The organism is Chryseobacterium sp. IHB B 17019, from assembly GCF_001456155.1.
In the GTDB taxonomy this organism is placed as follows: Bacteria; Bacteroidota; Bacteroidia; order Flavobacteriales; family Weeksellaceae; genus Chryseobacterium.
The window spans coordinates 3,224,294-3,339,636 of sequence record NZ_CP013293.1 but is presented as its reverse complement, the minus strand read 5'-3'; the positions used below and the strand labels follow the sequence as shown (position 1 = coordinate 3,339,636).

The 115,343-nt window shown below is 35.0% G+C and carries 119 protein-coding genes, 3 tRNA genes, 1 pseudogene and 1 riboswitch (2 of these 124 running past the window's edge); of the genes and pseudogenes, 88 read left to right on the top strand and 35 right to left on the bottom strand.

What is annotated here, in order from left to right; all coding sequences use genetic code 11:
- The 9 genes from ATE47_RS15450 to pckA all read left to right on the top strand — a co-directional run.
- Window positions 1-454: the 3' end of a SusC/RagA family TonB-linked outer membrane protein gene (locus ATE47_RS15450; RefSeq protein WP_228376286.1), read on the top strand. 2,357 nt of this gene lie to the left of the window's left edge; only the last 454 of its 2,811 coding nucleotides appear in the window; the start codon falls outside the window, past its left edge; the stop codon is at window positions 452-454.
- A 22-nt stretch (window positions 455-476) separates the two neighbouring features.
- Entirely contained in the window at window positions 477-2,018 is a 1,542-nt protein-coding gene (locus ATE47_RS15445; RefSeq protein WP_062162789.1) for a RagB/SusD family nutrient uptake outer membrane protein, read from the top strand.
- A gap of 19 nt (window positions 2,019-2,037) precedes the next feature.
- Window positions 2,038-2,838 (top strand): hypothetical protein, encoded by an 801-nt coding sequence (locus tag ATE47_RS15440; protein WP_027380383.1) that lies wholly within the window; start codon window positions 2,038-2,040, stop codon window positions 2,836-2,838.
- Between the two features lie 129 nt (window positions 2,839-2,967).
- Entirely contained in the window at window positions 2,968-4,899 is a 1,932-nt protein-coding gene (locus ATE47_RS15435; protein ID WP_062162788.1) for a putative porin, read from the top strand.
- 80 nt (window positions 4,900-4,979) lie between these two features.
- Window positions 4,980-6,566 (top strand): bacillithiol biosynthesis cysteine-adding enzyme BshC, encoded by a 1,587-nt coding sequence (gene bshC / locus ATE47_RS15430; RefSeq protein WP_062162787.1) that lies wholly within the window; start codon window positions 4,980-4,982, stop codon window positions 6,564-6,566.
- A gap of 37 nt (window positions 6,567-6,603) precedes the next feature.
- Window positions 6,604-8,547 carry a LysM peptidoglycan-binding domain-containing protein gene (locus tag ATE47_RS15425; protein ID WP_062162786.1) on the top strand — a complete coding sequence of 648 codons (1,944 nt, stop codon included), beginning with the start codon at window positions 6,604-6,606 and terminating at the stop codon, window positions 8,545-8,547.
- Between the two features lie 68 nt (window positions 8,548-8,615).
- Window positions 8,616-9,491, top strand: coding sequence for an ACP S-malonyltransferase (fabD, locus tag ATE47_RS15420; protein WP_062162785.1), 876 nt, complete (start codon window positions 8,616-8,618; stop codon window positions 9,489-9,491).
- Window positions 9,492-9,503: 12 nt separating this feature from the next.
- Entirely contained in the window at window positions 9,504-10,409 is a 906-nt protein-coding gene (locus tag ATE47_RS15415) for a GYDIA family GHMP kinase (protein WP_062162784.1), read from the top strand.
- Between the two features lie 126 nt (window positions 10,410-10,535).
- Window positions 10,536-12,155, top strand: coding sequence for a phosphoenolpyruvate carboxykinase (ATP) (gene pckA / locus ATE47_RS15410; protein ID WP_062162783.1), 1,620 nt, complete (start codon window positions 10,536-10,538; stop codon window positions 12,153-12,155).
- Between the two features lie 133 nt (window positions 12,156-12,288).
- On the opposite strand, the gene ATE47_RS15405 is transcribed toward pckA, so the two are convergent.
- Window positions 12,289-12,699 (bottom strand): type II 3-dehydroquinate dehydratase, encoded by a 411-nt coding sequence (locus ATE47_RS15405; RefSeq protein ID WP_062162782.1) that lies wholly within the window; start codon window positions 12,697-12,699, stop codon window positions 12,289-12,291.
- 242 nt (window positions 12,700-12,941) lie between these two features.
- Window positions 12,942-13,040: riboswitch (SAM riboswitch) on the top strand.
- Window positions 13,041-13,123: 83 nt separating this feature from the next.
- Here ATE47_RS15405 and ATE47_RS15400 point away from each other — a divergent pair.
- A complete protein-coding gene (locus tag ATE47_RS15400; protein ID WP_062162781.1) occupies window positions 13,124-16,033 on the top strand; it encodes a SusC/RagA family TonB-linked outer membrane protein in 2,910 nt (969 codons plus the stop codon).
- A gap of 16 nt (window positions 16,034-16,049) precedes the next feature.
- Window positions 16,050-17,543, top strand: coding sequence for a RagB/SusD family nutrient uptake outer membrane protein (locus ATE47_RS15395; RefSeq protein WP_062162780.1), 1,494 nt, complete (start codon window positions 16,050-16,052; stop codon window positions 17,541-17,543).
- 47 nt (window positions 17,544-17,590) lie between these two features.
- Here the strand turns inward: ATE47_RS15395 and ATE47_RS15390 are convergent, their stop codons facing one another.
- Genes ATE47_RS15390 through ATE47_RS19285 form a run of 4 tightly spaced genes read right to left on the bottom strand, consistent with a single transcriptional unit; the run spans window position 17,591 to window position 26,415 of the window.
- Window positions 17,591-18,157 (bottom strand): hypothetical protein, encoded by a 567-nt coding sequence (locus tag ATE47_RS15390; protein WP_062162779.1) that lies wholly within the window; start codon window positions 18,155-18,157, stop codon window positions 17,591-17,593.
- Entirely contained in the window at window positions 18,157-25,077 is a 6,921-nt protein-coding gene (locus ATE47_RS15385; protein ID WP_228376285.1) for an RHS repeat-associated core domain-containing protein, read from the bottom strand. Before ATE47_RS15385 ends, ATE47_RS15390 begins: the two co-directional genes overlap by 1 nt.
- A 32-nt stretch (window positions 25,078-25,109) precedes the next feature.
- On the bottom strand, window positions 25,110-25,583 hold the full coding sequence (locus ATE47_RS15380; protein ID WP_062162777.1) for a hypothetical protein: 474 nt from the start codon (window positions 25,581-25,583) through the stop codon (window positions 25,110-25,112).
- A gap of 4 nt (window positions 25,584-25,587) precedes the next feature.
- Entirely contained in the window at window positions 25,588-26,415 is an 828-nt protein-coding gene (locus ATE47_RS19285) for a hypothetical protein (RefSeq protein WP_062162776.1), read from the bottom strand.
- 289 nt (window positions 26,416-26,704) lie between these two features.
- Here ATE47_RS19285 and ATE47_RS15365 point away from each other — a divergent pair, with 289 nt between their 5' ends.
- From ATE47_RS15365 to ATE47_RS19075, 15 genes are all read left to right on the top strand, one after another.
- Complete coding sequence (locus tag ATE47_RS15365) at window positions 26,705-27,112, top strand: Fur family transcriptional regulator (protein ID WP_062162774.1); 408 nt, start codon at window positions 26,705-26,707, stop codon at window positions 27,110-27,112.
- 54 nt (window positions 27,113-27,166) lie between these two features.
- Window positions 27,167-29,119: a heavy metal translocating P-type ATPase gene (locus ATE47_RS15360; protein WP_062162773.1), complete on the top strand. Its 1,953-nt coding sequence runs from the start codon at window positions 27,167-27,169 to the stop codon at window positions 29,117-29,119.
- 170 nt (window positions 29,120-29,289) lie between these two features.
- Window positions 29,290-29,652: a hypothetical protein gene (locus ATE47_RS15355; RefSeq protein WP_228376284.1), complete on the top strand. Its 363-nt coding sequence runs from the start codon at window positions 29,290-29,292 to the stop codon at window positions 29,650-29,652.
- A gap of 148 nt (window positions 29,653-29,800) precedes the next feature.
- Complete coding sequence (locus tag ATE47_RS15350) at window positions 29,801-30,070, top strand: YHS domain-containing protein (protein WP_062162772.1); 270 nt, start codon at window positions 29,801-29,803, stop codon at window positions 30,068-30,070.
- Window positions 30,057-30,737 carry an SCO family protein gene (locus tag ATE47_RS15345; protein WP_181898068.1) on the top strand — a complete coding sequence of 227 codons (681 nt, stop codon included), beginning with the start codon at window positions 30,057-30,059 and terminating at the stop codon, window positions 30,735-30,737. Before ATE47_RS15350 ends, ATE47_RS15345 begins: the two co-directional genes overlap by 14 nt.
- Window positions 30,738-30,836: 99 nt before the next feature.
- The gene (locus tag ATE47_RS15340) at window positions 30,837-31,511 is read left to right on the top strand and encodes a superoxide dismutase (RefSeq protein ID WP_062162771.1); all 675 of its coding nucleotides are present in this window, start codon (window positions 30,837-30,839) and stop codon (window positions 31,509-31,511) included.
- A 459-nt stretch (window positions 31,512-31,970) separates the two neighbouring features.
- Window positions 31,971-32,189 (top strand): hypothetical protein, encoded by a 219-nt coding sequence (locus ATE47_RS15335; RefSeq protein WP_062162770.1) that lies wholly within the window; start codon window positions 31,971-31,973, stop codon window positions 32,187-32,189.
- Window positions 32,176-33,030 (top strand): site-specific integrase, encoded by an 855-nt coding sequence (locus ATE47_RS15330; RefSeq protein ID WP_062162769.1) that lies wholly within the window; start codon window positions 32,176-32,178, stop codon window positions 33,028-33,030. The genes ATE47_RS15335 and ATE47_RS15330 overlap by 14 nt, the downstream gene beginning before the upstream one ends.
- A gap of 3 nt (window positions 33,031-33,033) precedes the next feature.
- Window positions 33,034-33,318: a helix-turn-helix transcriptional regulator gene (locus ATE47_RS15325; protein WP_062162768.1), complete on the top strand. Its 285-nt coding sequence runs from the start codon at window positions 33,034-33,036 to the stop codon at window positions 33,316-33,318.
- Window positions 33,319-33,501: 183 nt separating this feature from the next.
- Window positions 33,502-34,485, top strand: a complete 984-nt coding sequence (locus tag ATE47_RS15320; protein WP_062162767.1) for a phage/plasmid replication domain-containing protein — start codon at window positions 33,502-33,504, stop codon at window positions 34,483-34,485.
- 393 nt (window positions 34,486-34,878) lie between these two features.
- A complete protein-coding gene (locus ATE47_RS15315) occupies window positions 34,879-36,174 on the top strand; it encodes a hypothetical protein (protein WP_062162766.1) in 1,296 nt (431 codons plus the stop codon).
- The gene (locus tag ATE47_RS15310; RefSeq protein ID WP_062162765.1) at window positions 36,171-36,515 is read left to right on the top strand and encodes a hypothetical protein; all 345 of its coding nucleotides are present in this window, start codon (window positions 36,171-36,173) and stop codon (window positions 36,513-36,515) included. The genes ATE47_RS15315 and ATE47_RS15310 overlap by 4 nt, the downstream gene beginning before the upstream one ends.
- Window positions 36,516-36,542: 27 nt before the next feature.
- The gene (locus ATE47_RS15305) at window positions 36,543-37,514 is read left to right on the top strand and encodes a hypothetical protein (protein WP_062162764.1); all 972 of its coding nucleotides are present in this window, start codon (window positions 36,543-36,545) and stop codon (window positions 37,512-37,514) included.
- Window positions 37,515-37,647: 133 nt separating this feature from the next.
- The gene (locus tag ATE47_RS15300; protein ID WP_150114835.1) at window positions 37,648-38,850 is read left to right on the top strand and encodes a zinc ribbon domain-containing protein; all 1,203 of its coding nucleotides are present in this window, start codon (window positions 37,648-37,650) and stop codon (window positions 38,848-38,850) included.
- A 3-nt stretch (window positions 38,851-38,853) separates the two neighbouring features.
- Complete coding sequence (locus tag ATE47_RS19075) at window positions 38,854-39,606, top strand: DUF4145 domain-containing protein (RefSeq protein WP_150114834.1); 753 nt, start codon at window positions 38,854-38,856, stop codon at window positions 39,604-39,606.
- A gap of 306 nt (window positions 39,607-39,912) precedes the next feature.
- Here ATE47_RS19075 and ATE47_RS15290 read toward each other — a convergent pair.
- The 6 genes from ATE47_RS15290 to ATE47_RS15265 all read right to left on the bottom strand — a co-directional run bounded on the left by ATE47_RS15290 (window position 39,913) and on the right by ATE47_RS15265 (window position 42,241).
- Window positions 39,913-39,984, bottom strand: a tRNA-Glu gene (locus tag ATE47_RS15290).
- 95 nt (window positions 39,985-40,079) lie between these two features.
- Window positions 40,080-40,151: transfer RNA gene (locus tag ATE47_RS15285), tRNA-Glu, on the bottom strand.
- A gap of 11 nt (window positions 40,152-40,162) precedes the next feature.
- A complete protein-coding gene (gene rpsT, locus ATE47_RS15280; RefSeq protein ID WP_062162762.1) occupies window positions 40,163-40,417 on the bottom strand; it encodes a 30S ribosomal protein S20 in 255 nt (84 codons plus the stop codon).
- A 68-nt stretch (window positions 40,418-40,485) separates the two neighbouring features.
- On the bottom strand, window positions 40,486-40,809 hold the full coding sequence (locus tag ATE47_RS15275) for a hypothetical protein (RefSeq protein ID WP_062162761.1): 324 nt from the start codon (window positions 40,807-40,809) through the stop codon (window positions 40,486-40,488).
- 11 nt (window positions 40,810-40,820) lie between these two features.
- Window positions 40,821-40,895 (bottom strand) — tRNA-Glu (locus tag ATE47_RS15270).
- A gap of 56 nt (window positions 40,896-40,951) precedes the next feature.
- A complete protein-coding gene (locus ATE47_RS15265) occupies window positions 40,952-42,241 on the bottom strand; it encodes an N-acetylmuramoyl-L-alanine amidase family protein (RefSeq protein WP_062162760.1) in 1,290 nt (429 codons plus the stop codon).
- Window positions 42,242-42,304: 63 nt separating this feature from the next.
- Here ATE47_RS15265 and ATE47_RS15260 point away from each other — a divergent pair, with 63 nt between their 5' ends.
- The 3 genes from ATE47_RS15260 (at window position 42,305) to ATE47_RS15250 (ending at window position 45,792) form a co-directional block, all read left to right on the top strand.
- On the top strand, window positions 42,305-44,893 hold the full coding sequence (locus tag ATE47_RS15260) for a putative LPS assembly protein LptD (RefSeq protein ID WP_082632620.1): 2,589 nt from the start codon (window positions 42,305-42,307) through the stop codon (window positions 44,891-44,893).
- 66 nt (window positions 44,894-44,959) lie between these two features.
- Complete coding sequence (locus tag ATE47_RS15255; protein WP_062162759.1) at window positions 44,960-45,340, top strand: RidA family protein; 381 nt, start codon at window positions 44,960-44,962, stop codon at window positions 45,338-45,340.
- Window positions 45,340-45,792, top strand: a complete 453-nt coding sequence (locus ATE47_RS15250) for a hypothetical protein (protein WP_062162758.1) — start codon at window positions 45,340-45,342, stop codon at window positions 45,790-45,792. Before ATE47_RS15255 ends, ATE47_RS15250 begins: the two co-directional genes overlap by 1 nt.
- Before the next feature lie 61 nt (window positions 45,793-45,853).
- Here ATE47_RS15250 and ATE47_RS15245 read toward each other — a convergent pair whose 3' ends face one another.
- The 5 genes from ATE47_RS15245 to ATE47_RS15225 form a co-directional block, all read right to left on the bottom strand.
- Window positions 45,854-46,609, bottom strand: a complete 756-nt coding sequence (locus tag ATE47_RS15245) for a GLPGLI family protein (protein WP_062162757.1) — start codon at window positions 46,607-46,609, stop codon at window positions 45,854-45,856.
- Between the two features lie 53 nt (window positions 46,610-46,662).
- On the bottom strand, window positions 46,663-46,941 hold the full coding sequence (locus ATE47_RS15240) for an RPB7/RPC8 family DNA-directed RNA polymerase subunit (RefSeq protein WP_062162756.1): 279 nt from the start codon (window positions 46,939-46,941) through the stop codon (window positions 46,663-46,665).
- A 227-nt stretch (window positions 46,942-47,168) separates the two neighbouring features.
- On the bottom strand, window positions 47,169-48,065 hold the full coding sequence (locus tag ATE47_RS15235) for a response regulator transcription factor (RefSeq protein WP_062162755.1): 897 nt from the start codon (window positions 48,063-48,065) through the stop codon (window positions 47,169-47,171).
- The gene (locus tag ATE47_RS15230; RefSeq protein ID WP_062162754.1) at window positions 48,058-48,627 is read right to left on the bottom strand and encodes a GNAT family N-acetyltransferase; all 570 of its coding nucleotides are present in this window, start codon (window positions 48,625-48,627) and stop codon (window positions 48,058-48,060) included. The genes ATE47_RS15235 and ATE47_RS15230 overlap by 8 nt, the downstream gene beginning before the upstream one ends.
- Window positions 48,628-48,802: 175 nt before the next feature.
- Window positions 48,803-50,326, bottom strand: a complete 1,524-nt coding sequence (locus tag ATE47_RS15225) for a trypsin-like peptidase domain-containing protein (protein WP_062162753.1) — start codon at window positions 50,324-50,326, stop codon at window positions 48,803-48,805.
- A 334-nt stretch (window positions 50,327-50,660) separates the two neighbouring features.
- On the opposite strand from ATE47_RS15225, the gene trhO reads away from it, so the two are divergent.
- Together trhO and ATE47_RS15215 are read left to right on the top strand one after the other, a co-directional pair.
- The gene (gene trhO / locus ATE47_RS15220; RefSeq protein ID WP_062162752.1) at window positions 50,661-52,034 is read left to right on the top strand and encodes an oxygen-dependent tRNA uridine(34) hydroxylase TrhO; all 1,374 of its coding nucleotides are present in this window, start codon (window positions 50,661-50,663) and stop codon (window positions 52,032-52,034) included.
- 33 nt (window positions 52,035-52,067) lie between these two features.
- Entirely contained in the window at window positions 52,068-52,616 is a 549-nt protein-coding gene (locus ATE47_RS15215) for a 5-formyltetrahydrofolate cyclo-ligase (protein ID WP_335338437.1), read from the top strand.
- Here the strand turns inward: ATE47_RS15215 and ATE47_RS15210 are convergent.
- Window positions 52,562-53,146 carry a hypothetical protein gene (locus ATE47_RS15210; protein WP_062162750.1) on the bottom strand — a complete coding sequence of 195 codons (585 nt, stop codon included), beginning with the start codon at window positions 53,144-53,146 and terminating at the stop codon, window positions 52,562-52,564. The two genes, ATE47_RS15215 and ATE47_RS15210, sit on opposite strands and share 55 nt — an antisense overlap.
- The gene (locus ATE47_RS15205; RefSeq protein WP_062162749.1) at window positions 53,130-54,311 is read right to left on the bottom strand and encodes a hypothetical protein; all 1,182 of its coding nucleotides are present in this window, start codon (window positions 54,309-54,311) and stop codon (window positions 53,130-53,132) included. The genes ATE47_RS15210 and ATE47_RS15205 overlap by 17 nt, the downstream gene beginning before the upstream one ends.
- 181 nt (window positions 54,312-54,492) lie before the next feature.
- On the opposite strand from ATE47_RS15205, the gene ATE47_RS15200 reads away from it, so the two are divergent.
- Window positions 54,493-54,831: a hypothetical protein gene (locus ATE47_RS15200; protein ID WP_062162748.1), complete on the top strand. Its 339-nt coding sequence runs from the start codon at window positions 54,493-54,495 to the stop codon at window positions 54,829-54,831.
- Between the two features lie 134 nt (window positions 54,832-54,965).
- Here the strand turns inward: ATE47_RS15200 and ATE47_RS15195 are convergent, their stop codons facing one another.
- From ATE47_RS15195 to ATE47_RS15165, 7 genes are all read right to left on the bottom strand, one after another.
- Complete coding sequence (locus ATE47_RS15195; RefSeq protein ID WP_062162747.1) at window positions 54,966-55,733, bottom strand: TrmH family RNA methyltransferase; 768 nt, start codon at window positions 55,731-55,733, stop codon at window positions 54,966-54,968.
- A 71-nt stretch (window positions 55,734-55,804) separates the two neighbouring features.
- Window positions 55,805-57,316: a DNA recombination protein RmuC gene (rmuC, locus tag ATE47_RS15190; protein ID WP_442857068.1), complete on the bottom strand. Its 1,512-nt coding sequence runs from the start codon at window positions 57,314-57,316 to the stop codon at window positions 55,805-55,807.
- Between the two features lie 73 nt (window positions 57,317-57,389).
- The gene (locus ATE47_RS15185; protein WP_062162746.1) at window positions 57,390-58,145 is read right to left on the bottom strand and encodes a DUF5995 family protein; all 756 of its coding nucleotides are present in this window, start codon (window positions 58,143-58,145) and stop codon (window positions 57,390-57,392) included.
- Window positions 58,146-58,223: 78 nt separating this feature from the next.
- Window positions 58,224-58,814, bottom strand: a complete 591-nt coding sequence (locus tag ATE47_RS15180; RefSeq protein WP_062162745.1) for a hypothetical protein — start codon at window positions 58,812-58,814, stop codon at window positions 58,224-58,226.
- Between the two features lie 2 nt (window positions 58,815-58,816).
- Window positions 58,817-59,284, bottom strand: coding sequence for a YciI family protein (locus ATE47_RS15175; protein WP_062162744.1), 468 nt, complete (start codon window positions 59,282-59,284; stop codon window positions 58,817-58,819).
- A gap of 4 nt (window positions 59,285-59,288) precedes the next feature.
- The gene (gene pncB, locus ATE47_RS15170; protein ID WP_062162743.1) at window positions 59,289-60,467 is read right to left on the bottom strand and encodes a nicotinate phosphoribosyltransferase; all 1,179 of its coding nucleotides are present in this window, start codon (window positions 60,465-60,467) and stop codon (window positions 59,289-59,291) included.
- 94 nt (window positions 60,468-60,561) lie between these two features.
- Window positions 60,562-61,038: a Dps family protein gene (locus ATE47_RS15165; protein WP_062162742.1), complete on the bottom strand. Its 477-nt coding sequence runs from the start codon at window positions 61,036-61,038 to the stop codon at window positions 60,562-60,564.
- Between the two features lie 112 nt (window positions 61,039-61,150).
- Here ATE47_RS15165 and ATE47_RS15160 point away from each other — a divergent pair, with 112 nt between their 5' ends.
- The 6 genes from ATE47_RS15160 to ATE47_RS15135 all read left to right on the top strand — a co-directional run bounded on the left by ATE47_RS15160 (window position 61,151) and on the right by ATE47_RS15135 (window position 67,315).
- Window positions 61,151-62,740, top strand: coding sequence for a hypothetical protein (locus tag ATE47_RS15160; protein WP_150114833.1), 1,590 nt, complete (start codon window positions 61,151-61,153; stop codon window positions 62,738-62,740).
- A 108-nt stretch (window positions 62,741-62,848) separates the two neighbouring features.
- Window positions 62,849-63,262: a 30S ribosomal protein S12 gene (gene rpsL / locus ATE47_RS15155; protein ID WP_002983146.1), complete on the top strand. Its 414-nt coding sequence runs from the start codon at window positions 62,849-62,851 to the stop codon at window positions 63,260-63,262.
- A gap of 23 nt (window positions 63,263-63,285) precedes the next feature.
- Window positions 63,286-63,762 (top strand): 30S ribosomal protein S7, encoded by a 477-nt coding sequence (rpsG, locus tag ATE47_RS15150; RefSeq protein ID WP_062162740.1) that lies wholly within the window; start codon window positions 63,286-63,288, stop codon window positions 63,760-63,762.
- A 6-nt stretch (window positions 63,763-63,768) separates the two neighbouring features.
- The gene (gene fusA / locus ATE47_RS15145) at window positions 63,769-65,886 is read left to right on the top strand and encodes an elongation factor G (protein WP_062162739.1); all 2,118 of its coding nucleotides are present in this window, start codon (window positions 63,769-63,771) and stop codon (window positions 65,884-65,886) included.
- A gap of 16 nt (window positions 65,887-65,902) precedes the next feature.
- Complete coding sequence (gene rpsJ / locus ATE47_RS15140) at window positions 65,903-66,208, top strand: 30S ribosomal protein S10 (RefSeq protein ID WP_002661363.1); 306 nt, start codon at window positions 65,903-65,905, stop codon at window positions 66,206-66,208.
- A 261-nt stretch (window positions 66,209-66,469) separates the two neighbouring features.
- A complete protein-coding gene (locus tag ATE47_RS15135; RefSeq protein ID WP_062162738.1) occupies window positions 66,470-67,315 on the top strand; it encodes a carbonic anhydrase family protein in 846 nt (281 codons plus the stop codon).
- A 49-nt stretch (window positions 67,316-67,364) separates the two neighbouring features.
- Here the strand turns inward: ATE47_RS15135 and ATE47_RS15130 are convergent, their stop codons facing one another.
- Window positions 67,365-68,378 (bottom strand): terpene synthase family protein, encoded by a 1,014-nt coding sequence (locus ATE47_RS15130; protein ID WP_062162737.1) that lies wholly within the window; start codon window positions 68,376-68,378, stop codon window positions 67,365-67,367.
- A 152-nt stretch (window positions 68,379-68,530) separates the two neighbouring features.
- Between ATE47_RS15130 and ATE47_RS15125 the strand changes: the two genes are divergently transcribed.
- Together ATE47_RS15125 and ATE47_RS15120 are read left to right on the top strand one after the other, a co-directional pair.
- Entirely contained in the window at window positions 68,531-69,355 is an 825-nt protein-coding gene (locus ATE47_RS15125) for a GLPGLI family protein (RefSeq protein WP_082632619.1), read from the top strand.
- A 71-nt stretch (window positions 69,356-69,426) separates the two neighbouring features.
- Entirely contained in the window at window positions 69,427-69,927 is a 501-nt protein-coding gene (locus ATE47_RS15120; RefSeq protein ID WP_062162736.1) for a low affinity iron permease family protein, read from the top strand.
- A gap of 18 nt (window positions 69,928-69,945) precedes the next feature.
- Here the strand turns inward: ATE47_RS15120 and ATE47_RS15115 are convergent, their stop codons facing one another.
- The 7 genes and pseudogenes from ATE47_RS15115 to ATE47_RS15085 form a co-directional block, all read right to left on the bottom strand.
- On the bottom strand, window positions 69,946-72,651 hold the full coding sequence (locus tag ATE47_RS15115; RefSeq protein ID WP_062162735.1) for a hypothetical protein: 2,706 nt from the start codon (window positions 72,649-72,651) through the stop codon (window positions 69,946-69,948).
- 39 nt (window positions 72,652-72,690) lie between these two features.
- Window positions 72,691-73,668: a hypothetical protein gene (locus tag ATE47_RS15110; RefSeq protein ID WP_062162734.1), complete on the bottom strand. Its 978-nt coding sequence runs from the start codon at window positions 73,666-73,668 to the stop codon at window positions 72,691-72,693.
- On the bottom strand, window positions 73,668-74,081 hold the full coding sequence (locus ATE47_RS15105) for a hypothetical protein (protein ID WP_062162733.1): 414 nt from the start codon (window positions 74,079-74,081) through the stop codon (window positions 73,668-73,670). The genes ATE47_RS15110 and ATE47_RS15105 overlap by 1 nt, the downstream gene beginning before the upstream one ends.
- A gap of 139 nt (window positions 74,082-74,220) precedes the next feature.
- Window positions 74,221-75,021: a hypothetical protein gene (locus ATE47_RS15100; RefSeq protein ID WP_062162732.1), complete on the bottom strand. Its 801-nt coding sequence runs from the start codon at window positions 75,019-75,021 to the stop codon at window positions 74,221-74,223.
- Window positions 75,022-75,039: 18 nt separating this feature from the next.
- Window positions 75,040-75,777 (bottom strand): annotated as a pseudogene (locus ATE47_RS15095) (MIP/aquaporin family protein); the annotation flags it as partial.
- A 21-nt stretch (window positions 75,778-75,798) separates the two neighbouring features.
- A complete protein-coding gene (gene glpK, locus ATE47_RS15090) occupies window positions 75,799-77,295 on the bottom strand; it encodes a glycerol kinase GlpK (protein ID WP_062162730.1) in 1,497 nt (498 codons plus the stop codon).
- Window positions 77,296-77,304: 9 nt separating this feature from the next.
- Window positions 77,305-78,903, bottom strand: coding sequence for a glycerol-3-phosphate dehydrogenase/oxidase (locus ATE47_RS15085; protein WP_062162729.1), 1,599 nt, complete (start codon window positions 78,901-78,903; stop codon window positions 77,305-77,307).
- A 114-nt stretch (window positions 78,904-79,017) separates the two neighbouring features.
- Here ATE47_RS15085 and ATE47_RS15080 point away from each other — a divergent pair, with 114 nt between their 5' ends.
- The 29 genes from ATE47_RS15080 to rplQ all read left to right on the top strand — a co-directional run bounded on the left by ATE47_RS15080 (window position 79,018) and on the right by rplQ (window position 93,852).
- Window positions 79,018-79,782, top strand: coding sequence for a DeoR/GlpR family DNA-binding transcription regulator (locus ATE47_RS15080; protein ID WP_062162728.1), 765 nt, complete (start codon window positions 79,018-79,020; stop codon window positions 79,780-79,782).
- Between the two features lie 250 nt (window positions 79,783-80,032).
- On the top strand, window positions 80,033-80,659 hold the full coding sequence (rplC, locus tag ATE47_RS15075) for a 50S ribosomal protein L3 (protein ID WP_007839520.1): 627 nt from the start codon (window positions 80,033-80,035) through the stop codon (window positions 80,657-80,659).
- A complete protein-coding gene (gene rplD, locus ATE47_RS15070) occupies window positions 80,650-81,279 on the top strand; it encodes a 50S ribosomal protein L4 (protein WP_062162727.1) in 630 nt (209 codons plus the stop codon). Before rplC ends, rplD begins: the two co-directional genes overlap by 10 nt.
- A gap of 3 nt (window positions 81,280-81,282) precedes the next feature.
- Window positions 81,283-81,573 carry a 50S ribosomal protein L23 gene (gene rplW, locus ATE47_RS15065; RefSeq protein ID WP_062162726.1) on the top strand — a complete coding sequence of 97 codons (291 nt, stop codon included), beginning with the start codon at window positions 81,283-81,285 and terminating at the stop codon, window positions 81,571-81,573.
- A gap of 22 nt (window positions 81,574-81,595) precedes the next feature.
- Window positions 81,596-82,417, top strand: coding sequence for a 50S ribosomal protein L2 (gene rplB, locus ATE47_RS15060; RefSeq protein ID WP_062162725.1), 822 nt, complete (start codon window positions 81,596-81,598; stop codon window positions 82,415-82,417).
- 2 nt (window positions 82,418-82,419) lie between these two features.
- The gene (gene rpsS / locus ATE47_RS15055; protein ID WP_055861765.1) at window positions 82,420-82,698 is read left to right on the top strand and encodes a 30S ribosomal protein S19; all 279 of its coding nucleotides are present in this window, start codon (window positions 82,420-82,422) and stop codon (window positions 82,696-82,698) included.
- Between the two features lie 2 nt (window positions 82,699-82,700).
- Window positions 82,701-83,099 carry a 50S ribosomal protein L22 gene (gene rplV / locus ATE47_RS15050; RefSeq protein ID WP_027381306.1) on the top strand — a complete coding sequence of 133 codons (399 nt, stop codon included), beginning with the start codon at window positions 82,701-82,703 and terminating at the stop codon, window positions 83,097-83,099.
- 7 nt (window positions 83,100-83,106) lie between these two features.
- Window positions 83,107-83,868, top strand: a complete 762-nt coding sequence (gene rpsC, locus ATE47_RS15045) for a 30S ribosomal protein S3 (RefSeq protein WP_062162724.1) — start codon at window positions 83,107-83,109, stop codon at window positions 83,866-83,868.
- Between the two features lie 97 nt (window positions 83,869-83,965).
- Window positions 83,966-84,391, top strand: coding sequence for a 50S ribosomal protein L16 (rplP, locus tag ATE47_RS15040; protein WP_062162723.1), 426 nt, complete (start codon window positions 83,966-83,968; stop codon window positions 84,389-84,391).
- 12 nt (window positions 84,392-84,403) lie between these two features.
- Complete coding sequence (gene rpmC, locus ATE47_RS15035; protein ID WP_027381309.1) at window positions 84,404-84,589, top strand: 50S ribosomal protein L29; 186 nt, start codon at window positions 84,404-84,406, stop codon at window positions 84,587-84,589.
- Window positions 84,590-84,601: 12 nt separating this feature from the next.
- Window positions 84,602-84,856, top strand: coding sequence for a 30S ribosomal protein S17 (rpsQ, locus tag ATE47_RS15030; RefSeq protein ID WP_027381310.1), 255 nt, complete (start codon window positions 84,602-84,604; stop codon window positions 84,854-84,856).
- A 2-nt stretch (window positions 84,857-84,858) separates the two neighbouring features.
- On the top strand, window positions 84,859-85,227 hold the full coding sequence (gene rplN, locus ATE47_RS15025) for a 50S ribosomal protein L14 (protein ID WP_007839504.1): 369 nt from the start codon (window positions 84,859-84,861) through the stop codon (window positions 85,225-85,227).
- A 21-nt stretch (window positions 85,228-85,248) separates the two neighbouring features.
- On the top strand, window positions 85,249-85,575 hold the full coding sequence (rplX, locus tag ATE47_RS15020) for a 50S ribosomal protein L24 (protein WP_062162722.1): 327 nt from the start codon (window positions 85,249-85,251) through the stop codon (window positions 85,573-85,575).
- 13 nt (window positions 85,576-85,588) lie between these two features.
- Window positions 85,589-86,140 (top strand): 50S ribosomal protein L5, encoded by a 552-nt coding sequence (rplE, locus tag ATE47_RS15015; RefSeq protein ID WP_062162721.1) that lies wholly within the window; start codon window positions 85,589-85,591, stop codon window positions 86,138-86,140.
- Window positions 86,141-86,143: 3 nt separating this feature from the next.
- Window positions 86,144-86,413: a 30S ribosomal protein S14 gene (gene rpsN / locus ATE47_RS15010; protein WP_027387207.1), complete on the top strand. Its 270-nt coding sequence runs from the start codon at window positions 86,144-86,146 to the stop codon at window positions 86,411-86,413.
- A gap of 147 nt (window positions 86,414-86,560) precedes the next feature.
- Entirely contained in the window at window positions 86,561-86,959 is a 399-nt protein-coding gene (gene rpsH, locus ATE47_RS15005) for a 30S ribosomal protein S8 (RefSeq protein ID WP_062162720.1), read from the top strand.
- A gap of 17 nt (window positions 86,960-86,976) precedes the next feature.
- Complete coding sequence (rplF, locus tag ATE47_RS15000) at window positions 86,977-87,522, top strand: 50S ribosomal protein L6 (protein WP_062162719.1); 546 nt, start codon at window positions 86,977-86,979, stop codon at window positions 87,520-87,522.
- 15 nt (window positions 87,523-87,537) lie between these two features.
- A complete protein-coding gene (gene rplR / locus ATE47_RS14995) occupies window positions 87,538-87,891 on the top strand; it encodes a 50S ribosomal protein L18 (RefSeq protein WP_062162718.1) in 354 nt (117 codons plus the stop codon).
- Window positions 87,892-87,909: 18 nt separating this feature from the next.
- On the top strand, window positions 87,910-88,431 hold the full coding sequence (gene rpsE / locus ATE47_RS14990) for a 30S ribosomal protein S5 (RefSeq protein WP_062162717.1): 522 nt from the start codon (window positions 87,910-87,912) through the stop codon (window positions 88,429-88,431).
- Window positions 88,432-88,442: 11 nt separating this feature from the next.
- Window positions 88,443-88,619 (top strand): 50S ribosomal protein L30, encoded by a 177-nt coding sequence (rpmD, locus tag ATE47_RS14985; RefSeq protein WP_007839493.1) that lies wholly within the window; start codon window positions 88,443-88,445, stop codon window positions 88,617-88,619.
- A gap of 20 nt (window positions 88,620-88,639) precedes the next feature.
- Entirely contained in the window at window positions 88,640-89,089 is a 450-nt protein-coding gene (gene rplO / locus ATE47_RS14980; RefSeq protein WP_062162716.1) for a 50S ribosomal protein L15, read from the top strand.
- A gap of 9 nt (window positions 89,090-89,098) precedes the next feature.
- Window positions 89,099-90,478, top strand: a complete 1,380-nt coding sequence (gene secY, locus ATE47_RS14975) for a preprotein translocase subunit SecY (protein ID WP_062162715.1) — start codon at window positions 89,099-89,101, stop codon at window positions 90,476-90,478.
- Window positions 90,479-90,481: 3 nt separating this feature from the next.
- The gene (gene infA / locus ATE47_RS14970; RefSeq protein ID WP_029297754.1) at window positions 90,482-90,697 is read left to right on the top strand and encodes a translation initiation factor IF-1; all 216 of its coding nucleotides are present in this window, start codon (window positions 90,482-90,484) and stop codon (window positions 90,695-90,697) included.
- Window positions 90,698-90,761: 64 nt separating this feature from the next.
- Window positions 90,762-90,878 carry a 50S ribosomal protein L36 gene (gene rpmJ / locus ATE47_RS18945; RefSeq protein WP_007839480.1) on the top strand — a complete coding sequence of 39 codons (117 nt, stop codon included), beginning with the start codon at window positions 90,762-90,764 and terminating at the stop codon, window positions 90,876-90,878.
- Window positions 90,879-90,887: 9 nt separating this feature from the next.
- On the top strand, window positions 90,888-91,265 hold the full coding sequence (gene rpsM, locus ATE47_RS14965) for a 30S ribosomal protein S13 (RefSeq protein ID WP_027381318.1): 378 nt from the start codon (window positions 90,888-90,890) through the stop codon (window positions 91,263-91,265).
- A 12-nt stretch (window positions 91,266-91,277) separates the two neighbouring features.
- Window positions 91,278-91,667, top strand: a complete 390-nt coding sequence (gene rpsK, locus ATE47_RS14960) for a 30S ribosomal protein S11 (RefSeq protein WP_062162714.1) — start codon at window positions 91,278-91,280, stop codon at window positions 91,665-91,667.
- A 19-nt stretch (window positions 91,668-91,686) separates the two neighbouring features.
- The gene (rpsD, locus tag ATE47_RS14955) at window positions 91,687-92,295 is read left to right on the top strand and encodes a 30S ribosomal protein S4 (protein ID WP_062162713.1); all 609 of its coding nucleotides are present in this window, start codon (window positions 91,687-91,689) and stop codon (window positions 92,293-92,295) included.
- 33 nt (window positions 92,296-92,328) lie between these two features.
- Window positions 92,329-93,324: a DNA-directed RNA polymerase subunit alpha gene (locus ATE47_RS14950; protein ID WP_062162712.1), complete on the top strand. Its 996-nt coding sequence runs from the start codon at window positions 92,329-92,331 to the stop codon at window positions 93,322-93,324.
- 6 nt (window positions 93,325-93,330) lie between these two features.
- A complete protein-coding gene (gene rplQ / locus ATE47_RS14945; RefSeq protein WP_062162711.1) occupies window positions 93,331-93,852 on the top strand; it encodes a 50S ribosomal protein L17 in 522 nt (173 codons plus the stop codon).
- 53 nt (window positions 93,853-93,905) lie between these two features.
- Here the strand turns inward: rplQ and ATE47_RS14940 are convergent, their stop codons facing one another.
- Window positions 93,906-94,328: a hypothetical protein gene (locus ATE47_RS14940; protein WP_062162710.1), complete on the bottom strand. Its 423-nt coding sequence runs from the start codon at window positions 94,326-94,328 to the stop codon at window positions 93,906-93,908.
- 67 nt (window positions 94,329-94,395) lie between these two features.
- Between ATE47_RS14940 and ATE47_RS14935 the strand changes: the two genes are divergently transcribed.
- The 3 genes from ATE47_RS14935 to ATE47_RS14925 all read left to right on the top strand — a co-directional run bounded on the left by ATE47_RS14935 (window position 94,396) and on the right by ATE47_RS14925 (window position 97,725).
- Window positions 94,396-96,246, top strand: coding sequence for a glycoside hydrolase family 35 protein (locus ATE47_RS14935; RefSeq protein WP_062162709.1), 1,851 nt, complete (start codon window positions 94,396-94,398; stop codon window positions 96,244-96,246).
- A gap of 159 nt (window positions 96,247-96,405) precedes the next feature.
- Window positions 96,406-97,038, top strand: coding sequence for a response regulator transcription factor (locus ATE47_RS14930; RefSeq protein WP_062162708.1), 633 nt, complete (start codon window positions 96,406-96,408; stop codon window positions 97,036-97,038).
- A 6-nt stretch (window positions 97,039-97,044) separates the two neighbouring features.
- Complete coding sequence (locus ATE47_RS14925) at window positions 97,045-97,725, top strand: hypothetical protein (RefSeq protein WP_062162707.1); 681 nt, start codon at window positions 97,045-97,047, stop codon at window positions 97,723-97,725.
- Window positions 97,726-98,128: 403 nt separating this feature from the next.
- Here the strand turns inward: ATE47_RS14925 and ATE47_RS19280 are convergent, their stop codons facing one another.
- Window positions 98,129-98,305, bottom strand: coding sequence for a hypothetical protein (locus ATE47_RS19280; protein WP_181898067.1), 177 nt, complete (start codon window positions 98,303-98,305; stop codon window positions 98,129-98,131).
- 56 nt (window positions 98,306-98,361) lie between these two features.
- Between ATE47_RS19280 and ATE47_RS14915 the strand changes: the two genes are divergently transcribed.
- The 16 genes from ATE47_RS14915 to ATE47_RS14840 all read left to right on the top strand — a co-directional run.
- Window positions 98,362-99,150, top strand: a complete 789-nt coding sequence (locus ATE47_RS14915) for a sensor histidine kinase (protein WP_062162705.1) — start codon at window positions 98,362-98,364, stop codon at window positions 99,148-99,150.
- A 148-nt stretch (window positions 99,151-99,298) separates the two neighbouring features.
- The gene (locus ATE47_RS14910; RefSeq protein ID WP_062162704.1) at window positions 99,299-100,279 is read left to right on the top strand and encodes a hypothetical protein; all 981 of its coding nucleotides are present in this window, start codon (window positions 99,299-99,301) and stop codon (window positions 100,277-100,279) included.
- Between the two features lie 10 nt (window positions 100,280-100,289).
- A complete protein-coding gene (locus tag ATE47_RS14905; RefSeq protein WP_062162703.1) occupies window positions 100,290-100,982 on the top strand; it encodes a YEATS-associated helix-containing protein in 693 nt (230 codons plus the stop codon).
- Between the two features lie 182 nt (window positions 100,983-101,164).
- A complete protein-coding gene (eno, locus tag ATE47_RS14900) occupies window positions 101,165-102,457 on the top strand; it encodes a phosphopyruvate hydratase (protein WP_062162702.1) in 1,293 nt (430 codons plus the stop codon).
- 82 nt (window positions 102,458-102,539) lie between these two features.
- Window positions 102,540-103,826 (top strand): citrate synthase, encoded by a 1,287-nt coding sequence (locus ATE47_RS14895; RefSeq protein ID WP_062162701.1) that lies wholly within the window; start codon window positions 102,540-102,542, stop codon window positions 103,824-103,826.
- A 407-nt stretch (window positions 103,827-104,233) separates the two neighbouring features.
- Window positions 104,234-105,784: a hypothetical protein gene (locus tag ATE47_RS14890; protein ID WP_062162700.1), complete on the top strand. Its 1,551-nt coding sequence runs from the start codon at window positions 104,234-104,236 to the stop codon at window positions 105,782-105,784.
- A 49-nt stretch (window positions 105,785-105,833) separates the two neighbouring features.
- A complete protein-coding gene (locus ATE47_RS14885) occupies window positions 105,834-106,769 on the top strand; it encodes a peroxiredoxin family protein (protein ID WP_062162699.1) in 936 nt (311 codons plus the stop codon).
- Between the two features lie 412 nt (window positions 106,770-107,181).
- Complete coding sequence (locus tag ATE47_RS14880) at window positions 107,182-109,437, top strand: chitin binding peritrophin-A domain-containing protein (RefSeq protein WP_062162698.1); 2,256 nt, start codon at window positions 107,182-107,184, stop codon at window positions 109,435-109,437.
- 499 nt (window positions 109,438-109,936) lie between these two features.
- Entirely contained in the window at window positions 109,937-110,854 is a 918-nt protein-coding gene (locus ATE47_RS14875) for a dimethylarginine dimethylaminohydrolase family protein (protein WP_062162697.1), read from the top strand.
- 2 nt (window positions 110,855-110,856) lie between these two features.
- Complete coding sequence (locus ATE47_RS14870; RefSeq protein WP_062162696.1) at window positions 110,857-111,525, top strand: CPBP family intramembrane glutamic endopeptidase; 669 nt, start codon at window positions 110,857-110,859, stop codon at window positions 111,523-111,525.
- Between the two features lie 12 nt (window positions 111,526-111,537).
- A complete protein-coding gene (ctlX, locus tag ATE47_RS14865; RefSeq protein ID WP_062162695.1) occupies window positions 111,538-112,461 on the top strand; it encodes a citrulline utilization hydrolase CtlX in 924 nt (307 codons plus the stop codon).
- Window positions 112,462-112,483: 22 nt separating this feature from the next.
- Window positions 112,484-112,843, top strand: a complete 360-nt coding sequence (locus ATE47_RS14860; RefSeq protein ID WP_062162694.1) for an S-adenosylmethionine decarboxylase family protein — start codon at window positions 112,484-112,486, stop codon at window positions 112,841-112,843.
- A 2-nt stretch (window positions 112,844-112,845) separates the two neighbouring features.
- Window positions 112,846-114,315, top strand: coding sequence for a DUF4178 domain-containing protein (locus tag ATE47_RS14855; RefSeq protein ID WP_062162693.1), 1,470 nt, complete (start codon window positions 112,846-112,848; stop codon window positions 114,313-114,315).
- A gap of 3 nt (window positions 114,316-114,318) precedes the next feature.
- Window positions 114,319-114,513, top strand: a complete 195-nt coding sequence (locus tag ATE47_RS14850; protein WP_228376283.1) for a hypothetical protein — start codon at window positions 114,319-114,321, stop codon at window positions 114,511-114,513.
- A gap of 11 nt (window positions 114,514-114,524) precedes the next feature.
- Window positions 114,525-114,740: a DUF350 domain-containing protein gene (locus ATE47_RS14845; protein ID WP_062162692.1), complete on the top strand. Its 216-nt coding sequence runs from the start codon at window positions 114,525-114,527 to the stop codon at window positions 114,738-114,740.
- On the top strand, window positions 114,733-115,343 hold the beginning of the coding sequence (locus ATE47_RS14840) for a polyamine aminopropyltransferase (RefSeq protein ID WP_062162691.1). The gene runs 904 nt beyond the window's last position; only the first 611 of its 1,515 coding nucleotides appear in the window; the start codon lies at window positions 114,733-114,735; the stop codon falls past the right edge of the window. The genes ATE47_RS14845 and ATE47_RS14840 overlap by 8 nt, the downstream gene beginning before the upstream one ends.

Below are 115,343 nucleotides of genomic sequence, written 5' to 3'. Positions count from 1 at the left end.
AAATTCATCTTATAAAGGATTTACTTTAGATGTTCATTTCTCATATCAGCAAGGAGCATACAAATATGATAATCAGTTAGATTATGTATATGATTCTACAACAGTTGACGGATATAATGTATCTAGAGAATTATTAAATGCTTGGACAGCTAATAACACTAATACAAACGTACCTTCTTTATTTGCAACAAACTTTGCTTATAACGGAAATTCTGACAGATTCTTAAAAGACGCTTCTTTCATCAGATTAAAAAATGTTGTATTAGGATATAAGGTTCCTAGTGAGATGTTCGGTAATAGCGGAATCAGAGGAGTTAGAGTATTCTTACAAGCAGAAAACTTGTTAACATTTACAAAATGGCAAGGATTTGATCCTGAACCAACTTTCGCAACTTCAACGTCAGTATATCCTAATATGAAAACAGTTTCTTTAGGTGCTAATATTGACTTTTAATTAACAGTAATTAATAATAAAAATGAAAAATATTTTTTATAAACTATTGACAGTGTGTTTCGCTTGTACTGTTTTAGTATCTTGTAAAGATGCTATTGATATCGTACAGGAAGGCGAACTTAATGACCAAACTGTTTTTAAAACAACATCAGACTTAGAAAAATATTTACTAGGATCAGTATATACAAGTTTCGATGTTACAAATCAAATTAAGTTTTCTTCTGTTTTTACAGATGAATTAAGAGTAGGGCCAAGTAATACAGGACAAGATCAAGGATTATATAGATATGTATTAACTCCAAATGATGGATATGCATCTGCTATTTGGATACAAAATTATACTAATATCAATAGGGTTAACAGATTATTAGAAGCTGCTGAAAAAATCACACCTGATGCTTCAGAAACTGTAACATATAATAATATACTTGCAGAAGCAAGAACATTGAGAGCTTTAGCTTATTTGAATTTAGAGTCTTATTTCTCTCCAAATATGGCTGATGATAATGCTTTAGGTGTAATATTGATCAACAGGGTTCCTGAAATTAATGAGCAATTACCCAGAAGTAAGAATGCTGATATTTGGGCTTTAGTAGAATCTGATTTACAATATGCAGAAAATAATCTTGCTCCTCCAACTGCGCATAACTTTCCTTTCTTTGCAAGTAAGACTCTAGTGAATGCAATGAGAGCTAGAATGTACCTATATAGAAAAAACTATACTTTAGCTAAACAATATGCTCAAAGTGTAGTAACTAGTTCAGGTGTTTCTCTGACAGTTTCTACTCCTGTACCAACAGGAACTCCAGGTACTGCAGCATGGAATACAGCATTTTATGCAGCTGCTCCAACAAACCCATATAGAAGACTTTGGGCTGATTTAAATAACGGTGAAAATTTATTTACACTAAGCAGACCAGTAAGTGGAACTGGAGGTAATATTGCAGGTATCTATACAACTAATACAACTAACCTGTCAGGTTCTCCATTATGGACTGTAGGATTGAATCTATTCAACAGATGGAATGTACCAAGTGGTACACCTACTCCATATTCATTAGATATTAGAAGATATGCATTTATAGATCCAACATCTGTACCTGCACAAGGAGTGTATATTATAGATAAATATCCTGGTAAGACAAACGCACCATTAAGAAATGATGTAAAAGTTTTCAGATTATCAGAAATGTATTTCATTCTTGCAGAGTGTGAAGCTCAAACTCCAGCAGGCTATGTGGCGGCAGCTACATATATCAAAGCGGTAAGAGATGCAAGAAGATTTAATTCTACAGCTACTTTACCAGTATATTCTAGCAAAGTAGATGCACTTAGAGATATTTTGGCTGAAAGACGTGCAGAGCTTGCTTTTGAGGGACACCGTTATGTTGATTTGAGAAGACTTGGTGCTGAGGCAGGAGTAAGTATTGATAGAAATGCTAATGATGATTTCAACCCGAATACACCTCTTACTCTAAATATTACTGATTATAGATTTACATTACCAATTCCATCTTCAGAAATTTTAGGAAACCCATCAATCCAGCAAAACCCTGGTTATTAATTTTTAAAATAATAATGTTATGAAAAATTTTTCAAAAATAATATTTCTTTTTATTACGGTACTTCTTGCTTCATGTAAACAAGAGGAGGAGCCTTACTATGATGGGGATTCTTTTGTACAGTTTAATAAAGGAACCACTGCTAGCGCTTTTGTTGTAGCAGGCTCTACATCTTCTGACTTTGATATTAACTACGGAGTTCTTAAGGGAGTAGAAGGAAGTCACCAGGTTAAATTAGTTTTTGATCAGGCTAAATCCACAGCAGTATTAGGAACAGATTTCCAAATTGTAAATGCAACTGATGAGCTTTCAAATGGTGAAACAATGGGTAAATTTGTTGTAAAATTGTTAGAAGCTGGAGCAGTTCAAAGTGGGAAAAAAGCAGTTTTCAGACTAGAATCTTCATCTTTGCCAATTGCAGCATTTAATAATGAATTTACACTAGATGTATCATTAACTTGTCCTATATCTTACTTTGTAGGAGATTTTACAAATACAGAAACTTGGTGGAATGCAGGTCCTGGAGGTACATACCAAATCGTGGAAAGTACAGTGGCTAACCAAATTTTAGTAAAAGATTTTTGGGATATAGGGATAGATTTAGTGTTAAATTATAACCCTGAAACTTTTGTTGTTAGTGTGCCTGAACAAGAAACAGGAACTCTTCATCCAACTTATGGAATGATTAAAGCAAAGGCATCTACTGATGCTACTTTAATTTCAATCTTCAATCCTTGTACTAGAAAGCTTACAGTATACATGAATTACTTTGTTACTGCAGGAACTTTTGGAAATCAGAAAGAGGTTTTCCAAGGAATATAAATTTTTTTATTCATAATAAAAACCCCGTCCCGCGACGGGGTTTTTTATTCCCCATTATTTCTTATTTTTGCTTTACAAAATTCGGGCAACTTTAAAAAACCGTCCGATTTTGTAATAACAAAAATTAGCATGAAATACATCCTTTCAATAATACTTTTCTTCGGTCTTACGGCTCAGGCACAGGTTGTCAATAAAACAGACTCCAATAAGCTTCCTAAAGAAGACACTTTGGTCATTGATTCCGGAAAGAAAGACTCTTTAAAAATATTTAAGCCTACAATTAACGACTATCAGTATCAGACACAGTTTTCTGAGAAAAAAGTATTTGATACGGTGATGACTTTTGATAAAACTTATATCTTTTCGCAGTATAATAATAAGGACAACTTTGGAAGAACTCAGCCTGCGAATATAGGAGCGGGGTTTAATCCATTGTCGTATGAGGTAAATGCCGAACAAAATTTGGCGTTGCTGCCAACTAATAAATCCTACGGAATTTTAAGCGTTAATGATATCCATTATTATGATGTAAAAACCCCGACGGCAACTTTCATTTACCATAATGCAATGAAAAACGGGGCAGCCTTAAAATCAACTTACACCCAAAATATAGGTAAAAGGTTCAATTTTGCTTTGGAATATATGGGATTGCGATCACAAGGCATGTATAGAAATTCCTTAGCAGCCAATAATAATACTTTATTTTCCGGGCATTATGTTTCCAAAAGCGGGAACTATGAATTATTTGCCCATTATCTGCATCAAAATGTAAATAATCAGGAAAATGGAGGTATCGCGGTTGATAGTTTATTTCAAAATGGCGACAGCAACTCCAGAAATAGGCAGAATATGCAGGTGAATCTGGAAGGATCAAGCTCGCAGTTTTCTTACAGGAGATATTATTTGACGCATCAGTTTGCACCGTTCAAATCAGAAAAAATTCCTTTTAAAATAAGACATACGATTTCTCATCAGGGAAATAAATACTATTATTCACAAAATTCGCAGGAAACGTATTGGTATGATATTCCGGCTGAACTTGTGAATGGAGCTCCGTTTACAACCAAAAAATATTCAGACAACTTCAGCAATACCGTTAGTTTGGTTTGGGACAATGAAAAATTTAAACTTGATGCCGGAGTCAGGTATCAGATGTTAAAATTTGGAAGCAGTGAGATTGTTTTACCACTTTTAGAAATTCCGACGGAAATAAAAGAAAACAGAATCGGGGCAGTTGGGAATTTACAAATTAAACTTTTTGACAAAATTCAGTTAAATTCATTCTTAGAATTTTCCAACGGAAGCGAATTCGGGACGTACGTAAAAACCACCAATAATGTGAGATTCGAGCCCATTAAAGACTATTTTGTCAATGCCAAAGTAAACTTCCAAAGTGCTTACCCATCTTTCAATTACTTACTGAACACCTCTGTTTATAATAATTTCAATTATTACCTTCAAAATGCCCAGAATCAAACAATTACAGAAATCGGCGGAAACATCAATCTGAAATGGTTTAAAACAGAATTATTTGCCAATTACTTCAGGATCGACAATTACACCTATTTCGATGCGGGTGCAATGCCGCGTCAAAGCGATAGTTCATTAAATATTTCTCAGATCGGAGGAGATGCCACTTTTAGCTACAGCCGTTTTCATCTAAATACAAGATTGCAGTTCCAGAATGCGCTTACAAACAAAGAACTTATGCCAATGCCAAGCTTTATTGGCCGTGCTAATTTCTTTTATCAGACAAAAGCGTTTAAAAATGCTGCAGAAATTCAGGCCGGAATAAAGGTGTATTATTTCTCAAAATTCGCCTCAAGAGAATACTTCCCGATTCTTAATGAATATATTTTACCCGGAACCAATTCATTTTCAATCGGCGGACAACCGATCGCAGATATTTATTTTAATATGAAGGTTAAAAAAATGTTCTTCTTCATCGAGGGACAACAGATCGGAACCGTACTTTCACATAATAAAGCCTATGCGTTTCCAAGTTATCCAACCTATGATTTCAGGTTAAATATTGGGATTGTTTGGTATTTGTTCAACTAATAACCTGATTATTCAGGGGCACTTTGTCAAAGTTTAAAATTTTTGACGAAGTTTAAAAATTAAAAACAAGAATAAAAAAGTTGAAAACGATTAATAAAATATCATTTCAAAATATAGAAAGCATTCCTCAGCTAATAAAAGATTTTTTAAATCAAAAAATTGAGGGGTTTGAAGAAAACACATTTTCTTTAGATCATGTTATAAAACAGATTCATCTGAAGCAGAATTCTTTCACGCAAAATCAAAGAAATGTTTTGTCTGAAACCTTGGAAGATCAGCTTTCGGGCCTTGACCTTTCTTCCAGACAGAAGGAAAATATTGAGAATTTAAAGCTTCCCAATGCTTTTACGATTACAACCGGACATCAGCTGAATTTGTTTTCAGGCCCCGTGTTCTTTGTGTATAAAATTTTACAGACCATTAAAACCTGTTCTTATTTAAAGGAGAATTTTCCGGATTTTAATTTTATCCCTGTCTATTGGATGGCCTCTGAAGATCATGATTTTGCAGAGATCAATCATTTTAAAACAGAGGATAATTATTACGAGACCAACGAAAAATCAGGTGGGGCGGTTGGAAGAATTAAGATCAACGATACATTTTTTATTTCTGAATTTGAAAAGGAATTTAAAGATTTTGTTTTTGGAACGGAACTGATTTTAATGTTAAAAGAAGCCTACAAAACAGGAAATACTCTTACGGAAGCAATTAAAATTTTGGTCAACAGACTATTTTCGGAGTTTGGGTTGTTAATTCTGGATGGAGATTCCAAAGAGCTTAAAAATGAAATTAAACAAACTTTTAAAGACGAGCTTTTACATTCCAGCCTTTATAAAACTTCAAAGGAAAAAGTAGAGTTCTTAACGGAGAAATACGGAAAAGTACAGGTAAATCCACGGGAAATAAACCTTTTTTATCTGTCTGAAACAAGAGACAGGATTGATTTTGACGGAAATAAATATAGTATTGTCGACAAAAATATTCAATTCACTCAGGAAGAAATTTTAAACGAATTGGAAAATTATCCTGAAAAATTCAGCCCGAATGCATTGATGCGTCCGGTTTATCAGGAAACAGTTTTGCCAAATCTGGCCTACATCGGTGGAAATGCCGAAATTATGTACTGGCTGGAGCTGAAAGATTATTTTTCAAAAATCAATATTCCTTTCCCTATTTTGATTCCGAGAAATTCAATGTTATTTTTAAAAGAAAAAACATTGGGGAAAATTGAGCGGTTACATCTTAAAATTGAAGATTTTTTCCAAAATTTTACAACTATTACAAACAATAAAATATTAGAGGATAATCCTGTTCTTGCTGTATTGGAAGAAAAAGAAAATTTTTTAATTAATAACTTTTCAGAGCTGAAAGCACTCGCAGAAACCACTGAAAAGTCTTTCGGAAATATGGTGAAGGCAGAAGAAGTAAGGCAGTTGAAATCTTTTAAAAGAATGAAAAAACGCCTTCTTCATGCAGAAAAAATAAAACAAAACGAAATGTTGGAAAGACTGGAAAATCTTTTTTTAGATGTACATCCTTCTAAGAATTGGCAGGAAAGGGTTTATAATTTTAGTGTATTTTTCGCAGATCATGGATATTCGTGGCTCGAAACTTGTTTAGAAGAAATGGAAATTACGGAGTCAAAACTAATAATTGTTGCCATTTAATTTTAAAGAAGTATTTTTGTAAATATAATTATCGACTATGATAAAGAGGTTTTTTATTCTATCCAGTTTATGTATGGTTTTGGGTGTATCTGCTCAGAAGTTGCACACCGTTATAAAGGGTGACACTCCCTATAATATTGCAAAAAAGTACGGATTAACTGTAGATGAATTGCTGAAACTCAATCCAAATGTAAAAGATGGCAAATTGGCGATCGGAGATATTCTGACCGTTAAAAATGACAAAGGTTCTGCTTCAGTTCCAAAAGCTGCCGTTTCCACAAAAGCTTCCGGAAGCTCTCAGATTGGGAAAATTATTCTTCAGCCGAAGCAGACAATCTACGGAATCACCAAACAATACAAAATTTCGGAAACTGATCTTAGAAAACTGAATCCTGAGCTTGATTCTCATATGAAAATAGGGGATGAAATCGCTCTGCCGCTGGAAAGCATCAAAAAATATGGTGGAGATCAGCAACAGGCCGTAACTGCAACCATGCCTGCAACAACAAAACCGGTTGAAACAGTCACTGAAACTCCGGCTGCAGTAGCTTCAGAAGGAGAATATATAGTTCAGCCAAAAGATAATTATTACAGAATCTCAAAACAATTTGACATTACAAAAGAAGAGCTGTTTGCTTTGAACCCCGGATTGGAAGAAAAAGGTTTAAAACCGGGCGAAAAAATTAATGTCAAAAAATCAAATACATCAAATATCAATACCGTTTCAGAACCTGTCAGTTCAAAAGAAAAAATGGATTCCGGAAACGAAAAGCCTTCTGTTTCCGCAAATACTGCGACGGCTGATGATTATGTGACATATACCGTTCAGCAGGGCGATACCGTTTTCTCTATTGTTAATAAATTCGGGATTTCAATTGATGAATTAATTGCTCTTAATCCGGATTTATCTCACGGTTTGAAAACAGGAATGGTTTTAAGAATCAAAAAGCTTGATCCTGCTTATGTAAAGAAAAGCGGTGATGCGCTGAGTGTTGTTTTGATGCTGCCTTTCGGGTACAGTACCAATGAAACTCAATACAGAACCATGGCAATGGATTTCCTTACGGGGGCTAAACTTGCCATTGAAAGAAATGCCAGAAACGGACAGAAATTAGATATAAAAATCGTGGATTCCGGAAATGAAGCTTCGTTCCGAAATTCTATGACACAAATAAATCCTGATAATACAGATTTGATTATCGGGCCTTTCTTTAAGTCGAATGTTGTTGACGTTTTAGATTTTACAAAAAATCAAAAAATTCCGATTGTTGCACCTTTTGCAAACTCTCCGGAATTATACGGCTACAGTAATTTGATTATCGTAGAAACCAATGATCAGACATACGCTGATAAAATTGTTGAAGAAGTAAAAGCGGCATATTCAGACCAGAAAATCTATGTAGTTGCTGATTCTAAAAAGGAAAATGCCAATTATATCAAAGCAGGTCTTGAAAAAACATTAAAAAACCCGAATGTTACGATTGTAAATTCTGCAACAGACATTCAGCTTGATAATAATATGATGACAGGGCAGTCTGCTCCGGTGATCGCTATTTTGGCAAGTGACAATGATGCGCTTGGTGAGGCTTTTGCCAATAAGGTAATTGCTTTGTCTAAAGAAGTTCAGGGAGTAAAAGCATTCAGTATGCATTATGTACCTGTTTTTGAGAAAAAAGTAGATGATCTGAGCCAGGCAAATCTGGTTTACCTGATGGATAGAAAGATCAATACGGAAGGCAGCTTTGAGAAAGAAATTCTTGCCGCATATAAAAGTAAATACTGTAAAACTCCTCCGAAATATGCAATCGTAGGTTTCGACGTTGTGAATGACATGTTGACCAGAGAAAACAAAAAAGGAGAGATTTTTAAACAAATGAATAAAGTTCAGACTCAGCTGGCCACAAAATTTGAGTTTGTAAAGTCTAAAGCAAATGGTGCTTACGTAAATACGGGTTACCGGGTGATTAGATTAGTTCCTTAAAATGATGTAATCGCTTTACAATATTGTTAACATTATATTTATATTTGCAAAATATTTTAAATTAATACATGAAAGCACTTGTATTTCCTGGGCAGGGTTCTCAGTTCGTAGGAATGGGAAAAGAATTGTATGATTCTAGAAAAGACGTAAAGGACTTAATGGAATCTGCCAACGAAATTTTAGGGTTTGATATCCTTTCCATAATGTTCAACGGGGCGGACGAAGATCTTAAAAAAACCGAAGTTACCCAACCATCAATTTTTATACACTCTGTTGCTGCACTGAAAGCAGTAAACGGTCTTGGAGCTGAAATGGTTGCAGGACATTCTTTAGGCGAATTTTCAGCGTTGGTTGCCAATGGTGTTTTATCTTTTAATGATGGGCTGAAACTGGTTTCCGAAAGAGCAAAAGCAATGCAGGCAGCTTGTGATGCCAATCCAAGTTCAATGGCCGCAATTTTAGGATTGGAAGATGCTAAGGTTGAAGAAATTTGCGCACAAATCAACGGAATCGTAGTTCCTGCAAATTACAATTGTCCCGGACAATTGGTGATTTCCGGAGAAACAGCTGCTGTAGAAGAAGCTTGCGCAAAATTAAAAGAAGCCGGAGCCAAAAGAGCTTTGTTATTGCCTGTAAACGGAGCATTTCATTCTCCATTGATGCAGCCTGCACAAGAAAGATTGGCGGCAGCGATTGAGCAGACAAAATTCAGAAATGCTACAATTCCTGTTTATCAGAATATTACAACTACGGCTGTAACGGATCCTGATGAAATCAAACAAAATCTTATTGCACAGTTGACAGGTCCCGTAAAATGGACGCAATCTGTACAAAATATGATTAAAGACGGCGCTACAAACTTCTTAGAAGTAGGCCCTGGAAAAACACTTCAGGGATTGATCAAGAAAATTGACGGTTCTGTAGACGTTGCTTCTGCAATTTAATCAGAAAAAAATATGGGCGAGATATTTTCACCGGGAAAGCTGATGCTTACTTCAGAATATTTCGCTATTGACGGAGCTCTTGTCCTTGCGGTACCAACCAAGCTGGGACAAGAGTTTTTCTTTGATGAAAAGGAAGACGGGAAGTCGTTGATCTTCTGGGAAGCCTATCATCAAAACAAATTATGGTTGAAAGCTGTCATCGATTACGAAAATTGGCAGATCTTAGAAACCAACATCATTTCCAGTGCCGAATTTATCCTTAAAACCTTAAAAAACGTTCAGAGTCTTTCTGAAACTAAATTCAAGGGCACAAATTCTTACTATTTAAAAACCAACCTTCAGTTTCCTGCCGATTATGGTCTTGGAAGCAGTTCGACTTTGATGAACAACCTTGGAGAATGGGCTCAAATTGATCCTTTTCATTTAAATTCCATCAGTTTGGGAGGAAGCGGTTATGATATTGCCGTGGCAAAAGAAAAATCTGCCGTCCTTTTTCAAAGCAAACCCGAGATCAAATATGAGAGAGTAAATTTTAATCCTTCCTTTAAAAATGAGCTTATTTTTATTCATTTAAATCAAAAGCAAGATAGTCGCGAGGGAATCAATTTTTACAAGTCAAAAAAGAAGTCTCAAAAACTGGTTGATGAATTTTCGGATCTTACAAGAAATATTTTGTTATGCAACGAATTGGAGAATTTTTCCGAATTAATGTTAGTTCATGAGCAAAAAATATCAAATTTTCTTGAAATTCCTACAGTTAAGGCCAGGTTTTTCAATGATTGTCCGGTTTTTGTCAAAAGTTTGGGCGCATGGGGTGGAGATTTTGTCATGAGCTCAAAATTTGCAGGGTTTAAGGACTATTTTTGGGGAAAAGATTTTACTACTATTTTTGAATGGTATGATATAATTAATTTATAATCAATATTTTACAAAACCGTTTTTTTATTTGTCATTCTGACTTATATCATTATATTTAAACCACCTTTAACAATTAATTAATATTAATTTTGTTGAATCCAAAAAGAAATAGAAAATATAAGTAAAATGAAAAACGCTAAAATCATCCAAGATTTAGAAAAATTAGGGATTAAAGGAGACTATGAAATAATTTATAATCCTTCGTATGAAGAATTGTATCAGGCTGAAGTTTCTCCTGAAAATCAAGGATTTGAGAAAGCTGAGCTTACGGAATCTGGAGCAGTATCAGTAAAAACAGGAATTTTCACAGGTCGTTCACCTAAAGATAGATACATTGTTCAGGATGATGTTACAAAAGACACAATTTTCTGGGATGGTAAGGTAAACCTTCCTACTACTTCGGAAATATTCCAGTCTTGTAAAGAATTAGTGTTGGGTCAGCTTTCTACGGCTAATAAAATTTATGTAGTAGATGCATTCTGCGGAACAAATACAGACACGAGACTAAAAGTAAGATTTATTGTTGAAGTGGCTTGGCAGGCGCATTTCGTTACAAATATGTTCATCCGTCCTTCTCATTATGAATTAGAAAATTTTGGCGAGCCGGATTTCACAGTAATCAATGGTTCTAAAACGACGAACCCGAACTGGGAAGCACAGGGATTACATTCTGAAAACTTCGTAATGTTCAACCTTACTGAAAAACTTCAGATCATCGGAGGGACTTGGTATGGTGGAGAAATGAAAAAAGGGATGTTCGCCATGATGAATTATTACCTTCCATTGAAGGGTATGGCTTCTATGCACTGTTCTGCAAACGTAGGTGAAGAGGGAGATGTTGCTCTTTTCTTCGGACTTTCGGGGACAGGGAAAACAACTTTGTCAGCAGACCCAAAAAGATACCTGATCGGTGATGATGAGCATGGTTGGGATAACAACGGTGTATTCAACTACGAGGGTGGTTGCTACGCAAAAGTAATTGACCTTTCTGCTGAAAAAGAGCCGGATATTTTCAGAGCAATTAAAAGAGATGCTCTTCTTGAAAACGTAGTGGTAAATAACGGAATTTCTGATTATACAGACGGATCTATCACTGAGAACACAAGGGTTTCTTATCCAATTTATCATATCAATAAAATCGTTCTGCCTTCTAAAGCAGGTCACGCAAAGAAAATAGTGTACCTTTCTGCAGATGCTTTCGGGGTATTGCCTCCGGTTTCTGTTTTGGATGAAGATCAGGCACAATACCACTTTCTTTGCGGATATACTTCAAAGTTAGCGGGAACTGAAAGAGGAATTACAGAGCCTCAACCATCTTTTTCACCTGCATTCGGAGAAGCATTCCTGACATTGCACCCGACAATGTATTCAAAAACTTTGATCAGCAAGATGAAAGAACACGGTGCAAAAGCTTATTTAGTTAACACAGGCTGGAACGGTACAGGAAAGAGAATTTCTTTGAAAGATACAAGAGCAATTATTGACGCAATCATTGACGGATCTATTGAAAACGCTCCGAAAACCAGAATTCCAATTATGAATTTGGAAATTCCTACATCTTTACCGAACGTTTCTGAAGGCATTTTAGATCCTAGAAATACATATAGTGATGTTTCTGAATGGGAAGAAAAAGCGAAGGATTTAGCATCAAGGTATATTAAAAACTTCGATCAGTACTGCAATACTGAAGAAGGGGAAAAATTGGTAGCTTCCGGACCTCAATTACAACAGCAGACAACAAACTAAAATAGAAATCCTCATCATAGCGATGAGGATTTTATTTTTAATTAAACACGGATTTTCACCAAGCTACACAGATTATATATAACGTAAACATCTGTGGTGATCTGAGAAATCTGTGGTTAATAAAATTAATTATTTAAAATTTCAAGCTCAAAATCGCCAATCTATATCCCCCCATTCCAAAACCGGATAAAACCGCATCAGTATTTGCGGCCGTCACAGACTTCTGGCGAAATTCTTCCCTCTTGTAAATATTGCTGATATGAACCTCAACTTTAGGCTTCTGAATGTTCTTTAAACAGTCGGCAATCGCATAAGAATAATGGGTAAACGCTCCCGGATTAATTACCAATGCATCAAAATCATTTTCCTGAAGCCTGTTAATAATTTCTCCTTCAATATTGGATTGATAATATTTAATTTCATAAGAAGAAAATTCAGACTTTATATTTTCCAGATATTCTTCCATAGAGATTGTCCCATAAATTTCAGGTTCTCTTGAGCCTAAAAGATTCAGGTTCGGGCCGTTTACAATTAAAACTTTCATAGTATAAAATTAAAAAGTTTTTTCAATTAAGGCTGAAAAATTTTAGCTTAAGTTATTTTGATCCCTTGCATTATTTTTAATGATATTTCTCATATTTAAAAATTTAACAAATTTTATAACTGCTTATTTCTTTGGCTTTTAAAATAAAATTAAGTTAATTTTTATAAAATTTATAGTTGAATTTTTAAAGTCTACTTGTTTTATAGACTATTTGTTTTTAGATTTGCAAATATATTTCGATCGGCTTATAAAGAAAGATGGAGGGAACTGACCCTGTGAAATCTTAACAACCTGCCCAGAGCAAGGTGTTACATTCAGCCTTTAAAAAGGAAAGATAAGCAATAAGGTTAATCATAGTATTGATGCTTTTTGCTGTCTTTTTTATAAAGTATTAAAATTCAGTTATTGCTAAATAAAATTGATTATGATTAACAAAAATTTAATTAGCTCCAAGCTATGGATTCCGCCAATTGCTGTTTTCTTCTTAGGAATAATCAGTGTAGAAGGGCAGGAAGCTAAAAAAGATACGCTTCGTGAAAAAGATATTGATGAAGTAGTCATTGTAGCTTACGGAAAAGCTAAAAAAACGAGCTATACAGGATCTGTCGCTACCATTTCCAGCGAAAAAATCAACAACAGGCCTGTTACCAGCATTACAAAAGCATTAGAAGGTCAGGTTCCGGGACTTCAGGCGGTAAGCTCTTCGGGGCAGCCGGGTTCTACGGCCTCCATCAGAATTCGGGGAATTGGTTCTATTAGTGCTTCAAGCAACCCGTTATTTGTAGTAGACGGAATTCCTTTCGACGGAAATATCAACTCTATCAGTCCCAACGATATTGAATCAATAAGTGTTTTAAAAGATGCTACGGCAAGCTCACTGTATGGTTCCAGAGGGGCAAATGGAGTAATTATCATCACCACAAAATCCGGTAAAAAAGGAGAGTCGAGTATAAACTTTAATATCAGCCAGGGTTTTTCCGGAAGAGCTGTGAAAGATTATGAACAGGTATCAACAGACCAGTATTTCGAATTGTATTGGGAAGCGCTGCGAAACGGGTACAAATCCAGTCAGGTCTCTTCACAACAGGCTGCGCAGATGGCGACTGATAATCTGGTGAATGCTTTAGGAATCAATCCTTATGGCGTAAATTATGCCAAACCTGTAGGACCAGACGGGAAGCTATTATCCGGTGCAACACCTTTGTGGAACGACAATTGGAAAGATATTCTGCAAAGAGTTGCTTCAAGAAATCAGGTGGATCTGGATTTCAGTGGTGGAAATGAAAAAAGCAATTATTATTTTTCACTGGGTTATCTGGATGACAAAGGAATTGCGATTGGGTCCGGATTCAGGAAGTACAGCACAAGACTGAAAATCAATTCTGAGGTAAAGAAATGGCTGAATGTCGGGGCAAATTTAAGTTATACAAACAGCCTTCAGGAAGCACCGCCTTCATCAGATTCCAGAACCGATAACATTATTAATGCAGCAAGGGTAATTCCTTCATTTTATCCTTATTATGAAAGAAATGCGGATGGTAGCTATAAATTGGATGCCAACGGAAATTACATCTACGATTTCGGGAAATATAGGCCGACAAGTGCTTTACAGAATGAAAACGCTGCAGCAACTTTACCTTTAAATAAAAACGACAACAGAGAAGATAACTTTTCAGGAAAAGGATTTTTAGATTTTACCTTCTTGCCGGAATTAAAGTTTAAAACAAGTTTTTCTATTGATTTAGTGAATTATAACGGTCATTATTATACCAATCCGTTGTTGGGAGAAGGCGTTGAAATCGGAGGTTCCGTGACAAAAACCAATTCAAGAACTTTGTCTTACACCACAAGTAATATTCTGACTTATGATAAAAAATTCGGGCAGCATCATATTAACATTTTAGGTGGTCAGGAGTTTTATCATTATGAATATCAGACGATTTCAGGAAGCAGAAGTCAGTTTTCCTTACCATATTATTACGAACCTGATGCAGCAGCTTTACTGGGAAGCTTCAGTGGAAACAGTGATAAATTAGGTTTGTTAAGTTTCTTAGGAAAGGCAGAATATGATTTTAAAAATAAATATTTTGTTTCAGGATCGGTAAGAGCGGACGGATCTTCAAGATTTTCTCCTGAAAACAGATGGGGAACTTTCTGGTCAGTCGGAGGCTCATGGAAAGCGTCCAATGAAGATTTTATTAAAAATTTAAATTTCTTCAATCAACTGACCCTTCGTGCAAGTTACGGAGGCCAGGGAAATGACAAATTAAGCACCTATTATGCCTATCAGAGTTTGTATGCCTTTTACAATAATCTAGGAGAAGGGGGAACAGTTGCCAGTAAATTACCAACTCCGGATTTGAAATGGGAAACTAATCTTAACTTAAATATTGGACTGGAATTCGCGATTTTAAAAAACAGAATTAAAGGTAATGTGGAGTATTTCCAACGCCAGAGTAAAGACCTTTTGTTTGATATGCCTTTGGCGCCGTCATTGGGTTTCAGCGGTTTTCAGGCGAATATCGGAGAACTTAAAAATACTGGTTTTGAATTTTCATTGTTCACAACACCTATTAAAACAAAAGATTTTGAATGGAATGTTGATCTTAATTTAAGCACTTTAAATAATAAAATCACTAAGCTTCCAAAAGGCTCAATCGTAAGCGGGACAAAATTATTGCAGGTCGGCGGTTCAATCTATGATTTTTTCATTCCGGAATGGGTTGGAGTAGATCCAAGCAACGGAAAACCACTCTGGAAAACGATCACAACGGGTACCAACGGAAATACGGTAGAAGGAACAACTTCCGAATATGCAAAAGCTACAAAAACACTGCAGGGTTCGTCACTTCCGAAAGTGATGGGAGGTTTAACAACCAGTCTGGCTTACAAAAACTTTGATTTTTCAACATTGGTAACTTTCAGTATCGGAGGAAAAATTCTGGATACAGATTATACGATGATCATGCACAACGGAAGCTTGGCGGGACGCGCCTGGAGCAAAGAAATGCTCAACAGATGGACTCCCGAAAATCCAAATACAGACGTTCCGGCTCTAAGTACAACAACCAACAACTGGGCTTCAGTTTCATCAAGATTTTTATATTCAGGTACGTATGCAAGGGTGAAAAATGTGAGTTTGGGTTATACGCTTCCTTCAGATTATTTTGAAAGATTTGGATTGAAGAAATTCAGGATTTATGTTCAGGCAGAAAATCTTTTAACATTCTACAAACATAAAGGAATGGATCCGGAACAGACGTTGGACGGAACGACTTATTACAGGTATCCTGCTATGAGAACGGTTACTTTCGGCTTACAGGCAAGTCTTTAACATTAAAATTAAAAAAATGAAAAAATTAAAATATATATCTTTTGCTTTAATCACAATTTTGGCTTTAATAAGTTGTGAAAACGATCTGGAAACCGCTCCAACCAATCAGGCAAGCGAAGAAGAAGTTTTCAAAACAGCAGAAAGTGCAGAAACGGTAATCAACGGGACTTGGGCAAAATTCAATGATGATGGGCCAACGTATGCAAACATCGGCTACTCAACTGTATTGAGGACGAGTGATGCAATGGGAAGTGATGTTGCCGTTCTTACAAATAAATACGGCTTTCCCGGAGCGTATGCTTTCACAGATTTGGTGAATAATACAGGGAGCCGGCCACTTTTTATATGGAACCTCTTATATTCCACAATTAATAATATGAATAATGTTATTGCTAAAATTGATGCAGCGGAAGGAAGCCAGGAAAAGAAAAATCAGGTAAAAGGCCAGGCAAAGGCGTTGAGAGCATTTTGTTATTTAAATCTGGCGAGCTTTTATCAGTTAAGTTATTTAAAAGATAAAAATGCACTGACAGCCCCGATTTACACTGAACCTACCACCACAAATTCAGTCGGAAAGAAAAAAGCAAGTCTTGAAGAAATTTATACTTTGATTAAAAATGATTTGACTGATGCGGATCAATTGCTTCAAAATTATTCAAGAAATAACAAAGATAAAATCGACAGATCGGTTGTGAATGGCTTACTGGCAAGGGTTTACTTAAATACAGGAGATTGGACAAAAGCTGTGGCCTCTGCAAAAATTGCCAGAAACGGGTACCCTTTAATGACTCCCGAAAAATACAAAGACGGTTTCAACGACATCAGCAATAGTGAATGGATTTGGGGACACGGGCAAACGCAGGAGCAGTCGGGTGAAAGCTATGCTTTTCATTTTTTGGATGTTTCTTCGTCGGGAAGTTACTATTACAGCTTCATGGCGGATCCATATTTTAAGGATTTATTTGATACTAATGATGTTCGCTATTCTCTGTTTTCATGGGATGGACTTCCGGGAAGGGAAGGGCTTTTACGATATGCTAAGTTTAAATTTAAAGCTAATTTAATTGCAGATATCGTTTATATGAGAGCCGCAGAAATGTATTTGATAGAAGCCGAAGCTGAAGCCAGAAACGGAAATATTACGAATGCTATAACAGTTTTAAATCAATTAAAATCTGCAAGAAATGCAAATCAATATAACGGGTCTTTGGCTCAAAATGATGTCATTAATGAAATTTTAATTGAAAGGAGAAAAGAATTATTCGGGGAAGGATTTTCTCTGTCGGATATTATCAGAACGCAGGGAACGGTGGTGAGAAAACCATTCATTAATTCAAGTGGACAGCCGATTCAGGTACAGATTACAACACCGAACGGACTTGTAAAAACAGTCAACGGAAGAGGTCATACGATTTTTGCTTTCCCGGATCAATCGCCTTTTGCCCCGAACAGCAGGTATTATTTGTTTTCGATTCCGCAGAAGGAGATTGAGAATAACCCGAATTTGTAATAAAAAAAGAGCAGATAATTTTATCTGCTCTTAATATGAAGTTTTATCTAAAACTTAACTTGTAGGCTGTCTTTTATATTAAAATCATCAATATAAATTTTATAATGATCATTTTGTCTATAGTCGACCATTTTTTTAAGAATATCAATATTCTGAGATATATTCAAAACATCTCTCATCTTGAAGAATTTGCTCTTATATATACGATCTGTAACAAAATCATTGTTTAATCTATAATCCAACCTCTTTTTCTCTTTTTTCTTAATCAAAATTGCTGTTGGAAAATATTTCCTGTCATTCATAAGAGTATCTGGATTTAAGACAGATTCTATTTGAGTCATTTGACGGGAAATATTTGTTTGTTCCTCTTTTGACAGGGTGGCTTCAGGATTTTTTGAATCTAAAGTCTTATCACCTGTCGAGGATGAATTTCCTGTAAAAGATATCGTTCGGGGAATAAGCACTATAAAATCTTCCTGAGTATTATTGTATAGTAAGAGTTCAAGTTTTTTTTCTTCTTTTTTGAACTCATACGACAGCTCAACGGTATCATTCTTTTTATTGCAACAAGATATTATTGTTATAAATATTAAAAGTAATTTCGCTGTTTTCATTATTTCAAGAATTTTTTCATGATTTGCATCATTTTATCAAATTTAGCATTAAAACCTGGATTATATGTTCTGAGTTTGGTTAAATCAAATCTCGGTTCCATTGGTAGTCCTAGATTTCCCCAGCCTTTCAGGTCGACATATCCTTTTTCCCATTCTGCAATGATGGCGTGGTGACTTCCTACAGTTTTTGCACCATAGTTCCATGAGTGTCCTTGTGAAAGCTCTTCAGATCTTATGCCATATGCGAAAAATGTTGCATGAAGCATTTCGTGCCCTGTAGTAAGGCTTAATACTTCAGGAGATTTGAATGAATTTGGAGCAAATACATATCTCATGTATTTGTTTCCATAAAAAGGAGTTGTGGTTGCTAGAACCTTTTCTCCGTCATCATTCAGTAATGTCTTTCCATCAAATTTATATCCTTTATCTTTAAGATATTTAGGAAGGTCTTCCGGTTTGCGAAGTACTTTAATACTTCCATTGGCCGGACTTTTTCCTTTAAAGTCTTTAGTCATTACTTTCTTCACTTCACGGGCGTCGACAGTTACCGGATTTTCCGCTACTCCTTCTGTATCATCAAGAACATCAAGCGTTTCACCTGAAGGTTTAGTAGATAGCTTCATAATACCATAACTTATTGCTCCCATTGCAGCTCCTATTACAGCACCTTTTGTAATGCCTTGTAGAAAATTGGTTCCGTTTGCTAAAGACTGCACAGCTGCGCTTCCCAGACCCGATAAAGCTCCGTTCCCGACGTAAGCCAAGAATGTTCCTGCACTAAAAACCTGTCCCAGCCCAGCGGAGACGGCGCCAGTTATTGAACCAATGGTGACTGCCTTGAAGAATCCGCTGACACTAAAGTTCCGGGTGAGATAAGCTTTAGATAAATATAAGAATGTGGCTATTGCAGATGAAATGATGGCGCCTGTAAGCACTGTTGCCCAGAAAATACCTACACCCGCTGCGATCAAAAATTGGAAAGCTTCCCCGCTTGGGTCATTGAACATCAAAGGGTTATTCAATACATACCCATATTTATTATAATTCTGGGTATTGTAAGGATCCTGAATATTTTCATCTGCATTAAGGAATCTTCTAAGCAACGGATCATACAATCTTCCGTTCATGTGGATGATTCCTACTTCAGGAAAATGCTCATGGCCTGTGTATCCTCTCTCTAATGTCAGCCCTCCGGTGGCAATGAAATTATTTATAGCGGCAATTCCTGTCATAGGTGGTTTGGTGCCCCTCATAAAGTGCGTCATATTTCCCCATGCGTCAAAATGCCTCTGCTCCAGCTTACCGCCTTCTTCATTGGTGATAGCTAAGACAGATCCTAAATAATCCTTGTGTAAGAATTTATAAGAACCTACGCTTTCTGCATAGTTCTTAATATAAACTATATTGCTTTCGTAAGGTGTGCCGCCGATGTAGAGAATGTGCTTTTCTGTTCCGGCATTATTATTTACTATAACCTCAAAACTTCCGTCTTCGCTGTAGAACTTTGTAAATTTCCCTTCGGCGTCTGCTGCAAAGTTTCCACCGTAAGTTACTCTTTGTCTCATGCTTGTCAACCCATATTGGAAGGCAACATCACCTTTCATTCCATCGATGAAAACAGGATCATTGTTTTCGTTATAGACAATGGTTTGTATAAGGTCATTATTATAATTCTGAGTTCCTGCTGCATTTAATGTCATACCAGTCGGCTGGTAGATTTTAGAAGTATTTTCAAACTTTATCGTTCCTACATCATCATTTGCGGTTATTCTTCCTTTAATATCATAAACGTTTCTGTTGGCAGATGGCTTTATTCCCGTAATAGGGTCTGTCCAGTTGATCAGACGGTTATTGTCATCATAATCAAAAGATTCGATTATATTGAGGTCTCCTCCGGTAGTTCTGCTTTTCAGTTCGTTTTTAATAGCATCAAATGAATAGGATATCTGCAGAATACTTGGCTTAAGCGCTGATGAATGATTCATATTACTCAGGAAGCCATTGTTATCATAGGTATTGGTAACGGTTGCCTGTCCCAGTTTAGCGGATAAAATCTGTCCTTTGGCATTGGTTTCCTGAAGCTGCCATAGCACTTTTCCTGAAGTTTTATCTTTTACCTGATATAATTCTCCGTTCCAAGGGTTATAAACGTTTTCAATGGTTACTTTTGTCATTATTCCGGAAGAATATAGTTGTTTTTCATAGGATATTATTCTTCCTTTATCATCATAAGTAATACCTTTCTGAATAAAATATCTGCCATTGCTGTTTTCTGATGAAGAAAGGTTTCTTCCCTGCTGATCGTAAACAACACTTGAGCTGTATGTTTTTCCTTTTGAGGTTCCGGATTTAGAGATTATCCTTCCTTTGTCGTCATAGGTAAAGTTGATCACCTTATTGGTAGCCTGCCCCGCATCTGCAGTTGAAATTTCTTTCTTAGCAATAAGCTGACCTAGCGTATTATAAGTGAATTCTTTGGTGCCTTTAGGACTGATGACTTTTTTTGGCTGGCCCAGGCCATCATACTCATATTTATAAGTGCCATTTGAAGGATCATTAAGTTCTGATTTCCTTCCCCATGCGTCATATTTTGTCGTAACACTATTTTCCGCATATTGTGCCTTGATCTGCTCGCCGGCTGCATTATATGAGAAGATAATTGTTCCTCCTTTATCCGTACTGGAAACTATATTTCCTAAAGCATCGGCTGTTTTGGTTGTTATTCTTGAATATCCGTTTAGTTCCTTGATGGTTGTAACCAAGCCAAGGGAACTGCTTTCGAGTTGTTTCCCGTTGAATGTTGTAGTTTTAATTTTAGTAGGAAATACGGTGTCATCGTACTCAATGACATTCCATGAGCTGGCTGCCAGGCCATCAAAATAAGGTTCAGATTCTCTATATTTTCTTCCCAGAATATCGTATTCGATATCTTTTGAAATGAATTGTCCCTGCCCAAAACCTTTTGTAGTGGTTCTGTATTCTAACCCCAGTTTATTTATAAACTTTTTGGAAATATTACCATCTGCATCATATTGCACTAAAACGGTATTGCCATAAGAGTCCTTGATGTACTCATAGGTCGTAGTTCCATCCAGATTACTTTTGGACTTTAAGATTTTACCCCATGGATCATAGGTGTTGACTAAGGTATTTCCTAATGGGTCTGTTTGCGTTAGAACTTGCCCATCATCATTATGGGTGATGTTTGTAATTAATCCAAGATTGTCGGTTTTCTTTATGACAAATCTTCCTTTTGGATCATATTCAGACTGATTGGTTTGCATCTGAGTATCAATGCTGTTGCTTACTGTTTCCAGAATAATATTCCCGAAGCCGTCATAATTGTAAGTTTCCTGCAGGAATCCTGTATTATCCCTGTTCCAGGTTTTAAGGGTTTTTAGAAGATTATTCTCATAAACAAGCTCTTCTCTGGTAGTTTTTGTGTCTCCATAAGCCTGCACTACATCTGTTTTGTTTTTTGGACGTCCTACATAATAATCAGGTCCGGTTCCGTTTATGTTATGCAAATATTCAAAAGTGGAAATATTTACAGCATAATTATCATTAACATTGGAAACACTCTGTGACGGGAGATAATGATCTCCATAAGAGATGGTGCTTGTTGTAACAGTATTTGTTAAAAAGTCTTTTATCCGAGTTGATTTTGGAACTGTTGCTGTAACAATTTTAGGTTTATCGGCATTAGCAATTGTTGTTACGATCTGCCCATTAAGTAACTTGTCCGTTTGGTAAATTGTAGACTTTAAACTTAAAAGCTGTGTGTTGGTTTCAGAAAGGTCTGTGGGGAAAATTTTGGTTTCGTCGTTGGTTCTGATAGACCATTCTTTTACTGTGGCGGCATCGTTCAGTGGATCAGTTTCAATTCCTGACCAGATTTTAGTATTTTCAAATCCGTCCGCATACCAGGAAGAGCGTGCTGTCTGGCGGAAACCAATTACTCCTTTTCCTTCAAAATGTGAAACAAATCCTCTATATCTGAAATCCTGCTTTCTTCCGGAATTCCTAAGCTGATAAACTGCAGCTGTCTGATAAACCTTATTAAGCTCCATATAAGGATACTGCTCTTTTTTTACCGATTTATAGAAGTTTGCGTCAATAGAAGGATCAAGTTCTTTATACTCAATTTCAGTAGTTATATTTGCCTGTGTAATGGTTTTAATTCTTGCTTCCCTGGAAACATCATAATAATTGAATTTGAAAAGCTTGCTTTTCTGGAAAACAAGGATGTTTTCATCTGCCATATTTACCCTGAAGTTACCAAATATCGGGGTATAATGTTCTGCTACGGTAGACCAGGTAAGCTGCTCCATACTTGTTCTATAATACGTGTTGTTTGTATTGTACCAGTATGGATAACCTCTGTAGTTTTCAATAAGTGGAAAATTAACAGGAGTATTGGCATTTGTGTAATTAATTAGCTTTTTCTTCTGGAATTCTATCTTGGTAGAACTACTTTTATAACCCTTATTTTCATACAGATTAACTAAGAATCTGGATTGGGCATTCCCATTTTGTGCGATCTGAACCAGAGAGAAAAACTCAATAAAATCTGATTTCCCATCTCTGTTCATATCCTGTGCAACATACGTTCTTTGGTATGAAAACCATGGGACATAATTGTTAGGGTCGTTTTGAGAAGATTGGAAATAGCAGAAGTTGCTGTAATATTTCTCCACGAAACCTATTCCTGTTGAAGAGTACATTCTCCAGTCAGAAGAATTATATCCCGTAGGAATCATAATGTCCGTTTTGCCATCACCGTTATAATCGCCTAAAACTGAGCTTGCCCAAACTCCGGTAATTGGAATATTACTCATGCCGGATTCCTCAACAATAACGTTTTGACCGTCATCTTTTAACTTTACAAGAATTGGCAATCCACTGTTTAGCTTAAGGAAATCCGTCTGGCTGTCACCATCAAAATCCCCTACTAAGTAATTATTTAATGCAGGAGTACTTACAGGTGATAATGTGAATGAGGCAAAAGAATTATCATTGCTTACATTTTTATCCAGGCTTATTCTTAAGTACCTGTAGGTAGTATTACAGGTGGTGCCTCCGCCTGGCAATATTCCATCAGGATCAATTTCCGGATCTATAGGTCCGCTGAAACAAATTCTGTCCTTAAGGCCTATAATTAGCTCGGATAGCCCGTCTCCATTGATGTCAACTTCCTTTGTTTGGCTTTCAATAGTAGTGTTATTATTAAAAGAATATATAGGGTCTATCGCATATTGGCTGTAAGGTATAGCTTTATTAAACTGAAAATCCAGGGTATTATTGTCAGAAAAAGTATACACTCGGAAGTCCATGTCATAGGCCTGTGTTGTGCCTACCTTGTTTTTTTTGATAATGACAATACTTTGTTTAGAATTAACAATATTATTATTGTCCTTTACCACAATGGATAAGGCATTATCCAAAGATTCTTTGGTAATATCAGAAGCAACAAGTATTTTTTCAGGCTTATTTTCATCGAAAATATTTTTGAAAAGATAAAACCCTGCAGGCTCATTCACCCATTCGACACATTTCGAATCGCCATAATCGGTATAAGAAATTTCATTTTCATTGGCAGTGGGATTAAGAGGATGCTGCGTATTATACGTTTTACAATAATTAACGGAATTGGAATATTTAAACATATCCACTTTTCCGTCTCCATCGAAATCACCCAGTACTTTATGATCTTCAGTGTAATCATAGTTTGTTGATTTCCAGCCTCCTAAATTTGATTTTTCATAATCAAAAACGACAGGATTTGCTGCTTCATTTGCACCATTGTATTCAGTAATTTTATTTACAAACTGATAATCTGTACCATTAGTATCTTTTTTGTAATCAATGATATAGTTTCTGTAAGGTTGTGCATTTGATGTAATTTTTATGCTGGATAAAAGTTTATCCTGGATAAATGTAATCCCTTTTGCGTGTGATTGTTCCGGTAAAAGTCTATCAGCATACAGGAACTCTATGAAATTGAAATGTGGCTTATTCAATGTTTCATTTCCACCCCACCCGATAGATTCTATCCTTACAATATTAGTTACAGTTCTAAAACCGCCGTTATTTCCGGCAGCCTGGTAGCCGTATGAAATGTAGTTGCCTTGTGCATCTTTCCACTTTACAATATTATATTCTAAGGGTGTCGTAATATTTGGATTAGTCCTGGAACCTGCTACATAAGCTCCGTACCAGGCTTGGGACCCATCTTCAAAAGTTACCTCGAAATGTGCAGGACCTGCATCTTGTCCATTGACAGGATATGTACCTACAGATTTAATTTTAATATTGGAATATTTCTCCGTTACATATTGTGCTCCGTCTTTTCCGTATTCTCCAGACTTTAGAATTAGTCTTTGCCCATTGAAGCTGTAATAATCAGAATAATCCATCTGAACGCCCCTTGTTTCGCCGTCTTTTTCAATGTTTTTTCCAACTCTTGAAATAGAGGTAATTCCTGAAATATTCCAGCCATAACCTGCAATTCCGTTTCCTGAGCCGCTAGTGTATATAAGGCTGATCTGAGGTACTACATTTTTGACTCCGGGAGGTAAAGTAATAGGCAGGGTAAACTGAAGCTGTCCGGCTCCATTTACATCAATATTTCCTTTGGTATCATGAAAACTTTGTCCTACAGGAGCAGATGTTCCTGTGGGATTATTAGTCCCAGCATTCGAATCAGTTGGTCCTCCGCCTGGATTTTCGGTGGCGGGCCCAATCTTAGCTACAAAAGGATTCGATATATTTCCTGCTGCTACAAAGCCTTTTTCAATCACTATCGTCTGCGGATCTTGGACCGTTCGTGTAGTACTTTCTGCCTGATACAGTATGGTCTGTGATAAGCCCAATACTGAACATAACGACAGTATAAATGATGAAAATAATTTAATTTTCATTTCGTTAATAATTATTTGTTGGTTAAAAGTTTTTATCGTTTTGTAATGTTTCTGCTGAAAACCCTTCCGTCTTTTAACGTAAAATGGAGAACGTAAATACCCCATTCATACCCCGTCATATTGATTTTCAGCTTCCTATTAAGATCAGGAATATTCTGCTGCTGGAATTTCCAGTGAACGGTGCTATGCTGATAAAGTGAAACAGATTGAATAAGGCCGTCAACTTCTTCAGTCCAATCAATCGTAAGATAATCATTTACAGGAACAGGATACAGTCTGATCTGCTTCCAGAAAGTTTTTTCATCAATTACTGGATCTTGCTTTACTAACGCAGCTGTTTTTATTTCTTCAACTTTCTTTATTTCTTCTGGCGCAGTTTTTCCCGTTGCGTTTGTCCCTCTATATCTTTGATTTCCGGCTTCGTCGTATTTGAAATAAACTTCAGTTTGAGAAAAGCCCAGAAACCCTATCAATAAAGAAAATAGGGATAGTATTTTTCTTTTCATGGTTTTATTTTTTTTCGGAAAGAAGTTGATTTAGTTTTTTTTCTAATTTCTCAATCTTCTCAGTTTGATTTTGTATTTTTTTATTTTGTTCAATAGAATAAAGGGTCAATTCCTCGATCTTTTCTAAAAGTTTAGCATCCATTTCCGCAAGATTAATTCCATTTTTTACAATCTCATCAGCAGCTGGTATATTAGGTAAATGTCCTTTTTCGGTAATATGTTTTTCAACCTCTTCTAAGGTTCGAAGTTTATAGTCTTTCTTGAAAACGTAATCTGCCCAGTTATTTGCAGATGCTATATCGACTTTTATCTTCTCTGTTCTTATTCCATCCTGAACGAATAATCTGTATTCACCACAATCACTGCAAGTTGGAGAGAAATTTAATCTTACTCCCATAAAGACTTTACCATTTGAGCGTACAGAAAATACGGGTTTGGACCAATCTCCAGCAGTAGGAGGCGAGGAAATACTTAGCAGACCTGTATCATTAGGCTGGTATGCGGAACTGATCCATACAACATCTGCACCAGCCATCATTTGTTTGTTATTAAAAATGTGCATACCGTCAGAAGTGGTATCGGTATTAAATTGCAGGCGACCAAATGTTTCAAAAGAAAGATCCAAATCCGATTGTTGTTTTAAAGTAATTTTTCCAACAGAATTGATGTTCATTCTTTCTATATTACCTGTTTTTAATATAAGGTCTTTAGCATCAGTTGTACCTAAAAAATCAGTTGTTGAGTTAATTCCTGTATTTCCTGTCAGATTCCAAGTTTGTGCAAAGGAAAAAGATGAAGCTAAAATGGCTATCGACATTAATTTTGTTCTCATAAAGTTTTGAATTGATTAAAAATTTTTTGCGAAAATATACTTTTTACTTCACTATAGAAAGACTTATTTGTAATGTTTATGTGAATTTTATCACCTTTTAGTGTTTTTTGTAAATCGGTAAAACTTGTAACTTGTATTTTTAAAACTTTTACGGATTCGACAATAGGATAGTTATTCCATAGGAGATAACATATTTTATACATTTTAAAGTATATTTACATTAAATAAGATCTTCTCCTCGGAGTTCTAAGTATCGAAATTCAAAATTTTTTCAAAGAATTCTTAAATTATGAAAAAAGACATCGAAAATAAGCTTATCCACAAAAACACAAAACCCACCAGTATGAGGATTTTGGTGTATGACTTTTTGAGTTCTCAGGAAGCGGCTTTATCTTTGTCTGAAATTGAGAATTATTTTGATAATGCTGATAGAACAACGATTTACAGAACATTGAAAACCTTTGAAGAAAAAGGGATCGTTCACAGTATTCAGGAAAATACAACCACAAAATACAAGCTATGTCACGACGGCTGTGACGAAAATACGCACAAAGACTGGCATCTCCACTTTTATTGTAAAATCTGTAAACAAACCACTTGCAAGGAAAATATTTCTTTTCCGGAAAACATCCAGACCGATTTCAGAATTGATGAAATAAGACTTTTTGCAAAAGGGATCTGTGAAAACTGCCTGTAAGTTTGCAATAGTGTTGCATTCTGTTTACATTTAAATTTGTTTAAAATTTAAGTTATGGAAGAATGCTGCAGTACAAAACCAAAGAAAGAACAAAATCATAGTCACGAAGGCCACAATCACGAACACTCGCATGAAACGGGAGATAAATCAACCTTTCAGATGTTTCTTCCGGCTATTGTTTCTTTTGTCCTTTTGCTGATAGGAATCGCTTTAGATAATTTTATAAACCCCGATTGGTTTGCCGGCTGGATCCGTCTTGTTTGGTATTTGATTGCTTATATTCCGGTGGGATTGCCGGTTTTAAAAGAAGCCTATGGAAGTATCATTAACGGAGATGTTTTCTCAGAATTTTTCTTAATGGGAATCGCGACGGTCGGAGCTTTTGCGATTGGCGAATACCCTGAAGGGGTTGCTGTGATGCTTTTCTATTCTGTGGGAGAAGTTTTTCAGGCAATAGCGGTCACCAGAGCAAAAAGCAATATCAAATCTCTTCTCGATCAGCGGCCAGATGAGGTTACAGTCGTAAAAGACGGAAAACCACAGTCTGTAAAAGCAGAAACAGTGCAGATTGGAGAGGTTATTCAATTAAAATCCGGGGAAAAACTGGGGTTGGATGGGGAATTGTTATCTGAAACAGCTTCATTTAATACTTCGGCACTGACAGGGGAGAGCAAACCTGATACTAAAACAAAAGGAGAAGCCGTTTTGGCAGGAATGATTAATCTGAATACGCTGAGCCAGGTGAAAGTAACGACAGCTTATAAAGACAGTAAGTTGAGCAAAATTTTAGAGCTGGTTCAGAACGCAACAGCCCAGAAAGCTCCCACAGAATTATTTATTAGAAAATTTGCAAAAATTTATACCCCGATTGTTGTATTTCTTGCCATCGGAATTACACTATTGCCGTACTTTTTTGTTGAAAATTATGAATTTAAAGACTGGCTGTACAGAGCTTTGATTTTCCTGGTTATTTCATGTCCGTGTGCTTTGGTTATTTCCATTCCTTTAGGATACTTTGGTGGAATCGGAGCCGGAAGCCGGAATGGGATTTTATTTAAAGGAAGTAATTTTTTAGATGTCTTAGCGAATGTTCAAAATGTGGTAATGGATAAAACCGGGACCATGACAGAAGGTGTCTTTAAAGTTCAGGAAGTTAATTTTAACAATGAATTTAATAAAGAAGAAATCCTGAAATTCGTCAACGTTTTGGAGGGTAAAAGTTCACATCCTGTTGCAACAGCCATTCATGATTATGTAGGAGAAATTGATCATTCTATTGAGTTGGAAAATGTGGAAGAAATTGCGGGTTATGGCTTAAAAGCTATGATCAGCGGAAAAGAATTATTAGTCGGAAACTTTAAATTGATGGATAAATTTAATATTAATTATGATATTGAAGCAGAAAACCAGGTCTACACTTTAATTGCTGTGGCTTATGATAAAAAATTTGCCGGTTACCTTACGATTGCTGACAGTATCAAAGCTGATGCTCAATTGACGATCAATTTATTAAAAAGACTGCAGATAAAAACCACCATGCTCAGTGGCGATAAAACCTCGGTGGTGAAACATGTTGCCGATACATTAGGAATTTCTAATGCTTTTGGGGATTTACTTCCTGAAGATAAAGTGAATAAAATCAAAGAAATTAAAGCAAAAAGCCAGACTGTTGCTTTTGTGGGAGATGGTGTGAATGACGCTCCGGTAGTAGCTTTAAGTGATGTAGGAATTGCCATGGGAGGATTAGGAAGTGATGCCACAATTGAAACTGCGGATGTTGTGATCCAAGATGATAAGCCAAGCAAAATCCCAATGGCCATCAATATCGGAAAGCAAACTAAAAAAATAGTCTGGCAAAATATTATTCTGGCTTTTGCTGTCAAAGGTATAGTTTTGGCTTTGGGCGCAGGTGGAATTGCGACCATGTGGGAAGCCGTTTTTGCGGACGTCGGGGTTGCGTTGTTGGCTATTTTAAATGCGGTGAGGATTCAGAGGATGAAATTTTGAGTTAAATATTTTTCGCAATCTGACTAATTTGTAGAAAAAAACCTTGTCAGGGTTTTAAACCTTGAGAAGGTTCATTGGAAAAAAACTGCGTAATTAGAAAATCAATGACTTTCATCATAAATGAATCAAAAACAATTTTGAGTAGTATATTTGTACTACAAAATTGAAAATTGAGACTTTTTATTTCCATATTCATCATTTTTACCATTGCAATTCGACCTGTTTTGCCATTGATGAATTATGTGGTTAATTATGATTACATCGTAAAAAATCTTTGCGAAAATAGAAGTATTCCTCAATCTACCTGTAAAGGAAAATGCTACGTTGAAAAAGAATTGGCCAAGACAGAAAAGCAATCCAACAATAATCAGACGATAAAAATTACCGGATTAGATGTTTTTTTATCTAATGAAGTTCTTTTCTTTTCAAATGCAAATCTATCTGATATTTCACTAAAAAGTTTACATTCGGATTATATCAATTTTCATACTTCAGATTATTTTTCCAAAATATTCCATCCGCCTTTAGCTTGATTTAAAACTGAAAAATTTTAATCTATTTTAATCTTTAAGGTTGAAATAATCTTAGGAAGACTTTGCTTTATTTTAAAGCCGTTTTCCTTATTAAACTATGCATTAGTTTAAAATAAATCATTCGTAACATTAATTCAATGTAATCAAAATGAAATCAAAAATTATCTTAACGACATTATTGTCTGTTTCTTTAATGGCTTGTGCCCAGGAAACGCCAAAAGTAAAACATAAAAAGAAATCAGTATCATCAACATCAGATAAAGTGAGATTTGCCAATGCGGAAGACCCTATTTGCCACATGAAAACGGAAGCAGATATGAAAGATACGGCAATATATAAAAACAAAACGTATGGTTTTTGCAGTACTTACTGTAAAGATGAATTCAAAAAAAATCCTGAGAAATATGTCCAAAAATAAAAATCCAGGCAACGCAAAAAGTAAAGTAATTATCCCCATTATAGTTATTGCTTTGCTCTTTTTAGGCATCGGGGTAGGAATGGGATATTTCAAAAAAAACCTTTATACAGTGATGAAGGTTCCTGATTTTGAGTTAACGGACCAAAACAGCAAGAAAATTACCAACAAAGACATGCTTGGTAAAGTGTATCTGGTAGAGTTTTTCTTCAGCAGGTGCCCAACGATCTGCCCGATAATGAATACCAACATGAGAGCTATCGAAGAAGAGATCAACAATCCGGATTTTGGGATCATCTCAATCACCATAGATCCTGAAAATGATACTCCGGAATTGCTGAAAGAGCATGCGAAAAGAATTGGTGTAAAATCCCCGAACTGGCATTTTCTGACAGGTGACAGGACGTATATTGGAGATCTTGCAGATAAGTTTAATATCTATGTTGGTGATGAAGAAGATAAAAGCGAAAGTCTCAATCACAGCGGGATGATCGCGCTTGTCGATAAGGATGGAAATATCCGTTGCAGGTATAACAAAGACAATATGCCGATTCTATATTATTCAGGATTGAATTATGAAGATCCTGAAGGGAAAACCCCAAAACTGACAGGAAAATATCATCCGGACAGAGAAATTTTGATTGAAGATATCAGAAAATTGTTGAAATAAGGGGAAAAGATGGAAGCAGGGGGCTGGAAGCATGCAAAAAACTTTAGCCTCTATCTCCTAACTTCCCCTCTAACAAGTTAAACCATAAAACAAAATATTATGAAGGTTTTGAAAATAGCAGCTCTAGGAGCAGTATTTGCAGCACAGTTTGCTTTTGCGCAATTCAAGCAGACTCCTTTACCCTACGCTTACAATGCGCTGGAAGGAAATATTGATGCGCAGACGATGGAAATTCACTATTCAAAGCATGCGGCGGCTTATGTAAGTAATTTAAATAAGGCGATTGCAGGAACGCCTCAGGAAAAACAGACGTTGTTCCAGATTTTATCGAGTATTTCAAAATTGAGTCCGGCGGTGAGAAACAATGCAGGTGGACATTATAATCACGAGCTGTTTTGGACGGTTCTTACTCCTGAAAAAAATACACAGCCGTCTGCAAAGTTGGCGAAAGCCATTAATGAAGCTTTTGGAAACATGGATGCTTTTAAAGAGAAAATGAGCAAGGCAGGAGCAGATCGTTTCGGTTCCGGATGGGCTTGGCTATCCGTAGATAAAAATGGAAAGCTGTTTGTTTCATCAACACCAAATCAGGACAATCCCTTAATGGATGTCGTAGAAGAAAAAGGAACTCCGATTTTTGGGATTGATGTGTGGGAACATGCTTATTATTTGAAATACCAAAACAAAAGAGCAGATTATCTGACAGCAATCTGGAACGTGACCAACTGGAAAGAAATCAGCAGAAGATACGATGAGGCTTTAAGTAAAAAGTAAATTTAAATCATAAAAAGAAACGGTGGCTTGGATCTCAAGGTCACCGTTTTTATTGAAAAAGCATTTTATCTTATTTTTTTAAATAAAACTTAATTATTCCCCTATTTTGAATATATATTTTTGGTTTCATTTAATGTTGTCTAATAAATAATTTCAGGAGTTAAAAAGACAGAATGTAGTAATTCACGATTAAGGGAAATAAAAAAAGAGATCCAAAAAATGAATCTCTTTAAGTAGCCCGTAGGGGAAACACTTTTCACAAAATTTGAGCATAAATTTTCAGAGAATACTTAGAAAAATCAAAGATTCCTTGATTCTGATTTCCTTTGTTTGACCTCCTCCTCATACTTGTATTCGGAAGATTTTCGTAAATATTTATAATGTTTGTTAAAATCTGTTAAAAATCCGATTCTTTTTTTGAACATCTGTTATAAAGCTGATATATAAAAATTTATAAGTATGACTATTAAAGTACGTGAAATAGATCTGAAAGGTAATTGGATCGGAATTCAGTTGGACATTCACAAGAATGGGACTCGAAAAAAGAAAATGCTGGATATTCGATACTACAAATATCCCAAAACGCCTCTTGAAAGGGAAATCAATAAGGAAAGGAAAGAAGCAGTCAAAAAAATTGTAGCAAACATTGAATTAAAAGGTATTGATGATTTTATATGAGAAAGGATATCAAACAGAAAAAGATTTTTTTGAATACTGTGATGAATTTATTGAAAGAAAAGCTCAACACAGTGAGATGCGTACATTCAAATCAATGATTGCAAAACTCAAAACTTTCAGAAAAAAGAAAAAATTACCTTGCTCTGAAATTGATGAGGAATTTTTGATTTCTTTCAAAGATTATTTGGATTCAACATTGAATGGTAGTACTCCGTTTAACTATTTCAAAAAACTGAAAAGAATTATTAAAGAGGCTACAATTTCCAAGTATTTTAAAACGAATCCTGCTTTAAATATCAAAAATTCAAAAGGAGTTTCCGCTGAAAAAGATATCCTCACATCGGAAGAAGCATTTTTATTGTCTATGACAGAATGTTCAAACTCAAGTGTTAAAAGAGCCTTTCTTTTCAGTTGTTTGACAGGTCTACGTTTTTGCGATGTCAAGATACTTAAATGGAGCAACATCAATAATGAAAACATTCTTTCAATTGTTCAAGTCAAAACAAAGGAAAAGGTAGTTATGCCTCTTCACGACAATGCTATTAAGCTCTTGGGAGAAAGATGTCAAGGGAAGTCTCTCGTTTTTGATTTGCCCTCTCATACAGGTTGTTTAGGTATTTTGAAGAAATGGGTCGAAAAAGCTGAAATTGAGAAGCATATCACTTGGCATTGTGCAAGACATACTTTTGCTACATCCTTGGTTTTTGCAGAAGTTGGAATCAATATGGTTTCATCACTTTTAGGACATAAGGATTTGAGACAAACTCAAATCTATGTCAGAACCGCTGAACTTTCAAAAACCAAAGCCATCAATAAATTACCAAACATATTAGCAGATTAAATTATGAAAAAAGAAACTTTCATTGATATTCTTTTAGAAGTTAGAGAACTATTGAGAAATCAAAAAGAAATCTTGAATCTCAATGAGTTTTGTAGTTACACGGGTTATGAAAAATCATATATCTACAAATTGACAAGCAAAAGGAAAATTCCACACTACAAAACACCTGGAGGGAATAGTATTTTCTTCAGAAAATCTGAGATTGACGAATGGTTGACGGCAATAAAAGTCAAAACACTTGAAGAGATAAAAACTGAAGCAAATAACCAAAAACCAAAGAAAATTTAGTAAAAACAGAGAAAATCATTTCTCTTTTCAGAAATTAAAAATTACCATTATCAAAAGCCTCGGCAAAATTATTTGATTTTAAATAAAAAGCGTATTAATATTCCGAAAAAGGAAAGAAGAAGAGTATTAATACAGGTCAATTTTGCTGTTTGACTTTTGTTTACCTCAAAAAATAAATAAATTATGTTTGATACTAATGCTCTAACATTATATCGAAAAGACGCTGAAACCCCTTGGAATACTGATGAAATTAAAAAGAACTTGATGCCTGCTGATAAATATGTCAGGGGAAATTTTAAGCCAACAGGAATGATTAGAAATATGGCAGTATTTATCAATGATGAAATGATTAAAATTGATGGAAGCATTCCCAAATATTTGAATAATAACAATATTGAAAATTTTGATTTCAGGTCTTTTCCAATTGCTATTATGTTATTGAGTGATGAACTAGGTGTTGATCTGAGAAATGCTCGGGTAAGAAGACTTGATATTGCTGCAAATTTTGAATTGGAAAACGAAGTTTCAGATTACTTTCTTGGACTATATTATTTGAAATATTTTCAGCGGGATACGTCAAAAAGAACTACTCTGAGATTTTATTCAAATAGTGGAAGAAGAAACTTAGTTTTTTATGATAAGATAAAAGAGTTTGCTACAAAAAATAAAAAACTTATTCAGGAGGATACTTCATTTATTGATACTTTCCATAATTTGGTTAGGTATGAATTTATGATGCAATCAAATCCTTCAAAAATCTTGAAAATTCCAGACTTAAGGGTTAAAGATTTATTTGAAGCAGAAAACTGTAAAAAGGCTCTTAAATTGTGGTTTGATATGTATAATAAAATTCATAAAAAATCACTGTTAGAATATCCTGATTTAAAAGGCTTGAAAGGCTTTGAAGTTTTTATGAAGAGATATCTCATTTATGAGTTTGGTAGGGATAAGATTGAATTTTTATTAAAGAAAGGAATTGACAAGGGCTTATTGTCCTCAAGCGATAAGTCAAAAAAACTTAAGCAATTTGATAATGCGTTGAACTCTGACTTTGGATTCAAATTTGATAAAAATACAATCGAATTCACTCATAAAGTTCGAATACAATATGTCGAGGGTTTGAAGCAAATTTTCAGAATGAATAGATATCAAAAAATAGTCAAGTAGGTCGTTGTTGACCTACTTTGTGCTTTTTAAAAGAAGACAAGGAGAATCAAAGAAAAAATGTCAAATCCTTGAAAATCTTTTTACTGAAGCGAAACAGAGAAAGAAATTAGAAAAATTTCTATCTTTGCAGTTCAAATTTTATCGGAAAATAAAAGTGTAAAACTTTTGCTTTTGTTCTGTGAATCGGCAAAATTCTTAAATGTTACAAAACGCAAACAGTTTCAGTGCGCTTGTCCCTATAGGGCAAGTGGCTTATCCTGTTTTTATGTAACATAGGCTTTGCCGAGCCTTCAGAACTAAAAGCATGTGAGAACCACTTGCTTTTCTTTTTTCTTAGAAAAGCTGTTTTACGATAGACTTCATTGCATCATTGAAGATTAAAACAGTAACGATATGAAAAACAATTATGGCTTTTTCCTTCTTTTATTGAGTTTGACGGTTTTTTGTCAAGACGTAAAGGGACAAGTAACAGAAAAACTGGAACAATGGATTTTTCCAGTCAAAAACAACTTCGTTTCTCTGAAATCCAAAACAAATTCAGAAGACTTTTTCAGGGTTAATTATTTCAAAATTTCAAATCATCTTGTCGGAACATCCCTTGAAATCGGACTCATGAACTCAGAGCCGAGTGCTAAGCTCTTTGAGATCGGGAATGATGAAATTTCATTGATTAGAACAAAAGATGGAGCTTCAATTGATTCAGGAGGGGAAGAATACACTTTCGGAAAAAATAATATTTATTTCAAGCTCCCTACCTCAATAGGAACAACCAAATGGAGCTATGCGGATGAGAGCGGAACTATTTATTATGGTCTGTGTTATTGGGAAGAATCAAAAGAAAAACTTCTTGTTATCGAACGACAAATGTCAGGGAGACATCAATTTCCTGAAAAAACAGTTGAATACTATTCTAAGGACAGAGGATTGGTAAAACAGGAAAATATTAACATAAAAACAGGCAAATTCACAGAGTCCTACGCCCTTGAAGAATCAGGATTTGATTCTCAAATGGATATTAAGGATTTTCCTTTGTCTGATTCTTTGGAACCAACAGAAAAAGACAAGACTTCTGAGACAAAAGAACAGTCAAATATTATTAATCAACCTCAAAACAACATATCCTATACAGACGGAAAAATTCCAAAAGAATATGTGATTCATATTACATTAGATAAAGGGCTACCATATAATATCAAAGATTCGATAACAATTAAAAACAGACGAGGTGTTGATGGTATTTTGCCTCCAAAATATGTTAAGCAAGAAAACTCTGTTTATTATGATGGAAATAAAATATATGAAGGTGGGGATAATCAAATCAAGGATTTTAAAATAGCAAATATCAAATATTTCAAATCTCCATTTTCTTTCCGCCTTCAACTCTATTATTATGATGGAGAAGGGGGTTTTAGAAAAGTTGAAAATAAAAAAATGTTAAGAAATGTTGATATTCTCAGCTATTTAGAAAATAATTTTTATGCATTCAAAAACTCTTTTGCCGATTATTATTTTCTGAAAGAGGATTTTTTGATGAAGGAAGAAATAAACAAAGATTCGGAACTGTATAAGAAGCTGGTAAATACCAATATCAAAAAGCAGGGAATATTTCTGATTATTGAGGCGACCAACGAAGAAAATCAAAAGTCATTCAGAAATATGCCGTTTAATTTTAATACAGATTCAGAATGAAAAAAGGTGTATTTCTTCAAATTTTGATGGCAATAACAATGCTTTCCTGTTCCAAAAGAACAATAGTAGAGCAGGTAGACTATGATTTAAAAGGAATGCTTGAAAACAAAGTTGAGATTCAGAATCTGGAGATCAAAAAGGTCTCTTCCTTTTCCGAAAACGAACAAAAAATGGACAGCGTCTATTTTGATTGTGAATTATCTTTCACTGATGACTTATTTTCAGATGATTTCAAATTCAATAAAGGAGTGAGAGTGTCTGCTGAAAATAATGTATTTATTTATGATAAGTCAAAGAGGCTTGTAATGCTAAAATTTGGCAAGGCAAATATGAAAAGATAATTTTATATTTGAGAAAACAAAATAACTATGGAATGGATGTTTCAAAGCAAAGGATTAATAAATCATTATGATAAATCAAAGCATTTTGGTACACAACCAATAAGGATTCTGCATAAATTGAATATTTATATGTTTCACTTTACGCATCCAGATTTTAGAAATGAACTTGAAAATGCTATAAGAAAGCATGGGCTTTCCAATAAACTAAACATATATTATGGTGAAGAAAAAATTACATTTACACCACATATTAGAAATGTTGATAAGGTAATTGAATTTCATGAGACATTTCTTTCATATTTATGGTGCATTTCTCATTCTGTATATACGTTATATTTACAGCTAATTGATTTTCCAAGAGTTAATAAGGCGGCTGGTTTTGAAAAATACAAAATTGATCCAGAAAGAATTGAGAAAGCGTATGAGGTTTTTAATTATGGTAAATCATTAATTGTGGATTTCGTTCCATGGGATAAAGAGAACCTTCCAAATCCTGAAATATATCTAGCAGAAGAAAGAGATTATATTGAACAACCAAATATATTTTATACACATGCTGTGATGTTTATATTGTGTCATGAATATATTCATGCTATTCGACATATTGATGAAATAAACTCTAATACATTTGAGGATTCACATTTTATTGAATTTGAAAAAGAAGCAGATTTTGAAGCAATTGAATTAATAAAAAAAGGTATTCATCCTACGAAGATAAATGAATTAGGTACTACAATAGGTGTTACAATCGGGATTTTAGCAATGTTATATTTTAAACCTGAAACGACTGGTAAAATACATCCAAACGTAGAAGATAGATTAGTTACGGCATTAGAACAAATGAATTTATCTCCTGATACACCATGTTGGGGAATTGCATTGATTGGAATTAAGCTGTGGTCTGAACAATTTGGATTAGATTTAACCATTAATTTTGATTTAAGTGAGAAAGATTCATTTTATGATGTAATTCAGCAAATTAAATCATCACAAGAATAATTCTATGGTTTATTCATTTTTTTGACAATAAATAGCTTACAGGGGAAGTTGAGGTTTAGATATTTCAAATAAATTATTTAAATTCACATGAAATATTTAATTGATAATCATTAACTAACAAATTTTTCATAGAATGATGGAAGAAAATTTACAGCACAATTGTCCAAATTGTTCAAAATTACTACCACAAATAGTTTCATATTTTTGCGGTGCTTGTCTAACTCAAATTAGGTGTAAATCGTGTAATTCTCTTTTGGAAAAAGATTCTATTGGTTGTATTTATTGTGGAACACCAAAAGTAAATGGGGGTATTGTATCTTCAAATGAAGAAAAAGGAATAAATACATTTCGTTTTCATGAAACAGCAACTGATAGAATAATTGAAGCTTCTTTTAGCGATAATGTTGGTAAAGAGGTAACTAGTATTTTAAGAGATGCCGCTGGTGTAAAAATGCTAAAAGGAATCAATAATGTTCCTAATAATCCTAATGATTTGATTGAAAATGCAGAGGAACTTTTTTCTGATGCTGAAATTGTTGATGAGAAAGGTTCTCCCGAAAGTATTCAAAGTAATGAAAAAGAAATATTGACTTCATCGGAGAAAGAAGAATTTCCTGCAATGAAATATATTGTTATGAATAATTTACCTTCTTCTGAATCGGAATGGATAATAGTTTATGCATTTTATGCTTCAGATTTTGGACATGAAACATTTACAAGGAAAGATATTTTAAATATGTATGAGGAATCTGGTAGAAGGACTGATACTAGAGTAGGTAATTTAGGCTCATCAATTAAAAATGCAGTGACAAATAGATATGTTAATCCAATTAATAATGATGACTTTTCTATTGTTGAAAAAGGGATTGAAAAAGCAAAAGAAATAATTGGTCGTACAAGTGGATCAATTAAAGTTAGAGCTACTTCTAAATCAAAAAAGGAAAATGCTTCTGAAAATTCCTTAGAAAAAGAAAATAACAAGAAAAAGGGGACAAGTGGCAACAAGCCGAAAGTACTTGCAAATATTGATTTCTATCCTGAAGGGGGAAAAAGTTTGGTTGATTTTATTAAAGAGTATAATCCAAAAAGTGATAATGAGAGAAATTTGCTTTTTACTTATTATTTGTCCAAAATTCTTAATATCAAAGAAATTAGCTTAGACCATTTATTTACTTGTTACGATGCAGTCAATCATAAACTTCCTGAAAATATGTTGGCAAGCTTAAATAATACAAAAACAAGAAAAAAATGGTTGAGTACTGATAAATCAAACATTGAAATAACAACAAAAGGTCTTAATGAAGTTAAGGCTTGGCATTCAAAACAAAAAGAGTAATTTATGAGTATGACTTTAGAAGTATTTGTTAATCAAATTAATGATTTTGATAGTCTTTCTGCTAGTCAAAAAATTGATTATTTTGTTTATTTTCATACATCTATCATGGGAAATGAAGGATGTTCACCTAAGGAAATAGAAAATTATTTCGATCAATTAAAAACATCTAAATATTCTAATATTCCGCAGTATTTGAAAAATAATTCAAAAAAAGTTAGAGGAAAACTTACGAAATTTGTTCTCCAAAAGGGCTTATATCATTTGGAAAGAACGAAAAAGATTGGGATAGATGAATTGATGAATGTTCCAAAGCTTATTGTTCCAACAAATAGTTATTTTCCTCTGGAATTGTTTGATAATACAAGAGATTACTTAAAAACAATTGCTAAACAAGCTGCTTCTTGTTATGATCAAGGGTTGTATGATGCTTGTTCAGTAATGACAAGAAAACTTCTAGAAGTTTTGATCATTGAGTCATTTGAAAGGTTTAAAATTTCTTCCAAAATAAAAAATGGAAGCAGTGGGCATTTTTATTTTTTAAGTGATCTAATTGATCATTTTAGAGCTGAAACTATATGGAATATTAGCAGAAATGCAAAAGACAGCCTTACGAGTTTAAAAAAGATGGGAGATATGAGTGCGCACAATAGAAGATATAGTGCAAAAAAACCAGATGTGGATAAACTAAAGGATGACTTACGGATTGTTCTTGAAGAGCTAGTTCATTTGATTGATTATCCAAATTGGAAAAAATGATTAAACCCTAGTCAACATTGATGAAATATCACATTTTTCACATAAAAATACCAAAATAAATCTTTCCGAAATTGAGACGATTTACCAGTGTTTTGACCAAAAATATATTTTAATTTTTAAGCTGGTTTAGAACAAAAGGAAAATAAAAGAAAGAAGAAATTTTAGAAATCAAAAAAGATTTTGGAAATTCGCCTTGTACAAGATCGTGTAAGGGAGATTTCGGAAAATCGGAAGAATTTCGTAAGGATTCAAAACAAAAAAAACTCTGATGATTGTATTTATCAGAGTTTTTTAATTGTTGTTAAGTAGCCCGTAGGGGAATCGAACCCCTCTTACCAGAATGAAAATCTGAGGTCCTAACCGATAGACGAACGGGCCGTCTGCCATTATATTAAATAATGTGTTAGATTTTTTGTTTTTATAAGTTTCAACTCTTAGAAATAATCACCAGGTTAGAAAGTGATTATATTTTGTAGCCCGTAGGGGAATCGAACCCCTCTTACCAGAATGAAAATCTGAGGTCCTAACCGATAGACGAACGGGCCAACTATACTTATTAAGCTAGTCTGTTAACGTGCTTAGTTAATTTGCTTTTTAAATTAGCCGCTTTGTTTTTGTGGATGATATTTTTCTTAGCTAATCTATCCAACAAAGAGATAACTTTTGGCAATTGCTCCGCAGCTGCAGCCTTATCTTCTTCATTTCTTAATACCTTCAATGCTGTTCTTGCAGTCTTGTGGTAGTATCTGTTACGAAGTTTTCTAGCTTCGTTTTGTCTTATTCTTTTTAATGCTGATTTATGATTTGCCATATCTTTTCAAATGTGAGTGCAAAAGTAAAAACTTTTTTTTTATCTACCAAATTTATCTCTAAAAAAAATTAATTTTCTTCTTCTGATAAATATTTCCGAAGCTTATCTATTGCTTGTTCTATTTTAAAATTCTCTTCTTCTCTTTCTATTTTTTTGATCGTGCTCGTAAGCATGACCATCGCATTGTTCCATTCTCCGGTCTGATTGGTGAAACGGTATCCATCAATCGTTACTTCAAATGCTACCCTTTCTCCTGTCCTGTAAAGTCTGAAACTTATTTTATCATCCCTGCCTGTAATCCCATCCTCATTGATTTTTAAATCGTAACTTTTTGGGTTCGAGTGGATTTTCTTAAAAAGCAATTTAGCTTCTTGTATTTTTAAATCCGGCATGATATCAAATTTGGTAGCCTATAGGGGAATCGAACCCCTGTTGCAAGAATGAAAATCTTGAGTCCTAACCACTAGACGAATAGGCCAAATTTTGAGGTTGCAAAAGTAATAATTAACTTTTTAACTTCAAAATTATTTTATACTATTTAAACACTTTTTGAATCACAGAATTCTTAATTCCCTTAGCTTCAATATCTTTTTGAAGCTTTACGGCATCCTCCAAAGTGTAGACTTTTCCGTAGGTATAATAAAATACTCCGTTTTCTTTGGTCCTTTCTACATCTTTCAGGGTCTGAAGGATGAATGAGTTTCCATTCAGTTTGTCTCCGGCGTAAAGTTCAAGAGTATAATAGCCTGTATTAAGCTTTTGATTAGGCATAAACCCTACAGCATAAGCATTCCTGAACCCTGCGTCTTTAGCGGTTTTTATGTTGATATCTCTTACAGAGGCGAGGTTTGTCACTCCATAATAATATTTGTATTGCCCGTTTTCTTTAATAGGAAGAATATAATTTAATCCTTTTAAGGCAGGGTCGCCGTCATTGTATTTTGTAGGCGAACTTAATAATAAAATTCTGAAATCGTTTTTCAGTGCTACTTCAGCTAATCTATCCGGTTCAGGTTTTTTTATTGTCACGGATGAGCCTCCGGATTTCCTGTCGACCGCTTTTTTATAATCGATGATCGCATTATAGATACTTTCTGCAATTTCGGTCTGTCCTCTGTCTGAAGCCAGGTAATGACTTTCTTCAGGATGATTGATAAATCCGGTTTCGATAAGTACGGAAGGCATCGCATTCATACGGAGAACGTGCAGGTTTTTCTGAAAAACTCCCCTTGAAAACCTTTTGTCTTTATTTACAAAATTATCTTCAACCAATCCGCCCAGAAGAAGACTTGATTCAAGATATTTACTTTGCTGGAGTTTTAGAGCGATCAAAGATTCTGGAGAGCTTGGGTCATAGGCACCAAAGGTCTGCTTATCTTTTTCATCGAGGAAGATCACGTCATTTTCTCTTTTTGCCACTTCCAGGTTGGTATCATTCTGGTCCGGCCCCTGTACATAAGTTTCTGTTCCGTAGGCAGTTGGTCTTACGGAAGAATTACAGTGGATGGACACGAAAAGGTCTGCTTTACTTCTGTTGGCAAGATTTGTTCTGTCCGAAAGAGAAGGGTACTCGTCGATTTTTCTGGTATAGATTACCTTAAAATCTTTATTTCTTTCGAGCATGGCTCCTACTTTTAGTGTGATAGCAAGCGTAACATCCTTTTCGGCAACCCTCCCGATATCAGAATAAGTCCTGTTAGCTCCATGATCACTTCCCCCGTGTCCAGCGTCTAAAACGATGGTTAATTTCTTTTGCGAAAAAATAAAGTTGCTAAGGAGTATGAAGAGAAATGATAAAATTATTCTAAAATTTACTTTGTGCATCTTACAGTTTTAAAAATTATATTAATTTTGAGCCTTAATTGTATACATAAATATAACAAAAAATTGGTCAAAACCGTCTCCAAAAATATATTACAAATTTTAATTATCCTAATTTTTAACAATTTTTTAGCACAGGAAACGCCTGAAAAATTGCCTAAAAATGCGGTTAACGATACTATTTCCAAGAATGATACCATTGTCTTAAAAAAAGAATCTCTGGAAGATGTTCTTCAGACAAAGGCTGATTACAACCGCAGAGATTTTCAAAAAAAGATGATATATCTCAACAAAAATGCGCAGGTAAAGTACCAGGATATACAGATTGATGCAGATTACATCTCTATTGATGAAGAAAAAAATCTGATGTTTGCACGAGGGAAACAAGACTCTCTTGGGAAGTTTATAGAGCCTGCAGTGATTACCCAGGCCGGGAAAAAATATGAGACAGATCAGTTTCAGTATAACACCAAAACGAAACAGGCCATTGCTTTTAATGCCAGAACGGAGGAGAATGAAGGGGTAATTGTTGCCAATAAAACAAAAAAGTACAACGATTCGGTTTTCGCAATGCGACGGGCAGATTATACTACCGATGATTATTTCATTAAGAAAAAAGATACCGCTTCTGATTACTTTTTGAGAGCTTCGCATATTAAATTAGTTAAAACAAAAAATAAATCATCCATTATTTCCGGGCCAATCCAGATGTATATTGAGCAGGTTCCGACACCGTTAATCATGCCTTTTGCCATCTTACCTTTTTCAGATAAAAGATCCGCGGGTATTCTGATCCCGAGTTTCGGGGAAAGGCAGGATGTGGGTTTCTTCCTGAATGGGTTGGGGTATTATCAGCCGATCGGGGAGCATTTTGACCTTAAAATTCTTTCAGATATTTACACCAAAGGAAGCTGGAACTTGAGGCCGGAAATGAATTATGTGAAAAAATACCGCTATTCCGGGAATTTCTCCGCAGATATCGGGACAATGGTACGGGGAATCAAAGGTTTGGACGATTACAGCAGGACCGGGACTTACAGGATTGCCTGGAGACATACTCAGGATACGAAATCAAACCCATTTCTTACATTTTCTGCTTCAGTCGATATTGTAAGCACGAAATTTTATAACAATACGCTGAACAACAATTATATTTTAAATCAAAATGTATTAAATACTCAACAAAACTCAACAGTAACTGTTACCAAAAGGTTTTTAAAACTACCGGTAACGATTACCGGAACGGCTTCTTACTCGCAGAATTTTGCTACTGGATTGGCTGATCTTCGTTTGCCACAGATGAATATTGCCATCAATCAGTTTTATTTATTTAAATCTAAAACAGGGGTAAGACAAGGCTTATTGGAAAACTTAACGGTAAATACAGGAATTAATTTAACCAATTACGTTCAGACTGAAGAAGGTGAGCTTTTCAAAGCAGCAATGTGGGACAAAATGCAGACCGGACTGAAAAATAATATTGCTTTAGGAACCAATACAACGGTTGCCAAATATTTTACATTCAGTTTGGGAGCGAATATTGATAATGCTTTAACAACAAAAAGCGTTAACAAATTTTATGATCCTGTCAACAATAAAGTGGTAACGGAAACTGATAAAGGTGTTACTGGATATTCTACTTTTTCGACTACGGCAAGTATCCAAACAACGCTGTACGGAATGCTGAATTTCAAAAAAGGATCAGCAATTGAAGCGATCAGACACATGATGACGCCAAGTATCGGGTTTACTTATTCTCCTGATTTCGGAGGTTCAGGTTTCGGATATTTCAGGAATTATTATGATGCGAATGGAGCTTTGACACCGTATTCAATTTTTGAAGGAGGAATTATCGGAAGCCCGTCAAGCGGAATGGTAGGAGCGTTAGGTTTCAATATCGGGAATAATATTGAAATGAAGGTAAAATCTAAAAGTGACTCTACAGGTGTGAAAAAAATTAAAATTTTTGAATCTTTAAACCTATCAGGAAGCTATAATTTTGCCGCAAAAGATCATCCATGGTCGATTATTACCCTGAACGGACAATCTTCTTTCTTTAACAATAAATTAAGTGTTAATACAAGCTTATCTTTGGATCCGTACAAAATTATTTACCTTCCAGGACAGGAAACCGGAATCAGAACGGAAGAATTCGGGCATTTCAGTGTACAGGGATTCAATGTTCAGCTATCTTATCCTTTGAGCAGCGAATTGTTTGGAGAGAAAACGGATTATGCTAAAAAATATAAGTCAAAAGGAGAGGTAAGGAATGAAAATTATTATTTTGACGATGATAATTATGCCCATTTCGATCAGGCATGGACTTTAAATGTGAATGCCAACTATGCCTACACAAGAAGCATGGCTTCAAGAACGCCCACGAAACTGGCTTCAATAGGTCTGGATGGAAGCTTAAAGCTTACTCCGTTCTGGAATATCAACGGAAGTACCCATTATGATTTGGTGACGAAAGAACTGGCTTATACAAGAATTGGTTTTGCGAGAGATCAGCGAAGTTTTACTATTAATTTCAACTGGGTTCCTTTCGGACAGTATAAAGTGTATGACTTTTTTATCGGGATCAAAGCCAATATCTTAAGTGATGCTCTGAAATATAAAGACAGAAGTTTTACACAACCGAATGCACCTTTCTAATATCAGTTTGATATTTGAGATATAAATAGAATATAAATTTTATATTTGCACCCAAAATAAATTCTAATGAAAAAAGTAATCAACACTGTTAATGCTCCTGCAGCTATCGGGCCTTATTCACAAGCAAACATGGCAAATGGTGTTCTATACATCTCAGGACAGATCCCTGTAGATCCTGCAACCGGGAAATTGGTAGAAGGTATTGAAAAAGAAACACATCAGGTAATGAAAAACCTTGAAGCTATTCTTACTGAAGCAGGAATGACTTTTAAAAATGTTGTAAAAGCTTCGATCTTCCTTAAAAATATGGATGATTTTGCTGTAATGAATGATATTTATGCCTCTTATTTGGATGCAGAAAGCTATCCGGCTCGTGAGACTGTACAGGTTTCTTGCCTGCCGAAGAATGTTGATATCGAAATTTCTATGATCGCACATCAGGATTAATGAATTTTTTAAGAAATACAATTGCGGTTATTGTGGGTCTTGGTATTGCAGGGCTTATCATTACTCTTGGTATAAGGGTATTTCCGCAATGGATTACTTTTGAAGCTTTCGCTCCGTTCGAACACTGGCAGAGATTTCTTGAAAGCATGCAGCACGATGATGCTTTTTTTGGTTTCCTTTTGTTTATTTCCGGATTGGGAACTACCGTTGGGGGAGTGGCAACAGCAATTATCGTAAAATATGCTAAAGTAGCTTATGCTATTCTTATAGGTTTCATCATGCTTTTTATAGCAATGCTGGATGTAATTATTTTTCCTTATCATCCTACATTCTATAAAATATCAATTTTCCTCACTTTTTTCCCCTTTTCGTGGATTGGTGGTAAAATTGTAGCCGTAATCTATGAACGAAAGAAGAAAAGAAGAATTGCTGAAAAAATGAACAAATCATAAATAAAAAAAACGCTGCATATTTTTGCGGCGTTTTTTGTTGATAAAATTTCATGTAAAATTATTATTTCTCCCATTCAAAAACGGATTCTACTCCAAATCTTTCTTTTGGGAAATCAACTTTTTCTCCCGGCAATGTTTCTTTTTGAACTTGTGCTTGAAATTTCCTTCGTTTAAGATCTTTTAATTCAATAAATCTTTTTATTTCAACTTTAGTGAAACCTTTGAAATCGGGATTAAAATTTATATTTTTAGTATAGTTTGTCTCCACTTTTTCTGCTTTCCAGAGATCGAAACTTTTACCTTCTACTCTTACATCTAAAATTACTCCAGGTAATCCAAAAAATTTGAAAGGACCTACGGAATACGGTAAATCTTTAGCATAATATGCAACAACATTAGAGCCTCTAAAATTTGTTGTCGCTTTTATACAATTGTATCCTGCTATTTTTTTCGTCGAAGAATTATCAATTTTCCATAATGGTTTGGTTATTTTATCATGTACAAAATAATTATCATAGGATTCAACATCTGAAGTAAAAAAGAAATCTCTGTCATTTGAATTTGTACTATTAGAAATAAAATAGAATGCTTTTACTTTTTTTCCTCCCGGAATAATATCGTTAATACTGCCTTCACTTTGAACATTATTAAAATGAATTATAGAATCTTGGATAGAAATTACTTTATTTCCATCAATATATAAGTCTTCAGATAATGTAGCTATTGGAGAACGTACAAATAAGTATTTGATATGAATTTTTTGTGAAAATAATAATGAATTGATTATTAGGCCGAATAGTAAAAAAGTTTTTTGCATAATAAATTTTATTAATTAAAAGGAAATGCCTCAAAGGCATTTCCTGCTGATATTTAGTTTACATTAGCATTTAAACTAACGCTATAACCTTGTAATCTTAATGATCGGATTTTTGCGTTTTGCCACGCCATACAGGATTCTAAGCTTGGTTGCTCTGAACTGAAATATCCCGTTCCCTCATATTGTCCATTAGCATTATAGTATGTGACTACTACACCACAAGCCTGAAATACTTTTGTTTCTTTTTCTTCTTGAAGTTCACTTTTCACAATACTCTTTGCATTAACTAATCCAGCAACTCCAAATGCTGCTAATAAAATTAATTTTCTCATTTTTGATTTTTAAATTTTTAATATTAATTGTTGTCATATAAACCCTGACATGGGGTTTGCTGATCAGCGGTTATTTTTGATGTGCGCACAAACAAAAACATCACTTGCGTTTTCTTTTGCAAACATAAATCGAGTAAATATTAAAAGTTTATTATTTTGTCCTTAATCTTTACCTTAAATTAATAAGGGTTAACACTAAGGGTATTTAAGTGTTTGATTTTCAGGCTTTAATTTGAAAGCGCATTTCTATATGCCTTACTCATTTCCTGTATTTCTTTTTTACTTTTTATATCAATTTTTTTGTAAATATTAGATAAGTGGGATGATAATGTTTTCTCAGAAATATTTAATGTGTTGCTAATCTCCGCATATTTTAGGTTTGGATTTTCTAAAAGCAATTTCAAGATTTCTGTTTCTCTCACTGAAAGTTTTTCAAAAGGGATGTTCTGTTTAAGCTCCTTTTTACGATAAGGATAAATAAAGTAATCAACAGATATTACAAAGAAACCTAAGCTGAAAAATGTCTGTTCTATCAATTGATTGTCTCCAAATAAAAGTATTGTTGCCGGTAATGACATTAAACATAAGAAGCTTATAATTCCACAGCAGTCATGAAACTTAAATGAAGTACTTTTACGTGTTTTTATTTTCTTGAATTGCTGTTTTATAACAATAATGATTGCTAATATTAATAATGCTAAAAAGAAACTCAAAAAATAACTTCTTGAAGTTTTCAAAGAACCTGTAATAGTATAAGGTAGTATAAACAACAGTATTAAAGTTAATAATGCAAACATTCCTAATGTGCTTAAGGTAAAACTTTTGAAGAAAAATAGGTCATATTCATTTTTTATGTAAATGAAATAATGAAAAGCTACACTTACTCCTATAACCCAAGCAAAAATGTTTTGAGAAATAATATTAATTCCGATTTCCTTATCTGGAAGTAAACCTTCCACACAGTTATAAATAAGACCTGAAACAAGTAATTCTAGAGCTCTCAGATAGTAATCTCTATCTCTTCTCTTCCAAACAGAAATAAGTTGTACGGAAGCAACAATGATTAACAGTACAAATACTATTATATAGATAAATGTACTTAAGCATACTTCCGTATTAAACATATTTTAAAAAATAAAGAGGATAATCTAATTCAAAAGTCTCATGAAATATTTCAAACCCATTTTGAGTATAAAAAGTACGGTTTTCAGGAGTTGTGGTTTCTACATAGATGAGTTTTCCAGTATAAACTTCTAGTGATTCCTTCAATAATTTTGTTCCAATTCCATTTCCTTGTTGCTCCGGAACCACGGCCATTAACCAGAGATGTGCAAATTTTTCTTCTGGATGAAAGTTTTTTAAAAGTTTTTCCCGCTTTAATACTTTAAACATATTGTCTAAACCAATACAAGTAAATAACAATTTTATTTCCAGTAATAAGTTTTTGATTCCGGAATCTTCTTTATCAAGATATAAAATACACCCTTTGTTATCATCACTTAGAAAAACATTTCCAAATAACATAGATTTATCAAACTGAAATTCCATTAAAGACTTCAGCCTTTTATATCTGTTTCCAGAATCCTTCACCACAAAATTGATAGAATTGGGAATAAGAACATCAATGAAAGCCTGACATAAAATATCAACAACTCTCTTCCTATCGTGATAGGTAGCTTTTTTCATGCACTTGTTTTTCTCAAATATATGAAAAATAATTATTTCTTTATCATTGAAATACAGTTGTTTGTAGATTTGAGAATCTATTTCTTAATTATTTTATATCTATTTGATTTTTTACATAAAAAAACCATTCTTAAGTAAGAATGGTCTGTTTTATAATAATTTAAGTAAATTTCAATTAAGGCATTTTAAAACCTCTCGTATAAATCTGTCCATAAGCATCCACAAATTTCACAGAAACATTTCCTGAATATTTATCAAGGATTTTTTCAACATCTTTTTGAGAGTTTACCGGCTTACCGTTGATCTCGATAACGATATAGTTGTCTACAATCCCGATTTTAGCGATCTCACTTCCTTCCATTACATTCTTAGCAACAACACCGCTGTTCAATCCGTAATCAGTTTTGAATCTTTCACTTAATGGTTCAAATTCGGCCCCGATTTTTTCAGTTACACTAAGATCTGCTTTTGTTCTTGTAGAAGTTCCTCCTTTTTGATCTTTTAATGTCACCGTTGTAGTGTTTTCTTTACCGTTTCTTAGGTAAGTAACGGCTACTTTGTCACCAGGACGTTTGCTGCCGATTGCGATAGATAGATCTGCAAAATCCGTAACTGCTGTATTATCAATCTTGGTGATAACGTCTCCTACTTTCAGTCCTGCATCTTCAGCGCCGCTATTGTCACCAAATCCTGTTACATAAACTCCTGAACCGGCTTTTACATTAGCTTTTTTCTCTTTATTGTAAGCAGCAACCTGCATGTCATTTGATAAATCTAAAGACTGTACTCCAAGGAAACCTCTCTGTACAATACCGAATTTCTTGATATCCTCAACAATTTTTCTGGCTAAATTGGCAGGAACCGCAAATCCATATCCCTGATAATATCCCGTAGTCGACTGGATGGCAGAATTGATACCAATAAGGTCTCCGTTGGTATTAACCAAAGCTCCACCTGAATTTCCGGGGTTAATCGCCGCATCGGTCTGAATAAAGCTTTCAATTGGATTCGCTGCCTTCCCCTGAGATCCCAAAATCCCGATACCTCTTCCTTTTGCAGAAACAATACCTGCCGTTACCGTAGAATTCAGTCCGAGAGGATTTCCTACGGCAAGAACCCATTGTCCTACTTCAATATTGTCAGAATTGGCAAAATTTAAATAAGGCAAACCTTTTTCTTCAATTTTTAATAAAGAAATATCTGTATTCGGGTCTGTCCCTACTAATGTCGCGATATATGATTTTTTATTGCTTAAAACTACTTCAAGTTTGTTGGCACCTGCTACAACGTGGTTGTTGGAGATAATATAACCGTCCGGCGAAATAATTACCCCTGAACCCATTCCTGAAGGCATATTGTCAGGAACCTGCTGCTTTTGTCTTTGCTGTCCTCTTCCTCCAAACGGATCACCGAAGAAGAAGTCAAAAAGGTCCTGCTCTGAAGCTCTGTTTGAAGTTCTTGACTGGTAATTTTTGATGGTAACCACAGCAGGAACTGTAGTTTTGGCAGCTTTTACAAAGTCATCTCCTACTGCTGCAGAATTCATTCCCGCGAAAGAAACATTGGATGCTTTTGTAAAGTATGATTGGTCACCGTTGTTAGAATCATGACCGAAATATTGAATTGTTCCAACGGTAGTAGCTCCTGAAATAACGCCTACTACTGCAAATGGTAATAGTTTTTTTAAAGTACTCTTCATTGTATATCTTTCTTGTTAATTATTAATATAATTTTTTTTCGTTTTACTGTAAACAAATTTAATGCTAAATAGGTATGCGTTTAGTATGTGTTGTTTCAATTTTAACTAAAATTTAACTAGAATAACAATATTTTATAGATTAAGTCATAATTATTGATGTCAATTAACAAAACTTAAAATTTTATTAATGACAAACTGGCAGAATATAAGTAATCAGTAATCAGCAATGAGTAATCTAAAAACATACAGTGATTCCATTACTTATTACCCATTGCTCATTACTCATAATTATTTTATCTTTGCAAAAATTTTTCTCACTTAAAACGTTTATAGCATGCAACTGTATAACACCTTAAGCGCAGAAGAAAGAGCTCAACTAATTGATGAAGCCGGTAAGGAACGCCTTACGTTGTCTTTCTATGCGTATGCCAAAATTGAAGATCCCAAAAAATTTCGCGACGAATTATTTATAGCCTGGAATGCACTTGATGCCCTCGGCCGTATTTATGTTGCCCATGAAGGAATTAATGCTCAGATGAGTGTTCCTGCGGACAATTTTGAAGCTTTTCGTGAGACCTTGGAAGCTTATGACTTTTTAAAAGGAATCCGTTTGAATGTTGCTATTGAGCAGGACGATCATTCTTTTTTAAAATTAACTATAAAAGTAAGACATAAAATTGTTGCCGACGGATTAAATGATGATACTTTCGATGTTACCAATAAAGGAATTCATCTGAAAGCAAAAGAATTTAATAATTTACTGGAAGACCCGAATACGATTGTAGTAGATTTTAGAAATCATTACGAAAGCGAAGTCGGTCATTTTGAAGGCGCCATTACTCCTGATGTAGAAACTTTCAGAGAGAGTTTGCCGATTATCAATGAACAATTACAGGATTTTAAAGAAGATAAAAACCTTTTGATGTACTGTACAGGCGGAATCCGTTGTGAAAAAGCCAGTGCTTACTTCAAACATCAGGGCTTCAAAAATGTTTATCAACTGGAAGGTGGAATTATTGAATACACCCGTCAAATAAAGGAAGAGGGAATTGAAAGTAAATTTATAGGTAAAAACTTCGTGTTTGATCACCGTTTAGGAGAAAGAATTACAGACGATATTATCGCACAGTGCCACCAATGCGGAAAACCTTGTGACAATCATACCAATTGTGCTAATGATTCCTGTCATTTGTTATTTATCCAATGTGACGAATGTAAAGCTGCGATGGAAAACTGCTGTTCTACGGAATGTCTGGAAATTACCCATTTACCTTTAGAAGAGCAGGTAAAATTGAGAAAAGGCTTACAGGTTGGAAATAAAGTTTTCAGAAAAGGCAGATCTGAAGCTTTAAAATTTAAAAAATCTGGAGAATTACCGGTTGTTAAACCTTTGGCAAAAGCCGAAACGAAAGACATTCGTAAAAAAATAAGCGTTAAGAAAGTATTGCTCGGAAAGGCAGAACATTATTATTCAAAATCAAAAATAGGGCAGTTTTTAATTGAAAACAAAGAGCTTTCAGTGGGTGATAAGGTGTTGATTTCAGGACCTACAACCGGTGAGCAGGAAATTACAATTACTGAGCTGTATGTAAACGGAGGTCCTTGTGAAACGGCAAAAAAAGGAGATCAGATTACTTTTGAACTTCCGTTCAGAGTTCGTTTGTCTGATAAATTATACAAAATTATTCAGCCGTCTGAAAAAGCATAAATTATGTTGAAATCAGATCTTAGAAAAAAATATATGCAAAAAAGAAAAGCCTTGTCAAGTGATGAGGCTTTCTTGTTATCTGAGAAGGTGTTTAAAAACTTTATTGAATATTTTAAACCTTTTTCGGGTCAAAATGTGCATATTTTTATTCCAATAATAAAATTTAATGAAATTGATACTAAGATCTTTATTGATTATTTTCTGAGCAGAAATATCAATGTTTTTGTTCCTAAAATTGTTGATAGGAAGTTAATTTCAGTCCAGATTTTTAATGATACTTCATTTGAAACTAACAATTGGGGAATTTCCGAGCCTGTTTCCAATGAAGATTCCGAAGTTTTAAACTTTAATTATGTCATCACTCCTTTGCTTTATTGTGATCAGAAAGGAAATAGAGTAGGCTATGGCAAAGGTTTTTATGATGCTTTTTTTGCAAATATCTCCAGCGAGTCAAAAAAAATCGGAGTCAATTATTTTAACCCCAATGAAATCGTTGAAGATATCTACGAAAATGATATTCCGCTGGACTATCTTGTGACACCTACCGAAGTGCTGTCTTTTCTTACTAAAGGTTTAGAGTAAAAATCTAAAAAGAAAAATTTAAACTCATTATTGGTATTCGGGGTAGAAAGCAAAATATATTGTGCGTTTTTCTCGAAAATTCCCAATGATTTATTCTTATTGTCGAAATATTCTACATTAAACTTAGCAAAATCGAGCGTGTCTTTTTTATAAAAATCCTTATACACCTCCAGGTTGTTTACTTTTGCGGATTTTACTTTTAAACTATCCAATTCACTGAATAACTTTCTGAATGTCAGGCTATCCGGTTTGTGAAAATAGCTTTGCATCTGGGAATAGATTAGCGTATCAATTTCTGTATTCCTGTTTCCGGAAAGATACAGGGTGGAAAGGTCAAGGAGCTCCTGGACTTTTTGCCGGGTAATGAGATTGATTGCCTGTGCGCTATCCACCTGTTTGGCAGGATAAGTTTTTGTATTTGTGCTGTTTCTGAGTTTGTCCAGATCGCTTACTTCTGTTTTTTTGTTGTTACAGGAAACAAATGCAAGAAGCAACATTGCAAATAGTAAAAAATTATTTATTCTTTTCATCTGTGGTTGCAATTTTAAATTTAATGGAGACAATTTTTCCTTTATTATCCTTTTTCATTTCTATTACACTTAAATTTTTCAAGGATGTCGTAGGAGTTGTTACCAGTGTAATATATTTTTGTTTGTCAAGTCTTTCAATACCGTACGTATTGTTGTCGTATACCTGATAAATAACCGCATTATTGCTGATGAGGTTCTCAAGTTGGTTTCTTTTCTGTTTGATAAGTGTCAGCTGTTCTTCTTTTGGAGCGCCCGTCACATCTTTGATGGAGAAATAATAAGCCGCCATTTTATAATCATCAGGTTTCAGCTCGATCATTTCTTCATCAGGTGCATTCTCTAAGCTTCTGTTGACTTCCATATATTCATAAAAAGGAGCGCTAATCTGCATTTTTAGATTTTTATCCTTGGTAGAATAATAGAAACACTCTCCAGGCTTTATTTTATAAAGAATTGGGGATTCATTTTCTTTGATGACTTTTATTTCTAAAGTATTTATTACTCCAACACCTCTATCGGCATCACTGAAACAATACTTGTAAGTTTTAGAAAAAATTTGATCCTTAAAACCAAGAAGACCAGTAATAATAATCAAAATAGTTGTTACAATAGCCCAAGCATTGGTTTGAAAGAAGTTTTTCTTGGATTTTATTGCTTCAAAATTTGTAGTTTGAGTTGTTCTTGGTTTTTGACTAATTGGCTGATTTTCAGTAATCGATTTTTGTAAATCTGTATTTTCAGCTGTCTTTAATTCTGTTTTACCTGTTGAAATTACAGTTTTTGGCTGTTCCGGAGAATTTAAAACTGTTTTTTCTAATTCCTGGATTTCTTCTTCACTCAAATCTTCATCATCAGTCAATAATTCTCCTGCAAAAAGATGTTGTTTTTTAAATTCATACCATGAGTCGTAACCTGCATAAATACTCAATAAATTGAGCATGTCAATTCTTGGCAATTTAGTTACCGGTGAGTTTTTAAAATAAGTATAAAAAGATTTTTCGCTGATGTTTCCTTTCGCTTTTTTGCGAAGGTCTTCCTGGAAATAGATAATATCTATGCCCTTCCATTTTGAAATATCATCATAGGAAGGAGTGTATTCTTTCAAATATTGAGCTTGGACCTCCTTTTTCAGCTGCTCAAAATGTAATAGATCTAAATCTGTCAAATTTCTAAAATGATTAATTTATTGATTATCAGTATAATTTATTTGTAAAATGATTTTACAAAGGTATTACAATTATTTTTCCTAAACAAATTTTCTATCTGCTATACCTTTGTCTTGTTCAAATAACAGAACAGAGAAAGATTTTATAAAACAATATTAACAAAATTAAATTTAATTTATTATGAAAAAGTCATTATTCGTAGCTGCTATCGCTGCAATCTCTTTAGTTGCTTGTAAAAAAACTGAAGCTACTTCTACTGAAGGTGCTGATTCATCTGCTGTTGCTGCTACTGATTCAGCTGCTGTTGTAGTTGATTCTGCTGCTAAAGTTGTTGATTCTGCTGCTACTACTGCTGTAGATGCTACTAAAGATGCTGCTGCTGCTACTACTGCTGCTGGAGCTGATGCTGCTAAAGCTGCTACTGAAGGTGCTGCTGACGCTGCTAAAGGTGCTGCTGATGCTGCTAAAGGTGCTGCTGATGCTGCTAAAGATGCAACTAAAGACGCTGCTAAGAAATAATTTTAGCTTAAGCTTTAAAAATAAAAGAACCGCTCACTCAGTGATGCGGTTTTTTTATGCACATATTTTATGAGTAATAAGTAATGGGCAATAAGTAATATTAAAATAATATCACCCAGCAACTCTCAACAAATTCAACCCTTCTTCTGTCTTAAAGCTTCATAACATGCAATCGCAACGGCATTGCTTAAATTCAGAGAATCTATACTTCCTGCCATTGGAATCAAGGTATTTTTTCCTTTTCCAGACCAAAAATCACTCAATCCTGAATGTTCTGTTCCGAATAACACAGCAGATTTTTCCCTGAAATCTCTTTTAGAAAGATCTTCTGCCGTCTCATCCATGATTGTCGTATAGATATTAAAATTATTATTTTGAAGAAAGGCTAATGTTTCATCGTTTTCCGCCTGAAAAACTTCCATTCCGAACAGACAGCCAACGCTTGAGCGGATAACATTCGGGTTATAGAAATCAGTTTTTCCATCCGAAACAATCAACGCGTCAATCCCGAAAGCTTCACAACTTCTGAGAATTGCCCCGAGATTTCCTGGCTTTTCAACGCCTTCAACAATAATTATCGTAGAATTTTCTTTCGGCTTAAATGAAGATAAATCCGATTCTTTTGTTTTATAAACCCCGATAATTCCTTCTGAACTTCCTCTGTAAGCAATTTTTTCATAAACTTTATCGGTTACAAGATGAATTTTTCCTTTTGGGAGTTCTTTCTGGAAAATATTTTCACAGATAAAAAACTCAACAGGCTCGAAATCAAACTTCTGAGCCCTTTCATTTTCCTGCTGCCCCTCCACTACAAAAACATTTGATTTTTTACGGAATCTGTTGTCAGAGAGAAGTTTGGTGATGTTTTTTATTTTATCGTTCTGAAAGCTTTCTATTAACATACCGCAAAATTATTATAAATTTATCAATTAAGTATAAAGAAAAACCCCAGTATGAACTGAGGTTTTATATTTTATAAGTCTTCTGAGATATCCAACGAAATTTGTGAATTGTCAATCAGGCTCTGGGGAAGGTCTTTCTTGTTCTTAATTCCTAAAGATTTTAATTTCTGTGTTTGGGTAACAAGATTATCATTTCCTGTCGAAAGCTGTTTGTAAGCGTCATTGTAGACGTTTTTAGCCTGATCCAGATTCTTCCCAACTTTCTCCAGATTTTCTACAAATCCAACAAATTTATCATAAAGTTTCGCCCCTCGTTCGGCAATTTCCATGGAGTTTCTATTTTGATATTCGCGTTTCCAAAGATCTGCAATAAGCTTTAACGAAGTAATTAAATTACTTGGGTTTAATAACAAAACTCTTCTTTCATAAGCGTAATTCCAAAGGTTTTGGTCGGCTTGCATTGCTGCGATATAGGCCGGTTCGCTCGGGATAAACATCATTACAAAGTCCAAGGATTTTCCATAATCGTCGTATGCTTTCTGGCTCAATTGCGTAATGTGAGTTTTTATGGAAGATAAGTGTTGATTGAGTTTTATTACATAAATATCCTGATCAGTTTCATCAACCAATTCTGTAAAAGCTGTCAGGGAAACCTTAGAATCTATGATCACATTTCTCTCATCCGGATATTTTATCACTGCATCAGGGCGCATTTTTTTACCGGAGAATTCTGAGAAAAGTGCTTTGTTGTCTTCATCACGGAGCTCGTGCTCAAGAAAATATTCCCTGCCTTTTACCAGTCCGGATTTTTCGAGGATGCTTTCGAGGATCATTTCGCCCCAATTTCCCTGGGTTTTACTTTCGCCTTTTAACGCTCGTGTTAATTTTTTGGCATCTTCTGAAATTTGCTGATTCAGTTCTGCAAGCTCTTTTACCTTCTCAGCGAGAGAAAAACGTTCTTTATTTTCCTTTTCATACGCTTCGTTCACGCGGTTTTTTAAGTCGTTGATTTTTTCCTGAAAAGGTTCAAGAATTGTTTTTAAATTATTTTGATTTAAAGTTGTGAATTTCTCTGTTTTTTCTTCCAGAATTTTATTAGCCAAATTCTCAAACTGCATTTTTGACTCCTCCTGAATCTTCATGATCTCTTCTTTTTGAGTCTGTAATGATTTTTGAAGGCTTTCGTTAATAGCAGTAAGTTCAGAGTTTTTAGCGAAAATATTTTGTTTCTCATTCAAAAGACTTTCAATCTGTAAAGTTTGCTTTGAATTGATTTCCCTTTGCTCAGAAAATTGAGAATTTAAAGAAGAATGTTCAGCTGAAATTTTTGCAAATTCATTTTTAAGATCATTTAAAATGTCCGTCTGTTGTAGATTGGTTTCTTTTTCCTTATTAATAGTTTGAATTAATTCCTGAATTTTAAGATTAGAATTTTCTAAATCCGAATTGTTTTTAATGTGTAAATTATTCAGTTCATCATAAGAATTTCTTGAAATCATCGTCGATTTCAAAACAAAATATAGAATAACTGCACCCAGAATTCCGCCGGCAATAAATCCGATAATTAAATATGTCATCTCCATGTTTCAAAATTACAAAAAGAAAAATTGATTTTATTTACGGGAAACCATAGAATTTTAAGGCATCTTGATTTTATCAAGCATTCTTTGTACCTGATAAAATTTCAATATTCTTCACCACATCACTACTTTCGCATTTTTTCAATTCTTTCGTTAAAGCAGGGGTAAGGATTTTTGGATTTAAAATTTGTGTAGCAACTTTTGCAGCGGCATAATCTACAATTCCGATGACGGATTCTCTTAAAAAATTCGGTGTATTGGATGCAATTACTGCAGTTGCCCATGATGTTTCCCTTGCTTTTGAAATGGCAAAATCCAAAACCGCATTGTCTTTTCCGTTCGAGATTTTATCAATCAAATCTACAGGGTAACAAATTTTATTTAATGAATCCTGAACTTTTTGATTAATGGAAGCAATGACGTTATTGATGTTTTCAAAATCTTTTTTCAACGGGTTTATCTTTCTGTAAGGCATGATAGATGCCGCTGAAACTCCGAGATCAAGATTGATATGTGCGTTCATTCCTAAGAAAATATGTTGTAAAATAAGCAAATTTTTATTTTTTGTGGCTTCAAAAGCGATGTACCAGGAATTCGTACACTTTTTACCTTTTGAATAGGCATCCCATGCTTCAAGATAACGGCTGGCAAAGGCAATATCAAGTTGCGTCATTCTCGGGTTGTCTTCAAACTTTTTCTGCTGGATTCCTTTCAAAACCTGAGCCGTCATGATTCTGTAAGTACAGGCAAAATATCCGGCCGGACTTTGATTTTCTTTAGCCCAGATAATAATTTCGTCTAATTTTTTCAGAACTTCTTCGATGGTTTTCATGGTTGTTTTTGTTTTTATAAATATAAGAAAACCTCACAGATTTTGTGAGGTTTGAATTGTCAATATTCAAGTTGTTTTCTAATTTATTAAAATTATAAAAAAGATAAGATTTAAAACGGTTGCTATAAAACTTGCAATAAAAACAGCCAGATTGTCTCTTGTTTTTTTAGTTATTAATTTTATGATTAAGTAATTAATAATATATGCAGGGATTAGTAAATAAAAATGGAGGGCAGCTAAGAAAATGAATTTATAAATACATAAAAATAGAATACCAGAACTCACGGCTGATGCAATGAATATTCCTAAAAAACTATATAATATAGTGTCTGAATCAACTTTTAAATTTTCAACATTCTGATGAATTTGAATATATTTTTCCTCTACAAGCAATTGAATTTCTGCTTTTGAGAGTATATCAGAGCTTAAGAGTAAAAGGTATTCTTGTTTTGAAGATTTATTCATGAAATGTTGGTGGATTTCCCGGATAATCCTATTGCGTTCATTTAATAGTTTTTTCTGATCTTCAATTTTAGTTTGAAGTTCTTGGAGTGAGCCTCTCAGCGAGATTTCTTCTAGCAGTTCTCTACTTGGTTTACCTTGATAATCAACTTGGTTGTTATAAGATTCAATCAAATCCTGTTCAGAAAATTTACTATAAAACCCCATTTTTAAGGATTTTCCTGCGCAATTTCAGCATGATGCTTCAAATACATCGGCAACGCCGCCGAGCCATACCATGGAAAAATTTCATAACTGAAAACCCCGGCCTGAACTGCAGGGTCGGTTTTTACCCATTGTTCTGCTTCTTCTTTAGATTTTGTATTAAATATAAACATTCCGCGGTAGTTTTCTTTGTTTTGTTCGAGGAAAGGCCCTGCAACAACAATCTTTCCTTCGTTAGCTAATTTTCCGATGTTTCCTAGATGTCCTTTCATCAGTTCGCCCATTTTCGTTTTGTCATCGATTTTTGTTGGACCTGTTGTCAGCATTACGATTACATACGGCTTCATTCCATATTTATCGGCTCCAAGTTCTGTGGCAAGCTTCTGATTAAATGTTGGTTTTTCTGCAGTCTTTTGAGCAAATGAAAAAGTTGTTGCGAAAAGAGATAATGTTAAAATAATTTTTGTTTTCATCTTGTTAATTTTTTATTCTTAAAAATTCTTTGGCGAGTTCGATCATTTTTGGATCTCCGGTATATTTTCCGTGTTCGTCGGAAAGCTTTACGGTTGGGATCCATTCGTGGTTTGGAGCTTGTACGCCAATTAATTTCATTACAATATTCATTGGTTTTACTCCTACATCGTTGGTGAGATTAGTTCCGATTCCGAAAGAAATCCCAATTTTTCCGTTACAGTAATTGGTGATTTCTTCTACTTTCTCCAGATTTAAGGCATCTGAGAAAATGATATATTTAAATAAAGGATTGATTCCGTGTCTTTGATAATGAGCAATGGTTTTGTCTGCAAACTCCAGGGGATCTCCGCTGTCATGGCGGACTCCGTCGAAAAGCTTGGCGAATTTTTTATCAAATTGCTGGAAGAAAACATCCGTTGTATAAGTGTCTGAAAGGGCAACTCCCAAATCACCTCTGTAAACATCTACCCAATGCTCCAGTGCGAGTTCGTTGGCCATTTTGAAACCGTATTCGGCGCCGTGGAACATGAACCATTCGTGAGCGTGTGTTCCGATGGGTTTTACACCATATTTCATGGCAAAATGTACATTTGAACTTCCAATAAATGTTGAATCTTTTTTTTGTGTTAAAGCATCCATTACCAAGCTCTGAACTTTATAAGAATGTCTTCTCCTTGTCCCGAATTCCGCGAAGTTTACCCCTAATTTAGCCAAAGAATCTGCTTTTTCAATGGTTTTATTCATGACCATTTCGTTAGAATCCCTTTCCAGGTGGTTCATAAGATAATGCAGTTCACTGATTAAGGCTAATAACGGTACTTCCCAAAGGATTGTCCTGTACCAAAGCCCCTCAACGGTTACCGAAAGATCGGTTCCCTCTTGGTGAATTTTCACTTCAGACGGGTCGTAATGGTATCCTTCAAGAAAATCCAGATAAGGTAGATCGATGTATGGGCACGTCCTTGCCATGAATTTTTTTTCTTCTTTGGTTAATTTAAGTTCTGCCATTTTATTCACAGCTTCTCTCAAAGCAACGCTAAAGCCTTCCGGGAATTGATGTTTTCCCCGGTTGATAAATTCATATTTTACAATGGAGCTTGGGAACAATTTTACCACAGCATTCTGCATGGTTATTTTATAGAAATCATTATCTAAAATGGAATTCAGTCGTACGTCGTGCATAATTGTGTAATTTATACGCAAATTTAATAATTAAAAATAAAATCGCCTAAATGTAAGACGATTTTTTTAATATTTTCCGAAGAAATTTATTATATTACTTTCCTAAATAGGAGTTGTACATCCAGACTTCTTTTTCCTGTTCTGTGATATAGTCGCTCATCTGGGAGTTTGTACCTTCATCTCCGGCTGCATCTGTAATGTCCAAAAGCTCTCTCTGCAAGTCGATCACCACTTTGAAAGAGTTCAGAATAATTTCCACACTCTTTGTTCCGTCGCTTACTTCCTGACTTTCTTTGATGGTTGCTACTTTCAGGTAATCAGAGTAATTGTGTGCAGGTGTTGCTCCCAATGTCAGGATTCTTTCAGCAATTTCATCAATTTTTAAAACCAAACTGTTGTAAAGTTCCTCAAATTTCGGGTGAAGGGTAAAAAACTGGTCACCTTTGATATTCCAGTGGGATCCTCTTGTATTTTGGTAAAAAACAGAGTAGTTAGCCAAAAGGATATTCAGCTTTTCAGCAATTTTTTTGCAATCGGCTTCTTTCAGGCCGATAATATTCGCATTTTTCATATTGTATGGTAGTTTATTCTTTGTTTAACAAATTTAAGCAATTATTATATCGAATCCATGGTTTCATGATTGATGATACTTATCTTTGAGATTTCTATAATGTATTTAAAATATGAGTCCATCTTCAGAACTTAGCTTAAAGAGTTTTATGATATCGTTTATCATATTCTTTGCGGTATGTTTTGGATATTATTTTAATGTGCTTCAAAAAACGGATGCGCATTATGTGTATCTCATAGATGATGCTTATATTCACTTAGCGATCGCGAAGAATTTTGCTCTCTATGATGTTTGGGGAATTACGAGATATGAGTTTTCGTCAACTTCTTCCTCGCCTTTATTTACTTATCTTTTAAGTGTTCTGATTAAAATTTTTGGAAATAATGATCAGCTGCCACTTTATTTTAATATTGTTTTCGGGGCTGGAATTGTTTATTTTCTTAACAAATATTTTTCGGAAACCTTTAAAAATGTGAAAAATACTGTCATTGCAGTTTCATTTACGTTATTTTTTGCGGTTCTGCATTTGCAGTTGCTGTCCGGAATGGAACATATTTTCCATATTTTTTTATTTGTTGTCAATATTTTTTGTCTTTCGAATTTTAAAAATAAATCGGCTGTCTTAGGTTTTTATTTTTCCTTATTGTTAATGGGATTGGTGCGTTTCGAAAGCATGTTTTATTTTGTAATTCTGGCTTTTGTTTTTTTGTTGATTAAAAAATGGAAGGATGCAGTTGCTGTTTTATTGATAGGTTTTATCCCGATTGCGATTTTCTGCTACTTTAATTATCAGCATGATGGGTATCTTTTCCCGAATTCTGTGGTGGTAAAAGGGACAAAATTTACTTTTGATTCGAATCTTCCGCATCAGCTTAAAACAATTATTCTGGATAATTTTTTATTCAATATAAGTTTCTACAAGGTTGGATTTTTCCCTATTCTATTATGTCTGATTTTTGTTGTAAGAGATTTTAAAAAGAAGAGTTTCAATGAAATGATTAAAGATAATTTTCTTCTGATTGTTCTTTCTTTATTAATGATCTGTCATTCTATGTTTGCAGAACTGAAAGCGGCTTTTCGATATGAAGCCTATATTCTGACAGGTTTTTCAATGGCTTTAATTCCGAAGGTAAAAGGTTTATTTGAAGGTTTTCAACATTATATTAAAAAGGAAAAATTAATCTCTGCTTTGATTATAATGAATGTTTTTCTTTTAATTTATAAATTTTCTTTTGCTCATAAGGTTCTGGACAATGGTGGGAAAAACATTTATGAACAACAAATCCAGTCGGCAAAATTTTTACATACTTATTATAATACGTCGAAAGTGGTTGCCAATGACATCGGAGCCATTACTTATTTTACGGATATTCATCTGTTGGATATTGTTGGGCTGGGTTCAAAGGAAATGATTCCTTTTACCGAAAATAAAAAGCCGATTGATATTCACTTTGAAAATTTTCTCACTCAGTATACCATCCATAATAAATATGATGTTGCAATTATCTATGATGAATGGTTTCATGGCCACGTCCCGAAAACCTGGAAAAAAGCCGCAGTTTTGAAAATAAATAATCTTACCACTGTTTCAAAAGACAAAGTTTCTGTTTATTCTATTGATACTGATAATTTTCAACAGCTTAAACAAAATATTAAAGATTTCAATTGGAACAAAAATGTACAAGTAACAATCATCGAATAATATAAGTGTCTGTTAATTAATTTTTAATAAAAAAGATTATTTCTACATAACTGCTTGTTAATTAAAAAAATATTGTTATTTTTGCACCCTAAAATAAAAAGCAATTAAATGCCTACTATTCAACAATTAGTAAGAAAAGGAAGAGCCACGCTTGCCAAGAAGAGCAAATCGGCTGCCCTTGATTCTTGTCCACAAAGACGCGGTGTATGTACGAGAGTATATACCACGACTCCTAAGAAACCTAACTCTGCACTAAGAAAAGTTGCAAGGGTAAGACTTTCTAATGGGAAGGAAGTTAACGCCTACATCCCGGGCGAAGGACATAATCTTCAAGAGCACTCGATAGTATTGGTAAGAGGCGGAAGGGTGAAAGACCTACCGGGAGTACGTTACCACATCGTAAGAGGTGCATTAGACACTGCAGGTGTAAATGGAAGAACACAGAGAAGATCGAAGTATGGAGCTAAGAGACCTAAACCAGGTCAGGCTGCAGCTGCACCAGCAAAAGGAAAGAAAAAATAATCATTAAATAAGGTACAGAAACAATGAGAAAGACAAAAGCGAAAAAAAGACCGTTGTTACCAGATCCGAAATTTAATGATCAATTGGTAACAAGATTCGTAAACAACTTAATGCTTGACGGTAAAAAGTCAATCGCATTCAAAATTTTCTATGATGCATTGGATATCGTAGAAACTAAAAAAGGAGAAACTGAAAAAACAGCCCTTGAAATCTGGAAAGATGCATTAACAAACGTTATGCCTCACGTAGAAGTACGTTCTAGAAGAGTAGGTGGAGCTAATTTCCAGATTCCTATGCCAATCAGAGCTGATAGAAAAATTTCTATGGCAATGAAATGGTTAATCAAATATTCTAAAGCTAGAAATGATAAGTCTATGGCTTTGAAATTAGCTAACGAAGTTGTAGCCGCTTCAAGAGAAGAAGGTGCAGCTTACAAAAAGAAAACTGATACTCACAAAATGGCGGAAGCTAACAAAGCTTTCTCACACTTTAAATTCTAATTAGAAATGAGTAGAGATCTTAAATATACAAGAAATATTGGTATTGCTGCGCATATTGATGCCGGTAAGACTACCACTACAGAAAGGATTTTATTCTATACAGGTGTAAACCACAAAATTGGTGAAGTTCACGATGGTGCTTCTACAATGGACTGGATGGAGCAGGAAGCAGAAAGAGGTATTACTATTACTTCTGCAGCTACAACTTGTAACTGGAACTTCCCAACTGACCAGGGTAAGATTTTACCTGAAAGTAAATCTTATCACTTCAACATCATTGATACACCGGGACACGTTGACTTCACCGTAGAGGTAAACAGATCTTTGAGAGTATTGGATGGATTGGTATTCTTATTCTCTGCAGTAGATGGAGTAGAGCCTCAGTCTGAAACAAACTGGAGGCTTGCTGACAACTACAAAGTTGCAAGAATGGGATTCGTAAACAAAATGGACAGACAGGGTGCTGACTTCTTGAACGTTGTAAAACAAGTAAAAGAAATGTTAGGATCTAATGCAGTTCCAATCGTTTTACCAATCGGTGCTGAAGAAGATTTTAAAGGTGTTGTAGACTTAATTAAAAACAGAGCGATCATCTGGGATGAAGCTGGACAAGGTGCTACTTTCGAAGTAGTTCCAATTCCGGAAGACATGAAAGATGAAGTTCTTGAATACAGAGAGAAATTAGTAGAAGCTGTGGCTGACTACGATGAGACTTTGATGGAGAAATTCTTCGAAGATCCGGATTCAATCTCTGAAGACGAAATCAACGAAGCTCTAAGAAAAGCTACTATCGATTTATCTATTATCCCAATGACTTGTGGTTCTTCATTCAAAAATAAAGGAGTACAGTTTATGTTGGATGCAGTATGTAAATACTTGCCTTCACCATTGGATAAAGATGATATCAAAGGTACTGACCCTAGAACTGACGCTGAAATTACAAGAAAACCAGATGTAAACGAGCCTTTCGCGGCTTTAGCATTTAAGATTGCTACTGACCCATTCGTGGGAAGATTAGCTTTCTTCAGAGCATACTCTGGAAGATTAGATGCAGGTTCTTATATCTTGAACACTCGTTCAGGTGATAAAGAAAGAATCTCAAGAATCTATCAGATGCACGCTAACAAGCAAAATCCTGTAGAATATATTGAAGCAGGAGATATTGGTGCAGCGGTAGGATTCAAATCTATCAAAACCGGTGATACAATGTGTGACGAGAAAAACCCAATCATTCTAGAATCGATGGTTTTCCCTGATCCGGTAATTGGTATCGCTGTTGAGCCTAAAACTAAAGCTGACCAAGATAAAATGGGTAACGCTCTGGCTAAACTAGCTGAAGAAGATCCTACATTTACGGTAAGAACAGACGAGGCTTCAGGACAAACGATTATCTCTGGTATGGGTGAGCTTCACCTTGATATCATTGTAGATCGTATGAGAAGAGAGTTCAAAGTAGAAGTAAACCAAGGTCAGCCTCAGGTAGAATACAAAGAAAATCTTACAAAAGTTGCTCAGCACAGAGAAGTTTACAAAAAACAATCTGGTGGTAAAGGTAAATTTGCGGATATCGTATTTGAACTAGGACCAGCTGACGAAGGTAAAATAGGTTTAGAATTTATTAACGAGATCAAAGGTGGTAACGTTCCTAGAGAATTTGTTCCTGCTATTGAAAAAGGCTTTAAAGCTGCAATGAAAAACGGTCCTTTGGCTGGTTTCGAAGTTGAAGGTATTAAAGTAGTTCTTAAAGACGGATCTTTCCACGCAGTGGATTCTGATGCACTTTCTTTTGAGATGGCTGCTAAATTAGGATTTAAAGAAGCGGGACGTGCTGCTAAGCCAGTAATCATGGAGCCAATTATGAAACTGGAAGTTGTAACTCCGGAAGAATATATGGGTAATATCATTGGTGACCTTAACAAGAGAAGAGGTACCATCAGTGGTCAGGAAGAGAAAAACGGTGCTGTTGTAATCAAAGGTTCTGTTCCACTTTCTGAAATGTTTGGATATGTAACAACTCTAAGAACACTTTCATCAGGAAGAGCTACTTCTTCTATGGAATTAGAGAAATACCAGGCTACTCCACAAAACGTTGCTGAAGAAATCATTGCTAAAGCAAAAGGTTAATTTTTAAACTAAAGAAATGTCACAAAGAATCAGAATAAAACTAAAATCTTACGATTACAACTTGGTAGACAAGTCTGCTGAGAAAATCGTAAAAACGGTAAAGGCTACTGGTGCTGTTGTAAACGGACCTATTCCATTGCCAACAAATAAGAGAATCTTCACTGTGTTGAGATCTCCACACGTAAACAAGAAAGCTAGAGAACAGTTCCAACTTTCTGCTCACAAGAGATTGATGGATATCTACTCTTCTTCTTCCAAAACTGTGGATGCTCTAATGAAATTAGAGTTGCCAAGCGGTGTAGACGTGGAAATTAAAGTGTGATAATTGCATACTTTGCAATGATTATAATAAAATCCGTTCCTTTTTGGAGCGGATTTTTTTTGCTTAAATCTCTTATTCAAATTGCCTTGAATGAATATGAATAATTTTACATGCTTTTAATATTTTAAATTAAAATTTTTAATCACTTTATGAATTTTTAATTTCGATTAAAACTTAATTAAAATATTGACTTGCTGTTTATTAACTTTTAAAATATCTATAAATTTGCGTTCAATAATTAAACATAATTATTAGATACAAATGAGAAAAAAAGTAAATTTATCATTGGGGTTGAAACCCAATGTCAGAAAAATTGTTTTTATTTTAGGGTTAATTCCTACTATGTTATTAACATCCTGCCAAAGCGATAACGAGACATTACATGAGCTGAACTCCTATCCTTCAGACATTATCAGTACACCAATCTTTACTTCAAACATTCCCGCCGCAGTTGCAGAAGCACAGACCCCAATTAATATCGAGCCATCAAAAGCCGTTGTATTCCACAGTAGTGATCCGACGATTCATTACGGTGCTGTCACTTTAAGTTCGGTCCAGAATAATGCGGGTGAAAATCTTCGGGTAAATGTAAACGGAACTGATAATTTTAATAATTATATTACTGTAAACGGTAAAAAGTACAATCTGGTAAATTTTCACTTTCATTACAGCAGCGAGCATACCATTGATGGGAAATACAGCACCATGGAAATCCACTTTGTGAATGTGGCAGCGGACAATTCTTATGTTGTTTTAGGTGTTTTGGTTGATCTTGGTAGCGGAAATACTTTACTTCAAAATTTATTTGCCCAATCTCCAGCCAATAATAATGCTATAAACTCTCCAAATACCACATTTGATATTGCGGGATTATTGCCAGCCAACTCGCGGGAATATTTTACCTATAACGGCTCACTGACAACTCCAAACTTTGGTGCAAACTCTTCTATTACAAATGGAGGACCTGTTACATGGTTTGTATTTAAGAACAAACAACAGCTATCTGCCGATCAATTTAATTCTTACAAATCAATTTATACAGAACCTAATTTCAGAGCTATTCAGCCATTAAACGGAAGAAAAGTTTATATGAATATGGGATATTAAAAATATCTAAGAAGTAAAAAAAGGAATCATATACGATTCCTTTTTTTATTTAATCCTTACTTACATATTCTCCTTCTACATACCCGCCGTTTACATAACGCGTTGTATCATTGGTGTGCCATGCGTAAACTCCGGCTACCATAATACCAAGATCCTGGACATAGTCATAAGCCATTTCCTGCCATTTCCCGAATTGAGGGAGATTTTTATGTAAAACCAGAAATTCATTTAGATAATTATCATGAATATCAAGAGCCATCATGTAAGCATCATGAATTGATATGTTATGTTCCTGCTTTAATACTTTAACGAGATTCATTGTATCTTCTTCCCTGCTAAGTTCTTTTGGTAAAGAGATAATATCGTTGTGAATACCGATCAATATTGAACAAATCGTATGCAAACGCAAAATATGGGGATGATCAAATACATTATCTGGTAACTGGCGATAATCTTTCTGCATAGCTACATACCAGCAAAAAGGATGTGCTCCGCTTGTAGCGTTTCGGATAAGCATGTAAACTGCTAAAGTGGGAATTACATTCGCCCTGTAATAAACCCTTTCATCCGAATAGCCTTGAAAAACATCACGTATTGCATTCACATATTTTTGATATAAATATTCAGGCATGCCACATTTAATGGCGTCCTGCCTTAATATCCAGAACTGATGGAATATCCCATTGTCAATAGGTTCTTTTAGATCTTCACCGGTGAGTAGTGCGATTATACGTTTACTTATTTCAGTCATTTCTTCGTGAGTGCAACGATCCCAATAATCATCCATCATAGCGCCATTTGCGGCATAATTTGCCAAAGGCCGGAGTTCATCAATTGTTTTCAGGAATGGACAACCACGTGCAGCAATATCAGTTAGGTTATGTTTTTTGTGTTTTTCACAGGCTTCCCGGCTGTGGAAAGTATATTCCCGGTCTATCCAGTCATAATACTCCTGCCTTTGTTGTTGGAAATCAGGATGAATAAAATCCGGAAAAGGGTATTGGAGTTTTGGTAGATGCTGTAAGCCAGCATAGAATTCCTCATTTGAAATGGATGATTTCATAATATTTTGTTTTAATGATTTTAGTTTAGTCTAAAATTAATTCAAATTTCTGAGATATAAATAAAGTTTAATTTAATTTTCAGATGTTTAAATACAACACTATTATGTATTGCAAGGTTCTAAATATTTTATATATTTGTAAAAAAATTACTATGAAAAGAATTCTATCATTAATGGTATTAATGAGTTTTTGTATCAATGCACAGACAAACCGGTTTATTTATGAACTTCAGTTTAAAAGAGATTCAACACAAACAAATTTTGATAAATTGAATTTTGTATTAGATGTCAATCCGAAAGACGTAAAGTTTTACGAATATTATTATTTGGAATCCGATTCCATCAACAAGGTAAAAGGTAATTATGAGCATCAATACGGCGGTGATTTTCCAACCGTCAAGAGAGAACGAAATTCATTTAAAAATCAGAATTATGAATTAATCAATTTTGATATGTTCTCTTACATAAGTGAAGATAAAATCAACTGGAAATTATCAACTGAAACTAAAAAAACAGGTGAATATACTTTGCAAAAAGCCACAGCCAATTTCGGCGGAAGAAACTGGACAGCATGGTTTAATAAAGAAATTAATATTCCGGAAGGACCTTATAAGTTCAACGGTTTGCCTGGATTGATATTCGAATTGCAGGACTCTAAGTCTAATTTCATTTTTACTTTAGTTAAAAATAATAAGTTAAAAGAAACATACGATACCACCGGAATTGTTGAAACTTTCTATGGAAGGAAACCATTAATGATTTCAGAAAAAATGAGGGAAAAGAAAAAGAAAGAATTTTTTAATGATCCTTTGGCCAATATGAGAAATAACTTCAAAGAGAATATGCAGGGACAAATGTTTGTCATGGGAACAAAAATCACTAATATCGAGCAATTTAATGATCTCAGTAGGAAACTGCAGGAAATGCTCAAAAAAACAAATAATCCAATAGAGCTCAATAAAGCTGTAAAATATTAACCAATTAACTTAACTCAAACTCTGCTTACTTCGGCGGAGTTTTTGCATGTTTTTTCTAAACTGATTTAAAAATGGCAAATTCACATAAGAGGAGTATTTTTGAAAGATTTTCAGACTGGGCAACCAAATTTACTGGAAGCCCGTACGCTTTTATCGGTGCAACAACGATCGTTGTTATTTGGGCTATTTCAGGTCCGTTTTTTAATTATTCAGAAACGTGGCAGCTTGTTATTAATACAGGAACTACAATTATTACCTTTCTGATGGTTTTCCTGATTCAGAAAGCACAAAATAAAGATTCAAAAGCAATTCAGATCAAACTAAATGAACTGATTGCCGCCAACGAAAAAGCCAGCAACAGGATTGTAGATATCGAAGATCTCACGGAAAAAGAGCTCGATCAGCTTCATAATTATTATGAAAAACTTTCAGATTTTGCTGAAGAAGATGATGATATCCATAGCTCGCACTCAATAGATGCGGCTCACAGAAATCAGGACTATAAGCACGAAGCCTTCAGGAAAAAACATGAAGAGTGGCTTGAAAAACAACAAAAAAAGGAATCAAACTGATTCCTTTTTTCATAAGATTTATTTCATAAAGTAACTGAAGTAAGAACAGCTCCCCATAAGGTTTTTTGCTGTTTCCGTATTAGCATACTGAGTCTTGAGCAGTGCAAAATACGTTCTGTATTTCTGGTTTTTAATCTGATCCAGCTGTTTTTGGTGAGCATCCGTTTTTTCGCTCCATTTCGGGTCTGAATAATCAATATTAGAAGGGTTTTGAGCTTCATACTGATAATATTTACCTTGTTCAGCACTTGCCATCTGGAAAAGAATTCTCGCTTTTTGCTCTTTATCAGATGAGATGTCTAATGCCTTTTTATAATAGTTAATGGCAAGATCAAAATTATCCGGCTCAATATAAGAGCGATCCAGGAAGTTTTTGTAATAATATTGATAAGGATTTTGTTTGTTGGTGCTTCGGAAATCATATTTTCCGCCGTTTGTATTGTCAATATCCATGACAAATAGTTGCCTGTAATATCCTAAAATCGAAGTATTGTACAATAAATTCCCAATCAGTCGATTCGCAGTTGCAGACTTTTCATTTTTCGTCGTTCCGATTTTTTGAAGCTGAACTAAAGCATCCGCCAATTCCATTTTATTCATGGTCGGCTTAATAAATGGAAATTGCGAGTAATCTTCTTTCTCCATGCTTTCATCAGGCGCACTTTGATAGCTTTCCCAAACATTATGACCGAAAACCAGATCGGAAATGTTGTTGAAACCGTTATAAACATTTGCTGGATATTGAAGAGGTGTTTGTTTTTTTGCATCATAATTCCATTCGGATCTTGGAATTCCTGAGAAGCCCTGGGCTTTTTGATAGTAAGATTTTGCCTTTTCAAAATCAGCCTGTCTCATCGCCCTGTCACCATAAATTACTGCAAAAAATGCATCAATACTTCCTACATCATTAATGTTTTTAGCAATAATCTGTTGCTCAAACTGGGTCTTATTAGGTTTCCTGTAAAAATCTTCCACACTTTTCACCAAGCTGGAATTCGGGTTGTATTGAAGATCCGAGAGCTTATTGTTCATTAAGTAGGATTTTCCGTCTTCACCCTGAAGGAAATAACGGTTCGCCAAAACATCTTTCAGAAAGTCTTTAGTCGATGGAACTTCACCGTAATAGTCATAATCCGTAGTTTCCGTACTGTCTTTTTTTACTTCTTTTTCTGTGAAATATTCAGCATAATCTTTCATTAAATGATCTTCGTATTCTGCATCAATTTTTGGTCGGGAAACGATATCATTCAAAATTTTCATTCTTTTGATCTCTTCCAGATATTCAGGATTGGTCGTTTTAATATCATTCAGAATTTCCGTACTTGCTTTATAATCTTTTTTCAGGAACTTTAGATAAGCATCTGCAATTTGCCAATATTCATCTTTAGATTTTTCTTTTGTCTTATCGGTGAATTTTTCCAGATCATCCAGAAAGTCTTTGGATTTTTCGTCATACCAATAATTGTTTTTGGTAAAGACTGGAATTCTGTCCGGATTATTCAGCAGTTCATCATCATCTTGACCGGCTTTGGATTCAGTAGATTTTTTATCCTTCGAACTACCGAAAAGATTTTTAAAGAATCTCACAATTTTTTGCCAGAAAGAAAATTCTTCTTTTTTTACTTCCGTGGCTTCGGTTTCTGGCTGATCGGTTGTTTTATTTACATTGTTTGTCGTTTGTACCGTTGCATTATTATCGTTTGAACTGTAATAATAAATCGGGAGATAATTCCTTTCCAGCTCATTGATACTTCTCACAGCCATCACTTTAAGAATTTCGGAATCAGGGTTGATTTCAAACATTTTTTCCATAATCGGAATCGGATTGTTGAAATCTTCATAGCCCAAAAGGAAATATGCCATATTTTTTTCGTCATCCGTGTTGGCTCTCTTTAAAATATTATTAAAAGAAGCAGTATCTGAAAGTTTCATTGACACAAAAGCAGATTCCTTACGGCTTTTACTGTCTTTAAAAACCTGAAAGAAATTCCAGTTGGCTTCACTGTTCAATCCCAAACCTCTTTGTGCTCCTGCAAGCTGGTCAAGTGCCATAATGTAAGGTGTACCTTTCAATTTTATGGGTGCAACATAAGTTTTAAACGCCTGGGCCGCAGCATCATAATTTCTGGTGTAATGATTGAAACGAACAAGCTGATATCCGTAGCGTTGTTTGATTTCAGGATTTTTTGCAGTGTTGTATAGGGAAGTTAGTGCAGAAATTGTTTTATTGTAATCAAGATTTGTAGCATTTTTTTCAGCCTGGGTTTCATTGTAATAAAATGAGTTTGGGCTTTCTACATAATTGATTCTCATGTAAGGCTCCAGGTATTTGGCCTCGATCAGGTAATCAATTCCTTCATGATATTTTTGATAGAAACCGGATCCCAGTTTTGTCAATAGCTGATTCGTTGGACTTCCTTTTTTTAATGCATTAAGATCATTAATATTCATTTTATTCACCAGATAATCGGTTTCCGCAAAAGTCAACTGATTATTAAAGAATTTTTTCCAGGCATCAATATTTTCATCCGGAATCTGATTAGGCTTGAAATCCGTATAAAACCTTGTTGAGTAGCTGTGAAGAAACGGCAGATAAGATTTATCCTTAATAATACTTTGGGTAAATAAATTAAAGTATTCATAATCCGGATCAGACCAGGCGCAGGCTTCCGATTTTGTATAAAAAAGCGCTAAAACAGCGAGTGAGAGAATATATTTTTTCATATTAGTTTTTTTGTTTTATTCTTAATTTAACGTAAAAAATTACAGAGTAAAATTTTGGTCCGTAACAAATTTATTATCTAATTGATAATAAATAATATTAAAATGTGGTATTTTTTTCTGCAGAAAATCAACAACATCTTCCAATTGCTGATCCGAGATTTCTTCAATTTTTATTCTGAATCCTTTATTTAAATAATTTCCAAAATAAAACCCGTCTTTCCGGATCTCAGCCTCATTTTCTGAAATCATCTTAAAGTTAGGATTTTGAAGGTCATTTTTAGATAAAGCATTAATTAACTTATGTTTTCCGAGGTAATTCGTAACAATTCCCCAGGAATAGATGGGTAGGGCAACTTCAATCTGCCTGATCGGATATTCATCGACTTTTGAAAGGTAACTTTTCAGAGTATTCACGTCAAGAATTGAATTTTTATCTGAGTTTTCCAACGGTGACGATGTAGAATAACACATAAGATAAACCTTCTTCACAGGCGGAATTCCCGTCTGGTTTTTGTCTTTTACCTGATGAAGCCGAAGCGTACAGGTAACTTCTCTGCCTGAAACTTTTTGTAATTCTTTTAAAAATTTAAAATAATCATCCTTTGTTCCGGCCGTCCAGTCGCAGTCGATCTGAATTTCATTGTTGGTTTTTAAGTCAAATTCTGAAACTTTCTTCTGAATTAAATCTGAAATATTTTTCGCAAGAAAGGTGATTTCTTCTTTTTTGATGTAAAGAAAAGTCCGGTTGGTGATAAAAACAGTCGGAACTATTTGTTTTTGGGTTTCAAAACTTTTGTCTTTGGTAATAACTCCCACCGGTTGAAATTTTCCGTCAATTTTATCTATATCAAAAAATCTGGTATATAAATAAGGAAAAGTGACCTGATCTAATGTCTTCTTTTCTCCCTGATTCAAAGAAAGCTTGGTTTTCCAGTAATAGAAAGTGTAGGAATGATTCTCTTTCGGGCTGCATGATACCAGAAAAATAAAGAGGAATACATATCGGAAAAGCTTCATTACTTATATAATATGCTTTCGCAACTGCAGTTCAGCTCAGCCATTTCAGAAGCAGGGCAGCAGTCATCTGATTTTTTTATTTTTCCTTTTTCGTCGGTAAGATAGATTCTTTCTTTATCGAATTTTACATGAAAAGTTTCATTGTATGTTTTAAAATGAACTTTCATGACCTTAGGATTGTATTTTCCGGCATTAATTTCCTCTTTTGTTTCCGTTCCGTCTGCCTGATTGATCTGTATAAAACCAAAATGAACGTCATTATTATTTTTCACATTTAAATAATAAGACGGAGTTCCCGATCCAGTTGCTCCCTGCTCAATGTTGAAGCTTCTTTTTCCGGTGAATGGTGCTTTTGACTGTGCGAATGAAAGAATACAAACGCATAAGATAAATAAGGTGAAGATTTTTTTCATATTCTAAATTTACTCAAAAATAAAGATTTCTTATTGAAAATTACACCGTAAAATTACGGTGATTGCTTATTGACGGAGTCTTAATAATAAAAAAGCCATCCTAAAACAGAATGGCTTAAAAAAAGATTGAATAATGTTTTTAAAATACGGTTGCAGCAAGCTGTACTCTTGCATATTTATGCGCTGGATTCCACATCGCCGACATGGAAACCGGTAAGCTGTAGTGTTCTGTAATTTTGACTGTTTTGCTTGCTTTTAATCCGATATTGACTACCTGAAAACCTTTCTTCCCGTTTCCGTATAGTGAAACGGCATCATTCAAAGCGAATCCTGCTCCTACAAAAGCATCCAGATTTACTTTTTTGTTTGTGATTACAGGATAGCTTGCCTGGATATAGGTTGAATATTTGTTCTTTTTGTAGTTTCCATCTTCTTTCAGAACGACCTCTCCGGCATTGGCACCGCCGTAAAGCATAACGTCTGCTTCAATATTGATCGGGAAAGACGGTCCGAAAGTATAATTTGTCCTTAAATCAATAATGTGTGCCGTTCTCCTGTTGGAATAATTGAAAACATCCTCTGACGCTTTTTCAGTATTAATATTTCTGGAATTAAAAAGATCCCACAACCCAATATAAAAACGCCCATCTGAATATTGAACATAATAATTGATTTCTTTGTAATGAGTTCCATCTTTATCATCCGTCAATGAAGAAGCTCCCCAAATACCGACTTTCCATTTTTTATCTTTATCTAAGGCATAGGAAAGATTTCCCATCACAACCGGTTTATCTGTTATAATTAATCCTCTCCATAGATGATTATTCTGAATATTTGCTGTAAAATCCAGCCTGTTGTCTTCCTGCTTTTCTGTATTTTCTTGGGCAAAAAGATTCCCTGTGCCTAATAAAATCAGGCATATATAAAAGAGTTTTTTCATTGTGTAAACTGTTTGCGATTAACTTAATATTCCATGCAGTATGGCTGCGATGGCTGCTCCTAAAATAGGTCCTGCAACAGGGACCCATGCGTAGCTCCAGTCACTGTTCCCTTTTACCGGAAGAATGGAATGCATGATTCTTGGTCCTAAATCACGTGCCGGGTTGATGGCATAACCTGTTGTTCCGCCCAGCGACAAACCAATAGCCCAAACCAGTAAAGTCACGGGTAATGCACCTACTGTCCCTAATCCTATTTTTGCGGTGGGGTCATTGTTTAAATTAATGCTTGGATCTGCAAAATAAAAAATAACAAATACAAGAACGAAAGTCCCGATTGTTTCACTGATAAGATTGGAAAGTGGTTTTCTGATCGCCGGACCTGTACTGAAACATGCCAGCTTTGCACCTTCATCTTCTGTGATGGCAAAATGGTCTTTATTAAATAACCAAACAAGGAAAGCCCCGAGCATTGCACCAATCATCTGAGCTGCAATATAAGGAGGAACCAGATCCCATGAAAATTTTCCTGCGATGGCTAAACCTAGCGTTACTGCCGGATTTAGGTGCGCGCCGCTGATGGGTCCGGCAACTGTAACGCCCACGAAAACGGCCAATGCCCAGGCTGTGGTAATCACTATCCATCCGGAATTGTTACCTTTTGTATCTTTTAAAACGACGTTGGCTACCACGCCGTTTCCTAGTAATATAAGAAGCATTGTTCCAATCACTTCTGCTATAAATGGAGTCATAATTTTGTGTGTTTTTACTTTTAGGTATTAATCTTCGATCCAGTTTTGAGAACGCTGAACGGCTTTGTTCCATGTATTCACCATTTTATCAACTTTCTCTTTTTCCATTTTTGGATGGAAATCTTTATCTACAATCCATTGAGACTGGATTTCATCAATATTTTTCCAGTAGCCTACTGCAAGACCGGCAAGATATGCTGCGCCTAGGGCAGTCGTTTCCAATGTTTTTGGTCTTGTGATTTTAAACCCGAAAAGATCGGATTGAATCTGCATCAGCATGTCACTCGCAGAAGCTCCACCGTCAACTCTAAGTTCCGGACTCTTTTTTCCGGAGTCTGCTTCCATTGATTTTACAATATCATACACCTGGAAAGCAATTCCTTCCAAAGTGGCTCTTGCAATATGCCCGTTAGTCGTTCCGCGGGTAACGCCCACGATGGTTCCGCGAGCGTACTGATCCCAGTATGGAGCGCCTAAGCCCGTCAATGCAGGAACAAAGTAAACGCCGCCATTGTCTTCTACAGTTTGAGCCAAAGTGTTGATTTCTTCAGCAGAATTAATTAATTTAAGACCATCTCTCAACCATTGAATCGCTGCTCCGCCTACAAATACACTTCCTTCCAGAGCATAATTCACTTCTCCATTAATTTTCCATGCAACGGTTGTCAGCAGGTTATTTTTTGATGAAACAGCTTCTTTTCCTGTATTCATTAATAAGAAGCACCCTGTTCCGTATGTATTTTTTACCATTCCCGGAGTTGTACACATCTGTCCGAATAATGCAGCCTGCTGATCTCCCGCAATTCCGGAAATCGGGATTTTTGTTGAGAAAAGGGTAGTGGAAGTTTCACCATAGATTTCACTGCTTTGTTTTACTTCAGGAAGAATAGCTTTCGGAATATTAAATAAATTCAATAATTCTTCATCCCATTCCAAAGTATGAATATTTAAAAGCATTGTTCGGCTCGCATTCGAAACATCGGTGATAAACATTTTTCCCCGTGTCAGTTTCCAGACAAGCCAGGTATCCACCGTTCCGAAACACAATTTTCCGGCTTCAGCTTTTTCTCTTGCACCTTCTACATTATCAAGAATCCATTTCAGTTTTGTTGCAGAGAAATAGGCATCCAAAACAAGTCCTGTTTTATCCTTAATCTTTTCAGCGTGACCTTGTTCTTTTAGCTCATCACAGTATTTTGATGTTCTTCTGTCTTGCCATACGATAGCATTGTAAACAGGGTCGCCGGTTTCTTTGTCCCAAACTACGGTAGTTTCACGTTGATTGGTAATTCCTATTGCAGCTACTTCTCTGCCTGAGATTCCTGCTTTGGCAATTACTTCTGCAGCTACGGAAATCTGTGAAGACCATATTTCATTAGGATCATGCTCTACCCAGCCCGGAGTAGGATAGATCTGTTCGAAAGGTTTCTGGGAGATGTATTCAATTTCTCCATTACGGTTGAATAAAATGGCTCTTGACGAGGTTGTACCTTGATCTAGAGCGAGAATCAGCTTTTCACTCATTGTGTAATATTAATTAAGGTTGATTGATTTCGGGGAATAAGGTGTTAGTAAATATCCTTTTGCGAGTTCGATAAATTCTTTTGCCTGTTCATTGGCCCATTCTGCTGAATGTCCGTTTTCTTTTGCGATAATTAATGCAATTGTATGTGCACTGTCTATTGCAGCTCTGGCATCTAAAAACAGGAGACGAACTCTTCTGGCCAGAATATCTTCAATGGTTTCTGCCATTTCATTTTGAATGGCCCAAACTGCTTCGGCAACAGTAAACGGATGGTCAGAATGTATTTTTTCAGCATATTCAGGATTGTTGTGCTGTAAAGCTTTTATCTTCGGAATATCGGAACCGTAAACGTACAGATGGTTTGTTCTGTCAACGGTTTCAGCTCTTACATTTCCATGAACAGACATGTTTTGTGTCTTGGAAGTAGTGTTTCCTAATTTGTGGAACTTCATGGCTTCATTGATGGTGTCTTCCGCCATTTTCCGATAGGTAGTCCATTTTCCCCCTATAATTGAGATTAATCCCGTTTCGGATGTTACTACTTTATGGCTTCTGGATACTTCTTTTGTGTTTTTGCTCCCGTCTTTTGGTGCTGCTAAAGGCCTTAGTCCTGCGAAAACTGATTTTACATCTTCCCGGGTCGGCTTTTTGCTTAAATATTGTCTTGCTGTATTTAAAACGAAATTAATTTCCTCTTCCAAAGCGCGGGGCTCAAAACTTTCGTTTTCCAATAAAGTATCGGTTGTACCTACCAAAGCCCTGTCATGCCACGGGACGACAAACAACACTCTGCCGTCTGAAGTTTTGGGAATCATGATCGCATCGTCACTTTTTAAGAATGATTTGTCTAAAACCAAATGGATTCCCTGGCTAGGAACAACGTATTTTCCATGCTTGGGATTATTCATATTTAAAATATCATTGGTGAAAACCCCTGTTGCATTGATAACGACTTTTGCATAGATATTATATTGCTGTTTCGTGAATTGATCTTCCACGACAACACCGGTTATCTTATTGGATTCATTTTTAATTAAATTAATAACCTTAACATAATTAATAGCGCTTCCTCCTTTTTCAATAATGGTTTGAGCCAGGTTAATTGCCAATCTTGCATCATCAAACTGCCCATCCTGATAAACGACTCCGCTGGCAAGGTTTTTCTGCTCAATGGTCGGGAGTTTCTCAATTGTTTTGGATTTGCTGATATATTTTGTTCTGCCTAAGCTTAATTTTCCGGCAAGGAAGTCATAGACAGACAGTCCTATTTTATAATAAATCCCACCCCACCAAGTGTAGTTGGGGATAATAAAAGACTGATTTTTTACAACATGGGCCGCATTTTTCGCCAATAAACCTCTTTCCTTTAAGGCTTCTTTTACAAGGCCGATATCGCCCTGCGCCAGGTATCTTACTCCTCCATGAACTAATTTCGTGCTTCTGCTGGATGTTGCTTTTGCGAAATCATGAGATTCCAGCAATACTGTTTTAAAACCTCTGCTTACCGCATCCAATGCTGAACCTAAACCGCTCGCTCCACCACCAATGACAATAAAGTCCCATTCTTTGACAGTGGATAGTTTGCTGAGTTCTTCATTTCGTTTCATAATATTTCGTTATGTTTCGTTTTCAAATGTATAAATTAAAAACGAAAGTAAAAAGAAAATAAATGAAATTTTTCGAATCAAAATAAAATTGCTATTTTTGATAAAATTAAGAACATGGAAAAATTACTGGCAAGACATAATGATATATTGAAGGAGTTGGATGAAAAAGATTATGTGCTTGTTCAGGATTTATGTGAAAAATTTAATGTTTCGTCAGTTACGATCCGAAAGGATTTGAACTATCTCGAAAGTTTAGGCTTGCTTTTCCGAAACCATGGAGGTGCAAGCAAACATATGAGATATGCATACGAAAAGAACGTTGACGAAAAAGAAAATATTAATGTAGAAGCGAAACAAAGTATAGCCAAAGCGGCTTTATCCCTGATTAAGGAAAACGACTGTATTATCCTGGCTTCGGGAACGACGATGCACTATCTTGCGAGAATGCTGGTGAATTTCGGTCCGCTGACGGTTCTTACGTCTTCTTTGCGGGTTGCGATTGAGCTTTGCAATAATCCTAATATTAATATTATACAATTGGGAGGCGAAGTAAGGAAAAGTTCAACCTCTATTGTGGGCTCTATTTCCGAAACAATCTTGAAGCAGTTTTCCTGTAATAAATTGTTTCTTGGTGTAGACGGTATCGATATGGAATTCGGGATCAGTACTTCCAACGCTGCGGAAGCTCATCTGAACCAAATGATGATTGATTGTTCTGATAAGGTTGTCATCCTCGCAGATTCCACCAAGCTTAATAAAAAAGGTTTCGGGAAAATAGCGCCTTTAGACAAAATAGATTATCTGATTACGGATAATGATATTTTGGAGGAAGATAAAAATAAACTCGAGGAGGCAGGGGTAAGTGTCATTGTTAAATAATTGTCAATTCATTTTTAAATTTTTCATAATTCAAAAATTTTCGTGGGAAATTTCGCCTGATATTTCCCAAAATCATCTAAATGATTAAAAATCAAAATATTTTGCAGTAAATATTTGTCAGTTATAAAAATATTCATAAATTTGCACACTCATTTTAGGGGTGTAGTATGCCTATATCAAAAGTAGAAATTACTCCAAACCCTTTTAAAATGAAGATAAATAAAGGATAAATTTTATTATAATATAAACAATGTCAGGTATTATTGGTAAAAAAATCGGTATGACGTCTTTGTTTAACGAAGAAGGAAAAAACATTCCTTGTACAGTTATTCAAGCTGGTCCGTGCTCGGTTTTACAGGTCAGAACCATAGAAAAGGACGGCTACAAGTCAGTTCAATTGGGTTTCGATGACAAGAGTGAGAAGAACGTTGGTAAAGCGTTAGCTGGCCATTTTAAAAAGGCTGGTTCTGCTCCTAAAGCTAAATTAGTGGAATTCTACAGAGAATTCGTTGATGAAGTAAAAGTAGGAGAAGAAGTAAAAGTTGATCTATTCGCTGAAGGTGAGTATGTTGACGTAACAGGTACTTCTAAAGGTAAAGGTTTCCAAGGTGTTGTAAAAAGACACGGATTTGGAGGTGTAATGCAGGCAACTCATGGACAGCACAACAGACTTAGAGCTCCAGGTTCTATCGGTGCTGGATCAGACCCTTCAAGAGTATTCAAAGGGATGAGAATGGCTGGAAGAATGGGAGGTAAGCAGGTAACTGTTCAAAACCTTCAAGTATTAAAAGTGGATCAAGAACAAAATCTTTTAGTAGTAAAAGGTGCTGTTCCGGGAGCTAAAAATTCTTATGTAATTATCAGAAAATGGAACTAGTAGTATTAAATACATCAGGAAAGGAGACCGGAAAAAAAGTAACTCTAGACGAATCAGTATTCGGAATTGAGCCAAACAAGCACGCGGTTTACTTAGAAGTAAAACAGTACCTTGCTGCACAGAGACAAGGAACTCATAAATCAAAAGAAAGAAGCGAAATTACTGCTTCTACTAAAAAGCTTAAGAAGCAAAAAGGATCAGGATCTGCTAGATATGGTGATATTAAATCTCCAACTTTCAGAGGTGGAGGTAGAGTATTCGGACCTAAGCCAAGAGACTACAGATTCAAATTGAACAAAGCTCTTAAGAGATTAGCTAAAAAATCTGTTCTTTCTCAGAAAATGAGAGACAACAGCATCAGAATCGTGGAAGGATTGAGCATTGCTGCTCCTAAAACTAAAGATTTCATCACTATCCTTAATGCATTGGCATTGAACGATAAGAAGTCTTTGTTCATTCTTCCTGATACTAACAAGAATGTGTATTTATCTTCAAGAAACTTACCTAAGACTAAAGTAATGAAATTCAACGAAATTTCTTCTTATGACTTAATCAATGCAGGTGAGATCGTTTTCTTAGAAGGTGCAGTTGAAAAATTCCAGGAAAATTTAAAGAAATAAGTCATGTCAGTTATTATTAAACCAGTTATCTCAGAAAAGGCTAATTACCTTACAGATTTAAGAGGTTCTTATTCTTTCTTAGTAGATCCTAAGGCGAATAAAATCCAGATTAAGAAAGCTGTAGAAGCGGCTTACGGTGTAAAAGTAGCAGACGTTAATACAATGATTTATGCTCCGAGGGTTTCTTCGAAATACACTAAAAAAGGTCTTCAAGTAGGAAAGACAAACAAATTGAAAAAAGCGGTAATCAAACTTGCTGAAGGTGAGGTTATCGATATTTTTGCTGTAAATTAATTATTAATTATAAATAATAGTAATGTCTGTTAGAAAATTAAAACCTATCACCCCAGGACAGAGATTCAGAGTTGTAAACAATTTTGAGGAAATTACTACCAACAAACCAGAGAAATCTCTTACCGTTGGTATTAGTAAGTCAGGTGGACGTAACCAAACTGGTAAAATGACCATGCGTTACACCGGAGGTGGACACAAAAAGAAATACAGAATTATTGACTTCAAAAGAAACAAAGCAAACGTTGAAGCAACTGTAAAAACTGTAGAATACGATCCAAACAGAACTGCATTTATCGCTTTATTAGAATATGCTGACGGAGAAAAGAGATATATCATCGCTCCAAATGGTATCAAAGTAGATCAGAAAGTAGTTTCAGGTGAAAGCGTAGAACCAAATATTGGTAACGCAATGAAATTGAAAAATATTCCATTGGGTACTGTAATCTCTTGTGTTGAAATGAAGCCTGGACAAGGTGCTATTTTAGCAAGAAGTGCTGGTTCTTCAGCTCAACTTACTTCAAGAGACGGAAAATATGCAATCATCAAATTGCCTTCAGGAGAATCAAGAATGATCCTTACTGAATGTATGGCAATGATCGGTTCGGTTTCTAACTCAGATCATCAATTAACTGTATCAGGTAAGGCTGGTAGAAGCAGATGGTTAGGTAGAAGACCTAGAACAAGACCAGTAGTAATGAACCCTGTAGATCACCCAATGGGAGGTGGTGAAGGACGTTCTTCCGGAGGTCACCCAAGATCTAGAAACGGTATGCCAGCTAAAGGTTACAAAACTAGAAAGAAAAACAAAGTGTCTAACCGTTACATCGTATCTAAAAGAAAATAATTATGGCAAGATCACTTAAAAAAGGACCATTCATTCATCATACTTTAGATAAGAAGGTTCAGGCAAATGTAGAGTCTGGTAAGAAGACAGTTATCAAAACTTGGTCTAGAGCATCGATGATCTCTCCGGACTTCGTAGGACAAACTATCGCTGTACACAACGGAAAATCTTTTATTCCTGTTTACGTTACAGAAAACATGGTAGGTCACAAGTTAGGCGAATTTTCTCCAACAAGATCTTTCAGAGGTCATGGTGGTAACAAAAATAAAGGAAGCAGATAATCATGGGATCAAGAAAACAAGATAGTTCAATCGCAAGAAAAGAAGCTAACAAAGACGTTGTAAAAGCTTCATTAAATAATTGCCCGTCTTCTCCAAGAAAAATGAGATTAGTTGCTGATATCATTAGAGGAGAGCAGGTAGATAAAGCTCTTTATATCCTAAAATATTCTAAAAAAGAAGCCTCTAACAAGTTGGAGAAATTACTTCTTTCTGCTATGGCAAACTGGCAGACTAAAAATGAAGGTGCGGATATCGAAGAAGCAAACCTTATCATTAAAGAAATCTTCGTGGATAGCGCAAGACAATTGAAGAGACTAAGACCAGCTCCACAAGGTAGAGGGTACAGAATCAGAAAAAGATCAAACCACGTTACGTTAATCTTAGGTAATAAAGAAAATTAATCAAGGTATGGGACAGAAGACAAATCCAATTGGTAACAGATTAGGTATCATCAGAGGATGGGATTCTAACTGGTTTGGCGGAAACGATTATGGAGACAGAATCGCGGAAGACTACAAAATCAGAAGATACCTTGAAGCTAGATTATCTAAAGGTGGGATTTCAAGAATTTATATTGAAAGAACATTAAAATTAGTAACAGTTACGATCACTACTGCTAGACCGGGACTTATCATCGGTAAAGGAGGTCAGGAAGTTGATAAATTAAAAGAAGAGTTGAAGAAATTGACTAAAAAGGATATTCAAATCAACATCTTCGAAATCAAAAGACCTGAGCTAGATGCAGTATTAGTTGCTGATAGCATTGCTAAGCAAATCGAAAACAGAATCTCTTACAGAAGAGCTGTGAAGATGGCTATGGCAGGTACAATGAGAATGGGTGCAGAAGGTATCAAAGTTCAGATCTCTGGTAGATTGAACGGAGCTGAAATGGCAAGATCAGAATCTTTCAAAGACGGAAGAATTCCTTTGTCTACTTTCAGAGCAGATATCGATTACCACATCGGTGAGGCATTAACTCAGTACGGAAAGCTAGGTGTAAAAGTTTGGATCATGAAAGGTGAAGTTTACGGTAAAAGAGAACTTTCTCCACTAGTGGGACAACAGAAAAAAGGAGGTCAGTCAGGAGATAGAGACAGAAACAACAGAGGAGGAGACAGAGACAACAGAAGACCTAGAAAAAATAACAATAATAATAACAATAATAATTAAAAATTTTAGATAGAAATTTTGAATTTTAAATTACCGTTACTTTTTTAAAATAAAAAAAATCTAAAATCTAAAATCTAAAATCTAAAATTTAGAAATTATGTTACAACCAAAAAGAACCAAGTTCCGTAGAGTTCATAAGATGAAAATGAAGGGGATTGCCCAAAGAGGTAGTCAACTTGCTTATGGAACTTTCGGGATCAAGGCGACAGAAGGTGCTTGGATCACTGCAAGACAAATTGAAGCTGCGCGTATTGCTGCTACAAGATATATGAAGAGAGAAGGTCAGCTATGGATCAAAATCTTCCCGGATAAGCCAATTACTAAGAAACCAGCCGAAGTAAGGATGGGTAAAGGTAAAGGTGCCGTGGAATATTGGGTAGCTGTAGTAAAACCTGGTAAAATTATGTTTGAAGTAGGAGGTGTACCTTACGAAGTAGCGAAAGAAGCCCTTAGACTTGCAGCACAAAAATTACCGGTAGTTACCAAATTCATAGTTGCTAACGATTTTGTTAAACCTCTTTAATCTTTGTATACAATGAAAAAAGCTGATATTAAAAATTTAAGCGCGGGTGATATTCAAGCTCAATTAACTGAAGCAAAAGCTCAATATTCTAAATTGAAATTGGCTCATGCAATCAGCCCAATTGAAAACCCGATCCAAATCAGAGATTTGAGAAAAACAATCGCTAGACTAAATACTGAGTTAACTAACAAACAATAATTTCATTTTACAATGGATAGAAATTTAAGAAAAGAAAGAATCGGAGTGGTTTCCAGCAATAAAATGGAAAAAACCATTGTTGTTAGTGAAACGATGAGAATGAAGCACCCGATGTATGGTAAATTCGTTTTGAAAACGAAAAAATATACTGCTCACGACGAGAACAACGAGTGCAACGAAGGTGATACAGTTTTGATCCAAGAAACTAGACCTTTGAGCAAGAACAAAAGATGGAGATTAGTAAGAATCATTGAAAAAGCTAAGTAATAATGTTACAAACAGAATCAAGATTAAAAGTTGCTGATAACACAGGTGCTAAAGAAGTATTGGTTATCAGAGTTCTGGGAGGAACCAGAAGGAGATATGCTTCAGTTGGTGATAAAATCGTTGTTACTATCAAAGATTCTACACCATCAGGAAACGCAAAGAAAGGTCAGGTATCTAAAGCTGTAGTAGTAAGAACTAAAAAAGCAGTGAGAAGAAAAGATGGCTCGTACATCAAATTCGAAGACAATGCTTGTGTATTGCTAAACGCAGCAGGAGAAATGAGAGGAACACGTGTTTTCGGACCGGTTGCTCGTGAGTTGAGAGACAAAGAATATATGAAAATCATTTCATTAGCTCCTGAAGTACTTTAATTTTTAAAATTTTTAAAGAAAATGTCAAAGTTAAAAATAAAAAGAGGAGATAACGTAATCATTACTACTGGTAAGAAAGAAATCAAAGGTAAGACTGGTGAAGTTATTGAAGTGATCAAAAAAGAAGGAAAAGACCCTAGAGTTATTGTTGCAGGACTTAACATCGTTAAAAAACACGTTAAGCCTTCAGCTTCAAATCCTCAAGGAGGAATTACTGAAAAAGAAGCTTCTATTCATATCTCAAACATAGCTTTAGTTGATAAAGACGGAAAAGCTATCAAAGTAGGTTATAAAATCGAAGGAGATAAGAAAGTAAGAATCAATAAGAAAACGGGTGAAACTTTATAATTTTAAATAACACATGGAATATATAGCAAGACCCAAGAAAGCATATAAAGAAACAATTGTTCCTGCAATGATGGAAGAATTTGGGTACAAGTCAGTAATGCAAGTACCTAGATTAGAAAAAATCATCCTATCTCAAGGGTTAGGTGATGCTACTGCAGACAAGAAAATCATTGATTATGCTGTAGAAGAGCTTACAAATATCACTGGTCAAAAGGCTGTTGGTACGATCTCTAAGAAAGACGAAGCTGCTTTCAAATTGAGAAAAGGAATGCCTGTAGGTGCTAAAGTTACCCTAAGAGCAAACAAAATGTATGAATTCTTAGACAGACTTACTGCTTCTGCATTACCACGTATCAGAGATTTCTCCGGTATCAAGGCTGATGGATTTGATGGTAGAGGTAACTATAACTTAGGTATCACCGAGCAAATTATCTTCCCTGAAATCGTAATCGACAAAGTGAAAAAAATCCAAGGGATGGACATCACTTTCGTTACTACTGCGAAAACAGATAAAGAAGCTAAAGCATTATTAACTCACTTCGGTTTACCATTCAAAAAGAACTAAGAAATGGCTAAAGAATCAATGAAAGCGCGTGAGCGCAAAAGAGAAGCACTAGTTGCTAAATACGCTGATAAAAGAAAAGCTCTTAAAGAAGCAGGTGATTATGAAGGATTGCAAAAACTTCCTAAAAACGCTTCTCCTGTAAGATTACACAACAGATGTAAACTGACAGGTAGACCAAGAGGATACATGAGAACGTTCGGTATTTCCAGAGTAACTTTCAGAGAAATGGCAAACAACGGTCTTATCCCTGGAGTGAAAAAAGCTAGTTGGTAATAATTACTAATTAAAAATCGGGACAATTAAGTTGTCTGGATACTAAAGAATACAAAATATCAGACCGAAGTTTTCTGAAGTCTGATATTTTACTCTTCAAGTCCTTTCAATACTGATTGTCTTTAACCAATAATTTATAAAAGAAAAATGGTAACAGATCCAATTTCAGATTTCCTAACAAGAGTAAGGAACGCACAAAGCGCAGGCCACAAAGTGGTGGAAATTCCTGCATCGAAAATCAAAAAGGAGATTACTAAGATCTTATTTGATCAAGGGTATATCTTAAACTACAAGTTTGAAGATAGCGCTGTTCAAGGAACGATCAAAATCGCTTTAAAGTATGACAAACAAACTAGCAAGCCTGCTATTAAGTCTATTCAAAGAGCTTCAAGACCAGGTTTGAGACAGTACAAAGGTTCTACAGAACTTCCAAGAGTACTAAACGGTTTGGGTATTTCTATCATCTCTACTTCTAAGGGAGTAATGACTGACAAGAAAGCTAGAGAAGAGAAAGTAGGCGGTGAAGTAATCTGCTATGTTTATTAATTTTTAATCAAAGGAAAATGTCAAGAATTGGTAAAGCAATTATAACAGTTCCTGCAGGAGTTACTATCACTGAAAACAATGGTGTAGTAACGGCAAAAGGTCCTAAAGGAGAACTTTCTCAGGAGCTTACAGCGGGAATTACTTTAGAACAAAAAGATGGTGAGCTTACAGTAAGCAGACCATCTGAGTCTAAACAACACAAAGCGCTTCACGGGTTATACAGAGCGTTGATCGCTAACATGATTGTTGGTGTATCAGAAGGTTTCGAAAAGAAACTAGAATTAGTAGGGGTAGGATACAGAGCTTCTCACTCAGGTCAAAAACTTGAGTTGGCTTTAGGATTCTCTCACGGTATCGTATTAGAACTTCCTGGTGAAGTGAAAGTTGATACATTGACTGAAAAAGGTAAAAATCCAATTATTACTTTAACGTCTTACGATAAGCAACTTCTTGGAATGGTAGCGGCAAAAATCCGTTCATTCAGAAAGCCTGAGCCGTACAAAGGAAAAGGTGTAAGATTCGTTGGTGAAAATGTTAGACGTAAAGCTGGTAAATCTGCTTAATAAATTATAAGTATTATGGCATTAAGTAAATTAGAAAAAAGAATAAGAATAAAAAGAAGAGTAAGAGGAAAAATCTCTGGATCTTCTGAATTGCCAAGATTATCTGTATATAAAAGTAATAAGGAAATTTACGCTCAGTTAATCGACGACAACAGTGGGAAAACTTTAGTATCTGCTTCTTCAAGAGAGAAAGGCGTTGATGCTAACGGAACTAAAACTGAAATTTCTGCTGCGGTAGGTAAAGCTATTGCTGCTAAAGCTAAAGCTGCAGGAATCGAAAATATAGTGTTTGATAGAAACGGATTCGTATATCACGGAAGAGTGAAAGCTCTTGCTGACGGTGCGAGAGAAGGTGGACTTAAATTCTAATCATTAAATTTCGGAAATATGTTAGGACTAGATAATATAGAAAGAGTAAAACCGGGAGGATTAGAACTTAAAGATCGTCTCGTAGCTGTTAACAGAGTAACAAAAGTAACTAAAGGAGGTAGAGCTTTCGGATTCTCTGCTATCGTAGTTGTAGGTAACGAGGATGGAGTTATCGGTTACGGATTAGGAAAATCTAAAGAGGTTGCTTCTGCAATTGCTAAAGCAGTTGAAGACGCTAAGAAAAACCTTGTAAAAGTTCCTGTAATGAACCATACAATTCCTCACCAGACTACTGCAAGATACGGTGGTGCAGATATCTTCTTAAGACCTGCTTCTCACGGTACAGGGCTTATCGCCGGTGGTGCGGTAAGAGCAGTATTGGAGTCTGCTGGTATTCACGATATCCTTTCAAAATCTAAAGGATCTTCTAACCCTCACAACGTGGTAAAAGCTACTTTCAAAGCGTTATTGGATATCAGAAGACCTGAAGAGATCGCTAGAATGAGAGGAGTTTCTCTAACTAAAGTGTTTAACGGTTAATACATAAAACAATGGCAACAATCAAAGTAAAGCAAGTAAGAAGCGCTATTGGTAGAACAAAAACCCAAAAGAGAACGCTTGAAGCATTAGGATTTAAGAAACTTCACCAAGTTGTAGAACACGAAGCTACTCCTTCTATCTTAGGAATGATAGCTGCAGTTAGTCATTTACTTGAAGTTCAAAAATAATTTTTTAAACAAAATTTAAAATGAATTTAAATAATATAAAACCTGCTGCAGGTTCTACTTTCAATTCTAAAAGAATAGGTAGAGGACAAGGTAGCGGAAAAGGAGGTACTGCTACGAAAGGTCATAAAGGACAGAAAGCAAGAGCCGGATATTCTCAGAAGATCGGTTTTGAAGGAGGTCAGATGCCTTTACAAAGAAGATTACCGAAATTCGGATTCAAAAACGTAAACAGAAAAGAATTTAGAGCTATTAACCTGGATGATATTCAGATTATGATTGATAACAAATCTATCTCTGGAGACATCACCAAAGAAGTTTTGGTAGCAAACGGTTTAGCAACTAAAAACGAATTAGTGAAAATTATGGGTAGAGGAGAATTGAAATCTGCGGTTTCAATTTCAGCTGACAAATTCACTAAATCTGCTGAAGAGTTTATCGCTAAAGCAGGTGGAAAAGCAATTACCTTATAATAGTAACTAATGAAAGAATTTATACAAACATTAAAAAATATTTGGAGTCTTAAAGAACTTAGAGATAAAATTATCTTTACTTTAGGTATCATCCTTGTGTATAGATTCGCATCTTATATCTCTCTGCCTGCAATTAACCTTGCAGAAGTGGGAGATCTCTTAGAGCATTATAAAAATCAAGGCGGAAACAAGCAAGGAGCAGGTCTTCTTGGCTTGCTTTCGTCATTTACGGGAGGAGCTTTCAGCCACGCTTCCGTAATGGCGTTAGGAATTATGCCTTATATTTCTGCTTCTATTATTGTTCAGTTGATGGGGATGGCTATTCCTTATCTTCAGAAGCTTCAGAAAGATGGAGAGTCAGGTAGAAATACATTGAACCAAATTACAAGATGGTTAACTATCGGAGTTTGTTTAGTACAGGCACCTTCTTATTTAACTTCTATTACTCAATTATTCTTACCATATGCTCAGTTCCAGTCTGCATATTTTGTAGAGCCAAATTCTATCATGTTCTGGTTACCAAGTATTGTTATCTTGGTGGCAGGTTCAGTATTCGCAATGTGGTTAGGTGAGAAAATCACCGACAAAGGTATCGGAAACGGTATTTCCATCCTTATTATGGTGGGAATTCTTTCAAGATTACCAGAAGCATTCGTACAGGAAATGGCAGTGCAGAACGGAAAAGGAGGAATGGGATCTATCATGATCCTTATTGAAGTATTGTTCTGGATGGTTGTAGTTCTTCTAGCAGTGATTCTATCGGTCGCTGTAAGAAAAATTCCAATTCAATATGTAAGCAGAGCTCAAGCAAGAGGAGGTGTAAACAAGAATCTTATGCAGGGCGCAAGACAGTGGATTCCTTTAAAAGTTAATGCAGCCGGTGTAATGCCGATCATTTTTGCTCAGGCACTAATGTTCGTACCTGGTTTATTAACGAAAGTAGACGAATCCAACACTTTTCTTGCAGGTTTCAAGAATGTTTTTAGCTGGCAATACAACGTATTGTTCGCGCTACTAATTATTATTTTCTCATTCTTCTATACTGCGATCACGATTCCGGTAAACCAAATGGCTGATGATTTGAAGAGAAATGGAGGTTTGGTGCCGAAGGTAAGACCCGGAAAAGAGACCGCTGATTATTTAGATGATATTTTATCAAAAATTACCTTGCCTGGTGCAATATTTTTATCTATCTTTGCAGTCCTTCCGGCAATTGTACACGGAAGCTTTGTTCAGACAGATGCGTTCGCCCTATTTTTCGGGGGAACATCATTATTGATTATGGTTGGAGTAATTTTAGATACTGTTCAACAGATTAATACATATCTGCTGAACCATCACTATGATGGCTTAATGCAGTCTAAATTATCAAGAACGACTGGATATTAATTTATGGCAAAACAAAAACATATTGAACAAGACGGCGTTATAACGGAAGCACTTTCGAACGCTCAGTTCCGTGTAGAGCTGGAAAATGGGCATGTTCTTATTGCTCACATCTCCGGTAAAATGCGAATGCACTATATTAAACTATTACCTGGTGATAAGGTAAAATTAGAAATGTCTCCCTACGATCTGTCGAAGGGGAGAATCACATTTAGATATTAAAAACAATCTGCCAAATGGAGCGAAGGTTCCATTTGGCTGTTGTTAAAAAATAAATACTATCAAAATGAAAGTAAGAGCATCAATTAAAAAAAGAAGTGCTGATTGCAAAATCGTACGCAGAAAAGGTGTACTGTTCGTAATCAACAAGAAAAACCCAAAATTTAAACAAAGACAAGGCTAACATTAAATTATGGCGAGAATTTCAGGTATTGATTTACCAAAAAACAAAAGAGGTGTTATCGGTTTAACTTACATCTACGGAATTGGAAGAAGTACTTCTTCAGAAATCCTTAAAGCTGCCGGTATCAGCGAAGACAAGAAAGTCAACGAATGGAATGACGATGAATTGGCTGCAATCAGAAATTATATCTCAGAAAACATCAAAGTAGAAGGAGAATTAAGATCTGAAGTGCAATTGAACATCAAGAGATTGATGGACATAGGATGCCAACGAGGAATACGTCACAGACTAGGATTACCTTTAAGAGGCCAGAGAACGAAAAACAACTCTAGAACCCGTAAAGGAAAGAGAAAAACAGTTGCTAACAAGAAAAAAGCAAGTAAATAATCGTTAGGAATTATGGCAAAACAAAGTAAAGTAGTTAAAAAAAGAAAAGTAAAAGTTGAAGCTATTGGTGAAGCGCATATTCAGGCTTCTTTCAATAACATCATCATTTCTTTAACAAATAAAAACGGAGAGGTTATCTCTTGGGCTTCTGCCGGTAAAATGGGTTTCAGAGGTTCTAAAAAGAATACTCCATTTGCTGCTCAAATGGCAGCTGAAAATTGCTCTAACGTAGCTCATGAAGCTGGATTAAGAAGAGTAAAGGTGTTTGTGAAAGGTCCGGGTGCAGGTAGAGAATCTGCAATCAGATCCATCCACAATTCAGGAATTGAAGTTAGCGAAATCATTGATGTGACTCCTATGCCGCACAATGGATGTAGACCACCAAAAAGAAGAAGAGTTTAATTTTTAGAATTTACCCATTATGGCAAGATATATTGGACCTAAGACTAAGATTGCTAGAAAGTTTGGTGCTGCAATCTACGGAGATGACAAAAACTTCGAGAAAAGAAAAAACCAACCGCCAGGACAACACGGTCCTAATAAAAGAAGAGGTGCTAAAAAATCAGAATACGCAGTTCAGCTAATGGAAAAGCAAAAAGCTAAATATACTTATGGTATTTTAGAAAGACAATTTGCTAACCTATTCGAAAAAGCACACAGAAGTAAAGGTGTAACAGGTGAAGTTCTATTACAACTTTGCGAATCTAGATTGGATAATGTAGTATACAGATTAGGTTTTGCTAAAACAAGATCTGCTGCTAGACAATTGGTTTCTCACAGACACATCACTGTGAACGGAGAACTGGTGAACATTCCATCTTATTTGCTTAAAGCTGGTGATGTAATCGCTGTAAGAGAAAAATCTAAGTCTCTTGAAGTTGTTACTGATGCATTAGCTTCTAAAGCAAATTATGAGTGGTTACAATTCAACGATGAGAAGAAAGAAGGTACTTTCGTTTCTGCACCTGAGAGAATCCAAATCCCGGAAGACATCAAGGAACAGCTTATCGTCGAACTTTACTCTAAATAATTTTTTAATCAAATTTTTGCTCAACCCAATAATATGGCAATTTTACAATTCATAAAACCCGATAAAGTAATTTTACTTAACTCTGATGAATTTAGAGGTCAATTTGAATTCAGACCACTAGAACCAGGTTTCGGGCTTACAATCGGTAATGCTTTGAGAAGAGTGTTGCTTTCTTCTCTGGAAGGTTATGCTATTTCATCTATCAAAATAGAAGGTGTAGAGCACGAATTTTCAACTATTCCAGGAGTAATAGAAGATGTTACCGAAATTATTCTTAACCTTAAGCAGGTAAGACTAAAGGCCACGGCAGAAAACCAGTCTAATGAGCAGGTTGTTGCTAAGGTTTCGGGTCAAACGGTTATTACTGCTGGTGATTTAGGGAAGTCTGTCAACGGATTCGAGGTGCTAAACCCGGATTTGGTGATCTGCAACCTAAATAGTGATGTAACTTTCGAAATTACTTTCAATATAGAAAAAGGAAGAGGGTATGTTCCTTCTGAACAAAATAAGTCAAACAATGCACCTGTAGGTACTATTGCGATTGACTCTATTTTCACGCCAATTAAGAAAGTACAATACAGCATTGAAAATTATCGTGTAGAGCAAAAAACAGACTACGAAAAACTTGTATTAGATATTGAAACTGATGGTTCCATCAGTCCTCAAAATGCTTTAACAGAAGCTTCTAAGATATTAATTTATCACTTCATGTTGTTCTCTGATGAGAGAATCACTCTTGAAACTGAAGCTGTAAAAGCATCTATCCAATACGATGAAGAAACTCTTCATACAAGACAATTACTTAAGTCTAAATTAGCAGATATGGATCTTTCCGTAAGAGCCCTAAACTGTCTGAAAGCAGCTGAAGTAGAAACTCTTGGAGAATTGGTTTCTTACAGTAAGTCTGATTTGATGAAATTCAGAAATTTTGGTAAAAAATCTTTGACAGAACTAGAAGAATTAGTGCATTCAAAAGGTCTTAACTTCGGTTTCGACGTTGCAAAATATAAGTTAGACGCTGATAAATAATTAATAATGAGACACGGTAAAAAATTCAATCACTTAGGAAGAACGGCTTCTCACAGAAGTGCTTTACTTTCTAATATGGCTTGTTCTCTAATTGAGCATAAAAGAATCAACACTACTGTTGCTAAAGCAAAAGCTTTAAGAGTATATGTTGAACCTCTATTGACAAAGGCAAAAGAAGATACTACACACAATAGAAGAATTGTTTTTTCATATCTTCAAAGTAAAGAGGCGGTTACTGAGCTTTTCAGATCAGTAGCTCCTAAAATCGCTGAAAGAAACGGTGGTTACACAAGAATCATCAAAACAGGATTCAGACCAGGTGATGCTGCTGATATGGCTCTTATCGAGCTTGTTGATTTCAACGAACTTTACAATCCTAATGCCGAAGAGAAAAAAGCTACAAGAAGAAGCAGAAGATCAACAGCAGCTAAAACAGCTGTAGTTGCAGAAGCTCCTAAAGTAGAAGAAAAAGTAGAAGAGCCTAAGGCTGAAGCTGCTGATTCTGCTGAGGAAAAAACTGAGGAATAATATTCATTCAGATAAATAAAAAACCGTTCAGATTCTGAACGGTTTTTTTATGTTTAAATTTTTGTTTTTACAAGTTCAATAATATTATTTCCCTGGTCTAAAATAAGGCTGTCACCTTTTACAGTCGCTTTCATATCCATTTTTTCATAAGTTGTTTCGTTGCCTTTAGCTTCTACTTTATTAAGGATAAAAGTCTTATTGTTGCTTCTTACGCTCATTGTTTTTTCTTCGTAATTGAAGACAACCTTTACCAGACTTCCATCGGTAGCTTTATAAACGTAATCTGTTTTCAGATATTTTTTTCCATTAACATCTGTTTCATAGTGAATTGTGGAGTCTATTTCCCCGTTATCTGCTAAAACAGCTCCGTTATCGTTTGATTTTAATACACTTTTATTTCCACTTTCAGTTGATTTTTTGCAGCTGATTACTGATAATACCAGAATGGAATTCAGTATGATAAGGCTTTTTTTCATGATTATTTCAGTTTAAGAATGAGCTCAAATTTATTCATTATTTTTACAAAAATCATGCCTTATCACGATGAAAAAAATTATTAAAAATTTATTACCTGTTATTTTTCTACTGTCTTTTAATTTTGTGTTTTCTCAAAAAGGAAATTTCAAAATTGATAATGGGAATTTTCTATTAAACGGCAAGCCATTCACCATTCATTCCGGTGAGATGCACTATCCCAGAATACCTTCACAATATTGGAAGCATCGTTTGCAAATGATGAAAGCAATGGGGCTGAATACTGTGGCCACTTATGTTTTCTGGAACTATCACGAAGAATCTCCTGGAAAATGGAACTTTTCGGGTGAGAAAGATTTGAAAAAATTTATAAAAACTGCTCAAGAGGTAGGCTTATATGTCATTGTGCGTCCGGGACCTTATGTTTGTGCAGAGTGGGAATTCGGTGGCTATCCGTGGTGGCTGCAGAAGGATAAAAGTTTAGAAATAAGAACTGATAACATGGCTTTTCTTGAGCAGTGTGAGAAGTATATAAGTCAGTTGGCAAAACAAATTGTCCCGCTACAGATTAATAATGGCGGACCAATCATTATGGTACAGGCAGAGAATGAATTTGGGTCTTATGTTGATCAAAGGAAAGATATTTCATTAGCACAGCACAGAAAATACAGCCACAAAATAAAAGATATGCTTTTACGTCACGGTATTTCTGTTCCTTTATTTACCTCAGATGCTACTATCTATTTCGAAGGGGGAAATATCGATGGAGCTTTACCCACGGCCAATGGGGAGAGTGATATTGCTGTTCTCAAAAAAGCAGTTAACCAATATAATAAAGGGAAAGGTCCCTATATGGTTGCCGAATATTACCCCGGATGGCTAGATCATTGGGCAGAACCTTTCGTAAAAGTAACGACGGAGGATGTGGTAAAGCAAGCTGAGATTTATGTTAAAAACGGAATTTCATTTAATTATTATATGATTCATGGGGGAACAAATTTTGGGTTCACAAGCGGGGCGAATTATGACAAAAATTTTGATATCCAACCGGATATTACAAGCTATGACTATGATGCACCGATTAACGAAGCAGGCTGGGCAACGCCAAAATATAATGCTTTAAGAAATATTTTTCAGAAAATTAATCAAAATAAACCTCCTGATGTTCCAAAACCAATGAAGGTTATCACCATTCCTGAGGTGAAATTTTCCAAAACAAATTCCTTATTTGATTTGATAAATAATAGAAAGCCGGTTGTCAATAATCAGCCCATGACTTTTGAGGATTTGAATATCGGAAACGGATATGTTTTATACAGGAGAAAATTCGATAAAACCCACAAAGGTAAGCTTGAAGTAAAAGGACTGAGAGATTACGCCAATGTCTATGTGAACGAGCAATGGATAGGTGAGCTTAACAGGATTAATAAAAAATACGACCTCGAAATTGAAATAAAAGCCGGCGACAGACTGGAAATTTTAGTGGAAAATATGGGAAGGATCAATTACGGTTCGGAGATCGTCAATAATTTAAAAGGAATTATCAGTCCTATAAAAATTGATGGAAATGAAGTTACTGGAAGCTGGGAAATGTTTCCTTTGACTTTTAATACTTTTCCTCAACATGATTATAAAGTAAAAAATATTGCTGTAAATACTCCCGTGATTCAGGAAGCAGAATTCAATCTTCAAGAAACCGGAGATACTTTTTTGGATATGAGGGAATTTGGAAAAGGAATCGTTTTTGTGAATGGCAAAAATTTGGGTAGATATTGGAAAGTAGGCCCACAACAGACCTTATATCTTCCTGGTGTATGGCTGAAAAAAGGGAAAAATGTGATACAGATTTTTGATCAGATTAAAAATAATATATCCATTAAAAGTCTCGATCATCCTATTTTAGATCAGATTGTCAAATGATTTGATAACTTTCTTTAAAAGAATCATTTTGGAATAAAAAAATAGTTAATTTTAGTAAAATTTAAAAATAACTCAACCATGAACTCAAAACTTAAAATTACACAAAGGTGTAATTGATTTTACTTTGTTTTCTGTTGAAATTTGTTCCAAATAAAAAGCATGAGCATTTCCATAGCCATAGTAGAAGACGAAAAAAACTACAACAACGCGTTGAAGAAAATTATCGATTATCAAAGCGACATGAAAGTTGTTGCTCAATTTTTTGATGGGAATGAAGCTTTGAAAAATCTTTCTGACATTTCTCCGGATGTAGTAATGATGGATATTCAGCTGCAGGATATGCTGGGAATAGAGATCATCGAAAAGCTGAAAAAGGAAATGCCAAAAACACAATTTATCATGTGTACAAGCTTTGAAGACGACGAAAAGATCTTCAATTCACTCAAAGCGGGAGCTACAGGCTATCTTATAAAAGGCGAAAGTATGGATAAAATTCTTTCTTCCATTCGGGATGTCTATAATGGCGGTGCACCGATGAGCTTTTCTATTGCCAGAAAAGTTCTGGGGCATTTTGAAAGAAAATTGCCGGAAACAAATGGCTTGGATGAACTCACAGACCGCGAAAAAGAAGTTCTGAATCTTTTATCAGAAGGTCTTCTCTACAAGGAAATCGGTGATAAAATATTCATCAGTATCGACACTGTTAAAAAGCATGTCGGAAATATCTACAGAAAGCTTCAGGTAAATAATAAAGTTGAAGCCATCAATAAACTTAACCATTTTAAAAACTAAGAAACCATGGAAACTAAAAATCATCTACTGCAGATTGACGAAATTTTAATGAACAAAAGGCTTTCCGGTAAACAGCTGGAATGCACTTATAACAGAGCAGGACAAATTTTAAATATTGAGAAAGATTTTAAAATAAATTCAAAAATGTTTAAGAATTATGACATGAAATTTGAATTTATGCATTTTCTTTTTATTGATAGGAGATCTTTATGGAGATTCCCTGTATCCATCGAAGATTTCGGGCACGATCTATACTTTTTGATTATTGATTGTAATGATTCTCAACTATCAGATACAGCTTTTAAAAATGGCGAAGTATTTTGTGTTGACAACCAGGGAAAAATGATCAATATTTCTTTTGCGGAAAGGCTCTACACAACTCTGAAAGACGATTTTTTTAAAGGAGTGGGTAATAATATAAGAACTAATACTGTTGCAAATGTTACCGAGTACGTAAGTTTTGATGAAGAAATTTTTAATAGATTTAAAAAAGAGCTGAGCGATAATGGTGATATGGAAGTAAAATTAATTCAAATTAATGAAAATTGCAGCTTCCCTGAAGATAATAATGAGGTGTCGACTCATTTTTCAAGATCAGAAAATCAAAACCGGTTTTCCCTTGCTTTTCAGCAAGATCCTATTGGCGGAAATGAGAATTTTTATGACATAGGAAACATGCAGCCGTAATGTATACAGCCTTACAATTAGCTTATTTGCTGGTTTTATTCCTTGTTACGTCTTATTCGATTTTCTTATGCACAAAGAACGGAAGGAAGCAGCAGGAATCCTTATGCATTTATCTGAGCATTACATTTTGTTTGGAATTTCTGATGTATATATTTCAGATCTATTTCAAAAGCAGTGCGGATTTTGGATTTCTGTACAATTTGTATATTCTTTTTTGTGGAATTTTTTTCCTGATTTATTTTAATAAAAATCAGGATAAGATATTAAAGAGAATAAATACTGTAGTTTTTTCTATTTTTTCTCTGATTTATATCTTTTTTATTTTTAAAAATTACAGAGAAGTTAATCAGGTGATAGCAATTTCATTTGCGCTTATTTATATTCTTTACAGCTTAATCTGGTTTTACGGAAAAATAAAAAATCCAAACCTAAACAGCATTACAAATGATCCGAAATTCTGGGTTTCCTGCGGATTGTTGTTCTGGGGAGTGTTTTTTATATTAAGGATAATACCGAGATATTTTTTCGACGAAGTGGATGATGAAGTATTAATAACTTCCCAGTCATTTTTCTTTGTCATTAATATAATTCTCTATTCACTGTTTTTTGCTTCATTAAGGAAATATAATTTGAATAATGGATGAAGATAATTTAAACGAAATAAAATTAACCTACATTATTATTACAATTGTGATGACGTTTTTTATTGGCTTCATCATTTTTGTTGTGCTCATGTACAATAGAAAACAACTGCTTTATTTAAAAGAAAAACAGCTCAAAGAAGCAGAACATCAAAATCAGCTTCTCCAAAAAGAGCTGGAAAAGCAAAAATCCATAGAACATGAGCGTGAAAGAATTTCCCACGATATGCATGATGACCTTGGAGCAGGAATTTCTGCATTAAAGCTTCAGGCAGAGTTTTTAAAACAAAAAGCTGAAGACGGAGAGTTGAAAAACGATATCGATGAACTTTTGAAAACCTCCGAAGAAATGAATCTCTCCATGAGGGAAATGCTTTGGAGTTTACATTCCGGGAATGATACGTTGGGAAGTTTTGTAGATTATTCCAGCATTTATGCACAGAGTTTTCTTAAAAAAACCAAAATCAAGCTTAGCATAGAAACTGAAAATGTAATTCCGGAAACTATAATCTCTACGGAACAAAGAAGAAATTTGTTTTTATGTTTAAAAGAAGCCTTAAATAATGCTTACAAACACAGTCAGGCAGATCAACTAAAACTTTCGTTTATACAGGAAAATGAAAACTTCATAATGAATATCTCTGACAACGGAATCGGGATTGATCAGAAGAAACCGGCCGGAAATGGGCTCAGAAATATGAAAAGGCGAATGCACGAACAAAACGGGCAATGTGAAATAGCAACCGAAAGCGGAACACATCTTCTTTTCAGGATAAATTTATAATTAATTAAGAATAAAATAACGGCAGCATCATTTTTAATGGTGCTGTTTTGTATTTAGAATCACCCTTTTGTGTAATTGACAGGCTTGTTTTTTAATAGGAAATTTGAATCATAAACTAATCAACATTTAATCATTAAAATCTAAAGTCATGAACACAGAAGAATTAATTAAAAAACTTACGGAAGAGTTTGATTCAGAATTAAAAGCTCTTACCAACCAAATTTCAAAAGAAATCTCCAACATGGAAGATGACAGCGAAATTTTGCAGGACAATCAGTCATTATTTAAAATTAAAAATGGGAATTATCAGTATAATTTCGAGTGGAAAAAAGTAATTTTTAATCTTCCGGTTCCGCAGTTTACCATGAAAAACCAAAAATGGTCGTTTGATATTCCGGAAGTTACCATGCACCTGAAGGAAATCTGCTTCGACTGGCCTAAGACAAAAATGATAAACAAAAAAGTGGGCGAAAAACCTGAAGTTACCTGTGGCTGGAAAATGAAAAAAATGATAATAGGAAAGACAAAAATATGGCAATGCAAAACGAAAATGACACCCATTATTATTTCCGTTCCTGAAGTTACCATGGAAACAAAATGTATGTCTACAAAAATTCCTGAAATAACGATGAAAACAAAAGAAGTAAGTCTGGATATTCCCGAAGTAACGGTAGTTTCAAAAGAAATTTCTTTTAATACTTTGGTGATTACCAGTATCAATTATCAGGAAAGTGAAGAAAATATCGGGAACAGCAATCAGGAAATTACCCAAATTCAACAAAAAATAAATGATCTCACAGTTTCTTACGAAGATAAGATGAAGTATATGCAGGTAAGTATTATCAATGAAAAATTTGATCAGGCACAAAGTGATATTCTGGGAAGTGTAGATGTTGATAAGAAAAATCTGGAGAAAAGCATAGAAGATTCTAAAGCTACAATAAGTGAGCTGAAGAATAATGGTGCGGCAGAACATCTTAAAATCGAGGAAGAAAAGCTGAATAAACTGATTGGTGATCTTCAAAGAATTCTGGAGCCTTACGAAAATCTGTTGAGACAAATTGATGAGCAAAGAAAACAGGCATTGGAACAGGTAGCATTGCAGGATTCGGAAATGGTAACCGCATAAAGCATCAGCCATGAAAACAGAAATATACATTCTCCTGACGATTATTGTCGTTTGCGGAATCATTGGCGGACTTGGAAGCTCCCTGAGAGAAGTAAAAACCGGAGGCGGAAAATCTGTAGTAAGAAATATAGCACTGGGAATTTTAGCATCCATCACAGTTCCTCTTTTTCTGAATCTTGTTTCCAGTGATATACTGAAGCAGGTTTTAGAACCGTCAAAAAATGGAGTTTCTCATGACCTTAATTATTTCATCTTTTCAGGGTTTTGCATTATTGCTGCCTACTCGTCCATTCAATATCTTAATCTGATTTCGAGCAGGGTAGTTCAGAATTTAAAAGAAGATTATGCCGTTCTGAAACTGGAAAATCAGAAGATGAAGGAAGAGCTGGACAGGATCAATGTCGTTCAGAAAACCGCTTTGGTTTACGATGAAAATACAGAGATTGACAGCCTGAAAAAATCTGCTATCATTAAAGACGATGAAACCCAGGAAGTCATGAAAACCATCTACAATCCGGAAAAGAAATTCACGCCGCTGGAAAAAGTGCTGAGCAATATAACTTCCATCAACAATCAGGAAGTGGAAAAGAAAATTGAAGAGCTTAAAGACAATCATCTCCTTAAAGAAATCCAGCTTGGGGATGGCACAAGAGCCGTTGCATTATCCGAAGGGGCGGAAGATTTTATCCTAAACGGGAAATAATATTTCAATATTTCATTTAATTCTCCAAAATATACTAAAATTTTGGAGAATTTCTGTTTTATTAATAAATATTAAAGTGTACTTTTTCATCAGTTTAGTTTTTTCATTAAATTTGTAGCTCAAGTATAATTATTAATAATAAACAACTGGATGCAATTGCAGATAGTTTAAAACAAAAAATTATGAGTTACATTTCTTACATTGAAGCGAGACAAATTTTAGATTCTAGAGGAAATCCTACAGTTGAAGTAGATGTATTCACGGAGAATGGTGCAATGGGACGTGCTGCGGTACCTTCTGGAGCTTCTACGGGAGAGCATGAAGCGGTGGAGCTGCGTGATGGCGGTTCAGAATATATGGGGAAAGGTGTTCTTAAAGCTGTTGAGAATGTAAGAGAAGTAATTGCCCCTGAATTGGTAGGTCTTCCGGTTTTTGACCAGAACTTGATCGACCAGATTATGATTGATCTTGACGGAACCAACAATAAAGGAAGCTTAGGCGCCAATGCAATTCTAGGTGTTTCTTTGGCGGCAGCTAAAGCAGCAGCAACGGAATTGAAGATGCCTTTATATAAATATGTAGGTGGTGTTAATGCAAATACACTTCCTGTTCCAATGATGAACGTAATCAACGGAGGTTCTCACTCAGATGCCCCGATCGCGTTCCAGGAATTCATGATTATGCCGGTAAAAGCAGATTCTTTCTCTCATGCATTGAGAAAAGGAACGGAAATTTTCCATAGCCTGAAATCTATTCTTCATTCAAGAGGTTTGTCTACGGCGGTAGGTGACGAAGGTGGTTTTGCACCAACTTTCAAAGGTACTGAAGATGCTTTGGATACGTTACTTCAAGCCATCGAAAAAGCAGGGTACAAGCCGGGAGACGATATTATGCTGGCTCTTGACTGTGCCGCTTCCGAATTCTATAAAGACGGAGTGTATGATTACAGAAAATTCCAGACTGCGGATGCCGCTCAGTTCTCAAGCAGCGAGCAGGTTTCTTATTTAGCGGAATTGGCAGCTAAATATCCTATCATTTCTATCGAAGACGGTATGCAGGAAAACGATTGGGAAGGTTGGAAAATGTTAACTGATAAAATCGGTGACAGAGTGCAGCTGGTAGGTGACGATTTATTCGTAACGAATGTTGAAAGATTAGCAAGAGGAGTAAAAGAGGGAATCGCCAACTCAATCCTTGTAAAAGTAAACCAGATCGGTTCTCTTTCTGAAACAATGGCTGCTGTACAAATGGCTCAGCACAACAAATTCACTTCAGTAATGTCTCACAGATCCGGAGAAACAGAAGATTCTACAATCGCTGACTTAGCGGTAGCAATGAACTGCGGACAGATCAAAACAGGATCAGCTTCAAGATCAGACAGAATGGCGAAATACAACCAGCTTTTGAGAATCGAAGAAGCACTTGGTGAAACTGCAATTTTCCCAGGATTAGAAGCATTTAAAGTAAAAAGATAATTGAATTTATAAATAACGGCAAGCGATAATTTTTGTTTGCCGTATTTTGTAATAAGTAGTATATTTAGAAAAAAAATAAATAATGTCAGACAACAAAGTAATATTGAATTACAATGGTAATTCATATGAATATCCAATCGTGGATAGTACTATCGGAGACAGAGGAATCGATATTTCAAAATTAAGAGACCAGACAGGTCTTATTACCTTAGATTTAGGTTACAAAAACACCGGAGCTACACTTAGCGACATCACTTACTTAGACGGAGACAAAGGAGAATTATTCTACAGAGGATATCCAATCGAGCAAATCGCTGAAAAATCCAACTTTACGGAAGTAATGTACCTTTTACTTCATGGTGACTTACCAACTCAAGATCAATTCAATACCTTTAACGGTAATATCAAAAAATATAATTTCGTAGCAGAAGAAATGAAAAAGCTTATTGATGCTTTCCCTCGTTCTGCTCACCCTATGGGAGTTTTATCTTCTTTAACTTCCGCTTTGACGGCCTTCAATCCTAAAGCTGTAAATGTAAATTCTAAAGAAGAAATGGACCTTGCTGCAGAATTGATGATTGCTAAATTCTCTCATCTTTGCGCATGGACGTACAGAAAAACTCAGGGATTACCTCTTAACCATGGAGATAATAGCCTTAACTACGTAGAAAACTTCTACAAAATGGCGTTCAGAATGCCAAACCAGGAATTCGAAATGAACCCTGTTGTAGTAGAAGCTTTAGATAAATTATTAATCCTTCACGCGGATCATGAGCAAAACTGTTCTACATCTACTGTAAGAATGGTAGGCTCTGCCCATACAGGTCTTTTTGCTTCTATTTCGGCAGGTGTTTCTGCACTTTGGGGTCCACTTCATGGTGGTGCAAACCAGGCAGTGATCGAAATGCTGGAATTGATTGAAAAAGATGGTGGAGATGTAAACAAATGGGTAGCAAAAGCTAAAGATAAGAACGATAATTTCCGTCTAATGGGCTTCGGACACAGAGTTTACAAAAACTTCGATCCAAGGGCAAAAATTATCAAAAAAGCTGCTGATGATATCCTTAACGCATTAGGAATTCAGGATAAAGCGCTGGATATTGCAATGCAGTTGGAAAAAGTAGCTCTTGAAGACGAATACTTCGTAGAAAGAAAACTATACCCGAACGTAGACTTCTACTCAGGTATTATCTACAGAGCATTAGGTATTCCTACAGAAATGTTCACCGTAATGTTCGCATTAGGAAGACTTCCTGGATGGATCTCTCAATGGAAAGAAATGAGATTGAAAGGAGACCCAATTGGAAGACCAAGACAGGTTTATCAAGGTGCTCAGCAAAGAGACTATATTGATATGGTAAACAGATAATACATATTAATTTAATTATATAAATCCCAAGGTTTTACTTTGGGATTTTTTTTGCAATGAATTCCGGAGATTGCTGAAAGTTTTAAATATTTTAAATCCATTTGTCTAATTAAAAAATTATCATTTTTTGATAATTACTTTTCATAATAGATTTAAGTTTCGTAATTAGCTGCAAATTGTTTATTTTTTTCATTATTTTTAAATTTATCTATTAAATAATATTTATATTTAACTTAATTATTTGAAAATAGAAATAACTTAATACTGTCTGCTGGTTTTAATATAATTGATTGGTTATCAGGCGTGTGATTGAATGTGTAGTATTATGCATTTTTGAGTGTGGGCTTTTAAGGTTCTGCTAATCAATTGTATTCTTGGTTCTTTAAAAAACACCTATTCACACACGAATGAAAAAAAATTACAATTTATCTATCTTTGCCACACCAATTATTGAAATGGATATGCGTAAACTATTAAAAGATGCTTTCTTTTTAATTGTTCTTTTTATTTTTTCCGGTAATCTATACTCCCAAAAAGAACATAAAAAAGAAATCGACAGCCTCACCAGGTCGATTGAGCAGAATTACATAGATGGTAGGTTTAATCAGCATATTCTTCTTAAAAATATTACGGAACTCTATTATCTCTCCAAAGAAAACGGATTTGCAAAAGAACAGCTTTTCTCTATTTTTGAGGAAGCCAAAATATATTTTATCAACGGAAACCTTATTAAATCTCTTTCTAAAATAAAAGAAGGGATTTATCTGGCGGAAAAACAGAAAGACAATAATATGCTTTGCCATTTCCTGTTGCTTTATCAGCGGCTGGTCTTGGAGCTGGATCATCTTAATCTGTCGAAAAAAGTATTGGCTCAGGCAGAAAAATACAATATGTCGGTGCCCTCGGAAGCGGACCGTAATGTAAATGAAATATGGATTCTCCTGGCAAAAGCGGATTTGCTTGCTTACAGTGAAGAAAAAGTAGATCAGGTAAAAGTTGTTAATTTAAAGAAACAAGCGTATCAGCTCACGAAAAATATTCCTCAAGCCAATACATTCAAAAAGCTCTCGGAAATTTTTTCCCTGTTATCCCTCACCTGGTCGCAAACCTTTTTGCCAAATATTGATGAAGCCGAAAAAAATGAAGCCATTATAGATGGATACCTTAAAAACTACCCAAGTGAAGCATTAATTATCCTGAACCTGATGATAAAGGGTAAGATTGCAAACACAAAAAAGAATTATCCTTTAGCGATAGAATATTATAATCAAGCCATTGAAAAATCTAAAAAAACGGATAATTTCCCAAGATTATTCAAAATATATCCATTGCTTTCAGATTCTTATGAAGGATTAAAAGATTATGAAAAAGCAACGTATTATTCCAATGAGTTTAAGCAGTTGGTTGATAGTGTGGATGTTATAAAGAAGAAGTCAGGGGATCTTGGTTCTATTAGCGAGATCAATTCGGAAATTTTAGATAAAAAAACTGGACCTAATTATAGATATATATTTTCAGGCCTGGCAATTTTAATAGTTTTAGGTGTAGTAGGTGTATTTATTTACCGAAAACGGAGTAAAGATTTTTCTCAAAATATTGACAAGCCCGATACAGAAAGCATTTTATCTGGTGAGCAGCAAGAAAAATATTCTTACAGCGAATCCAAAAAAACAAAAGAGCTGATACATCTTGCGAAGGAAGATATAAATGCCTTTTATATTGAATTTCAGAAGGTTTATCCTACTTTTTATAAATCACTTCAGGAGCAGTATCCTGAGCTTAATATTTCTGATATTAATTTCTGCTCATTAATTAAAATGAATTTTGGGATTAAAGAAATTTCACAATATACCAATTCCAGCATAAGAGCGGCGGAAGCAAGAAGATATCGGATCAATAAAAAAATGAACCTGAAAAGTCAAAATGAATTGTATATTATTTTATCCATGATTAGTTAAAAAATCACATTTCTAAATTGTTCGAAAGTATCATTTAAATTATAAAAGCATGATTTTGTTGAAAAAAATATCTGTTACAGTATTTCTTTTAGGAATATTTTTAGTGGTAAAAGCTCAATCTGAAAAGCTGGATGCCGTTTCCAAGAAGCAGGACCAGATTATTACAGATTTTACTTCTGCAAAGGAAAAATTAAAAGGCCTGTCAGAAAATGATGCAAGTTATTCTCTTTTTAAGCAGGAAGCAGAAAAGAAAGCCAAGGATTTTACCACTTACGTTGCGACAGAATTGGATTGGAGTACGCTTTACACCTCAGAATATTGGAGCCGTGTAATTAATTTATGGACAGAAGCTTATACTCAGGTTTTAAAAAATCCTTACCTTTTTTTGGAACATTTTACCAAAATTACAGAGAAAATTAAAGATAAAAACGTCTATTCGGCTTTTGCAAAAGAAACGGCGTATTCCCTTATACAGCAGGATAAGGAGCATTTGGTAAGTTTTATATCGCCTATTGTGACCGGTTCCGGGAAAGTAGATCACTATGAAGGGGTTTTAAAGGCTTATATAAAAGCTGCTGTAGGAACTCAGGCTCCAGACATTATTCTTAATGAGAACGGTAAAACTTCGGTTTTGAAATCGTCTGAGCTGGCTGGAAGTCAATACAATAAAACACTGCTCATATTTTATTTATCCGAATGTGGACCTTGCGCCGAAATGATGCGCCAGATGCCAAACTATTACCCTGAAATTGAAAAAAGAAAAATACGGATTATTGCCATTTCGGGAGATGCAAATGAAAATACTTTCAGGGAATATTCAAAAAGTTTCTTATGGAAAGATACTTATCTGGAGCCACAGGGAATGAAGGGGATCAATTTTAAAAATTATGCCGTTCCAGGCACTCCGACACTGGTTTTAATTGATAAGCAAGGGAAAATTGTTTTACGCCCTGATGAGCTCCCTGAGATTTTCAAAACAGATTAGTCATAAAATATCTTTATTGATAAGCAAACGCCATTTATAAGGATTTCTTTTGTGTAAGCCTTTATAATAGATTAGTTTAAACAACAAATCATCTGCATATTCTTGCAGTTTCTGATTTTTAATCACAGCATAAACCTGAAATTCTTTTTTTCAGGTTTATGGTCATACACAAATATTCACAAAAATTTTATTTGACGAAAAAAATTACACATTAAATCACATTTTACAAAATAAATTATTGATTTTTAGTGAATTGCATTTTTAAAGTGAAAATGCAGTAGCTTTTTTATTTGTCCTTCATTCTAACTTTGCCCTCCGGAATTCCACGAAATTATATATGCAGCTTGTTGCATGATACGATTCTAAAAACACTAAGGCAAACAACAAAAGAAAAAACAACAAAACTTAAGGAATGAAAAATAATATTATACTATTATCAGCGATCCTTCTTTCAGGATTGGCTTCCGCCCAGATAGGGGTTAATTCTCCCGATCCTAAAGCTACTTTAGACATCACTGCAAAAAGCTCCACAGGAACTTCAAGAGCAATAGATGGTTTACTTATTCCCAGAGTAGACAGGCAGAGGGCCCAAAACATGACCAATATACCGGTATCTACTTTAATTTATGTAAATGATATCACTACCGGGACACAATCCGATATTGCTGTTGCAATTGATTATCCTGGATATTATTATTTTGACGGAACGCTTTGGATCAAATTGAATCCTAATATTTCCGGAATAGATCAGGATAATAATATCTATAATACGGATGGTACACTAGATACGAACCGTCTTGTAGAACAGAATGATAAAACTTTGGCGTTTACAGGAACTGCGGTGAACGCATTTTCTGTTGATGGAAGTACACTTTCCGTTGACGCAGCGAATAATAGAGTTGGTATTGGTACTTTAGCTCCTAATTCATTATTTCAGGTAGTAGGAGGTGAAGCAAGAATAGGAGGGCCAAGCGACCAGACAGGAACTTTAGCAGATCCTATTTTAAGAATCCATTCCAATGCAAATAAAGAGGGAGCAGGAGGTGCTTTATGGTTTAATGAAAATAATACCGGCTATGGCTATTACTTAAAACACAATACAAGCGGTGGAACGACCAATGGTAAAGATGGTTTGTCTATTGGTACTAAAGGAAATGTTTCTTATAATCCTGCTAGGCCGGGTATATTTATATCTGATTATCAGGAAATAGGCTTTGGTACTTCAACGCCTCAGCAAATATTTCATATTGATGCTGCCAAGGATAATGATATTTTTAAAGTGCCTACTGCAGACCAGCAAAAAAATGATGTGGTTATGACCAAAGAAGGGAGCATGGGTATTGGAATTACGGAACCTAACGAAAGTGCTATTCTAGACTTGTCAACAACCGACAAAGGCTTTCTTCCTCCAAGACTTACAACAGCTCAGAGAGATTTAATTAAAACTAAAACAGCAGGATTGATGGTTTATAATATTACCACCAATTGCCTTGAGTTCTGGAATGCTTCTAAATGGGTATCCACTTGTGCTGCAGTTGCTCCAATAGTAGGTACGGTAAGTCAGTTAGTATGTAGCAATCCTGTAAATAGCGGAACTTTGACGGCGGGGACAGCAGCTTCAATTACCTCAAAGATTTCTTATATAGGAGGTAACGGGGGTGCTCATGATGGACAAACCGTAAGCTCTACAGGAGTAACAGGCTTAACTGCTACTTTGAATCCTGCAAATTTCACCAATGGAGACGGAGAGCTTACTTATTTTATAACAGGAACTCCCTCAGCTTCAGGTACTGCCGTTTTTGCATTATTTGTAGGAGGAAAAGGTTGTAACTTATCAATACCAGTGTCTGCTAAAGCAGCAGTAGTGTCAGATATATTATGTGGTACACCTACCAATAATGGAACTTTAACTGGTGGTGTAGCGGCTTCCGGAGTATCATCAGTTATTTCTTATACAGGAGGTAACGGAGGTGCTTATGAGGCCCAAACCGTAGCGTCTACAGGTGTGACAGGCTTAACGGCTAATTTATTAAAAGGAAACGTAAATAACGGAACAGGTGGATTTTTCACTTTTAATATTACGGGAACTCCTAGTTCAGCAGGAACTGCCAATTTTGCAATCACCATAGGAGGAAAAAGCTGTACTTTCTCAAGAACAGTAAATGCACCTGCCGGTACTGTTGGTAACTTAAATTGTGGCGGAACAGTACTTAATGGGACATTAAAAAATAATACAGTAGTTGCTCCAGGGGTTACTTTATCGATTCCTTATACAGGTGGAAACGGAGGTTCTTATGCCAATCAGTCTATACCTTCTACAGGAGTACCGGGATTAGTGGCAACATTAGTCGCAAATAACTTTAATGTAGGATCGGGCACACTTGTATATAATATTACAGGAACTCCTCTTGGGGAAGGTACTGCATACTTTGATATTAACATTGGTGGAAGATCATGTCCGGCAGTAGCTGTTACGGTAAATGTATTACAGGAATCAGATATTAGCTGTCCTGCTGGATCGAATGATGTATATCCATATCCTAACGTTAATACTAAATACATAAGATGTATAACGCTTAGTGGTGGTGCAACATACAAATACATCTACACATGTCCTACGGGATCACTGTATATTCCTAGCGCCAAAAAGTGTGTATTACAGCCATAAAAACCATATTCCTACAATTAGGTTTTTAATCTAGTGTTTGTGTTTTAAGGGCAGGAAGTTTTGTAGTTCCTATATTCCTGTCCTTTTTTTTAAGCTAAACCTGATGTCTAATTTGTAGATAATATGACAAACTTTCATAGTTATATTTTGTAGCAGAGAGAAGTTCCATCCCTTGTCTCTGCTGCTTTTCTTGATGAAGAAAAAATTAAAACATAGAAATGCAATATAAGGGGGGAAATGTTATTTTCATTTCTGTGTTTTGGCCAAAGATATATATGTCTTTGGCTTTTATTTTTGGTGGCTGTCATAAGTTCCAAATAAATTATCTATAGAATTGCCTTATTTAAGCGAATGCCTGTTTTGGTGTACCAATGTACTTAAGTAATAAACTGCAATAAAAAGGTTTTACAGAATAATATTAAAATCTAAGTCTAAAAACAGGGCAAAAGTTTCCTAAATACAGACCTTTACTTATATTTGTAGTATTGCATAAATCTTTATGAAGCTAAATATTAAAAACGAAACGGGAAGGCTGAGGTCAGTTGTTTTAGGGCAACCCAATTCAATGGGACCGGTTCCCACACTGGAGGAAAGTTATGACGCGAAATCGTATTACTCAATCGAACACAATGTCTATCCTAAAGAAGAGGATATTATTAATGAGATGAATGCCTTTGAAGCGGTTTTGAAAAAATATGACGTAGAAGTTCTCCGTCCGAGTATTATTAAAGATTATAACCAGGTTTTTGCGCGGGATGTAGCTTTCGTGATCGATGATAAAATGATCATTTCCAATGTAATTGCAGACAGGGCGGATGAGCAGGAAGCTTACAAAAAAGTTTTTGAAAAAGTTGCATGGAGAAAAATTATCAACCTGCCGGAAACGGCTCATATTGAGGGTGGAGACGTGATTGTCTGGGACGATTTTCTGTTTATCGGAACTTGTTTCAGTGAAGATTACAGAAGTTATAAAACAGCAAGAACCAACGAATATGCCATCGAAATTCTTAAAGAATATTTTCCTAAAAAAAGAATTATCGATCTGGAATTAAAGAAAAACGACAAGATTCCCTACGAAGGAATTTTGCATTTGGATTGCACATTCAACCCGGTGGGTAAAGATAAATGTATTATTTATAGAAACGGATTTGTGGATGAAAGTGATTATCGTTTGATCATCGATATTTTTGGGGAAGAAAATTGTTTCCACGTTACAGACGAAGAAATGTTTGAAATGTTCCCGAATATTTTTTCCATTTCACCGGAGGTTGTAGTCTCAGACAAAAGTTTCACAAGAATGAACAACCATTTAAGAAACGAATGGGGAATGACGGTGGAAGAAATCCCGTACAGAGAAATTTCTAAAATGGGAGGCTTGTTAAGATGTTCTACAATGCCTTTGATAAGAGATAACTGATAATGGATTGGAAGGTTTTACTTAATAATAAATGGATTGCGATGTTGCTTTTAGCAATAGCTTTTGCATTGATTTACAATCCTTTCACAAAATTCCCTTATACTTTTTGTATAATTATTGCGGTAATACTTCTATTCACATATTTACAGGATAAAAATCTTAAAAGTTTAAATTTTAAAAAGATTGGTTTCTCTGAAATCAAAATAATTATTATTTGTTACTTGACTTTAGAGCTTTCAATGGATTTTATTTTTCAGCCTTTGGTAAGTAGGATTTTTAATGAACCGGCAGATTATTCATCATTTAAAATCTTAGAAGGAAATCCTAAGATGTACCTCAAATGGCTTTTCAATATGTGGATAAGCGCGGCAATTGGAGAAGAACTTTTGTTTCGTGGTTTTGCTTTTTCACAGCTGAAAAGAGTTTTTGGTGAAAAGAAAATTTTATTGGTTGTTCTAAGTGCAATATTATTTTCTTTGCCTCACTTATATCAGGGAATTTCCGGCTTGGTGATGACTTTTTTATTCGGCCTGACCTTTGGATTTATCTATTTAAAATTCAAAAATATCTGGATTAATATAATTATTCATGGGTTAATTGATACGGTTTTTCTCACTTTAAGCTATTATGGATTGACGGATTTTTATTCCGGATTTAATATCATTTTTTAAAATTCAAAAATTATGCAGACAACAGATACAGTTTTAATGATAGAGCCGATTGCTTTCGGTTACAACGCAGAAACAGCAGAAAACAACTATTTTCAGGTTGAGCAAAAAGGCACAGATATTCAGTCAAAAGCATTGGCAGAGTTCAATACTTTCGTTGGAAAACTTAGAAATAAAGGGATCAATGTGATTACTATTAAAGATACATTAGACCCACATACTCCGGATTCAATCTTCCCAAATAACTGGGTAAGCTTTCATAATGATGGAAAAGTGGTTTTATATCCTATGTTCGCGTCAAACAGGAGAGTGGAGAGGAGGGATGATATTATTGAGAGCATCAAGAATCAGGGATTTGAGGTGTCTGAAGTTGATGACTGGTCTTTTCCGGAAATTCACGGGCATTTTCTGGAAGGGACGGGAAGTATGATTTTCGACCACGATAATAAAATTGCGTATGGCTCTGTTTCTTTGAGGTTGGATGAAAAACTGTTCAGGGATTTTTGTGAAAAATATGGCTTTACACCTATTGTTTTCCATTCATTCCAAACAGTGGGGACAGAAAGGCTTCCGATTTATCATACCAACGTAATGATGTGCGTGGCCGACAAATTTGTAGTAATCTGCCTCGATTGTATTGATAACGACCTTGAAAGAAATAAAGTCATTGAAACCATCAAAAATTCAGGGAAGGAAATCATAGAAATTTCAGAAGAACAAATGCAGAAATTTGCAGGAAATATGCTTCAGGTTCAAAATAAAGATGGTGAAAAGTTTCTTGTAATGAGCGAAACTGCCTATAAATCTTTAAATGAAAATCAAATTTCTGCGATAGAAAAATATTGTGAAATCATTTATTCAGATTTAAATACGATTGAAGTAAATGGAGGCGGAAGCGCACGTTGCATGCTGGCTGAGGTTTTCTTGCCGAAAAAATAATATATTTGCGAAAAATATTTAATTGAACCCATTATCAAGCAAAGGTTTACATATTCTTCTGACTTTGGAAACAGAGTCAGAAGATTTGTTATTGGACAGCAAAAGTTTTCTGAGTTTTATTGAGGAAATTTTAGCCACAAAAGATGTGGAAATCGTTGGTGTGACTGACCATGTTTTTGAAAATCATAGTTTTACGTCTGCTGTTTGCCTGAAAGAATCACATTTATGCATCCATACCTGGCCGGAATTTAAGCAGTTGACTTTTGATGTTTTCCTTTGCAATTATATGCAGGATAACACAGAAAAAGTAGAAAAAATTGCAGATGAGGTTATAGGATATTTTAATGCCGAAATTATTCAAAAACACAAAATTTATAGATAAAAATGCATTACACTTGTCCCTTATGTAAGACTGAGAATAAGATTGATGCTGATTTTAACATCGTAGAATATGTTTGCAGATCATGTTCAAATCTTATTGACATCAGCAAAAATACATCAACAAAAGTTGTGAAAAAACCGATCGAAAGTGTAGTGCTGGAAATCGGTCAAAAAGGAATTATCAATGAGGTTGAATATAGTGTTGCAGGAATTATCATCAGGAAATACGGTTCTGATATTTTTTGGAGAGAATATTATTTGAAAGATTATAAAGGAAACAATGCTTTTCTGAGCGAAAGCGATGGGCATTGGGTTTTTCTGAAATCTATTCATAAAGAAGACGTAAAGAGAAAATCCTGGAATAGTTTGGTAGTAGAATTTCATCTGCTGAATTATCGTAGGTACGAAACCACGGAATGTCATATTCATTCTGCTGCCGGTTTTTTTGAAGACGCTCTGGATTTCGGGCTTTCCACTTACAAAGAATATGTGAACGGAACCCAAATGATTTCTGAGGAAAAATCAAATGGTGAAACTCAATACTTTTTTGGGCAGCATATTTCAAAATATAAGGTTAAAAAAGCTTTTAAAATTCAAAATCTTCCCAATTACACAGGAATCGGGATTGTTCAGCCTTATTATGTGAATGTTAAGCAGATGATCAATATTTTTTGTGTTGCAGCGCTTTTGATTTGCCTCTTGCAGCTTTATGTTTACACAACAAGAACGAATTATCCTGTTTTCGAACAAAAAATAAAGTTTGAGGATGTAAAAAACAAAGAGATGGTAAGCAAAAGCTTTACACTTTCAGGAGGATCTGCTCCGTTGAAGGTGAAAGTATATTCCGGAGTTGATAATTCCTGGGCAAATGTTCAGCTAAGCCTTGTTAATGAATCCACAAACGAAATAGTTTACACCTCAAAAGATATTGAGCAATATCACGGAGTTGAAGGCGGGGAAAGCTGGTCTGAAGGAAATACAACAGAAGAATTCAATCTTTGCGGAGTTTCTTCAGGGAAATATCATTTCTTGATTTCTGCGGAAAGACAGGAACCATTATTTTCAAATGATTCAAGTTCTGCAAGTGTTTCTGAGGGAGGTGTTACCATAACAAAAGATCCTTCAGGATTTATTAATGTAGTGAATAGCAATACACAGGAATCTGTTTCCTTCGGAGATCTTAAAACATTGGAAAACGACCAGTCATCATTTGGAAGCTTAATAAGAAAGACATTTGAGGGGAAGAATTTAGATTCACTTTTAAATGTAAAGCCTTTACCGGCAACGCCCGAACCAGCCACAGATACAAACTCTGTAGATATTAAAGCAACCTGGCTCCCCGTATCATTCTGGAATTTTACAATTGTTTTAATTCTGATGACTGTGTTGGTCATTGGTTGCTATTGGGGAAGACATCTTTTCAATGTTTCAAAATGGAAAAACAGTTCAAATTCACCTTATCCTCAATCATAAATTATGGCAAAATTGATTAATTATATCAGAGAAAATTGGTTTCTATGCTTGATGGGAGGATTATTCCTGAGCTGGTTTGTGTATCTTACCTACGCAGGAAATCAGGTGTGCGACTGTGCAAAAACTGAAACTTACAGAGACGGAACCACAAGACGCCATTCTACGGGAGTGGGCTATTACCGATATTATCACAAATAAAATATAAAATTATGGATCAAATAAATTTTTTACCAATAATCAACTCAATTATTTATTCGTTTTTAGGAATAGGAATTTTGCTTGTCTGCTATCTAATTATTGAAAAAATAACGCCGGAAAAAACATGGCATGAGATCGCTCAGAATAAGAATGTAGCAATAGCAATCATTTTCGGAGCCTTTATCATTGGGATCTCAATTATCATAAGCGCGGCAATTCATGGATAAGAAGAGGATTCCTCTCGAATTTTTATTGTTGTTTTCGGTATTTGTCATCGCTACTTGCGGACTGATTTACGAATTGGTGGCGGGAGCCTTGGCGAGTTACCTTTTGGGAGATTCTGTGAAGCAGTTTTCTTTCATCATCGGCGTTTACCTTTTTTCGATGGGAGTAGGCTCTTACTTTGCGAAGTTTATCAAGGGAAATCTTATTGATAAGTTTGTAGAGATAGAAGTTCTCGTAGGAATTGTTGGGGGTATAAGTTCCGTTTGTTTATTTATTTTATTTAATACGCTGGCTCATTTCGAGGCTGTTTTATATTTATTTGTCTTTTTTACAGGCTGTCTTGTCGGTGTGGAAATTCCTTTATTGATGAATATCTTGAAAGATAGAGTTCAGTTTAAAGATTTGGTTTCCAATGTCTTTGCATTCGATTATATCGGAGCTTTATTGGCCTCAATATTATTTCCATTAGTTTTAATTCCACACTTGGGAATTGTAAAAACACCCTTATTTTTTGGGTTAATTAATATTTCGATCGCTATTTTTTTATGTTTTTATCTTAAAAAAGAACTGTCAAAACCACTTTCATTAAAAGTAAAATCAATCGG

Coding starts and splice junctions, on each gene's coding strand:
- ATE47_RS15445 (WP_062162789.1), top strand. CDS start 477: ATGAAAAATATTTTTTATAAACTATTGACAGTGTGTTTCGCTTGTACT.
- ATE47_RS15440 (WP_027380383.1), top strand. CDS start 2,038: ATGAAAAATTTTTCAAAAATAATATTTCTTTTTATTACGGTACTTCTT.
- ATE47_RS15435 (WP_062162788.1), top strand. CDS start 2,968: ATGAAATACATCCTTTCAATAATACTTTTCTTCGGTCTTACGGCTCAG.
- ATE47_RS15425 (WP_062162786.1), top strand. CDS start 6,604: ATGATAAAGAGGTTTTTTATTCTATCCAGTTTATGTATGGTTTTGGGT.
- fabD (WP_062162785.1), top strand. CDS start 8,616: ATGAAAGCACTTGTATTTCCTGGGCAGGGTTCTCAGTTCGTAGGAATG.
- ATE47_RS15415 (WP_062162784.1), top strand. CDS start 9,504: ATGGGCGAGATATTTTCACCGGGAAAGCTGATGCTTACTTCAGAATAT.
- pckA (WP_062162783.1), top strand. CDS start 10,536: ATGAAAAACGCTAAAATCATCCAAGATTTAGAAAAATTAGGGATTAAA.
- ATE47_RS15405 (WP_062162782.1), bottom strand. CDS start 12,699: ATGAAAGTTTTAATTGTAAACGGCCCGAACCTGAATCTTTTAGGCTCA.
- ATE47_RS15400 (WP_062162781.1), top strand. CDS start 13,124: ATGATTAACAAAAATTTAATTAGCTCCAAGCTATGGATTCCGCCAATT.
- ATE47_RS15395 (WP_062162780.1), top strand. CDS start 16,050: ATGAAAAAATTAAAATATATATCTTTTGCTTTAATCACAATTTTGGCT.
- ATE47_RS15390 (WP_062162779.1), bottom strand. CDS start 18,157: ATGAAAACAGCGAAATTACTTTTAATATTTATAACAATAATATCTTGT.
- ATE47_RS15385 (WP_228376285.1), bottom strand. CDS start 25,077: ATGAAAATTAAATTATTTTCATCATTTATACTGTCGTTATGTTCAGTA.
- ATE47_RS15380 (WP_062162777.1), bottom strand. CDS start 25,583: ATGAAAAGAAAAATACTATCCCTATTTTCTTTATTGATAGGGTTTCTG.
- ATE47_RS19285 (WP_062162776.1), bottom strand. CDS start 26,415: ATGAGAACAAAATTAATGTCGATAGCCATTTTAGCTTCATCTTTTTCC.
- ATE47_RS15365 (WP_062162774.1), top strand. CDS start 26,705: ATGAAAAAAGACATCGAAAATAAGCTTATCCACAAAAACACAAAACCC.
- ATE47_RS15360 (WP_062162773.1), top strand. CDS start 27,167: ATGGAAGAATGCTGCAGTACAAAACCAAAGAAAGAACAAAATCATAGT.
- ATE47_RS15350 (WP_062162772.1), top strand. CDS start 29,801: ATGAAATCAAAAATTATCTTAACGACATTATTGTCTGTTTCTTTAATG.
- ATE47_RS15345 (WP_181898068.1), top strand. CDS start 30,057: ATGTCCAAAAATAAAAATCCAGGCAACGCAAAAAGTAAAGTAATTATC.
- ATE47_RS15340 (WP_062162771.1), top strand. CDS start 30,837: ATGAAGGTTTTGAAAATAGCAGCTCTAGGAGCAGTATTTGCAGCACAG.
- ATE47_RS15335 (WP_062162770.1), top strand. CDS start 31,971: ATGACTATTAAAGTACGTGAAATAGATCTGAAAGGTAATTGGATCGGA.
- ATE47_RS15330 (WP_062162769.1), top strand. CDS start 32,176: ATGATTTTATATGAGAAAGGATATCAAACAGAAAAAGATTTTTTTGAA.
- ATE47_RS15325 (WP_062162768.1), top strand. CDS start 33,034: ATGAAAAAAGAAACTTTCATTGATATTCTTTTAGAAGTTAGAGAACTA.
- ATE47_RS15320 (WP_062162767.1), top strand. CDS start 33,502: ATGTTTGATACTAATGCTCTAACATTATATCGAAAAGACGCTGAAACC.
- ATE47_RS15315 (WP_062162766.1), top strand. CDS start 34,879: ATGAAAAACAATTATGGCTTTTTCCTTCTTTTATTGAGTTTGACGGTT.
- ATE47_RS15310 (WP_062162765.1), top strand. CDS start 36,171: ATGAAAAAAGGTGTATTTCTTCAAATTTTGATGGCAATAACAATGCTT.
- ATE47_RS15305 (WP_062162764.1), top strand. CDS start 36,543: ATGGAATGGATGTTTCAAAGCAAAGGATTAATAAATCATTATGATAAA.
- ATE47_RS15300 (WP_150114835.1), top strand. CDS start 37,648: ATGATGGAAGAAAATTTACAGCACAATTGTCCAAATTGTTCAAAATTA.
- ATE47_RS19075 (WP_150114834.1), top strand. CDS start 38,854: ATGAGTATGACTTTAGAAGTATTTGTTAATCAAATTAATGATTTTGAT.
- rpsT (WP_062162762.1), bottom strand. CDS start 40,417: ATGGCAAATCATAAATCAGCATTAAAAAGAATAAGACAAAACGAAGCT.
- ATE47_RS15275 (WP_062162761.1), bottom strand. CDS start 40,809: ATGCCGGATTTAAAAATACAAGAAGCTAAATTGCTTTTTAAGAAAATC.
- ATE47_RS15265 (WP_062162760.1), bottom strand. CDS start 42,241: ATGCACAAAGTAAATTTTAGAATAATTTTATCATTTCTCTTCATACTC.
- ATE47_RS15255 (WP_062162759.1), top strand. CDS start 44,960: ATGAAAAAAGTAATCAACACTGTTAATGCTCCTGCAGCTATCGGGCCT.
- ATE47_RS15250 (WP_062162758.1), top strand. CDS start 45,340: ATGAATTTTTTAAGAAATACAATTGCGGTTATTGTGGGTCTTGGTATT.
- ATE47_RS15245 (WP_062162757.1), bottom strand. CDS start 46,609: ATGCAAAAAACTTTTTTACTATTCGGCCTAATAATCAATTCATTATTA.
- ATE47_RS15240 (WP_062162756.1), bottom strand. CDS start 46,941: ATGAGAAAATTAATTTTATTAGCAGCATTTGGAGTTGCTGGATTAGTT.
- ATE47_RS15235 (WP_062162755.1), bottom strand. CDS start 48,065: ATGTTTAATACGGAAGTATGCTTAAGTACATTTATCTATATAATAGTA.
- ATE47_RS15230 (WP_062162754.1), bottom strand. CDS start 48,627: ATGAAAAAAGCTACCTATCACGATAGGAAGAGAGTTGTTGATATTTTA.
- ATE47_RS15225 (WP_062162753.1), bottom strand. CDS start 50,326: ATGAAGAGTACTTTAAAAAAACTATTACCATTTGCAGTAGTAGGCGTT.
- trhO (WP_062162752.1), top strand. CDS start 50,661: ATGCAACTGTATAACACCTTAAGCGCAGAAGAAAGAGCTCAACTAATT.
- ATE47_RS15215 (WP_335338437.1), top strand. CDS start 52,068: ATGCAAAAAAGAAAAGCCTTGTCAAGTGATGAGGCTTTCTTGTTATCT.
- ATE47_RS15210 (WP_062162750.1), bottom strand. CDS start 53,146: ATGAAAAGAATAAATAATTTTTTACTATTTGCAATGTTGCTTCTTGCA.
- ATE47_RS15200 (WP_062162748.1), top strand. CDS start 54,493: ATGAAAAAGTCATTATTCGTAGCTGCTATCGCTGCAATCTCTTTAGTT.
- ATE47_RS15195 (WP_062162747.1), bottom strand. CDS start 55,733: ATGTTAATAGAAAGCTTTCAGAACGATAAAATAAAAAACATCACCAAA.
- rmuC (WP_442857068.1), bottom strand. CDS start 57,316: ATGGAGATGACATATTTAATTATCGGATTTATTGCCGGCGGAATTCTG.
- ATE47_RS15185 (WP_062162746.1), bottom strand. CDS start 58,145: ATGAAAACCATCGAAGAAGTTCTGAAAAAATTAGACGAAATTATTATC.
- ATE47_RS15180 (WP_062162745.1), bottom strand. CDS start 58,814: ATGGGGTTTTATAGTAAATTTTCTGAACAGGATTTGATTGAATCTTAT.
- ATE47_RS15175 (WP_062162744.1), bottom strand. CDS start 59,284: ATGAAAACAAAAATTATTTTAACATTATCTCTTTTCGCAACAACTTTT.
- pncB (WP_062162743.1), bottom strand. CDS start 60,467: ATGCACGACGTACGACTGAATTCCATTTTAGATAATGATTTCTATAAA.
- ATE47_RS15165 (WP_062162742.1), bottom strand. CDS start 61,038: ATGAAAAATGCGAATATTATCGGCCTGAAAGAAGCCGATTGCAAAAAA.
- ATE47_RS15160 (WP_150114833.1), top strand. CDS start 61,151: ATGAGTCCATCTTCAGAACTTAGCTTAAAGAGTTTTATGATATCGTTT.
- rpsL (WP_002983146.1), top strand. CDS start 62,849: ATGCCTACTATTCAACAATTAGTAAGAAAAGGAAGAGCCACGCTTGCC.
- rpsG (WP_062162740.1), top strand. CDS start 63,286: ATGAGAAAGACAAAAGCGAAAAAAAGACCGTTGTTACCAGATCCGAAA.
- fusA (WP_062162739.1), top strand. CDS start 63,769: ATGAGTAGAGATCTTAAATATACAAGAAATATTGGTATTGCTGCGCAT.
- rpsJ (WP_002661363.1), top strand. CDS start 65,903: ATGTCACAAAGAATCAGAATAAAACTAAAATCTTACGATTACAACTTG.
- ATE47_RS15135 (WP_062162738.1), top strand. CDS start 66,470: ATGAGAAAAAAAGTAAATTTATCATTGGGGTTGAAACCCAATGTCAGA.
- ATE47_RS15130 (WP_062162737.1), bottom strand. CDS start 68,378: ATGAAATCATCCATTTCAAATGAGGAATTCTATGCTGGCTTACAGCAT.
- ATE47_RS15125 (WP_082632619.1), top strand. CDS start 68,531: ATGAAAAGAATTCTATCATTAATGGTATTAATGAGTTTTTGTATCAAT.
- ATE47_RS15120 (WP_062162736.1), top strand. CDS start 69,427: ATGGCAAATTCACATAAGAGGAGTATTTTTGAAAGATTTTCAGACTGG.
- ATE47_RS15115 (WP_062162735.1), bottom strand. CDS start 72,651: ATGAAAAAATATATTCTCTCACTCGCTGTTTTAGCGCTTTTTTATACA.
- ATE47_RS15110 (WP_062162734.1), bottom strand. CDS start 73,668: ATGAAGCTTTTCCGATATGTATTCCTCTTTATTTTTCTGGTATCATGC.
- ATE47_RS15105 (WP_062162733.1), bottom strand. CDS start 74,081: ATGAAAAAAATCTTCACCTTATTTATCTTATGCGTTTGTATTCTTTCA.
- ATE47_RS15100 (WP_062162732.1), bottom strand. CDS start 75,021: ATGAAAAAACTCTTTTATATATGCCTGATTTTATTAGGCACAGGGAAT.
- glpK (WP_062162730.1), bottom strand. CDS start 77,295: ATGAGTGAAAAGCTGATTCTCGCTCTAGATCAAGGTACAACCTCGTCA.
- ATE47_RS15085 (WP_062162729.1), bottom strand. CDS start 78,903: ATGAAACGAAATGAAGAACTCAGCAAACTATCCACTGTCAAAGAATGG.
- ATE47_RS15080 (WP_062162728.1), top strand. CDS start 79,018: ATGGAAAAATTACTGGCAAGACATAATGATATATTGAAGGAGTTGGAT.
- rplC (WP_007839520.1), top strand. CDS start 80,033: ATGTCAGGTATTATTGGTAAAAAAATCGGTATGACGTCTTTGTTTAAC.
- rplD (WP_062162727.1), top strand. CDS start 80,650: ATGGAACTAGTAGTATTAAATACATCAGGAAAGGAGACCGGAAAAAAA.
- rplW (WP_062162726.1), top strand. CDS start 81,283: ATGTCAGTTATTATTAAACCAGTTATCTCAGAAAAGGCTAATTACCTT.
- rplB (WP_062162725.1), top strand. CDS start 81,596: ATGTCTGTTAGAAAATTAAAACCTATCACCCCAGGACAGAGATTCAGA.
- rpsS (WP_055861765.1), top strand. CDS start 82,420: ATGGCAAGATCACTTAAAAAAGGACCATTCATTCATCATACTTTAGAT.
- rplV (WP_027381306.1), top strand. CDS start 82,701: ATGGGATCAAGAAAACAAGATAGTTCAATCGCAAGAAAAGAAGCTAAC.
- rpsC (WP_062162724.1), top strand. CDS start 83,107: ATGGGACAGAAGACAAATCCAATTGGTAACAGATTAGGTATCATCAGA.
- rplP (WP_062162723.1), top strand. CDS start 83,966: ATGTTACAACCAAAAAGAACCAAGTTCCGTAGAGTTCATAAGATGAAA.
- rpmC (WP_027381309.1), top strand. CDS start 84,404: ATGAAAAAAGCTGATATTAAAAATTTAAGCGCGGGTGATATTCAAGCT.
- rpsQ (WP_027381310.1), top strand. CDS start 84,602: ATGGATAGAAATTTAAGAAAAGAAAGAATCGGAGTGGTTTCCAGCAAT.
- rplN (WP_007839504.1), top strand. CDS start 84,859: ATGTTACAAACAGAATCAAGATTAAAAGTTGCTGATAACACAGGTGCT.
- rplX (WP_062162722.1), top strand. CDS start 85,249: ATGTCAAAGTTAAAAATAAAAAGAGGAGATAACGTAATCATTACTACT.
- rplE (WP_062162721.1), top strand. CDS start 85,589: ATGGAATATATAGCAAGACCCAAGAAAGCATATAAAGAAACAATTGTT.
- rpsN (WP_027387207.1), top strand. CDS start 86,144: ATGGCTAAAGAATCAATGAAAGCGCGTGAGCGCAAAAGAGAAGCACTA.
- rpsH (WP_062162720.1), top strand. CDS start 86,561: ATGGTAACAGATCCAATTTCAGATTTCCTAACAAGAGTAAGGAACGCA.
- rplF (WP_062162719.1), top strand. CDS start 86,977: ATGTCAAGAATTGGTAAAGCAATTATAACAGTTCCTGCAGGAGTTACT.
- rplR (WP_062162718.1), top strand. CDS start 87,538: ATGGCATTAAGTAAATTAGAAAAAAGAATAAGAATAAAAAGAAGAGTA.
- rpsE (WP_062162717.1), top strand. CDS start 87,910: ATGTTAGGACTAGATAATATAGAAAGAGTAAAACCGGGAGGATTAGAA.
- rpmD (WP_007839493.1), top strand. CDS start 88,443: ATGGCAACAATCAAAGTAAAGCAAGTAAGAAGCGCTATTGGTAGAACA.
- rplO (WP_062162716.1), top strand. CDS start 88,640: ATGAATTTAAATAATATAAAACCTGCTGCAGGTTCTACTTTCAATTCT.
- secY (WP_062162715.1), top strand. CDS start 89,099: ATGAAAGAATTTATACAAACATTAAAAAATATTTGGAGTCTTAAAGAA.
- infA (WP_029297754.1), top strand. CDS start 90,482: ATGGCAAAACAAAAACATATTGAACAAGACGGCGTTATAACGGAAGCA.
- rpmJ (WP_007839480.1), top strand. CDS start 90,762: ATGAAAGTAAGAGCATCAATTAAAAAAAGAAGTGCTGATTGCAAAATC.
- rpsM (WP_027381318.1), top strand. CDS start 90,888: ATGGCGAGAATTTCAGGTATTGATTTACCAAAAAACAAAAGAGGTGTT.
- rpsK (WP_062162714.1), top strand. CDS start 91,278: ATGGCAAAACAAAGTAAAGTAGTTAAAAAAAGAAAAGTAAAAGTTGAA.
- rpsD (WP_062162713.1), top strand. CDS start 91,687: ATGGCAAGATATATTGGACCTAAGACTAAGATTGCTAGAAAGTTTGGT.
- ATE47_RS14950 (WP_062162712.1), top strand. CDS start 92,329: ATGGCAATTTTACAATTCATAAAACCCGATAAAGTAATTTTACTTAAC.
- rplQ (WP_062162711.1), top strand. CDS start 93,331: ATGAGACACGGTAAAAAATTCAATCACTTAGGAAGAACGGCTTCTCAC.
- ATE47_RS14940 (WP_062162710.1), bottom strand. CDS start 94,328: ATGAAAAAAAGCCTTATCATACTGAATTCCATTCTGGTATTATCAGTA.
- ATE47_RS14935 (WP_062162709.1), top strand. CDS start 94,396: ATGAAAAAAATTATTAAAAATTTATTACCTGTTATTTTTCTACTGTCT.
- ATE47_RS14930 (WP_062162708.1), top strand. CDS start 96,406: ATGAGCATTTCCATAGCCATAGTAGAAGACGAAAAAAACTACAACAAC.
- ATE47_RS14925 (WP_062162707.1), top strand. CDS start 97,045: ATGGAAACTAAAAATCATCTACTGCAGATTGACGAAATTTTAATGAAC.
- ATE47_RS19280 (WP_181898067.1), bottom strand. CDS start 98,305: ATGACAAAGAAAAATGACTGGGAAGTTATTAATACTTCATCATCCACT.
- ATE47_RS14915 (WP_062162705.1), top strand. CDS start 98,362: ATGGATGAAGATAATTTAAACGAAATAAAATTAACCTACATTATTATT.
- ATE47_RS14910 (WP_062162704.1), top strand. CDS start 99,299: ATGAACACAGAAGAATTAATTAAAAAACTTACGGAAGAGTTTGATTCA.
- ATE47_RS14905 (WP_062162703.1), top strand. CDS start 100,290: ATGAAAACAGAAATATACATTCTCCTGACGATTATTGTCGTTTGCGGA.
- eno (WP_062162702.1), top strand. CDS start 101,165: ATGAGTTACATTTCTTACATTGAAGCGAGACAAATTTTAGATTCTAGA.
- ATE47_RS14895 (WP_062162701.1), top strand. CDS start 102,540: ATGTCAGACAACAAAGTAATATTGAATTACAATGGTAATTCATATGAA.
- ATE47_RS14890 (WP_062162700.1), top strand. CDS start 104,234: ATGAAAAAAAATTACAATTTATCTATCTTTGCCACACCAATTATTGAA.
- ATE47_RS14885 (WP_062162699.1), top strand. CDS start 105,834: ATGATTTTGTTGAAAAAAATATCTGTTACAGTATTTCTTTTAGGAATA.
- ATE47_RS14880 (WP_062162698.1), top strand. CDS start 107,182: ATGAAAAATAATATTATACTATTATCAGCGATCCTTCTTTCAGGATTG.
- ATE47_RS14875 (WP_062162697.1), top strand. CDS start 109,937: ATGAAGCTAAATATTAAAAACGAAACGGGAAGGCTGAGGTCAGTTGTT.
- ATE47_RS14870 (WP_062162696.1), top strand. CDS start 110,857: ATGGATTGGAAGGTTTTACTTAATAATAAATGGATTGCGATGTTGCTT.
- ctlX (WP_062162695.1), top strand. CDS start 111,538: ATGCAGACAACAGATACAGTTTTAATGATAGAGCCGATTGCTTTCGGT.
- ATE47_RS14855 (WP_062162693.1), top strand. CDS start 112,846: ATGCATTACACTTGTCCCTTATGTAAGACTGAGAATAAGATTGATGCT.
- ATE47_RS14850 (WP_228376283.1), top strand. CDS start 114,319: ATGGCAAAATTGATTAATTATATCAGAGAAAATTGGTTTCTATGCTTG.
- ATE47_RS14845 (WP_062162692.1), top strand. CDS start 114,525: ATGGATCAAATAAATTTTTTACCAATAATCAACTCAATTATTTATTCG.